Source organism: Geomonas propionica, assembly GCF_016458235.1.
GTDB lineage: Bacteria > Desulfobacterota > Desulfuromonadia > Geobacterales > Geobacteraceae > Geomonas > Geomonas propionica.
Window position 1 is genome coordinate 1 of record NZ_JAEMHK010000008.1, and the last position, 115,343, is coordinate 115,343.

The window sequence follows — 115,343 nt, forward strand, 5'->3', positions numbered from 1 at the left end:
GGATCCGTTTCCTTCTAATCTGGAGCCAGTTCATCCTAATCTGGATCCGTTTTGAGAAAAGTAGCTACCATTTATTTTAAACCGGATCCGTTTCCTTCTAATCTGGAGCCAGTTCATCCTAATCTGGATCCGTTTTGAGAAAAGTAGCTACCATTTATTTCAAACCGGATCCGTTTCCTCCTAATCTGGCGCCGATTCACCCTGATCTGGATCCGTTTTGATAAAAGTAGCGACCCTTTTTTTCAAAATGGATCCGTTCCCCTCTAATCTGGAGCAGGTTCACTCTGATCCGGATCAATTTTCCAAAAAACGGGTGTTTGGGGTAAGTAAGGTACGGAATTTCGCGAAACGAATCCGTTTCGCGACCTGAAAGGCAAAACAGCTCTGTCTCATCTTCACAAAGGGGAGGACTCGTGGGCGCGCGCAGCGCTTTGGGGACAATTTTGAGAACTATGGAAGAAACAAATGAAAGAGCCTCCCGCGGGAGGCTCTTTTGCACGTCAGGCAACCGTTTATTTATCAAGTACTACATCTGCATCCGCTCCTCGGCCTTGGTCCACTCGATGTTCTGGAAGAAGGAGTTGATGTAGTCGGCGCGTTTGAGACCGTAGTCGGTCATGAAGGCGTGCTCGAACACGTCCATCACGAGGATCGGCACGCAGCAGGCGGGGTGGCCGACGTCGTGTTCGTTGATCCAGCAGTTCATCAGCTTGCCACTGTGCGCGTCCTGGTAGAGGATGGCCCAGCCGATGCCGCGCATGGCTCCCACCGACTTGAAGTCCTGGACCCACTCATCGTAGCTCCCGAAGTCCTGGTGCAACCGGGACGCCAGCCTGCCGTCCTGGTTGATGGGCTGGTTGCCACCGAGGTTCTCGAAGTAGAGCTCGTGCAGCCTCATGCCGTTGAACTCCCACCCGAAACGCCGCTTCAGTTCGGCAAAGGCAGGCTCAGAGCCCTTGCCGTCCTTGCGCATCTGCATGAGCTGCTCGTCGAGCGCGTTGCTGTTTTTCACGTACCCCTGGTACAGGGTGAAATGGTTGTTGAGGAGCGCCTCGCTGAACCCGGGCATCCCGATCAGTTCGGAGTAGTCTTTTGCCGTGAACGCCGTCATATCTCTCTCCTTTTTATGTAGTTTCGAACATTTGCAGCGGTTGCGCAAAAACACTGACCAATTGTACAAGAGCGGTTAGAGCTGTCAAATGTGGCAAGGGGAAACGGTGGCTTGAACCGCATCTTGCCATAGAATATTTTCATTGACCGCACGTCGTTCCATGGTTAAAGTGACGGTTTGTCTGTGGATTGCAGAAATTTCATGCGCTTCATCTTTCTTGCACATTTAGCAGATACTCTGTCGCAGTACCGGCGTCGCTACCAGGCGCAGCAAGGACAGTCTCAAGAATCAACATAGAGGTGGACTCGTGAAAAAAATCGTAGGTGCCGTGATACTGTTGTCCGTTCTGGGAGTGGCCGGCTATTTCTTCTTCAAACAACCCCCGAAAGCACAGTACAAGACTCAGAAGGTCGAGCGGGGTGCCATCACCTCCACGGTCTCTGCCACCGGCACCCTCAACGCCGTGGTCACGGTGCAAGTGGGTACCCAGGTCTCCGGCACCATCGCGAAGCTCTACGTCGACTTCAACTCGCCCGTGAAGAAGGGGCAGCCCATAGCGCAGATCGACCCGGCACTGTTCAACTCGGCGGTGGAGCAATCCCGGGGCAACGCCCTCAATGCGGAGGCGTCGCTGGCCAAGTCCAAGGTGACCCTCGTCGACGCCAAGAGGACGCTTGGGCGCAACAGGGAACTCTTGAAGGAAGGCATCGTCGCCCAGAGCGATCTCGATGCGGCCCAGACCGCCTATGAATCGGCACTAGCCGGGGGGAAGGCGGCCGAGGCCTCCGTGATGCAGACCCGCGGCGCCCTGAAGCAGGCGGAAACCAACCTGAACTACTCCACCATCAGGTCGCCGGTCGACGGCACTGTCGTCTCCCGCAACGTCGACGTGGGGCAGACCGTCGCTGCGTCCTTCCAGACGCCGACGCTGTTCACCATCGCCCAGGATCTCACCAAGATGCAGATCGACACCAGCGTGGACGAGTCGGATATCAGCAAGCTGAAAGTGGGGCAGAAAGCGACCTTCACCGTGGACGCCTATTCGGACCGGCAGTTCGAAGGGACCGTGGTGCAGATCCGGAACGCGCCGGTGGTCACCCAGAACGTGGTCACCTACGTCACCGTTATTGCCGTGGACAACAAAGAATTGAAACTGAAACCGGGCATGACCGCCAACGTCACCGTGGAGACACTGAGAAAGGACAACCTGCTCAAGGTCCCGGCTGCCGCGCTCCGGTTCAAGCCGCGCTCCGACAAGGAGAAGAGTGCGAAGGGCGGCCCCGGTAGCATGAACGGCGCCGGCGGTGGACATGGCGCCGGTACCGGCCCCAAGGGGAAGCCCGGCGGCAAGGACGGCGGGCAGAAGGTCTATACCCTTAACGCCGAGGGGACGCCGGTGCCGGTTACCATCACCACCGGGATCAGCGACGGCAGCTTCGTCGAAATCTTGAGCGGAAACTTGAAGGAAGGCGACGACCTCATCGTGGAGCAGGTGAGCCAGGATAAAAAGAAAAACGGCATGGGATCCCCCATGGGGCCGAGGTTCTAAATGGACGAAGTGGTCCGTCTCAGCGACGTCGTCAAGATCTACACCATGGGGGAGGAGCGCGTCGAAGCGATGAAGGGCGTCTCCTTCACCGTGCAGCGGGGCGAGTTCGTCTCCATCATGGGAGCCTCCGGCAGCGGCAAGTCCACCTGCATGAACATCCTGGGGTGCCTGGATGTTCCCACCCGAGGGAGCTACTTCCTGGATGGCGTGGATGTGGGGAAACTCTCCGCGGACGCCTTGGCCGAGGTGCGCAACAAGAAGCTCGGCTTCGTGTTCCAGGGGTTCAACCTGCTGGCGCGGACCACCGCCCGGCAGAATGTGGAGCTGCCGCTGGTCTACGCCCAAATTCCCGCCAGCGAGCGCCGCGCGCGGGCCCTTGAGGCGCTGGAGCGGGTGGGGCTGGCGGGAAGGGAAGGGCACTACTCGAACCAGCTCTCCGGCGGGCAGCAGCAGCGCGTCGCCATCGCGCGGGCCCTGGTGAACCGCCCCTCCATCATCCTGGCCGACGAGCCCACCGGCAACCTCGATTCCAGGACCACCGTCGAGATCATGTCGATCTTCCAGGAACTGAACCGGCAGGGGATCACCATCATCATGGTCACCCACGAGCCGGATGTCGCCGAGTTCACCAGCCGGCACATCATCTTCCGCGACGGCCTGGTCATCTCCGACCAGCCCTTCCAGGCGAAGAACGCCGCTTTGCCCGCGGAGGTACCCAAAGCATGACGACGCTTTACCAAAGCCTGCTCATAGCCCTGCGTGCCCTGCGGGTCAATAAGATGCGCGCACTCCTTACCATGCTCGGCATCATCATCGGTATCGCCGCGGTGATCGCCATGGTCGCCATCGGCTCCGGCGCCAGCAAGATGATCTCCGACCAGATATCCAGCATCGGCTCCAACCTCTTGCTGGTGCTCCCCGGTTCGGTCACCTCCGGCGGCATGCGCTCCGGTTCCGGCGGCACCCAGACGCTCACCTATGACGACGCCCGCGCCATCAAGGCCGAATGCCCCTCGGTCGCGGCGGTGGCCCCCAACGTGCGCGGCTCCGGGCAGGTGGTGTATGGAAACCAGAACTGGTCCACGGTCGTCTACGGGGTGACGCCGGATATGGTCGATGTGCGTGACTGGACCATCGTGGCGGGTCGCAACATAACCCAGTCCGATGTCGACGGCGCCACTAAGAACTGCTTGATTGGCCAGACCGTCGCTGATAACCTCTTCGGCGGCACTGATCCGGTGAGCAAGATCATCAGGATCAAGAAGATTCCCTTCACCGTGGTGGGGGTGCTGGGTAGGAAAGGGCAGTCGCCCCAGGGGCAGGACCAGGACGACGTCATCTATGTGCCGCTGCGCACTGCGCAAAGAAAACTTCTCGGGAGCCAGTTTCCCAACGTGGTCGGCTCGATCATGGTGCAAGCCAAGAGCGCCGAAGTGCTGGACAAGGCCGAGGATGAGGTGACCGCGCTCCTGAACCAGCGCCACAGGATCGGCCCCAATCGCGAGATCGATTACAGCATCCGCAATCTCTCGGAGCTTCTGGCCGTCACCGAGCAGTCTTCCAAGGTCATGTCCATACTGCTGGGTGCCGTCGCCTCGATTTCCTTGGTGGTAGGGGGGATCGGCATCATGAACATCATGCTGGTTTCCGTTACAGAAAGGACCCGCGAGATCGGTATCCGCATCGCCATCGGCGCAAAGAAGCGCGACATTCTGCTGCAGTTTCTGACCGAGGCTGTGCTCCTGACCACCTGCGGCGGGCTGATCGGGATGCTGCTGGGGGTGGCGGGTGCGAAGCTCGTGGCGAGCTTCATCGGTTGGCCCACCCTGATCTCGGTCAACACCATCATCATCGCCTTCGCCTTCTCCGCCGGGGTCGGGGTCTTCTTCGGCTTCTACCCGGCACGGAAAGCTGCGTCGCTCAACCCGATCGACGCACTAAGATACGAGTAACGCTTAACAAGCTGGTCGAAAAGGATCGCACATGAAGAGAAACAGGAAGACCGCGCTGGCCCTTTCCCTTGGCCTGGTGCTCGGCGCAGCCACCTCGGCTTTCGCGCAGCCCACTATCAACCTGACGCTTAAAGACGCCATCAAGATGGCCTTCGAGAAAAACCTCGACCTCAAGGTGGAACTGTACAACCCCGCCATGGCCGAGGCCGACATCCGACGTAACCTGGGGATCTATGACCCGCTGCTTGCCCTCGGCATCAACTACGAGCGCAGCAACAGCAGCAACATCCTGACCTTCAAGCCGCAGCCGGTCGACCAGGTCACCGCCAACGCCGGTGTGAGCCAACTGCTACCGACCGGCACCGTCGTCGGTGTGACCGCCCAGAGCGGCTGGATCAGCAACTCCGCCAAGTATTACTCCAACTCCGTCGACCTCACTTTGCAGCAGCCGCTGCTCAAAGGGTTCGGGCAGGAGACCACCGAACTCGCCATCAACGTCTCCCGCTTTACCAAGGGCGAGACCATGAATGTCTTCCGGACCCGGCTGAGCGACACGGTCGCCAAGGTGCGCAACGACTACTTCCAGCTCTACAACCTGCTCGAGGCGCTCGAGGTGCGCCGCACATCGCTTGAGCTCGCCAAGCGTATCCTGCAGAACGACCAGGGCCGAGTGAAGGCGGGGGTGCTCCCGGCCTACGAGCTTTTGAACTCCGAGTTCCAGGTCGCTACCCGGGAGAAGCAGGTCATCGACGCGGAGCGGGCGGTGCGGGACCAGATGGACGTGCTGCGCGTGGATTTGCAGCTGCCCTCGTCGACGGAAATCGTCCTGGCCGACCAGCCTTTCCGCGGCAGCTACAATCTCTCCGAGCAAAAGGCGCTCGACGATGCCCTGGGCTACCGCCCGGAATTGAACACGCAGCGCGACGTGATCAAGATAAACGACCTGCAGCAGCGCGTGGCCAAGACTCAGACCCTTCCCGACCTGACCCTGAACGCCAGCGTCGGTACGGGCGGCTTCGACCGTCGCTTTCTGCGCGGCATGGAGAAAACCGCCACCATCGACGAGCCGAGCTGGGGCGTGGGGCTGCAGTTTAGTTATCCGCTGGGCAACCGCGCCGCCGAGAACGACTACATCAGGAAGAAGCTCGTCCTGGAGCAGGCCCAGACCCAGCTGCAAAATCTGGAATCGGGCGTGGTCCGGGACGTGAAAGCGGCGCTTCGCCTGGTGGCCGCCAGCTACACGCAGCTCGACGTCACCGCGCGCGGCAGGGCCTACGCCGAAGATCGCCTGCGCGCCTTCCAGAAGCGTCACGATGTCGGCCTTGCCACTACCAAGGATGTCTTCGACGTGGAGAACGACCTGGTGGCCGCCAAGGGAAACCAGATCCAGGCGGTGGTCGATTACAACAATTCCATTACGCAACTGTGGCGGGCGACTGGGGAGATCCTGGACCAGGAGGGGATTAGCGTTACTGACACGGATGCAGATCACCTCTACCAGAAGATGAAGTAGACGCCGTACCCGCACCTGTTTGCCAGTCGCACGAACCACGCTACAATTGGCGGGTGTTAATTGTGGTGCGGAGGTGGTTATGCAAAGGGTGCGCTACGAGCATGTTCATCAGATCAGGTTCACGGCAGTCGGCGCCAGGACCATCGCCGACCTGATTCGCACTTTCGAAGAGAGCCTGCAGCTCTTCAGACAGTGGGAAGAAAAAGGGATTCAGCTTGACCCGCACGGCGTAGGGAGCAACTACGCCATTTTCTACACCTACGATGAAGAAGTCGCCCAGCAGGAGGGGTTCGAACGGATACGTACCGAGTCGGGAAATCCGCTCCCCCGACGCTGATCGTTGGTATAGGTGGGCAGTGGTAAAGGGGACAGGCACCTTCGGAGCCAGTCCCCTTTTTGCTTTCAAGAAAGGCCCCACCTGTGAGATACTTTGCCGTCACCATCTCCGCAACAGCGTCAAAGGCAAAGGAAATATGTCACATCTGCACCGTTTCTCCCGTACCGAACTCCTTATTGGATCTGCTGGACTCGATAAACTTAAAAACTCAACGGTCGCCATCTTCGGCTTGGGCGGAGTAGGAAGTTACGCCGCCGAAGCCCTGGCTCGTGCCGGGGTGGGGCGCCTGGTCATCGTCGACTTCGACGAGATCTGCCTCACCAACGTCAACAGGCAGCTACACGCCATGGATGGCACTGTGGGCAAGGCCAAGGCAATGGTCATGGCCGAGCGCATGCGCCTGATCAACCCGCAGGCGGAAATCGTCCCCTATCACGATTTCTACTCCGCCGAAAACAGCGACTTCCTGCTGCACGATCACTATGACTACGTGGTCGACGCCATCGACCATATTACCAGCAAGCTGCACCTGATCCGCACCTGCCGCGAGAAGGACATTCCCATCATCTCCAGCATGGGCGCGGCCGCCAAGCTCGATCCCACCAAGATCGGCGTCGCCGACATCTCGCAGACCCACAAGTGCCGCATGGCCCGTTCCGTGCGCAAGCTACTGAAGAAGCAGGGGATCGAGCAGGGGGTGAAGGTGGTCTTCTCAACGGAGGAGTACCGGGAACAGGCGGGAAAGGACGGCGGCTGCAAGGGGAACTGCATCTGCCCCAATAAGGACGATCAGAAGTTCTCCTGCGAGCATCGCCGCGTGATCCTCGGCAGCGTTTCCTTCATCCCCTCCATCTTCGGGCTGACTATGGCTGGGGTGGTGGTGAACGATCTCTTGGCTGCGCAAAGTGCCTAAGGCGTCAAATACCTGAAATAAACCATTTCCGGCATTTATGTAAAAATCCTCACCCCTCTACCTTAAGCTCCTCCCTCCGGAGGGGGGAGGTTGGGAGGGGGGCAGCTTGGATTGCGCGTAAGCCCCCTCCCTGGCCCTCCCCCTCCGGGGGAGGGGAACAAAAAATCCCGCACAGGTCTCGCATCTCTAGCGCGTTTTGCGCGGCATAGCCGCAGCGACAGTTGTTGAACATGATGAATGTCGTTCGGGCGGCCTCGCTGAGATTCAAGGCGTGCGCCGCTATCTCCTTGAGCTCCGCCTCCTGGTAACGATATTCATCGGTGGGTGCCTCGCTGTGCCAGCTGTCGCCGTTTCTGCCGTGCAGCCTGATGTAAGCGATGCCGGTGGTGGCGGCGGGATGGAAAGGGGCGGTGGTGAGGTTGCCGAACTGCGGCTCGTCGCAGGTGATGTAGGTGATCTTGTGCCCTTTCAAGAAAGCCAGCATCTCATCCCGGTGCTGTGAGGTAAACCAGCTGCCGTGGCGGAACTCCACCGCGACCGGCGTTCCCGCCATCAATTCCTTGCAGTAGTGAAGATAATCCAGGTTCGCCTTCTTGTACCCGAACCAAGGCGGGAACTGGAAGATGATGAAGCCCATCTTGCGTGCCTGCCGGAGTGGCTCCAGGGCAGCCAGCAGCGTTTGCGCCATGGCCCTCAGCAGGGCCGGCTCCGCAACGTGCAGTTCCTCACGGTCCAGATCGCATGGCGCCAGCATGCCGCGCAGTTCCTCTGGCAACCGGCGCGGGTCGATGTTGTGCCCGGTGAGGGCGCCGTATGCCTTGACGTGAAACAGGAAACCCGGCGGCGTGCGCTCTGCCCAGGCCTGGGCCATCTCCAGTGACGGAATGTGGTAGTAGGAGCTCTCGATCTCGACGGTGTCGAACTGGCTGGCATAGAATTTTAGGCGTGCTTTGGGAGTGCTTTGGGAGTGCTGGCGCCGCGCGGGTAAAAGGCGCCGCTTTCGATGAGGCTGCTTTCAGTCCAGGAGCAGGTGCCGATGCGGATCTTCCCTGGTGCCATGAGGACTCCGTGCCTACGTCCCCTCACCCCCAACCCCTCTCCCAGAGGGCGAGGGGAGCAAAAGGAAACCTGCCAAATGGACCGATCTTCGAAAAACCGACTGACCCCGCACATGCTGCCGCACTTTCCCGGCGACACCCTCTTTGACCGCATCGCCCGCGCCGTATGCAGGGCGGGATGCCTGCCGCGCAAGGAGCTTTATGAGGCGTGGGAGGTGGCGCGACGGGTGCACCGGCGCTTTCGCGGTGGGCGAGTGGTTGACCTTGCGGCGGGACATGGCTTGCTGGCCCAGGTGATGCTCATTCTGGATCGCGAACTTTGTGAAGGCATCGGCGTCGACTTGCGTATCCCGGCAAGCGCTGCCCGGTTAGGCGCCGAGATTGCCGCCGAATGGCCTGCAGCATCACAGCGCTTTTCCCTGTTACAGCAGGACCTGAACCTGATCGAGTTGCACCCGGATGACATTATCGTTTCCGCCCACGCCTGCGGCTCCCTTACCGATCTCATCCTGGCAAAAGCCGCTGCCGCCCGCTGCCGGGTGGCCGTGCTCCCCTGTTGCCATGATCTGCGCAGTTGCGACGATGGCGAACTTTCAGGATGGCTGGACGGACCTCTCGCCGTCGATGTCACCCGGGCGGCGTGGCTGCGCTCACAGGGGTACCGAGTTTACACCCAGACCATCCCGCTCGACATCACCCCGAAGAACCGCCTGCTTATGGGCGAGCCGCTCTAGAAGATCGCGTTCAACAGGAAGTTGACCACCGACAGCACCAGGCTGAACAGGAGCGCCCACAAGAAGCCGTTCACCGTGAAGCCGCTCACCAGTGCGCTGGTCAGCATTATGAGCAGGGCGTTGATCACGAAGGTGAGTAGCCCCAGGGTCAGAATGTTGAGTGGCAGGGTGAGCAGCATCAACAGCGGCCTGATGAAGGTGTTGATGAGACCGAGCACCAATGCCGTGATCAGCGCGGCGCCGAACCCGGACAGGCGCACCCCCGGCAAGAGATACGCGGTGATGACGATTGCCACGGCGTGCACCAGCCACTTCACTAAAAAACCCACGTTGAACCTCCTTGGTCTGCAGCGAAAAAACAACCCGCCAAGTATACCCAATTCTCTCTCATGACAAAGCTAATTTTGAACGGTGGCCTGGTCTACGGCGCCCCCGTTCTTGACTATTGTTTCGCCTTGTCAAAACGATGTTCAAGCTGACAGTAAACATCGCCTCCAACGCCTCTTCAAAAACTGCAATCAGCTCCCGGCTCCTTACGATCAACACATGCTAAACCTGCATAAACACTGGTTATAGCGATTAACTTGCTCCTATAAACAAGTTGACAGCGCGGGCAATACTCGGGTATATTTCGCCGACTCTCACATTAATACAGAAGGGGACAGGCACCTGACGGAGCCAGTCCCCTTAAAGAGGACACGCAACCCATGAAGGAAATACTTTCCGGCAACGAGGCCATTGCCAGAGGCGCTTATGAGGCAGGGGTCAAAGTTGCCTGTGCCTACCCCGGCACCCCTTCCACGGAGATACTGGAAAACACCATCCGCTACCGGGAGATCGACTCCTCCTGGGCCACCAACGAAAAGGTAGCCCTCGAAGTCGGCATCGGCGCCTCCTTCGTCGGCGCCAGGTCGTTGGTGACCATGAAGCATGTCGGCGTCAACGTCGCTGCCGATCCCTTGTTCACGCTCTCCTACACTGGCGTCAACGGCGGTCTGGTGCTGGTCTGTGCCGACGACCCCGAGTTGCACTCCTCCCAGAACGAGCAGGACAGCCGCAACTACGCCAAGTTCGCCAAGGTCCCGATGCTGGAGCCTGCGGATTCCCAGGAGTGCCTGGAGTTCACCAAGCTCGCGTACGAGATATCCGAAAAATACGACACGCCTGTCCTTTTGCGCACCACCACCCGTATTTCGCACAGCAAGTCGGTAGTCAACATGGGCGAGCGCACCGACGCCGTCCGTGAGGCGAAGATTGAGAAAAACGCCGCCAAGTTCGTCATGCTGCCGGGCAACGCACGCGTACGCCACGTGGTGGTCGAGGACCGCACCGTGCAGCTCTCTAAAGACGGCTGCAGCATGCCCATCAACCGGGTCGAGATGCGCGGTGGCAAGATCGGCGTCATCACCTCCGGTATCGCGTACCAGCACGTGCGCGAGGCGCTTCCCGAGGCTTCCGTGTTGAAGCTGGGCATGGTGCACCCGCTTCCCTTCGACCTGATCCGCGAGTTTGCCGGTAAGGTGGAGAAGCTGTACGTGGTCGAGGAACTGGACCCGTTCATCGAGGAGCAGGTGAAGGCGATCGGCATCCCGGTGATCGGCAAGGAGATCATCTCGATCTGCGGCGAACTTACCCCGGGGAGGGTGCGTAAAGCCTTCGGCCTGCCGGAAAACGCCGAGACTGTCGCGGAGAAGCTCCCGGGGCGTCCCCCCAATATGTGCCCCGGCTGCCCGCACCGCGGCGTATTCTACACCTTGAATCAGTTGAAAGCCTACGTTTCCGGCGACATCGGCTGCTACACCCTGGGCTTCATGCCGCCCCTTTCCGCCATGGACACCTGCATCTGCATGGGCGCCTCCATCGGCATGGCGACCGGTGCGGCCAAGGTGCTCTCCCCTGAGGAGCGCAAGAAGGTGGTCGCGGTCATCGGCGACTCCACCTTCCTGCACACCGGCATCAACGGCCTCATGGACATGGTCTACAACAAGGGTGCCGCCACGGTGATCATCCTCGACAACAGGATCACCGCCATGACCGGCCGCCAGGAAAACCCCGGCTCCGGGCATACCTTGATGAACGATCCCACCAACGCTGTGGACTTCGAGCTTCTGTGCAAGGCGATCGGCGTCAAAAACATTCGCACCATCAACCCCCTCGACCTGGACGAGTGCAAAAAGGTCATTTCCGAGGAGATGGAGCGCCCTGAGACCTCCGTCATCATCACCGACAAGCCCTGCGTCCTCATCAAGCGGGAAGGCATCTTCAAAGCCGGAGCCCCGCTGCAGGTGGTTGATGAATCCTGCACCGGCTGCCGCGCCTGCCTGAAGATCGGTTGCCCGGCCATCGAGTGGGTTCCGGGGAGCGGCAAGAAGGGCAAGGCACACATAGATCCGCTTTTATGCAACGGTTGCGACGTCTGCAGCCAGCTGTGCAAGTTCTCTGCGATTCAGGAGGCAAAATGAGCGACAAGGTAACCAACATCGTCCTGGTAGGCGTGGGTGGCCAGGGCATTCTGCTCGCCGCCGAGATCCTTTCCGAGACCTTCATGCTGGCAGGCTTCGACGTCAAGAAGAGCGAGATCCACGGCATGTCCCAGCGCGGCGGCTCCGTCGTGTCCCACGTCCGTTACGGCAAGGAAGTCTTCTCTCCCATGGTTCCCGAAGGGGAGGGGGACATCCTGTTCGGCTTCGAGCTGATGGAGAGCTACCGCTACCTGTCCCTTTTGAAGCCGGGTGGCACTGTGGTCGTGAACGACCTCTGCATCGCACCGCCGTCGGTCCTGGTCGGCCAGGAGCAGTATCCGGCGGACATGGCGCTGAAGATCCAGGAACTTTGCCCGGACTGCCTGCTGGTCGACGGCCAGAACCTCGCCATCCAGGCAGGGAACGCGCGCACGGCCAACACCGTGTTGCTCGGTGCCGTTTCCAAGCGTCTCGACATAGAAGAGAAGTACTGGCTCGAAGCCATCGAGAAGATGGTGCCTAAGAAGGCGCTGGAAGTGAACCTCAAGGCCTTCCAGATGGGGCGCGGGCTTAAATAAACGCAAAGGCATAGATAAGACACCAAGCAAAAGTCAAAAGTCTATTTGTAACGCAAAGACGCGAAGACGCTAAGCAAGGCAAAAAGCATTTTGGTTTAAACCCGTCTATAGGTTTTCTTTGCGCCTCTGCGGCTTTGCGTTAAATAAGACTTTCAATGCCTTTGAAGGGTGCTGCTGTCAGTATCAGTTAAGGAGTGAGTCATGTTTTTCAACGAGGAGTTCGAGACACTGCCGAGGGAGGCGATCCAGGCGCTGCAGCTTAAGAGGCTGAAGGCCATGGTGGCCCGGGTCGAGAAAAGCGTTCCCTTCTACAAGGAGGCGCTCGCCAAGGCCGGTGTCACTTCCGATTCCATCAAATCGCTCGCGGACCTGCAGCGACTCCCGTTCACCTACAAGCAGGACATGCGGGACTCCTACCCATACAACCTGTTCGCGGTGCCGATGGAAGACATCGTCCGCATCCACGCCTCCTCCGGCACCACCGGCAAACCGACCGTCGTCGGCTACACCAGGAAGGACATCGAGACATGGAGCGAGCTGATGGCGCGCTCCTTCGTCGCGGCCGGCGTGCACAAGGGCGACATCATTCACAACTCCTACGGCTACGGCCTCTTCACCGGCGGCCTGGGCGCGCACTACGGCGCGGAGCGGCTGGGGGCGTCGGTCATCCCGATGTCGGGTGGCAACACCAAGAAACAGATCATGATCATGCAGGACTTCGGCTCCACCGTGCTCACCTGCACCCCGTCCTACTCGCTGTACATGGCTGAGGCCGCCAAGGAAGAGGGTATCGACTTCCGCGACTTGAAGCTGCGCGTCGGCATCTTTGGCGCCGAGCCCTGGTCCGAAGAGATGCGCCTCGATATCGAGGGGAAGCTGAACCTCTCCGCCGTCGACATCTACGGCCTTTCCGAGATCATGGGACCGGGCGTCGCCATCGAGTGCTGCGAGGCCAAGAAAGGGCTCCACGTCTGGGAAGACCACTTCATCCCGGAGATCATCAATCCTGAGACCTGCGAAGTACTGCCCGAGGGGCAGATGGGCGAGTTGGTCATCACCACTATCACCAAGGAAGGGATCCCGCTGATCCGCTACCGGACCCGCGACATCACCTCGATCACCTACGAGCCGTGCATCTGCGGCAGGACCCATGCCCGCATCGCACGCATGAGCGGCAGAAGCGACGACATGCTCATCATCCGCGGCGTCAACGTCTTCCCGTCCCAGATCGAGGCGATCCTCATGGGCGTCGAGGGGGTCGAGCCGCACTACGTGCTCATCGTGGAAAGAAAGGACAACCTCGACACGCTCGAGGTGCAGGTCGAGGTGGGCGAGAACATGTTCTCCGACGAGATCAAGCACCTGCAGGCGCTGTCGGCCAAGATCGAGAAGCAGATCAAAGAGATGCTGGGCGTCACCTGCCGCGTCAGGCTGGTGGAACCGAAAAGCATCACCCGCAGCGAAGGGAAGGCGAAGCGCGTCATCGACAACAGGAACAAGGCCTAAGGGGGGAACGTCATGCACGTAGAACAGATCTCCATATTCATCGAAAACAAGTTCGGACGTCTGGCCGAGGTGACCCGCATCCTGGGCGATGCCGGGGTCAACATCCGCACCCTGTCCCTGGCGGACACCTCCGACTTCGGGATTCTGCGCCTGATCGTGAACGACACTGAGAAGGCGAGGACCGTGCTCAAGGAGCGCGGCTTCACGGTGAGCAAGACCGAGGTGGTCGCGGTCGAGATCCCGGACCGTCCCGGCGGGCTCGCCGACATCCTCCAGGTGCTGGACGCCGATGGCATCAACGTTGAGTATATGTACGCCTTCGTGGAGCGCTGCGGCGAGAACGCGGTGATGATCTTCCGCTTCGACGAGACCCAGAAGGCCATCGCCACCCTAACCGGCAAGAGTTTCAACGTGCTGCCGGGGGAGAGGCTGTATAGCATGTAGTTTCACCCGGGAGTGATGGCGGCACTGAGGCGCCGCCGTTCCTTCGTAGGGATGAGGGGGGCGAATGATTATTCGCCCCTACAGGGTGTGCAGGGGGGGAGTTGTCGTTATTGTAGGGGCGAATAAATATTCGCCCAGCGTACTCGCCCCGGCGGCACCCCCTCCCGATTTGAACCGTTTGTTTAGCTGCTGTCGTACAACTCGCTGATATTCAATGTGGTTAACCAAGTAGAGGGGGGCAACAGATGAGAAGGATGTTCGCTGTAATCGGTATCACCATGCTGCTTCTGTGCAGCGCCAGCGCGGCATTCGCCGCGGCTCCGATCAAGATCGGAGGACTTTTCGCCGTTACCGGTCCTGCTTCCTTCCTTGGCGAACCTGAAAAGAACACCCTTGAACTGCTGGTCAAAGAGGCCAACGCCAAGGGTGGCATCAACGGTTCCAAGATCGAACTCTTCATCTACGACACCGGCGGGGACGCCACCAAGGCGGTCCAACTCGCCAACAAGCTGATCAAGAACGACAAGGTGGTCGCCATCGTCGGCCCCAGCACCACCGGCGAGTCGATGGCCGTCATCCCCGTCGCCGAGAAGGAGCAGATCCCGCTCATTTCCTGCGCCGCCGGCATCAAGATTACCGATCCGGTCAAGAAGTGGGTCTTCAAGACCCCCGCCAACGACCACGTCGCCGCCGAGAAGATCCTGATCCAGGCCGAGAAGCTGAAGCAGAAGAACATCGCCCTCATCACCGTTTCCGACTCCTTCGGCTCCTCCGGGCGGGAACAGCTGAAGCAGATGGCCGCCAAGCGCGGCTTCAAGATCGTCGCGGACGAGGTCTATTCCCCCAAAGATACCGACATGACTCCGCAGCTTACCAAGATCAAGGCTGCCAAGCCCGACGCCATCATCTGCTGGGGCACCAACCCGGGGCCGGCCATCATTACCCGCAACCTGCAGCAGCTCGGCATCAAGACCCAGATCTACCAGAGCCACGGCGTCGCTTCCAAGAAGTACATCGAGCTCGCCACCGCCCAGGCCGCCGAGGGTATCATGCTTCCCGCTGGCAAGCTTGCCGTATTCGACCTGCTGAAGCCGACCGATCCGCAGGCGAAGCTGCTCAAGGACTACAACACCGACTATAAGAAGAGCTACGGCGTCGAGGCCTCCACCTTCGGCGGTTACGCCTACGACGGCTTCCAGCTCATCGCCGCCGCCATCAAGAAAGGGGCCACCACCCCGGTACAGATCCGCGACGGTATCGAGAAGAACGGCCGCATGGTGGGTGTGTCGGGCATCTTCAAGATGACACCGACCGATCACAACGGCCTCGACCTGGGCGCGTTTGAAATGGTGCGCATCGTCAAGGGTGATTGGGTCATCGTCAAATAACGACCTGCGGCAGGAGTGCCGCTCAAAAGGAGAGGGAAATCGTGAAAAAACTTGTCTCGACTGCTTTTGCTTCGTTCGCATTGTTCTGCCTGTCCACCGCCGCACTGGCAGCTCCGCCGATCAAGATCGGCGCGCTCTTCGCCGTTACCGGTCCCGCGTCGTTCCTCGGCGAGCCCGAGCGCAACACGGCGCAGATGGTGGTCGACGAGATCAACAAGGCCGGCGGCGTCAAGGGACGCAAGCTGGAGCTGATCACCTACGATACCGGCGGTGACGCCACCAAGGCCGTGCAGCTCGCCAACAAGCTGGTCAAGAACGACCAGGTGGTCGCCATCATCGGCCCCAGCACCACCGGCGACAGCATGGCGATCATCCCGATCGTCGAGAAGGCCCAGGTACCGCTCATCTCCTGCGCGGCCGGCAGCAAGATCACCGAGCCGGTGAAAAAGTGGGTCTTCAAGACGGCCCAGAACGACGGGCTGGCAGTAGCCAAGATTTACGAGCAGTTGAAGAAGGAGAAAAAGACCAAGATTGCCATCCTGACCGTGTCCGACGGCTTTGGCGCCTCCGGTCGCGAGCAGTTGAAGGCGCAGGCCGCGCACTACGGCATCCAGATCCTCTCCGACGACACCTACGGTCCGAAGGACACCGACATGACGGCGCAGCTCGCCAAGATCCGCGGCTCCCAGGCCCAGGCGCTCATCTGCTGGGGCACCAACCCCGGTCCGGCCGTGATCGCCAGGAACGCGAAGCAGCTCGGCCTCTCCATCCCGGTCTACATGAGCCACGGCGTCTCCTCTAAGAAGTTTATCGAGCTGGCCGGCGATGCCGCCGAAGGGATCAAATTGCCGTCCGGCAAGGTACTGGTCGCCGACCTGCTGCCCAAAAATGACAAACAGAGAGCCTCCCTGCTCGCCTTCATCAAGGACTACCAGAACCACTTCAGGGCCGAGGGCGACCACTTCGGCGGCCACGCCTGGGATGCGGTCATGCTCCTGAAAGGTGCCATCGAGAAGGGTGGCGACACCTCCGCCGGCATCCGCAACGCGCTGGAAAACACCCGCAACTTTGCGGGCATCGGCGGCATCTTCAGCTACTCCGCCAAGGACCACGCCGGCCTGACCAAGGACGCCTTTACCCTGGTCGAAGTGCGCAAAAAAGACTGGGTGCTGGTCAAGTAGGTAAAGAGGATTCATGGAGCTTTTAAACCAGGTAACGCAGTTCGTCATATCGGGGCTCGCCACAGGTTCCATCTACGCCCTGATTGGCCTCAGCTTCGCCATCATCTTCAATTCGACAGGGATCATCAACTTCGCCCAGGGTGAGTTCGTCATGCTGGGCGGAGTGTTGACCATCTTCTCGCTGAACGTGCTGCATCTGCCGCTTATCGCTGCCATCCTCGCGGCGGTAGCCGTCACCACCGTCATAGGTATTGTTTTCGAGCGGCTGGCCATCCGGCCGCTCAAAAACGCCACTCCGCTCATGCTCATCATCATCACCATCGGCGCCAGCATCCTGATCCGCGGCCTGGTGATGCTCTTATGGGGCAAGGACACCCAGGCGCTGCCTGCCTTTTCCGGGACCGATCCGATCAGTGTGGCCGGCGCGACCCTGTTGCCGCAGCACCTCTGGATCTTCGGCGTCACCGTGCTGGTCATCATCGGCTGCCGGCTTTTCTTCAACCACACCATCAGCGGCAAGGCCATGCGCGCCTGCTCCTTCAACCGCCGCGCCGCCAACCTGGTCGGCATCAGCGTCGGGCGCATGGTGCTCTTCTCCTTCGTGATTTCCGCCGCCGTCGGTGCTCTGGCCGGGGTTATCATCGCGCCGCTCACCATGACCGCCTACGACGTCGGCGTCATGCTGGGGTTGAAGGGGTTCTGCGCCGCCATCATGGGGGGCATGGGCAGCGGTCTGGGCACCGTGCTCGGTGGGCTGATCCTCGGCACCCTCGAGTCGCTCGGCGCCGGTCTCATCTCCTCGGGTTACAAGGACGCCATCGCATTTTTCATCCTGCTCCTGATTCTTTTCATCAGGCCGCAGGGGCTTTTCAAGAAGGGCGAAACAGAAAGGGTTTAAAGGTTTTACTTTGAAATCGGACAGAATAAAATTTCTCGTTTTTGCCCTCGTGGTGCTACTCGTCCCGCTGCCGCTCTCCGGTGGGTACCTCACCAACGTCCTCATCTTCGTCGGCATCAACAGCGTGCTCGCCCTGGGGCTCAACCTCCTGCTGGGCTACGCCGGACAGATCTCGCTCGGGCAGGCGGCCTTCTTCGGCTTGGGCGCCTACGGCTCCGGCGTCCTGACCACCACCTACGGCCTCAACCCCTGGCTGGCCATGATCGCAGTCGCCGTCTGTGTTGGCCTGTTCGCCTTTGCCATCGGCTTCCCGGTGCTGCGCCTGAAGGGGCACTACCTCGCCATGGCGACCCTCGGCGTCGGCGTCATAGTCAACATCGCCTTCAACGAAACGGTGGAACTGACCGGCGGACCATCCGGGCTCTCCGGTATCCCCAACCTGAGCATCGGCAGCCTCACCTTCGATTCCGACTTGAAGAACTACTACCTGGTTTGGGTGTTCGCACTGGGGATGATCCTCTTGTCGCTGAACCTGGTCAACTCCCGCTTCGGCCGCGGCCTTCGGGCCATCCACGATTCCGAGATCGCCGCGCGCGTCATGGGTGTCAACGCGAGGCTCATGAAGGTGCAGGTATTCACCCTCTCGGCCGTCATGTCGGCCATCATGGGGAGCCTGTACTGCCACGTGATGACCTTCATCTCGCCTAACTCGTTCGGTTTTCACTTCTCGGTGGAGATCCTCACCATGATCGTCATCGGCGGCCTGGGAAGCGTGTACGGCTCCGTCCTCGGCGCCTTGCTGCTGACCCTGCTCCCGGAGATGCTGCGCACCTTCCAGGACTACGACATCATCGTGTACGGACTTTTGCTGATCACCATGACCATCTATCTCCCAGGCGGTCTGGTAGAGGGGATCCCGGCGCTGTTGCGGCGCCTGGTGCCGGCCAGAAAGGTAAGGGAGGGGAGCGATGCTTAGCCTGAACGGAATCGGCAAGAGGTTCGGCGGGCTGACCGCTCTGGAGGGGATCAGCTTCAACGTAGGCAAGGGCTCCATCACCGGGATCATCGGCCCCAACGGCGCCGGCAAGACCACGCTCTTCAACGTCGCCACCGGGATCTATCCCCCCTCCAGCGGGGCGGTGCTCCTGGAGGGGAAGGATATCTCCAAGCTGCCGCCGGAAGGGCGCGCGCGGCTGGGGCTGGTGCGCACCTTCCAGAACATCGAGCTCTTCGGCAAGATGACCGTGCTGGAGAACGTCATGGTGGGGCTGCACACCCAGAGCAGTTCCGGCTTGTTCGCCTGCTCCTTCCGGATGCCATGGCAGATGAGCGAGGAGCGCCGCATCCGCGAGCGCGCCATGGAATTGCTCGACTTTGTCGGGATTCCGGAACTGGCCGAGGTCCAGGCGGGGACGCTTTCCTTCGGCAAGGGGAGGCTCCTCGAGATCGCCCGCGCCATGGCGCTGGAGCCGAAGCTCCTCTTGATGGACGAGCCGGCGGCGGGCCTCAACAGCAGCGAGACTGCGGATCTGGCCGAGCTGATCAAGCGGATCCGCGACCTGGGCGTCACGGTGGCACTGGTCGAACACGACATGGACCTGGTCATGGACATCTGCGACCAGTTGGTGGTCCTGAACCTCGGCACCATGCTGGCCGAGGGGACCCCGAGGCAGATCCAGGACAACCAGGCCGTCATCACCGCGTACCTGGGCGAAGAGTAGGGCAAAGGGAGCAGATGCTAAAGATCAAGAACATCAACGCCTATTACGGCAAGGTGCACGCGCTCAAGAACGTCTCGCTGCACCTGAAGCCAGGCGAGATAGTGACCCTGATCGGCGCCAACGGCGCCGGCAAGACGACGCTGCTCAACACCCTTTCCGGCATCATCCCCACCTCAAGCGGGGAGATCCTGCTGGAGGGGAATAACATCGTCGGGCAGGCGGCTGACCGCGTGGTTTCCCTGGGGCTGTCCCAGGTGCCGGAAGGGCGGCAGGTTTTCAACCCGCTCATGGTCGAGGAAAACCTGGAGTTGGGCGCCTACCTGCGTTACCGCGCCGGCGGGCAGAGGCACGAGATCGGCGCCGACCTGGAGCGGATGTACCAGATGTTCCCGAGGTTGAAGGAGCGCCGTCGCCAGGCGGCGGGAACTCTCTCCGGCGGGGAGCAGCAGATGCTGGCCATCGGCCGCGCGCTCATGGCGCGTCCCAAGCTGCTCCTTCTGGACGAGCCGTCCATGGGACTCGCCCCCCTGGTGGTGCAGGACATCTTCAAGGTAATCGAGCATCTGCGCAGCGAGGAGGGGACTACCATCCTCCTGGTCGAGCAGAACGCGCGCGCCGCGCTGAAGGTCGCCGATCGCGGCTACGTCCTTGAGACCGGTAAAGTGATACTTGAAGGAAAGGGATCCGAGCTGCTGGAAAACAAGGATGTACAGCGCGCCTATCTGGGGCGCGACAAGAAAGAAATTTGGGAGAGGTAGCTATGCAGATTTGGGAACCCGAATACGAGTGCATGCCGCGGGAGGAGATCGAGCAGCTCCAATTGGAGCGGCTCCAGGCTACTCTGAACCGCGTTTACAAGAACGTCACCTGCTACCGCACCAGGTTCAAGGAGTTGGGGATCGTCCCCGAGGACGTCCGGTCCCTCGCCGACCTGGCCAAGCTCCCGTTCACCACCAAGGAGGACCTGCGCCTCAACTACCCCTACGGCATGTTCGCCGTGCCGCTGCGCGAGGTCGTTCGCATCCACTCCTCCTCCGGCACCACCGGCAAGCCGACTGTCGTGGGCTACACCAAGCACGACCTCAAGGTTTGGTCGAGCCTCGTTGCCCGCTTCATGACCGCGGCCGGCGTCAACAGCGACGACGTGGTGCAGATCGCCTTCGGCTACGGCCTCTTCACCGGCGCCTTCGGCCTGCATTACGGCTCCGAGACGATCGGCGCCTCCGTCATCCCCATGGGCGCGGGCAATACTGAAAAGCAGATCATGATCATGCAGGACTATCGCACCACCGCGCTGGTATCCACGCCGAGCTATGCGGTCACCATCGCGGAGCGGATGGAGAAGATGGGGATCGATCCCAAGGGCCTTACCCTGAAGGTCGGTCTCTTCGGCGGCGAGCCGTGGTCCGAGGCGATGCGGCGCGAGATCGAGGAGCGGCTCGGCATCACCGCCACCGACAACTACGGTCTCTCCGAGGTCATCGGCCCCGGCGTCGCCGGCGAGTGCCTGTGCAAGCGCGGCATGCACATCTCCGAGGACCACTTCATCGCCGAGATTATCGACCCCGATACCGGCGCGGTGCTTCCTCCCGGTAGTGTGGGCGAACTGGTGCTCACCTCGCTCACCAAGGAAGCCTTCCCGATGGTCCGGTACCGGACCCGCGACATCACTTCGCTCGACTACGAGAAGTGCGAATGCGGCAGGACCATGGTGCGCATGAAGAAGACCATGGGGCGCTCCGACGACATGCTCATCATCAAGGGGGTAAACGTCTACCCGTCGCAGATCGAGGACGTGCTGTTCGCCATCGAGGGGTGCCAGCCGCACTACCAGCTGGTCGTGGACCGCAAGGGGGCGCTCGACACCCTCGAGATCCGTATCGAGGTGACCGAGAACATCTTCTTCGACGAAATGAAGAAGCAGAAGGCTTTCCTGGACAAGGTGGAGAAGAAGATCGACTCCGTGCTGGGCGTCGGCGCCGTGGTGAAGCTGGTCGAGCCGAACAGCATCCCGCGGGCCGAAGGCAAAGCGTGCCGCGTCATTGACAACAGGAAAATCTAGACTAGCATTGATTCCGCTTTTGCTTTCAAGCCGGGTGTTATAGACAAGGCTGCAAGCATACTCAACTGGGGCACGCCCCCCCGATACTACCAAGGAGGAATCAACATGAAGAAGGTTCTCGTTGCTACTGCTGCTGTGCTGTCTATGTCCGTAATTGCGGTTCCCGCTTTTGCCGAGGCCAAGAAAGGCGAGAAGATCGATGCCAAGGCCAAGTTCGACCAGCACTGTGTTGCCTGTCACCCCAAAGGCGGCAACATCATCAAACCCAGCAAGGGCCTGGGCAAGAAGGACCTGGCCGCCAACGGCATCAAGACCGAGAAGGACATCGTTGCCAAGATGCGCAACCCCGGTCCCGGCATGACCAAGTTCGACGCCAAAGCCGTACCCGATGCCGAAGCCAACGCCATCGCGAAGTACATCCTGGCTACTTACAAGTAATTGCTTTACGCAGACATCACCAAAGCACCTGCCGGCCTATAGCCAGCAGGTGCTTTTTTGTTTTTCCTAGGAATCTACCCTTAGCAAAGGATGCGTTGGTTTTGTAGCCGTGACGCTAGCACTACGTCCCCCCCTTGTTAAAGGGGGGACAGAGGGGATTTGCTCTTTGCTGGCACACCCTAAATATCTCTTCCAAAACCGCTGTCGTTTCGACTAATACCTGCCGGTTGTCAAATCTCAGCACCATCAATCCCTGTTCTTTCAGATACGCGTCTCGCGCGGCGTCAACGTTGCACAGTTCCTCCTGCAGATGCTGACTGCCATCTACCTCAATCACCAACTGTGCCGCGGCAGCAAAGAAATCGACAATATAAGGGCCCAGCGGTTTCTGACGATGGAACTGGAGCCCTAGGAGTTGCTTGCCCCGCAGGTGAGACCACAGCAGTTGCTCGGCGTCGGTCATCTGCTTGCGCAGTGTACGGGATGGCCCTTTGAGACGGTGATTGTAATTCCGGAACAAGGTTAAATCCCCCCTGGCCCCCCTTTGTCAAGGGGGGGACGTGAGTGCTCGTGTAGTGCTTTGTGGGCAAGGTAGATCCGCTCCTGCAATGGCATAGAACGGCCGGGATATGGTTAAATCCCCTCTGGCCCCCTTTGCTAAAGGGGGGGCAGGGGGGATTTCTTCTTTGCTGGCACCCTCTGATTCGACGACACACTATACCCTATCCCCGGAGCTTCGGTTGGACACTTTTTCCAGTTTGACTTTGCCGTCAATACTGTTAAACCGATCTAATGTTTTTTAACCCGGCTTAAGCAAGGAGCGGGCGATGGCAAAGAAAAGTTGGCTCTTGAAGTGGCCGGCCCTGCGCCAGTTGGCCAATGGTGATCTGGCGGGACTGGGCGATACGGCGATGTCAGAGAGGACGCATTCCCTAAAACCACGGACCTCGACCGCTGACAAGATTGTGGGGTCGGTCTGCCCTTATTGCGGCGTTGGCTGCGGCCAAAAGGTCTATGTCAAAGACGGCAAGATCATGGACATAGAAGGGGACTACGACTCTCCCATCTCGGAGGGGTGCCTCTGTCCCAAGGGCTCGGCTACCATGCAGCTCGTGACCGGGACGCACCGGGGCATGAACGTCCTGTACCGGCGCCCCTACGGCAAGAGGTGGGAGAAGATCCCGCTCAAACAGGCCATGGACATGGTGGCGGATCGGGTCAAGCAGACGCGCGACGAGACCTGGGAGGATCAGCACGAACAGGGGCATCCGCTGCGACGCACCCTTGGAATCGCGCACCTGGGCGGCGCCACCCTGGACAACGAGGAAAACTACCTGATCAAGAAGCTGTTCACCGCCTTGGGGGTGATCCAGGTCGAGAACCAAGCCCGCATCTGACATTCCTCCACCGTCCCCGGTCTGGGGATTTCGTTCGGCAGGGGAGGGGCGACCACCTTTCAGCAGGACCTGCAGCACTCCGATTGCATCGTCATCCAGGGCTCCAATATGGCCGAGTGTCATCCGGTCGGCTTCCGCTGGGTCATGGAGGCCAAGCGCCGCGGCGCCACCATCATCCACATCGATCCCCGTTTCACACGGACCAGCGCCGTCGCCGACATCCACGTCCCCATCCGTCCCGGCAGCGACATCGCCTTCCTGGGCGGATTGATCAATTACATCATCACCAACGAACGCTGGTTCCGGGACTACGTCATCAACTACACCAACGCCGCCGCCCTCGTCTCCGAGGACTACCAGGACACTGAAGACCTGGACGGCCTCTTCAGTGGGTGGAATGCGGAGAAGGGGCAGTACGACCCGTCGTCCTGGCAGTATCGAGGCTTGGAAGTGACCCCTGCCGCTGGTCACCGGGAGATGTTCTCCGGTGAACCGCGCGCCGAACGCGGGGCCATCGTCTCCGCCGAAGAACACGACTTCACGCTCACCGATCCCCTTTGCGTGTTCCAGATCGTGAAGAAACACTTTTCCCGCTATACGCCCGAGGTGGTGCAGGAGGCGTGCGGCATCCAGCCCGAGATGTTCGAGAAAGTGGCACGCGCCTTGTGCGACAACTCCGGTCGGGACCGGACCAGCGCCTTTTGTTACGCCGTCGGCTGGACTCAGCACTCGATAGGGGTTCAATACATCCGCACCGCAGCAATTGTCCAAATGCTCTTGGGCAACATCGGACGTCCCGGCGGCGGCATCATGGCCCTGCGCGGGCACTCATCCATTCAGGGATCAACCGACATCCCGACCCTGTACAACATGCTCCCCGGCTACCTCCCCATGCCCAAGGCCTCTTACGATACCGATCTGAAGAAATACCTGGAATATAACGAGTCCGCATCAGGTTGGTGGAGCGAGTTCCCCAAGTACATGGTTTCACTCCTGAAGGCGTGGTATGGCCCCGCCGCGATCGCGCAGAACGAGTGGTGCTACAACTACCTGCCCCATATCTCGGGGGATCATTCCCACATGGTGACGGTGGCCGCGATGGCCGACGCAAAGGTGCAGGGGTACTTCGTCATGGGGGAAAATCCGGCGGTGGGATCGATGAACTGCGCCCTGCAACGCAAGGGTTTGCGCAACCTGAAGTGGCTCGTCGTGCGGGACTTCGCGCCGACGGAAACGGCCGAGTTCTGGCGCAACGCACCCGAAATCGTCGCCGGAGACATCAAGCCGGAGGAGATCGGCACCGAGGTCTTCTTCTTTCCCTGCGCCGCCCACACCGAAAAAGACGGTACCTTCACCAACACGCAGCGACTTTTACAGTGGCACCACAGGGCGGTTGAACCGCCCGGCGACTGTCGCTCCGAACTGCACTTCATCTGGCACCTCGGCAGGAGGCTGAAGGAGCTGTACCGGCCCTCGGCGGAACCCAAGGATTTCGCTCTGCGCGACCTGACCTGGGACTACCGCAGTATCGGAGCGATCGAGGAGCCTGACGCCGAGGATGTGCTAGCCGAGATCAGCGGTTATTCCCTTGGGGACCATAAGTACTTCGCCGGGTACAAGGAGCTGAAGAATGACGGCAGCACGGTTTGCGGCTGCTGGATCTACTGTGGCTGCTACAAGGACGGTGTGAATCAGCCTGCCCGCCGGAAGCCGGCGACCCAGCAGACCTGGGTGGCGCCGGAATGGGGCTGGGCGTGGCCCGACAACCGGCGCCTGCTCTACAACCGCGCTTCGGCCGATCCCGATGGCAAGCCGTGGTCGGAACGCAAGAAATACGTCTGGTGGGACCCGGAGCAGCGCAAGTGGACCGGCTACGACAACCCAGACTTCATCGTCGACCGTCCTCCCGACTACCGCCCCGGCCCGGACGCCAAGGGGATCGACACCCTTTCCGGCATCGACCCCTTCATCATGCAGGCCGAAGGTAAGGCGTGGCTCTACGACCCCAATGGCCTTCTGGATGGCCCGCTCCCCACCCACTACGAACCCGAGGAGTCGGTGCTGAAAAACCCGCTCTACGGGCAGCAGTGCAACCCGGCGCGCATGGAGTGGGTTCGCGCCGACAACCCGTATCATAAGGCGTGGGGGGATCCGGATTATCCCTTCATCGCCACGACCTACCGCCTGACCGAGCACCACACCGCCGGTGGCATGAGCCGCTGGGTGCCCTGGCTGTGCGAGCTGCAGCCCGAGATGTTCATCGAGGTGTCGCCGGAGCTGGCCGAACTGCGCGGGCTGGAGAACGGCGGCTGGGCCACCGTCAGCACCATCCGCGGCGAGATCGAGGCGCGGGTTCTGGTGACCGAGCGGATGCAGCCTTTCGTGCAGCAGGGGCGCACGCTGCACACGGTGGGGCTTCCCTATCACTGGAGCTGGATCGGCCGCTCCACCGGGGACGCCGCCAACGAGCTCACCGCCTTTGTGGCCGACCCCAACGTGAGCATCGAGGAATCGAAAGCCTTTTCCGTGCAGGTGGTGGCGGGGAGAAGGTCGAGGAAGCGGCGTGCCGCAACCCAGGGGGCGCTGGTCGAGCGCGAGGTGGCAGGCCCTGAGCGCGACCTCCCTCCGGTTCACCAAAAGCCCGTCGGCCAACACGGACTGCACGCGGAAAAGACGGAAATGACGGAGGAATCATGACCACGCCAGCTACCGGTTTCTTTACCGACACCAGCGTCTGCATCGGCTGCAAGGCATGCGAGGTCGCCTGCAAGCAGTGGAACCAGCTTCCTGCGGACGGAGACTTCTTCAGCGGCCGCTCCTACGATAACACCATCCACCTGGAGGCCACCACCTGGCGCCACGTCGCCTTCGTGGAGCGCCAAGAGCGGCTCTCCGGCCAGAGTACGGCTCGCCCATTCTCCTGGCTCCTCATGTCCGACGTCTGCAAGCACTGCGAACGCGCCGGCTGCCTGGAGGCGTGCCCGACCGGCGCGATCGTCCGTACCGAGTTCGATACCGTCTATGTCCAGCCCGATGTCTGCAACGGCTGCGGCTACTGCGTGGTCTGCTGCCCCTTCGGGGTGATCAACCGGCGCGAGGACGACGGCCGCGCCTGGAAGTGCACACTTTGCTACGACCGCCAAAAGGGAGGGATAGAGCCGGCCTGTGCCAAGGCATGCCCCACGGACTCGATCACCTTCGGTAAGCTGGATGATCTGAAGGAGATGGCCCGGAACCGGCTGCAGGAGCTGCACCGGCGCGGGGTGACCGAGGCCTGGCTCTACGGGATGAGCGAGCGGGATCAGCCGGGGACGGAAGGGCTGCACGCTTTCTTCCTGCTGCTGGATCGCCCCGAGGCGTACAACCTTCCTCCCGATCCGTCGGTGCCGACCAAGGGGGTTATGGGGTCCTGGGGTGTCATGGCGCTTGCCGCTGCGGGGATGGCGGCTGCGGCGCTTGCCGCCGCGCATAGCAGGGGAGGTGACCGCAAATGATCCTGGCACAGAGCAGGTTGCACGTAGGGAGGGAGATGAGCCCGGAGCTGGCGCTGCAGACCGGCGAGGGGGCGGGGCAACGGGTGAAGCATCCCGAACCGGATGCTGGCGGTATCGTGCCACTGTGGCGGGAAGTGCCATCGCGATACACGGCGCCTGGATACTACGGGCTCGCCCTGCTCAAGGAGCCGGTCTGGATCTGGTCCGTGCCGTCCTATTTCTACATCGGCGGGGTGGCGGGAGGTAGCGCCATGCTGGCCGCCGCTTTGCACGGTAAGAAGAGACTGCGCAGGCTGGCGTCATGGTGCCGCCTGCTGGCTTTTGCCGGCACCACGGTCGGTCCGGCCCTCCTTACCTACGACCTGGGCAAGATGAGTCGTTTCCTGAACATGCTGCGCGTGTTCCGCCCCAGCTCGCCCATGAGTATCGGGTCGTGGTCGCTGGCCGGGACAGGGATGATGGCGACCCTCTTCCTGTTGCAGGGGGACCGCTCCGGTGCGGTTACCCGCTACGGGACAGCAGTTGGGGGACTCCTGGTGGCCGGTTACACCGGCGTGCTTTTGGGGAACACGGCAAACCCGCTGTGGCGTGAACGGCGGCTGCTCCTGCCGCTGCTGTTCATGTCGTCGGCCGCGGCGAGCACAGCGGGAGTGCTACAGATGATGCCGCTGGACAAGCGCGAAGAGAAGGTGGTGCAGCGCTTTGGGCTGGTCGGCAAGGCGGGTGAAGCGGCCAGCATGGTCGCCATGCAGAGGAATGATTCGACTGTCCCGGAGGTTGCTGCAGCCGCAAGGGAAGGGAAGGGGGGCATGTTATGGACGGCGGCGAAGGCCGCGCTCGTTTCCGGCATCCTGGTCGAACTGCTGCCGGTACGCTCGCCGCTGAAGAGGAAGGTGAGCGGAGCCCTCACCACCCTCGGTGCCATCTGCCTGCGCTTCGCGCTGCTGGAGGCGGGGAAGGCCGCGGCACGGGAGCCGCAGGCTACCATTGCCTTGGAGCGCGGGAGGATGAGGCGGTAAGAGGAAGAGGCCGGTGGTGGGAAAAAGCTACCCGGCAATATATAAGCAAAGAGCGCCGCAGGTTTTCCTGCGACGCTCTTTTATGGCACAAAGTAGATGGATTCCCCGCCACTTGCGGCTTCCCCCATCCAGCTCCTTCCAACTGTAAAATCAAATCCCCCCTGTCCCCCTTCGCAAAGTGGGGGACGCTGGTTCGCGTGCAGCGCTTCGTGGCTACCTCCCCCGTAATTCTCTGCTGAAACTTCGCAAAGCGGAGGCGGTTGCAGCATGGGCAATCTACAGTGTCTGCTTGGCCGCCGATACCTTGATCTCAAGGACCGCCCGCGCCCAGGGGAAGGTGGCTTTGGTGGAGTCGAAGGTGGGACCCGAGTCGACGATGGTCCCGGTGCCTTCCACGAAGAAACCGGTGCCGGGGCCGTGTGTTCCCTCCACCTCGCGCGCACCCAGCGTGATCAGAACCCGCGGGTTCTGGGCCAGGTTGTTTTCGGTTACGTGCATGTAGCCCACCGGCACCAGCAATTTGCCATCCCCGCTGATCCTCAGGTAGCTGTTCCAGGTGTTGACCATGTGCGGGCCTTCGATTCCCTGCGTCACTATGGCCACTACACCCTCATGTGCCATCACTTCTTTCATCTTGTCCGGAATTGGTATCATCATATAGCTCCTCCTTTGGTGGTTACCATTGTCTCAGTTCGATAGGGAAGCCGTCACAATCCTTGATCTCGGCACGTTTGGAAGGACCGAGGGTGACCGGCCCCCAACTCGGGTTGATTCCTTTCCCTACTAGGTACTCCAGAGCCTCGTCCATATTGTCGACTTCCAACGCCATCATCCGGTATCCCGTGCCCCACGGCTCCACTTGGGTTATGGTGGCATCGGTTACCCGCATCAGCTCCACCACGGTGTCCCCGAGTGCCAAGTAGGCAATCTCCTCCAGTGGCGCGGCCGGTACGGCCATCCGCTGTTTCACTGTGAAGCCCAGGATCTCCGTGTAAAACGTGATGGAACGTTCGAAGTCGGTGGGTATTATCTCAATATGATCAATCCTTTTAAACATTGTCGCCTCCGTATCTGTATATCTACTTACCGCTTTACTTGTGCTGTTCTTTACTTTGATTCCGCTATGAGTGCGGCGTTAGGTGCTTTGTCAGGAACCCGCATCCACTGTGCCGCAATGAGTGAGATGACACCAAGCACCGTGCCGCCGATGAAAGGTATCCGGTAATCCATCATCCAGAAATATCCCCCCAAGGCTGGCAGGAAGACGGCGGCAATGTGGTTGATAGTAAAACCCACTGACATGGATGAGGCGATGTCGGCCGGATCGGCCACCTTCTGGAAGTAGGTCCTGATGGCGACTTCGAAATTGTAGAGGATGTTATCCAGTATGTACATCAGCATGACCAGATTTTTAGACGTGGTGAAGGCGTAGACCAGGAAGATGACGATGACGCCGGAGTACTCGATGGAGGAGATGGTGCGCTCGCCGAAGTGGTTGATCGCTTTTCCGATCAACGAGTTGAGGATGTAGGCCACCACGTTGTTGATGATGAACAGGATGGTCATCTCGCGGACAGTAAAATGGAACACCTGGACCAGGAGCAGGATGGAGAAGACCACAAAGATCTGGCGTCTGGCGCCGGAGAGCAGCGTCAGCAGGTAAAAGAGCGAATAGCGGCGGCGCAGGATCATCTTCTTGCGCTGCGGTACGATGCCGGCGTGGGTGGGGTTCTGGAACAGCCCCCAGACGCCGGCCGCCAGCACCAGCGCGCCGATAGCCAGGTACATCTCGCGGTAGTGCGCGATGCCGCTCAGGCAATACACGATGATGCCGGCGACGACGCTCGATACCGCTGCGAGCGCACGCAGACGGCCGAAAATGAGCGGCGACACGGCGGTCGAGAAGTATTGCAGCGTGAGAGACTGGTTGGTGCTCTCGTAATAATGGAAGCCGAAGCTCATCACAACCGTTGTGAAGATGACCCAGCCATAGGAGGGGATCAGGGCGGTGATGCCGGTCCCGAGGCCCAGTAGGACGATGGAAAGCGCCGCCAGCTTGTGCTCCCGCACCAGCAGCAGCACGAACACGACCAGCAGCGACAACAGTCCCGGTATTTCGCGCACCGACTGGGTGACGCCCACCTGGCTCCCGTTGAGATGCACCATCTCAGCGGCGAAGTTGTTGAAAAGGATAGTGTAGCCCTGCAGGCCGATGGTCGAGGCGGCGGTCAGCACCACCAGAAAGCGCAGCATCGGGCGCTGCTCAGAGGTCAACAGTCCCGCGTCCAATTTTCCAAGTACACCTTTCATGCAGTCTCCAGTTGTCTCGCGGTTCCCGCGCCGGCTCCAGCCGGGCAGAAGCGCTATCTTTAGCACCGATGGCGGCCGCTTGTATATACCGCTCTCTTTAATGATCGTGCGGCGGCTTGACATTAATGGGGCGCCAGCTACTTTTTATGAATGTTTTCAGCCGAGATCACTGCTACGACAGGAATAGCGGGCAGAACAGTATCAACTTCAAGGAGGAAGTCATGCAAAAGTATCGCTGCACGGTTTGTGGGTACATTTATGATCCAGAGGTAGGGGACATTGATAGCGGTGTGGCGCCGGGAACCGCCTTTGAAGACATTCCGGAGGATTGGGTCTGTCCGGTGTGCGGTGTCGATAAGAGCATGTTTGAGCCGGAATAAGCCTCAAAGGGAGACCAGCTTATGAAGTGTGTGATCATCGGCGGGATAGCTGCTGGGCTTTCAGCGGCCAGTCAGATAAAGCGGCAGTCTCCCGAAGCTGAGGTGGTTGTTCTCGAGAAGAGCGGTGACGTCTCCTACGCCGCCTGCGGCATGCCCTACAACCTCTTCTTCAGGGACAAGCCGGTGGAGAAGTTGTACGCACTTCCTTTGGAAACCATCCGAAGCGAGCGCGGTGTCGATTACAGGCTGTACCAGGAAGTAACCCGCATCGACGCAGAGGGAAAGGAGGTCGAGGTCACCGATCTTCAGAGCGGTAAAAGTTACAGCGAAAGTTACGATTTCCTGGTCTATGCCACCGGAAACAAAGCGATCCGCCTCGACTATCCCGGCTTCGACGACCGCGACGTCTTCTACTTCCGAACCCTTGAAGATACCCGCCGCGCCAAGGAGTTCCTGTACCAAAATCCCCCGGCCAAGGTGCTCTTGGTCGGCGCCGGTTACACCAATCTGGAAGTAGCCGATGTCCTCACCAACTTGAAGCTCACGCCGGTGATCATCGAGAAGGCGCCGGTGATTCTGCCGTCCTTCTGCGAAGAGGTGCGCGAGAAGGTCGTGGCAAAGGCACTGGAGAAAGGGATCGAGCTTTTCACCGGTGTCGATGTCGAGGAGAAGGCGGGGCGCCAGGTGAAGACATCGGCCGGGACCTTCGAGGCCGACATGGTGGTGGTGGCTGCGGGAGCACGCCCGAACACCGCCCTCTTTGCGGCGGCCGGGGGCGAATTGGGCGTTGCCGGCGCGGTCAAGGTGGACCGCTACCTGCGCACCAACCTGGACGGCGTCTTCTCCGGCGGGGACTGTGCCGAGCACTACGTCCGGCAGTTGGGGCTCAACTCGTACTTCCCGCTCGGGCCGGCGGCCAACAAGCAGGGACGTGTCATCGGCCACAACATCTGCAATCCCGACCGGATGACCGAGTTCTGGGGCATCGACCAGACCGCGGTCTTCAAGTTTTTCGACTACACCATCGCCACCACCGGACTCAGCGAGCGGCAGTTGCAGACGCTTAACAAGAACGTGGTCAAGGTGGTGGTGGATGGCCCGACCAGGGGCGAGTTCCCCGGTGGCGGCACCATCCGCATCGTGCTTTTGTGCGAGAAGGGAAGCGGCCTCTTGCTGGGCGCCCAGATGATAGGCGAGGATGTGGTGGCCAAGCGGCTGGACGTCCTGGCCACCGCCATCTACAAGAAGATGACCGTGTTCGAGATCGCCGAGCTGGACCTGAGTTATTCCCCGCCTTACGCGCCGGTCTGGGATCCCATCCTGGTCGCGGCCAACGTCGCTGTAAAAAAAGTCTGAGGAGAAGACATGAGCGTATTAAACAGCTACAACACCCTCTCCACGCTCACCGTGGACGGCAAGACCTACCGCTATCACTCGCTGAAGGCGTTCGCGGCCAACTCGGGCATCGATATCAGCCGGCTCCCTTACTCCATGAAGATTCTGCTGGAGAACCTGCTGCGCCGCGAGGACGGTGTGGTGGTGAAAAAAGAGGACATCGAGGCAGTGGCGCGCTGGGACGCGCAGGCCGAGCCGGACCAGGAGATACAGTTCATGCCGGCGCGCATCCTGTTGCAGGACTTCACCGGTGTGCCTGCCGTGGCCGACTTGGCCGCCATGCGCTCGGCCTTGGACCGCCTCGGAGGGCGGCCTTCTGACATCAACCCGATGCAGCGCGCCGACCTGGTCATCGACCATTCGGTGCAGGTGGACCAGTATGGCAGCCAACTCGCCCTGCAGGCGAACTCGGTGCTGGAGTTCGAGCGTAATCACGAGCGCTACCAGTTCCTGCGCTGGGGGCAGTCCGCCTTCAGGAACTTCAGCGTCGTGCCGCCGGCGACCGGCATCTGCCACCAGGTGAACCTGGAATACCTGGCCCAGGTGGCGCTGGTGAATACGGTCGAGGGGGAGGACGGCGCTGAGTGGGTGCTGCCTGACACCCTGGTCGGCACCGATTCGCACACCACCATGATCAACGGCCTGGGCGTGGTCGGTTGGGGCGTCGGCGGGATCGAGGCGGAAGCGGCGATGCTGGGGCAACCCTGCTCGATGCTGATCCCGCAGGTAGTCGGCTTCCGGCTGACAGGCGCCTTGAGCCCCGGCGCCACCGCCACCGACCTCGTGCTGACCATCACCCAGATGCTCAGGAAGAAAGGGGTGGTCGGCAAATTCGTGGAATTCTACGGCCCCGGCGCCGCCTCGCTCAACATCGCCGACCGCGCCACCATCGGCAACATGGCACCCGAGTACGGCGCCACCATCGGCGTCTTCCCCGTCGACGAGCAGACCTCGGCATATCTCGGGCTCTCAGGCAGGGGCAAAGTGGTGCCGCTGGTGGAGACTTATTTCAAGGAGCAGGAACTCTGGCGCTCCTCGGACCGCCCCGAGCCGGTGTTCAGCGACACCCTGGAGTTGGACCTCGCCGATGTGGAGCCGTCGCTGGCCGGCCCCAGCCGTCCCATGGATCGTGTGCGCCTGAAAGAGGTGCGCGGCTCGTTCAGGAGGCAGCTCGTTACCCTGCGGCAGCAGGACGCGGCTCACGTGGACAAGGAAACCTTGAACCGCTGGCTCGGGGAAGGGGGCTCGCCCGTCACGGTCGCCCCGGAACTGATGACTGAACACCCGGACAAGGCACTTGGCTCGCTGGGGCAGTGCGTCCCGGTGCGTCAGCCCGACGGCACCAGCTACAACTTGTGTCATGGCTCCATCGTCATCGCAGCCATCACCAGTTGCACCAACACCTCCAATCCTTCAGTGATGATCGGGGCGGGTGTCCTGGCGCGTAACGCAGTGCGACGCGGCCTCCAGGTGCGCCCCTGGGTCAAGACCAGTCTCGCCCCCGGCTCCAAGGTGGTCACCGACTACCTGGCCGCAGCATGCCTTACGCCGTACCTGGACGCACTCCGCTTCCACCTGGTCGGCTACGGCTGCACCACCTGCATCGGCAACAGCGGCCCGTTGGCGGATCACATCTCGCGCGCGGTTGTGGAAGGTGATCTCGCCGTCGCGGCGGTACTCTCCGGCAACCGCAACTTCGAGGGGCGCATCAATGCACACGTCCGGGCCAACTACCTCGCTTCGCCCCCGTTGGTGGTCGCCTATGCACTCGCCGGCAACATCAACATCGACCTGACCCGCGATCCCCTCGGTACCGACCCCAACGGGGAGCCGGTCTACCTGAAGGACATCTGGCCCGACGACAAGGAGGTGGCGGAGCTGGTGCAGAGCTGCGTGCATGCCGAGTCCTTCGCCACCAACTACGCCGACGTTTTCCACGGTGACGAGCAGTGGCGCGGGCTTTTGGTGCCGAGTGGCGAACTGTACCAGTGGCAGGAGGATTCCACCTACATCAAGGAGCCTCCCTTCTTCCTCGACCTCCCGCCTGAGCCGCAACCGGTACAGGACATCACCGGTGCGCGCTGCCTCGCTCTTTTGGGCGACTCCATAACCACGGACCACATCTCGCCGGCAGGGTCCATCGGCAAGGCGACGCCGGCCGGCCGCTATCTGATGTCGCTGGGCATCGAGCCCAAGGACTTCAACTCCTACGGCGCGCGGCGTGGCAACCACGAGGTGATGGTGCGCGGCACCTTCGCCAACACCAGGATCAGGAATGCGCTGGTCCCCGGCGTGGAAGGCGGCGTCACCATGTACTTCGCCAAAGGGGACGGCAGCGGCAAGCAGATGTCCATCTTCGACGCGTCGGAGCAGTACCGCGCCGAGGGTACCTCGTTGGTCGTCATAGCCGGCAAGGAGTATGGTACCGGCTCCTCCCGTGACTGGGCCGCCAAGGGAACCAAGCTCCTTGGCGTGCGGGCGGTGATAGCCGAAAGCTTCGAGAGGATCCACCGCTCCAACCTGGTCGGCATGGGGATTCTGCCGCTGCAGTTCCTGCCGGGAGAGGGGTACAAGAGCATCGGCCTCAACGGCACCGAGAGTTTCGACCTCACCGGCCTCAACGACCTGACGCCGGGGCAGAAGCTCGAGGTGAAGTTCACCGGCGTTGACGGAGCGACCGGTTCCTTCAACGTTTTGGTGCGCATCGATACCTCCAACGAGCTCGACTATTACCACCACGGCGGCATCCTGCCGTTCGTGCTCAGGCAGTTTCTCAAGTAGATAGACCCAGTCGCTTGTTACTCCCTCCCCTGGAGGGGGAGGGTCGGGGAGGGGGCCGCCAACAGCTATTCCCCCCTCCCGACCTCCCCCTTCCGGGGGGAGGAGACAGCCTGTAGTGCAATCCCACCTATTTTTACCGCGCACCCATATCCCAACCGGCAAAGGTGGGCGAATGATTATTCGCCCCTACAATTCTTGCTTGACCCGTCATACCCCCAGGGGGTATTGTCTTGTTTAACGATATACCCCCACCCGGTATCGGGTGCCCGGAGGAGACCATGGCTGACTCTTCAAAAAACAAGCTGAACACCCGCGTGAAAAGAATCGCCGGGCAGGTCGCAGGCATCGAACGGATGCTGGACGAGAAACGCTACTGCGTGGACATCCTGAACCAGATTTCCGCCGTGCGCTCTGCGCTCGATGCGCTAGGTGTTGAACTGCTTACCCGTCACCTGGAGAACTGCGTGCTGGGGCAGGGGGGCGACAAACAACACGACCAGGCCAAGCCGATGAGCCAGCAGCAGCTGTTGGGCGAGGTCAAGACGGCGCTGTCGCGGTTTCTGAAGTAGTGCTTTGGAGGAAGACAAAATGGCTGAAAAAGTAATCTTACGCGACCCCGTATGCGGGATGGAAGTCGGCGCTGCTGCTCCCCTTTCCGCCACGCACAAAGGGACCAGCTACAAATTCTGCTCCGCGACCTGTCTGGAGAAATTCCTGGAATCGCCGGAGACGTATCTCAACCAAGTTGCGGCGCCCGCAACTGCGGAGGCGCTTGCCCCGGCAGCCCCACCAGTGACGGCACAGGAACGGGCGGAGCAGTGCGAGTTCCCGCTTCTGGGCATGAACTGCGCGGGCTGCGCAGGTCGCATCGAGAAGACCCTGAACACGACACCTGGCGTGGTGACTGCGGCGGTCAATTTCGCCACCACCCGCGCCACTATCAAGTTCGACCCCCGGGGAACTTCACCCGACACGCTCAAGCAGGTGGTGCGCGACATGGGTTACGACGTCTTGGAATCCGGCGAAGCAGGGGAGACCGACGAGGCCGGCATGCTGGAAGCGCAGACCCAGGTGCACGAGGCACAGTACAGGAAAAACCGTACCAAGTTCTGCGTGGCGCTGGCCCTGACCCTGCCTGTGGCGGTGCTCGCCATGGCCGGACACGTGGTGCCTGCGTTGGCCGACGCCTTCAACTTTCCAGGGCGCGCCTGGGTCGAGCTTGCCCTGACAACTCCTGTATTGTTCTGGGCCGGTCGCGAGTTCTTCACCGGCGCCTGGACCGCCGCCAAGCACCGTGTCGCCGACATGAACACCCTGGTTGCATTGGGCACCCTCTCCGCCTATGTCTTCAGCCTGGTCGCCACTATTGCCCCGGAGTGGCTCATAGCCGGAGCAGGCGCTTCGGGCGTAACTGCCGGTCACGCACACGCCATGGCCTCGCCGGTCGGCGTCTACTACGAGGTGGCCGCCATCATCGTCACCTTGATCCTGATGGGGCGCCTGCTGGAGGCGCGCGCCCGCAGCAAGACGAGCGGCGCCATCCATGCCCTCATCGGACTGCAGCCCAAACTGGCCCGCGTGGTACGGGACGACAGGGAGGAGGATATCCCGATCGCCGAGGTGCAACTGGGCGACGTCATCGTGGTGCGTCCCGGCGAAAAGGTGCCGGTGGACGGTGAAGTGATCGAAGGGGGCTCTTCGGTCGACGAGAGCATGCTGACCGGCGAGCCGCTGCCGGTGCAAAAGAAAATAGGCGACACGGTGATCGGCGCCACACTGAACAAGACCGGCTCTTTCCGGATGCGCGCCACGAGGATCGGCAAGGACACCGTGCTGCAGCAGATCGTGCGACTGGTGCAGCAGGCCCAGGGAAGCAAGGCGCCCATCCAGCGCCTGGCCGACCTGATCGCCAGCTATTTCGTGCCGGTGGTGATCAGTCTCGCCATTGCCACCTTCGTGATCTGGTTCGATGTTTCGCCGCCCGAGACGCGCCTCAACATGGCGGTACTCACCTTCGTTTCGGTGCTGATCATCGCCTGCCCCTGCGCCCTTGGTCTCGCCACTCCGACCGCCATCATGGTCGGCACCGGGCGCGGCGCCCAAAGCGGCATCCTGATCAAGGGGGGCGAGGCACTGGAAACCGCCCACAAGCTGACCACCATCGTCCTGGACAAGACCGGCACCATCACCCGCGGCGTCCCTTCGGTCACGGACGTGGAAACTTTCCTGGTAGATAGGCAAACCCTGCTGCAGCTCGCCGCCTCGGCCGAGGCCGGCAGCGAGCACCCACTGGGAGAGGCAATCGTGCGCTCGGCAGAGGAGGAGGGGCTCGAGCGGCTTTCGGTGAGCGGGTTCAACGCCATCCCGGGGCACGGCATCGAGGCTGAAGTGGCGGGCAAAAAGATCCTCGTGGGCACTGAGCTGCTGCTGACCAACAACGGTGTCGCCGTCAATCCATCGAAAGCGCACCTGCTGGCGGACGCGGGAAAAACTCCGGTGCTGGTGGCAATCGACGGGAGGTTCGCCGGTGTCATCGCCGTCGCAGACCCGATCAAGGAAACGTCTGCCGCCGCCATCAAGCGTCTGCACGACCTGGGTCTCGAGGTGATCATGCTGACCGGTGACAATCGCCGCACCGCCGACTCCATCGCACGCCAGGTAGGCGTGGACCGCGTGGTCGCCGAAGTGCTGCCGGACGGGAAGGGCGAAGAGGTGAAGAAACTGCAGGCACAGGGCAAGGTTGTAGCCATGGTTGGCGACGGCATCAACGACGCCCCGGCGCTGGCGCAGGCCGATGTGGGGATCGCTATGGGGAGCGGCACCGACGTCGCCATCGAGGCGGCCGACATCACGCTGGTGCGCGGGGACCTGAACGGTGTCATCTCCAGCATTGCACTCTCCCGGGCCACCATCGCCAACATCAAGCAGAACCTGTTCTTCGCCTTCATCTACAACATTCTCGGTATCCCGATCGCGGCGGGGATCCTGTACCCGTTTACCGGGTGGCTCCTGAGTCCGATCATCGCTTCGCTGACCATGGCGCTCTCCTCGGTCAGCGTGGTCACCAACGCCCTGCGTCTGCGCGGGTTCACCGTAGAAAGGGGATAACCATGGACACTACCCAGATACTCGTAACCGTGGCCGGCGCCGCCCTTATTGCCGGCAACCTCTGGTTCTTTTTCGGCAAAAAAGCTACTATCAAGCCCGTTGCCAAGGGCGCCCTCTACGCCTGCCCGATGCATCCCTGGATCACCAGTAACGATCCCACCGCCGACTGCTCGATCTGCGGCATGAAACTGGTCAGAAGCGACGAGATAAGCACGTAACGAAGCAACTGTGGTTGTGGAATATTCTGCTGTCGAGGTGGAATATTCCTCCAACCAGATAGCCCACTCCCTACCGTTTACCCGCGCTGTATGCGCTTTTACAGGCACTTAGCACAAGATATTCCTCTTGGCATGACACTTGATATAGAGCAGCCGGTAGTCGTTGCAAGGAGATGCCGCGGGGTTCCGCCTCCTCGGTCCCGCGGCATCTTTCAACCCGCAGCACGGAGACAAGATGAAACTGCACACCATCTCGATCAACAACCTGAAGCGCCGCAAGGCCAAGATGGCGTTCCTGACCATCGGCCTCATGGTCGGCATCGCCACCATCGTGACCCTGGTCACCCTGACCCGCTCCATGTCCAACGACATCGAGCGGAAGATGGACGAGTTCGGCGCCAACATCCTGATCACCCCGCAGAGCAACGGCCTGTCCATGAACTACGGCGGCATCAACCTGGGCGGCGTCACTTTCGATCAGCGCGAGATCAAGCAGGAGGACCTGGACAAGGTCCGCAAGATCAAGAACAACAAGAACATCTCCTCCATCTCTCCCAAGGTGCTGGGCGGGGTGAAAATCGGCACCCACGACGTGCTGCTGGTCGGCGTCGATTTCGCAGCGGAGTTGAAGATGAAGCAGTGGTGGCAGATTTTCGGCGCCGAGCCAAAAGGGGACAACGAGTTGCTCTTGGGGAGCGACGCCTCCAATACTCTCAACGCGACCTCGGGCGACAGCATCGAGATCAAGGGGGAGAAGTTCAAGGTTGCCGGCGTCCTGAACCAGACCGGGTCGCAGGACGATTCGCTGGTCTTCATCGCGCTGCCCAAGGCGCAGAAGATCCTCGGCAAGGAAGGAAAGATCACCATGGCCGAGGTTGCGGCACTCTGCTCCGGTTGCCCCATCTCCGACATGGTGAACCAGATCGCCGAACTCCTCCCCGACAGCAAGGTGTCCGCGATCCAGCAGGTGGTGGCGGGACGTCTCAAGGCACTGGACCAGTTCAAACGCTTCTCCTACGCCATGGCGAGTGTCGTTGTCTTCATCGGCTCCCTCATCGTTTTCGTGACCATGATGGGGAGCGTCAACGAGCGCACCACCGAGATCGGCGTCTTCCGTGCCATCGGATTCCGGAAGAGCCACATCATGCGCATCATCCTGCTGGAGGCCGCCCTGGTGAGCCTTCTGGCTGGGGTGTTGGGATACGCTGCGGGCATGGGAGGTGCGAAGCTCGCGCTCCCATTCATGGCTGAAACCAAGAATGCCCACTTGGTTTGGGACACTACGGTGGCCTTCGGGTCGATTGGACTGGCGCTGCTGCTCGGCATCCTGGCCAGCCTCTACCCCGCGCTGCACGCCAGCAAGATGGATCCGACCGAGGCCCTGCGGGCACTTTAAGAGGACGATATGGCAATCATAGCAATGAAGAACGTGAAGAAGCAGTACCAGACCGGATCCGACTTGGTCGAGGCGCTACGCGGCGTGGATATCACCATCGAGGCTGGCGAGTTCATCACCATCATGGGGCAGTCCGGCTCAGGCAAGAGCACGCTGCTCTCGGTCCTGGGCGGGATGAACCATCCCACCAGCGGCGACGTCGAAATGGCCGGGGTGAAGCTGTACCAGTTGAAAAGCGAGGAGTTGGCGGACTTCCGGGCGCAAAACCTCGGTTTCGTGTTTCAGTCCTTTCACCTGATCCAGTATTTGACCGCCCTCGAGAACGTCATGCTGCCGCTCGCCATCGTCAAGATGAGCACCGCCGCCAAGAAAGAAGCGGCCCGCCAAGCGTTGGAGCGGGTGGGGCTGGGCGGCAAGACCGACCGGCTGCCCAACCAGCTCTCCGGCGGCGAGCAGGAGCGCGTCGCTATTGCGCGCGCCATCGTTAATAATCCGCACATCCTTCTTGCCGATGAACCGACGGGCAATCTGGACTCGAAAACCAGCGAGGAAGTCATGACGCTGTTCAGGCAGCTGAACCAAGCCGGACAAACGGTCGTCATGGTCACTCATAACCCCGAGAATGGCGCTTATTCGGATCGAACCATTCATTTAAAGGACGGTTTGATCAGCGCCTAGATCGCAGGAACCTGTCGCCAGATAGAAAGATCTGGGGGAGCACACACTTCTTCTACAGTGTGCCCTTCAGATTTTTCTTTTTGTGTCGATGATGTAAGACAAAGTTGTCAAGCTGTGTATAATATTCCACGATAACTGCCGAATATCCTTCGCACTGAGAGAACCTGCAGTACATGATGCCTGGGAAAACAGGCATTTAGAAGTGGGCATGAATCGTGTAATTCCATTGTGAAAGCTACCGCCAAGTTTCTGGAGTCACCATGAAATACCGGCTTTTCCCGCTGTACCTGTTATTGTCCATCCTGATGACCGCTCCTGCGGCCCTCGCCGAAGATGCTAAGCCCGCCACGGAAAACCTCGATCAGCTGGTGCAGGCTGCCCTGGCCAACAACCCGGAACTGAAGTCCACATCGGCGCGCTGGGAGATGTACAAGAGCCGCATCAGGCAGGCGGGGGCCCTGGAAGACCCGATGCTGATGTTGAAGCTGCAGAACATGATCGTCACCGATCCGCTCAGCTTCAACAAGGACTCCATGACCCAGAAGGTGGTGGGCATCAGCCAGTTGATCCCGTTCGCCGGCAAGCGGAAACTGAAGGAAGACATCGCATCGGCGGAGGCGGAGACCTACCGTTGGAGCGTCGAGGAGCGCAAACTCGAACTGACCCGGATGGTGCGCGAGGCATACTACCAGGTCTACTTTACCGACAAGTCCCTGACCATCATCGAGAAAAACATCAAGATCCTGGACGACTTCATCACCCTGGCCCAGACCAAGTATTCCGTCGGGCAGGGGGCGCAGCAGGATATCTACAAGGCGCTTATTGAACGCTCCAAGATGCTGGACATGAAGATCTCGCTGGAGCAGCAGCGCCGAAGCCTCGAGGTGAGCCTCAACTCCTTGTTGAACCGCCCCCAGAGCACCAAGGTCGGTACCGTCCCGGACTTCAAGCTGGCCCCCCTCAACTACACCCCGGAACAGTTGGTCGACCTCGCCGAGGAGAACCGGCCGCAACTTAAGTCGGTGAAGGCGCAGATCGAGAAGGGGAGGGCGGGGCACCTGCTGGCACAGAAGGAATCCTACCCCGACTTCAACGTCTCCTTCGAATACATGCAGCGCCAGAAGGCCATGGGCAGCGACGGTTCCGACATGTATTCGCTGGGCGTCACCTTCAACCTCCCCATCCAAAAGGAGCGGCGCGCTGCCATGCGGGCCGAGTCCTCCTCGGAAATCAACATGGCCAGCGAGGAGCTGAACGGCGCGCGCAACACCATCTCATCGGGGGTGAACGACCTACTGGCGCAGATGGAGCGGCGCAGGAAGCTGATCGACCTGTACCTCACCGGCATCATCCCGCAGGCGGAACAGTCGCTGGAGTCGGCGGTGATCGGCTACCGGGTTAACAAGGTCGACTTCCTTACCCTGCTGGACAACCGGGTCACCCTGTTCAATTACGAGCGCGAATACTACGACTCGATGACGGATTACCAGATGAAGCTGGCCCAACTCGAAGCGCTGGTGGGCAAAGATCTGCAGTAATCCCTGCAAAGTGAAATTTATTACCCCGCGAGGTACTTACTCATGAATAAAAGCGTGAAGGTCGCAGTTCCCATCATCCTGATCCTGGTAGCGGCGGCTGCCGGCGGCGGATACTATCTGTACCACCAGAAGCACCAGGCCCCGGCCGGCAAGGAAAAGGCGGCCCAGGGACAGGTGCTCTACACCTGCGCCATGCATCCCTTCATCATCAAGGACAAGCCGGGAACCTGCCCCATCTGCGGTATGCAGCTGATCAAGAAGGTGGAGGGGGCCCAGGCGAACGCCGCGGAGCAAAAGATGCTTGGGCACGTTTCCCTCTCGCCGACCCAGTCGGTGATGGCCAACGTAGCCACGGTGCCGGCCGATTACGCGCCGCTGTCCAAGGAGATCAATGCCGTAGGCATCGTGCAGTACGACCAGTCCAGGCAGGCCAAGGTGACCGCCTGGGTCGCGGGCCGTATCGACAAGCTGAATGTGAGCACCGTGGGCGCCTTCGTTTCCAAGGGGAGGCCGGTGGCTGAGATTTACTCGCCGGACCTGGTGGCCGCGCAGCAGGAATATCTCCTCGCGCTCAGAAGCCGCGACCAGTTCAAGAAGTCGAGCATCGACGCCATCTCGCAAGGGGGCGAGGGTCTGGTGGCCTCGGCGCGCCAGAGGCTGAAACTCCTGGGGGTTAAGGACGAGCAGATCGCGGGATTGGAGAAGGCGGGACACCCCAACATCAAGCTCCCCATCTACACGCCGCTCTCCGGCGTCGTGATCGAGAAGGTGGTCCAGGAAGGACAGTACGTGAACATGGGCGACCCGCTCTTCAACATCGCCGACCTCTCCACCGTCTGGGTGGATGTCGAGGTGTACGAGAACGAATTCAGCTTCGTGAAGATGGGGCAGCGGGTGGAGATCGTTTCGCAGTCCTACCCCGGCAAGATCTTCTCCGGGCGCGTCTCCTTCATCTACCCCTTCCTCGATCCCAAGACCCGGACCGTGAAGGTGAGGGTGGCCCTAGCCAACCCGGGGCTCCAGTTGAAACCGGACATGTTCGTGAACGCCTCCATCAAGGCGCCGCTGGGCAAGGCACTGGTGATCCCGGCAACCGCGTTGATGGACACCGGCAAGCGGCAGGTGGTCTGGGTCGAATCCCAGCCCGGCATGTTTGAGCCGCATGACGTGCAGGTGGGCGCCCGCGTAGGGGATAAGGTACAGATCCTCTCCGGCCTCAAACAAGGTGACAAGGTGGCGGCTTCCGGCGGCTACCTGATCGACTCCGAATCGCAGCTTGCCGGCGGCAGCGGTGGCGGCGGTCACGAAGGGCACGCCGGCGGGTCCGCAACTCCGGCCGCACCGGGAGCCGCAGGAGAGCACCAGGGCCACGGTGCCCCGGCAGCACCCGCCGCGCCCAAGAAGGGCGGCGGGTTGGATATGGGCGACATGAAGATGTAGTTGTTGGAATTACTATGAGCACTGAGGTTTTACATGATTGAAAAGATCATCGAATATTCCGCCCGCAACCGGGTGATAGTGCTGATGCTGTTCGCCCTGCTGATCGCCTGGGGCGTCTGGGCGGTCTACAACACGCCGGTCGATGCGATACCGGATCTCTCCGACAACCAGGTCATCGTCTTCACCGATTACCCGGGGCGGTCGCCGCAGGTGGTCGAGGATCAGGTTACCTATCCGTTGGCGGTGAACCTGCAGGGGCTGCCGCAGGTCCGCGCCGTGCGCGCCTCCTCCGCCTTCGGCTTCTCCATGATCTATGTGATCTTCGAGGACAAGGCGGACATCTACTGGGCCAGGACCCGCGTTCTGGAGCGGCTGAACTACGCCGCCAGCCTGCTGCCGCAAGGCGTCGTGCCGACGCTTGGCCCGGACGGCACCGGTGTCGGCCACGTCTTCTGGTACACCCTGGAAGGTAAGGGATACGACCTGGAGCAGCTGCGGACCCTGCAGGACTGGTTCGTGCGCTACCAGCTGAACACCGTTCCCGGCGTGGCCGAGGTGGCCTCCATCGGCGGCTTCGTGCGCGAGTACCAGGTCGACCTCGACCCGAACCGCCTCTTCGCCTACAACATCAAGGTGGGGCAGGTGGCCGAGGCGATCAAGAAGTCCAACAACGACGTGGGCGGCAGGCTTCTGGAGCAGGCCGACGCGGAGTACCTGATCCGCGGTCGCGGCTACGTGAAGTCCACCGCTGACCTGGAGGACATCGTGGTCGGCGCCGACATGCGCGGCACCCCCATCTACGTGAAGAACCTGGGTACGGTGCAGTTGGGCGGCGCCATCCGGCGCGGCATGCTCGACATGAACGGGCAGGGCGAGGCCGTGGGCGGCATCGTGGTCATGCGCTATGGCGAGAACGCGAAGGACGTCATCGACCGGGTCAAGGAGAAAATTGTCTCCCTGGAGAAGGGCCTCCCTCCCGGCGTCAAGATCATGGTTTCCTATGATCGCAGCGACCTCATCGAGCGCGCCATCCACACGTTGAAATCCTCCCTCATGGAGGAGTCCATCGTCGTGTCGCTGGTCATCCTGGTGTTCCTGCTCCACTTCCAGAGCGCCCTCGTGATCGTGCTGACGCTTCCCATCGCCGTGCTGTTTTCCTTCATCACCATGAAGCTTATGGGGGTGTCGTCCAACATCATGTCGCTGGGCGGCATTGCCATCGCCATCGGCGTATTGGTGGATGCCGGCGTCATCATGGTGGAGAACTGCTACCGGCACCTCTCCGAGATGCCTCCCGAGGAGCGGCGCGAAAAGCGCCTGGACGTGATCATCGCCTCGGCCAAGCAGGTCGGCCGCGCCATCTTCTTCTCGCTGGCCATCATCATCCTCTCCTTCGTGCCGGTATTCCTGCTCGAAGGACAGGAAGGGAAGATGTTCCACCCGCTCGCCTTTACCAAGACCTTCTCCATGATGGGATCGGCCTTCATCGCCATCACCCTGGTGCCGGTGCTGATGTACTACTTCATGCGGGGCAAGATGCCGCCGGAGAGCTCGAACCCGGTCTCCACCTTCTTCATCAAGCTCTATTCGCCGGTGATCCGGTGGGTGCTCAAGTGGAAGAAGACCACCATCGCGCTGAACGTGATTGCGCTCGCCATCGCCATCCCGATGTTCGTAAGTATCGGCAGCGAATTCATGCCTCCGCTTGACGAAGGCTCGCTCCTCTACATGCCGGTGACGCTGCCCAACATCTCCATCAACGAGGCCAAACGGTTGATCCAGGTGCAGGACACCGTGATCAAGAGCGTCCCCGAGGTGGAGCACGTGCTGGGCAAGGTCGGGCGCGCCGAGACCTCCACCGATCCGGCACCGGTCTCCATGTTCGAGAGCATCATCATCCTCAAGCCCAAGGACAAGTGGCGACCTGGCGTGACCAAGGCCGACATCGTGTCGGAGCTGGACAGCAAGTTGCAGCAGATCGGGGTCAGAAACGGGTGGACCCAGCCCATCATCAACCGCATCAACATGCTCTCCACCGGCGTGCGAACCGACCTGGGGGTCAAGATCTTCGGCGCCGACCTGAACGTACTGAAGGATCTGGCGGTGCAGGCCGAGGGGATACTGAAAACGGTGCCGGGTGCGGCGGACGTGGTCGCGGAGAGGGTAACCGGCGGCAACTACATCGACATCGACATCGACCGCGAGGCGGCGGCACGTTACGGCGTCGCCGTGGGGGATATCCAGGAGGTCATATCCACGGCCCTTGGCGGTGAGATGCTCTCCACCTCGGTGGAAGGGCGCAACCGCTTCCCGATCCGCCTGCGCTACATGCGCGAGATGCGCAGCGACATCCCGTCCATCCAGCGCATCCTGGTCTCCGGCATGGAGGGGGCACAGGTGCCGCTCTCGCTGGTGACCAAGCTGAAGGTTTCCACGGGCGCGCCCGAGATCAACAGCGAAGGCGGCCTGTTGCGCTCCATCGTCTTCTTGAACGTGCGTGGCCGCGACATGGGGGGCTTCGTCAACGAGGCGAAGACCGTGCTCGAAAAACAGATGAAACTTCCTCCGGGCTACTACGTCGCCTGGTCCGGTCAGTGGGAGAACCAGGTGCGCGCCAAGGCGCGGTTGCAGATGCTGGTTCCCGCCGGGATCCTGATCATCTTCATCCTGCTCTATTTCACCTTCCACTCGGCAATCGAAGCGAGCATGGTCATGCTCTCGGTACCCTTCGCACTAGTCGGCGGAGTCTACCTGGTGAAACTGCTCGGGTACAATATGTCGGTCGCGGTCTGGGTCGGCTTCATCGCCCTGTACGGGATCGCCGTTGAGACAGGGGTGGTCATGGTCATCTACCTGCACGAGGCGCTGGATAAGAAGCTCTTGAAAGGGCCGGTTACCGAGCAGGACATCTACGACGCCACCTTCGAGGGTGCGGTGCTCAGATTGCGGCCGAAGCTGATGACCGTGGCGGTGGCCCTGATCGGCCTGGTTCCCATCATGTGGTCCTCCGGCACCGGTGCCGACGTGATGAAACCGATCGCGGCGCCCATGATCGGCGGCATGATATCTTCCGCTGTGCACGTGCTCATCATGACCCCGGTGATCTTCGTGCTGATGAAGAAGCACGACCTGAAAAAGGGAAAACTGAAGTACTCGGGGATGAAGCACTAGCGGAATATGCTACTAACCAAGTAGAATATTCTGCAGGTTGCTGCGCTTGATTGCCGTAAGACCATGCAGAAATGGCACCTTAGCTCTTGGCACACCGCGTGCTTAATCAATAATAAGTTTATTTTTCACCCAAAAGGAGAATCACTTATGAAGAAACTCATCGTTCTGGTTGCCGCCGCACTCGCTCTGACCGCCCCGATCGCTTCCTATGCTATGGACCACGGTTCCATGGATATGGGGCACGGCGATATGAAGATGAACCATGATATGGGCGCCGTCGCTCACCAGGAAGTTGTCAACGGCGTGAAGGCCACCTTCAAGGTCATGAGCATGAAGGAGCACATGGCCGCCATGAAGATGGAACTTCCCAAAGGGATGAAAGAGACCCACCACATCGCCGTAGAGTTCAAGGATGCCAAGACCGGCAAGCCGATCACCGAAGGCGAGGTGAAGGCCAAAATCCAGGGGCCGGACAACGCCGAGCAGACCAAGGAACTGATGGGCATGCAGGGCCACTTCGGCGCAGACTTCGACCTCTCTAAGAAGGGCAAGTACGGCGTGATGGCCAAATTCAAGCTGAAAGACGGCCAGGTACGCACCTCGAAGTTCTGGTACACCGTCAAGTAGTTCAGAGTGGGCGGCTCCGTAGGCGGAGCCGCCCTTGGTTTTCCTTTCCCTCCTGCGTTTTCCAGTCCTCTTCAACCGTCATAGTCTCGCTTGGTTCGCCCTGTAAGTATAAGTTATCGAACTATAAGAATTATCGACTGGCGTTTTTCTCTAAAATATCTTAGAGGATACTTACCATGACCACAGATACCCTCATCAGAACCGTTCGCACCATGTCACTCTTTCTGCTCGTTGCCTTCTTTGTCGGATGCACGTCCCGCCAGGAGCCTCCTGCTGAAGCGAAGGGGAGGGTGAACGCCACCGCCGCCTTTGTGAAGTCCTTCGGCCCGGTACCGCCGGTGGACAAGGGTACCTGCTATGGCTTCGTCATCTATTTCCCTTCCGCAAAAGAAGCGGGAAAAGTGCTGCCATTTCCGTTCTTCACCTTCGACGAGGCAAGTCTCAAGAAGGTGGCGCTCGGCAAACTGGTCGCGGGTATGGGCGATCAGAAAGCATATCAGGGCGAACTGGCTCAGCCGTTCCCGGCGGGCAGCCGCGTCCTTGAAGTATCGGAAACCGCCGGCACGGTCACCGTCAATTTCAGCAAGGAAGTGAATTCGGCCAAGGAGCAGCAACAACAGGCACTGGTGAATGCAGTGGTGCTGACCTTGCGTCAGTTCACCGGCGTGACCAAGGTCGTTATCAAGGTCGAGGGTGCGGAAAATTCACTTGAGAAGCTGGTCGCGAAGACCGATGAGAGTGCCGTGCTTCCTCTCGCGCCGCCGAGGCTTTTGGGAGTGGTCGGCATGAAGGAGAAGGGCGCCGCCAATGTCGAGGAGATCGACGCCTTCTTCGACCGCCCGGTGGACATCAAGGAACTTACATTGTCCGGTACCGACGGGAAGAAGATAGAGGGGGATATCTTTCAATCGGTCTTTGACATGGCGGGTGTCCTCAAGTCCAAGACTCCGCTATCACTTCAAGAGGGTACTCCCGTCAAGATACATTGGCGGGTCACCGACAAGCTGGGACGAAGCGCATCGGGTGATGGCGAAATCCCGCTGGAAATCAGACAACACTGACAGGAGCAATTATGTATAAGGGCATGACAATCGTCGCCGCTGCCTTTTTGCTGAGTTACGCCGTGGCGGACGCCCACGAGAACCATGAACACGTTAAGCACCACACTGACGTCCAGATGGCGAAGCTGCACAAGATGATGCCCCGGTATGCAAAGGCCCAGGCGCTGATCCAGGCTTCGTTGGAAAAGGGCGATGTGAAGGGGGTGGTCAAGCAGGCCGATTACATTCTCTCCACGACGGCCGATCTGAAGAAGTCGACTCCTCACAAAAATGTGGAGAAACTAAATGAATTCCAGGGGCTCGCCGGCGACCTCGAACATGACATCAGGGGCCTTGCCGATGCGGCGAAGAAAGGCGACTTGGAAGGCGCCAGGGCGGCCTTTGCCTCCGCTGCAAGACAGTGCAATTCCTGCCATGCCAAGTTCCGGTCCTAGCTATGTCCTCAGCTAGCAGCATGTGGCGGTAATGTATGTTCAGGAAAGCGATCTTGCTCTTAGGCGTCGCCGTCACCTGCTGTTTGCTCTGGTTCGCAGTCTACGACTACCGTCAAGCTGGGCCTATAGCCAGGGAAAACCTGCGCGGGCTCGCCTTGTCGCTCACTACCGCCATAGAAAAACTGGCAGCCAACGATCCCTCCCTGGAAACACTGCACTCCTTCCATCCCCCCGATGTCGCCTACTTCGCCCTGGTCGACCGCCGGGGCGTTTACCGCTTCCATTCCAATCATGATCTGGTCGGAACGACTGTTGCTCATGGCTCGGCCAAGGAGAGCGCGCTTTTGAACTGGTCCGAGACCAGTGTCGTTCTCGGCACCGGCGAACGCGCCTACCAGTTCGCCTCGCCGGTGAACGTGTCCGGGGAGCCGTTTCTCCTGGTGCTCACCCTGCACACGTACCGCTCTGACGCGGTGACACGCCGAGCCAGGCTCAACATGACCATCGTGGTCGCACTGGTCGTGGTCGGGTGGCTGCTGAGCCTGGGGTTGTCGCGATATGCGCGGCGCCAGGAGCGCCATGAGGAGGAACTGGCGCGCAGGGAGGCGTTGGCTAAACTTGGGGAAATGGGGGCCATGCTTGCCCACGAAATCCGGAACCCGTTGGCGGGCATCAAGGGATTCGCCCAGGTTATCGCCGCGAAGCCCCAGGAGTCACGTAACGGTGCCTTCGCCCAGAGCATCGTCACCGAGGCTGTCCGCCTGGAAAGCCTGGTCAGCGAGCTCCTGCTCTATGCCGCTCACGAGCCCGGCACCCCAAACGATTTCCTCCTTGCCCCACTTATCGAGCACACCGTTTCCCTGTGCGGACCAGATGCCGGTAACGGTAACGTCGGCATCACCTTGAACTGCCCGGCAGATCTGCTGGTTCGCTGCAACAGGGACAGGATCGAGCAGGCGCTACTGAACCTTGTCCATAACGCCCTTCAGGCCATGGCACAGGGAGGCGAGCTCTGCGTGATTGCGGCGCCTTCCGGCAAAAACGCCGTCATCACGATTGAGGATAACGGGCACGGCATAGCCGAGGAACACCTCCCGCTCGTCTTTGAACCATTTTTCACCACCAAATCCAGGGGAACCGGGTTGGGACTCGCCTTGTGCAAGAAAATAGTCGAAGCAAACGGTGGCAAGATCACGCTGAAGAGCAGGGTAGGGGAGGGGACCGTGGTGACGATGGTCCTCCCCCGCGCACGCTGAGGAAATCGAGGAGCTGAAATGAACGGAACCGTGCTGGTTGTCGAGGATGACGATACCTTTCGTGCCTTTATTCAGACCATTTTGCAGGACGAGGGGTACCAGGTGCAGACCGTGGCAGACGGCGTCAAGGCGCTGCGCCTATTGCGGCAAACCGCCTTTGACGTCGTGGTTTCCGATCTGAAGCTGCCCGGGAAGAGCGGGCTCGACCTGTTTCGGGAGACGAGGCCGGACCCGGGCGCGCCTCCCTTCATCTTCCTTACCGCCTTTGGTACCGTTGACGAGGCCGTCGGAGCCATCAAAGACGGGGCGGTTGATTTCCTGACCAAACCACTGAAAGACCCGCAGGCCCTGCTCACGCTGGTGCGACGGACCATCGAGGCTCAGGGGCGGACCCGCGAGTACCTGTCCCTGAAGGAGTCCGAGGCGGCCGGGTTGCCGCCTGAGGAGCTCCTTTTTGCCGGTGAGGCCATGCGCGCCGTGCGGCAGTTGGTTGGGGACGTGGCCGCCACGATGGCCAACGTGCTGATCTATGGCGAGAGCGGCACCGGCAAGGAATTGGTCGCCCGAACCATTCACATGATGAGCCAGAGGAACAAGGGCGCTTTTGTCGCCATAAACTGCGCTGCCATTCCGGATAACCTCCTGGAGAGCGAACTGTTCGGTCACGAGAAAGGTGCGTTTACCGGTGCCATCCAGGCGCGCCAGGGGAAATTCGAGCTGGCCAAGGGGGGGACTATCTTCCTCGACGAGATCGGTGAGATGCCCCTTTCCCTCCAGGCGAAACTGCTGCGCGTGATACAGGAGCGGGCCTTCGAGAGGGTGGGGGGGACCCGGGAGATGAAGGCGGATGTCCGCATCATCGCGGCTACCAACAGGAACCTGCGCGAGGAAGTGGATCAGCGGCGCTTCCGCGAGGACCTGTATTACCGGCTCAACGTCTTCCCGCTGCGGCTTCCGCCGCTTCGAGAAAGGATCGATATTATCGATCTTTTGGCCGAATACTTCGTGCGACGCTTCAGCTCTCAACTCGGCAAGACGCTCAGGGGGATCGAACATGACGCGGTCGCCGCACTACGTCGCTACCATTGGCCGGGTAACGTCCGGGAACTGCAAAACGTGATGGAGCGGGCGGTGATCCTGTCCAGGGATATGGTGCGGACGGGTACGCTTCCGGAGGAGATCGTGTTCGTCTCTCAAGGCGGACAAATGGACAGCAGGGAATGCCTGAAAGGGGCGGAACGCGACCTGATCGCGCGGGCAGTTGCGAAACATGGCGGGAACCGCAGGCTTGCCGCGCAGGAACTCGGTATATCCCGCCGGTCATTGCAGTACAAGCTTAAGGAATACGGCTTTCTCGACGAGGGATAAGTGGTGCAATGGAGGCCTGCGGCGGTGCAAAAAAATGCACACTAGACGCCGCTTCGGTCCGACTCCGAGTTCCCCGCCTGACGATATTCCGGTGCTTTACGAAGTTCGCCACGACTGGCACGAACCGTGATACATCTTCACCGTTGACACTACGATAAGGAGGTGGAAGTTTTGGAAACGGAGCGTTGCTCGGGGAACTGTGACCGGAAATACGGGGGAGTGATGAAAGTAATGGCGATGGTTTTGATAGTGGCGGGATTCGCGCTGCTGACTGGGTGCTGCATGATGCATCCGATGTGGTGACCAACCGGAAGGACGGTGAATTGTTATGGCGGGGTGGCGTCTTGTTGTCATGATTATTGTTTTGCTCCTGAACGGGCTGTGGCTCGGGGATGCTTCCGCGGGCTTTCTCGGTTTCGGTCCGGACGACAAGGGGAAAAGCGGTCTCGACTTCAACCGAGGCTACGACCTCAATACCGTGGGGAGCGTATCGGGTCGAGTCATCGCCCAGCCGCACCAGGTGGAAAACGAGCAGTACATAGTGAAGGTACAAACGGCATCGGGCACGTTAAACCTGAGCGTCGGGCCCGGCTCGTACTGGCGGAAAAACGGGATAGCGGTACGGGTAAACGACGAGGTCAGCGCCAAAGGCGCCAAGGCGCAGGGGCTTGACGGAGAGAATTACCTACTGACCCAGAAGTTGGTGAACAAGACCACGGGAGCCGCTGTCGAACTGCGCAGCGAGAGCGGCGATCCGGCATGGTCGAGCAAAGGAGCCGGGGCCGGCATGCGCTCGCAGGACAACCGGTTCGGCACCGGTATGGGTGGTGGTTTCATGCGGGGCGGCGGCACGATGGGCGGCGGCATGATGCGACGCTAGTGGCTTGAGCCGGGTGGCTCCACGAGGTGACGATGTTCAAAAAAGGTGTTTACCGCAAGATAGTTGGCTTTTCCGCGCTGGCGGGGTGTTTGCTGCTGCCCGGGCAGGTTCGGGCCGAGGGGCCGGCGCTTTCGGCTTCCTTGGGGTTCGAGTTCGCCTCTGGTGATTACGGCACGAGCACAAGAACGCAGTCCATCTACCTTCCGCTCACCTTGGCGTTCGCCGCCACCGAACGGCTCGGCTTTTCGCTCGAAATACCCTACGTCTATCAGAGCAACTCGGCGGTGAATACCGGCGTTCTCCTCGGCTCGGGTGGACAAATGGCTGGGATGCAAAAGGAAGTGGCCGCCATGAATGGGGGGCATGGGGGTAGCGGCTCGATATCCTCCGCCACCCCGGGCAACTACGGTAGATCCGCGAGCGGCCTGGGCGACATCACCGCCAAGGCCGGTTACATCCTGGTGCCGGAAGGTGAGCTCATGCCGCGAGTCCGTCCCTACCTTTTCGTCAAGTTCCCGACGGGGGATGAGAACAAGGCGCTGGGCACCGGAGCCTTCGACGAAGGAGGCGCGGTTGAATTCTTCAAGCAGTTGGACAGGTGGTACACCTTCACCGAGGCGGGTTATACCTTTCAGGGGCATTCGTCGGTGCTGCCCTTGAAGGATTACTTCAGCTTCAACGCGGGAATTGGCTATGCGGTAACGGATGCGTTGCTCCCCATGCTGGTGGTCAAGACCTCGACGGCGCCGATCGAGGGAGCTAGCCAACTGGTGGAAACCCGCCTCAAGCTGAAATATCTGGTCACCGGCCGGACTAGCATCGAAGGGTACGTCGGTAAAGGCTGGACCCGCAGCAGTGCCGACTACGGCAGTGGCCTCGCGATCTCTTACGAGTTTTGAAAATATCTTTCAGTGGTAGAAGAGGAGGCGTTACTATGAAACGACAAGTTATTGCGGCAGCGGCGGCAGTCATGGCGGTCGGTATGCTGGCAGGGTGTGGCGGAGGCTCCTCCTCCACCTCGGCCAAGGTAGCCGGTAAGGTGGCGGACGGATACCTGGAGAAGGCGACCGTCTTCCTCGACAAGAACAACAACTATCGTCTCGATGAAGGCGAGCCCAATACCCAAACCGACGCCAATGGCGCCTATACGCTCACCGTGGATCCCGCCGATATCGGCAAGTACCCGATTGTCGCCCTGGCCGTCAAGGCCGTCACCATCGACCACGATACCGGCCTCTCCGTGGCACACAGTTACCTGTTGAGCCTTCCTAAGGACAGCGTCTCCGGGACGGTGAGCAGCAACTTCATCAGCCCCATCACGACTCAGGTACGCGAGATGATGGAGACCGGCAACTACACCATGGACCAGGCCATGGACCAGCTGCACCAGAAACTGAACCTTTCCCAGAATACCAACCTGATGGCGGACTACATGGCAGGGGCAGGGCAGAACCAGACGCTCCATGCCACCGCCCAGAATATGGCAACCCTGATGGGGGGGCAGATGGGGCTGGTGTACCAGGCGGGGAGTGATACCGTGGTGGACGTCAACCGTTACCGCGGCATGATGGGGGCGATGTTCAGTAACATGTCATCGGTGCGGGCCGCCACCACAGACGCGGACATGAAGCTGTTGATGGACCAGATGTCCTCGGACCTCAACACCATCATGATCGGGCAACCGTTCCACAACATGTCATCCTACTTCGGCGGCATGATGGGGGGCGGGAGGATGATGGGCCAATAGCAGATTGAAAAGCGGCATCCTCAGTACAAGTGGGGGATGCCGCTCTCCGATTTCACGCTCCGTCTAAGACCTCTCGCACCTTGGCGGCCAGCGTCTGCATGGTGAACGGCTTTTGCAGGAAACACATGTCCTCGTCTACCTTGCCCCGCTCCGCGATCACATCGGCAGTGTAACCAGACATGAACAGGCACTTCAGACCGGGCCGGCTTTGCAACAGCCGCTCGGAGAGGTCCCGGCCGTTCATGCCGGGCATAATGATGTCGGTAAGGAGCAGGTCGATCTCCTTGCTGCGATCGGACGCGATATTGATCGCCTGTTCCGGTGAGCCTGCGGCATAGACGGTGTAGCCTAACTGGGACAGGATGGTTGTCCCTATTTCCATAATGGCGGGTTCGTCCTCGACCACGAGTATGGTTTCGGTTCCCCCCACCGGCCTTTCCCCCTCCGGCTTCGCTTCCTGGGCGACCTCGTGTACTGAAGGGAGATAGATCCGGAAGGTGGTACCGTGACCCGGTTCACTGACCACCTCGATGTTGCCGCTGTTTTGCTTGACGATGCCGAACACGGTGGCGAGGCCCAGGCCGGTGCCGCGTCCTAGTTCCTTGGTGGTGTAGAAGGGCTCGAAGATGCGGTCCATTACCTCTGGCGTCATGCCCCGTCCGCTGTCGGAGACCACCAGCATCACGTAGTCGCCGGGAATGAGGTCGGTCATCCGTGCCTGATCGTGCAGGTCGAGCGTGACATTCTGGGTTTCGATCTCTATCTTGCCGACCCCGGCGATAGCGTCGCGCGCGTTGACGCAGAGGTTCGCCATGACCTGATCCAGTTGCGACGGGTCGATGCGGATCTTACTGACGTTGAAGCCGGGCGACCAGGACAGGTCGATGTCTTCCCCGATCAGGCGATGCAGCATCTTGAGCATCCGGGCGATAGTCTCGTTCAGGTCGAGAACCTTCGGCTCGGCGTGCTGTTGACGGGAAAAGGCAAGCAGTTGCCTGGTGATGTCGGCCGAGCGGTTGGCCGCGTCCAGTATTTCCTTGAGGCGGTCGCGCATCTCGCCCGAGGTGTCGATGCGCAGGAGCGCCAGCTCGGCATGGCCGATGATGACCCCGAGCATGTTGTTGAAATCATGCGCCACGCCGCCGGCCAACTGGCCCACGGCCTCCATTTTCTGGGATTGCGCCAACTGCTGCGCCAACCCCCGTTTTTCCGCCTCTATCTCGGCTTTCTCGGTGACGTCTCGTATCACCAGCACCATGCCCGCCAGCTGCCCCGAACTGTCGATGATGGGGGCGCCATTGGCCGTAACGGTGCGCAGGGTGCCGCTCCTGGAATGGAGATGGTGCTGGCCTGTCAGTTCGAGCGTCCGCCTTGCCGCCAGGACTGAGCTTAGTTGAGTCATCACTTCCGTGTATTCCGCATCGCTGCCCAGCTTCAGCACCTGCCCAAGTTCCATCCCTTTTGCTTCGTCTTCGCGCCAGCCGGTTAGCTGTTCCGCGATCTGGTTCAACAGCATGATCCTGTTGCCGGTATCCGTCGCGATAACCGCATCTCCGATGGATTGCAGGGTGACGGTGAGACGTTCCTGCTCCGCAAGCAGGCGTTGTTCCGCCTCCCTCAGTTCGGTCGATGAATGGTTCAGCGCATCGGCCAAGAGATCGATCTCGTAGACTCCGCGCCGCACCGAAACCTGGGCTCCCTTTCGGTCCTGAAGTTCCTGGGCGAACAGGCTCAGCTCCCGTACCGCTTGCAACGGGCGCTTTACCACCATGATCATCAGCAGCGTGCCGACCATGATCCAAAGCGCCCCGATCTGTAGGCTGCTGTTCCAGGTCGCCTTCTGTAGTTGGGTTGCGGTCGTGAGGGTGAGGGCCATCCTGACCCAACCGAGGTGGGTGCCTGCGAAGATGGGGGCCCAGCTCACCAACTGGTCTCCTTCGCGCCAGAGAGACGGTTCCGCCTTACGGGGGACTGCTATTGCCCTGGTGTCGTAGCTCAGTTTAGGAGGTGCGCCACGCAAGGGACGCTTGATGTTGCAAAGAACATGGCCATCCGGTTCGGTCACTTGGATGGAAAGGACGTCGGGCATGCTGGCCGCGTTCATCATGTGGGATTCCAGCCCCGCGTACTCCTTGGTGACGATGAAGGTGGCCGCGTCATCGGCGTGACTGTGCGAAAGAACCCGGATGTTGTCGGTCAGGGCATTGATGTAGACCGACCGCTGGCTGCTGCCGGTCCACCAACCGTAGACGGCAATCATGGCCGCGAGGATCAGGGCAAGCGAGACAATAATCTTTGTTTCCAGGCGCTTTAGCATTTCAGGTTCCGATTACTTCGCTGGTTTCGGTTGCTGTTTCTCCAGTCGGTCAAAATCGACGTTGGCAAAGAAGGAGTAGTCGCGCTTATAGTCAGCCTTGACCGGTCTGGTCAGTTTCACCGCCTCCAACATCTTGCGTCCCTGCTCCGACTTGTCGAGGTTAAGCAGCGCAGCCGTGACCGCATCTCGAACTTTCTTCGGAATTCGAGGATGTGCCGCCAAGGGGTGAGGGGGGATCTGTGGGGTCTGCATGAGAACCCGGAGTTCATTTTGCATTTCGCGCGCATCTTCCATCATGCTGCTGTCCAGGGTGGCGCCGGCATCGGCCTTGCCGAGCAGGACGCTCTTGGCGACGTTTATGGTGGAACCACTGAACGATACGTTGAAGTCGATATTCTGACCGGTGATAAGGGCGTGGCGCGTGATGACGCTGCAGACGTTTTTAGGTCCCACGATGGCAATCGTCTTGCCTTCCAGGTCTTTCACCTTGGTGTAGGGTGAGTCCTTACGTACGAAGACTTGGCCGCGTAACATGTTGGAACCACGGACTAACGGGATATATTTCTGCTTTTGGTAGGCAAGAAAGAACATGTTTGGAGCGGCATACATGAAATCCGCATCGCCGGCCTGGGTCTGTTCGATAAAGGTCGTTACCTTGTCGTACAGTCTCAGTTCGACCTTGACTCCCAACTCGCGAGACAGATATTCCGCGATAGGAGTCCAGTTTTTGTGGAGGGTAACGGCAGGGAGATTTGGGACAATGGCGAGTGTGTAGCTCTTCTCCGTGGCGCGGGCCAGGCAGGGAAGGGCGGCAAGAAAGAGGATGGCCAAGGTGAGGCAAAATAAATTGTACTTGCAGCGTGTCATACACATCCCTCCAAAGCATTGGCGTTGTGTGATGCTGGCACAGCATTAACTGGAAGAGAATGCTGGAGCGGTTAAGTAATATTGTAAAAACAGGAAATAGCAACAACTGCTGGTGATGGAATGTTCAGACAGCCGTGACCATTTAGAAATGATGTCACACACTGTCTCTTCGGCTGGTTATATAGGTAACTGTAGGCCGAATGTGGGTGGAGCAACAAGGCGGGAAGGATACGCGAGGGGACGAACGAGAGAACTCAATGAATGAACAACGAACGCCGCGAACGAACGAACACTCGGCGGAAGTAAAAGAATCTTAGGGATTTTTTGTATGTTCTTGAAATGATTAAGGTGTATGGTTAGATTCCAATCATTTATTTCAAAAAAGTTAGAAGCAAAAGTGTGACAAAAAGTAAAGCGGAAGAAAATAATCGACAGGAGATAGACTATGCGCTTGTCGCGAATTGAGTGGATCTTTCGTACGTGCGGCCAATTGGGGGTAGAGCAAGGTCTATGGGTGGCATGCTTTTTCATGAACATGAAGCATCGCGTTCCCTTCAGCCATACGAACCGATCCTTGTGCAGCCCCAAAGGCAAAGATTGCACCATTGGGGGCGTTGGGGAAGTCATGGCTGCCGTAGACGAGAGCTTGCCTCGCCACACACATATCGGGCCATCCCCCGAAAACAGCGCCGAAAGCGCGCAGCAGCGCAATGGCCGTGGGTGTGATGGTTTCGCCGTCCCCGGGGAATCGACAAACAGATATGCCGTCCAATAGCTCAAGAACTGCGGGCGCTGGAACAGGAAGGACGCCGTGGGCGCAGGTTACAAAGCCGTCGGCCAGCGGCAGTGGGCTTACCACAAACCGTCCAGGAGCAAGGCGAGTAAAGAGCTCCGCGGCCAGGCAGATATCGAGGATACTATCGAGCGCCCCGACCTCGTGGAAGTGCACCTCCTCCGGACTCATGTCATGAACCGCAGCCTCGGCTCGAGCTAGCAGCGTGAAGGCGTCTATGGCCAATTGCTTAGCCTGATCGGTGAGGCCGCTTTGGGAGACGACAGTGCAGATATCGCGTAGCGTCCGGTGCTGATGCTCCTCGGGAAGTGCGACGGTAGCTGTCCAGCCTGTGACTTGGTTTACCTTCCGTTTGGTCAGGCGTAGTGTTCCTGTCAGCTCGGGTAGAATTGCGCCGAGCAGTCGGTCGATCTCATCCTCGCTAAGTTTGGCAATCCGCAACAGTCCCGCCACCAGCATATCTCCAGACAGACCGGAATGTGCCCGTACAGTCAAGACTGTTTCACCACACTTCAAGTGGGCGTGGTGGTGTTCTCCTGCATGGCTGTGGTTATGGTGGCGGTCCGTGTGGTTTGTAATTTTCCCTCTCCTCATAATGCGTTGATGACCCTTGCCGCGGCGCAGGCCGCTCCGTACCCATTGTCGATATTCATGATTCCTACACCGGGCGCACAGCTTGAAAGCATGCTGGCGAGCGCAGCCTGCCCTTGGCGAGCTATTCCGTACCCGACCGACGTCGGGACGCCGAAGATCGGCTTAGCGGTGAGCCCACCCATAACACTCAAAAGCGCCGCATCCAGCCCGGCAACAACGATGACCGCATCACAAGAGTTGATTTCATCCAGTCGCTCAGTTAGTCGCCACAGCCCGGCGACTCCGCAGTCTTCGTAAACGTCGCAGCGTATCCCAAGATAGGTAAGGGTGCGGGCTGCCTCCCAGGCCACTGAGCCATCGGCTGTCCCGGCAGAAACCACGGCAACCTTACCCTTGGGTTGCATTGGCAGGGCAGTCCCGAAAGCGGTGCGCGAAAGGGGGTGGTAATCGTAGCCGGACCTGATCATCTCGGGAAGTTCAGCGAACAAGTCGAGGGCAAGGCGGGTGAAAAGAACAGACTGTCCCGATCCTTTAACAAACCGGGACAGCAGTTCAACGAGTGCTTCCCTAGATTTCCCCTCACAGAAAACCGCCTCGGGGAGCCCAATGCGGGCAGTACGGCCGTGGTCGAAAAGAATACTATTCATCTTAAACCCTGATGAGCTCGTAGTGGTCATTGCCCATCCGCAATTCCTTCATATAGGATAACTGGCGTAGGCCTTTACGGGACTCGATCCGTTCCCGGAGGTCGTGAAGTTCAGCCTCCGGCAACCGGTAAACCATATCGATGGATGCTTGCTCCAGTGCGAGCAGGTCGGTAGATGCCAGGATGCCAAGATCGTGCGCCTTGACCGGGGCTGCGCTGGTGCCGGCGCAGTCACAGTCCACGGACATGTTGCGCAGCACATTTACGTACACGATCTTTTTCCCGAAGTGATCCATGGTGGCTTTAGCCGACTCAACCATGTTTTCTTGGAAAGGTTCGCCCTTGAGCCAGAGCTCATATCGAACGTTGTCCGGGGCGCCATGGATCATTTTCTTGCCGACGGTCCCGTCCGCGCAACCTATGGCAATATTCTTGAGAGAACCGCCGTAGCCGCCACTGGCGTGCCCCTTGAAGTGTGTCAGCACCACAAGCGAGTCGTAATTGAGCAGGTTTTTGCCCATCGACATTTCCTTGAAGTGCTTTCCTCCACGCACCGGGAACATCGTCGCCCCGTTCTCGTCCATTATGTCAACGGGACAAAAATTCCAGCCGTTGATCCTGATGGTTTCACGATGATCAGCCGTGGTGAATCTTTTCCCCTTGTAGAGCGTATTGGTCTCGACGAGATTGCTGTTGGGAATGGTCTGCTGGAAGGCTTTTACAATATTTCTAGGCAGGATGTTGGGACCGTGCGGCTCGCCAGTGTGCATCTTGATCCCCACCCTCCCTGAGATATTTCGGTTTACCCGGGAATACACTTTCACGAGGCTTTCGGGAGTAATTTCTTGAGTAAAGAAGACGGGAGCCCTTTCTTCCTGGGCCGCAAAAACTGAGCGCATCCCAGGGACGTTGCAGACGGCAACTGTTCCGAGGGCGAGAGCACCGTTTTGTAGGAACCGACGACGAGAAATATCTTTGGCCATGTAACACCTCCTTTGAATATAGCAGTGGTGCCGATTAAACGGTGTGGGATCGGCTGCTTGTCATTGACACTATGTGCGAAAAAAAAGAAAACGGTTAGCCTGATCCTACGCAATCATTGCCCGATAGTGTTGTTGGCGAGTCGTTGCATTGAATATGTGTTCTACGGTGTGGTGGGGGGAGCATTCATGCTTCCCATGCGGTAACCGGCCAAATCTACAGTGACGTGACGATACCCTAGGCTCCTCAGAGCTACTTCAAGTCCCTCAGGTTGCTCGATGGAAGCCATGATCAGTGCAGGAATTTCGTTCACCGCGACTTCTATACGGGCGATGGCTCCGTGGCTCCTCAGCCGTGCGGAGGGGAAGCCTGCTTGTGCCAATAGTGCTTCTCCTGCTTCAACCCGCCGCAGTTCAGCCTCGTCAACTCTAGTGTCTACTGGCAAACGGGACAAGAGGCATGCCTTTGCCGGTTTATCCCAACCGTCAATACCGAATGTCCTTAGGAGCGAACGGACCTCAGTTTTGGTGAGCCCTGCGTGTAACAGTGGACTTTTGATGCCTAACTCCTTGAGCGCTTTGAAGCCGGGGCGATAATCGTTCAGATCGTCAACGTTTGTCCCTTCCAGCACCTCACTGGCCCTAAGGTCGGTTGCCATTCCCTTGAGTAATGAGAACAGGTGGTGCTTGCACAGGTAGCAGTGGTCCGGCGGGTTGTTGCGGATCACCTCAGGGAAGGGCTGATCCACAACGAGATGCCGGACTCCAGTGAGATCCGCGACCTGCCTCGCTTCTTGGACTTCGGCCTGGGGAACGTAAGGAGGGGCAAGAGTTACTGCTAGAACTTCGTCGCCCAGTGCCTCGCGAGCGGCATAGAGTAAAAGAGTGCTGTCAACTCCTCCCGAAAACGCTACAATTACGCGTTGCATGGTGCGCAGGTTGTCAAGAAGGTCTTCATATTTCTGAAGCATTGGGTCTCCCAATAGTGGTACTTGGATTCTAGCGGCGCGGAAGCCCGAGCCATTCCCGGATCCGGTCCTCTGCGGAGCGAACAGATCCACCCACGATGGGTAGCCCCCGCATTACTGTGGCCCCTGGGCAAACCCTCCGAATATCCTTTTCGCTGCTACCCATGGCACTGCCTTCGTGGGTGCAAAATGGCAGGATGGTTTTTCCTGAGAAATCGTGCTCTTCTAGAAAGGTGAAAACGGCCATTGGCATGGTTCCCCACCAATTGGGAAACCCCAGGTAGATCACCTCGTACCCCGAAATATCCTCCAGGTGTGATGACAGTTCTGGACGTGCATTCTGTTTCAGTTCCTTTTTCGAGACCTCCGTCGTCTCGTGGTAATCAACGGGATATTTCTTTAACGTGTCGATTTTATGGACTGCGGCACCGGTGAGCTTTTGAATGGTCTGAGCGGCAACCTCAGTGTTCCCCACTTCTAGATTAACGATGTCACCTCCGACATAATTGCTGCCGGCGCGCGAATAGTACGCAATCAAGATTTTTCCTTTGTCCATGCGGGCTTCTCCCTCAATTTTTTAGTAGCACCACCGGGGTATCTTTCAGGTCTTCAGGTTATCCTTTGGTGCAGTGTGATATTACCTCAGGAGAGTCGCGCAGTAATATCACGATTCTGTTGGATTATTGCCCGATCCGCTTATTGCGCTGTATGTTGTTGAAAGCTGTATGTGGGGGGGGTAACATGTGGGTAGATTCTGGAATTAGGAAACTGCCTAAGTAAATGAGAAAAATGGAGGACCTTATGGAAAAGAAGATGGAGTCCTTGAACGATGCTATTGCTCGATGGACCGAACAGGGCGAGATGCACACCACTGCCATCCCCGGTCTTGCCCTGTTTAGGCGGCAGGAACCTTCCGAGCCGGTAAGCGGCATATACGAGCCGAGCGTCTGTGTTGTCACTCAAGGAGCAAAGGTGGTCCAGTTTGGTGAAGAGTCTTTGGTCTATGACGCCCAGCACTACCTGATCACGGCCATTCATATACCGACACTGGTTAGGGTGACCGAGGCAAGCAGTGAAAAGCCATACCTTGGACTCAGGCTGACGCTCGACCTGCGAGAGGTCTCACAACTGATGCTCGACTCGAACCTCCCTAAACCGCGTGCTCAGCAAACCAGTCGTGGTATGGCGACCGGCGAGGTCACGCCGCAACTGATCGGGTGCTTTGAGCGATTGGTTGCTTTGCTTGATGATCCTATGGATATCCCCATTATGACGCCAGTCATCCAGAGGGAGATCGTCTATCGCCTCCTGACGGGGGATCAAGGAGAACGGTTACGGCAGATTGCTTCAACTGGCAGCCAGAGCAGTCAGATAGCCCGGGCGATCGACTGGCTGAAGGGGAACTTCAGCAGCCCATTACGAATCGACGATCTTGCGAGCAAGGTCAATATGAGCACTTCGACTTTCCACCATCATTTCCGTACCCTGACTGCCATGAGCCCGCTGCAATACCAGAAAATGCTGCGCCTGAACGAGGCCCGGCGTCTGATGCTGGCCGAGCGACTCGATGCTACAACGGCAGCCTTTAACGTAGGATACGAGAGTGCTTCGCAGTTTTCCCGAGAGTACGGCCGCGTCTTCGGAGCGCCTCCGCTGAGGGACATTAACCGAATGCGGCAGGCCTCTGCAGCAGCATAAGTACTTTAGTGTTGTGAAAGGGGGGGCAGTTCGAATGGAGGGACACCGCAGGTGTCTCTTCATTTTTTGTATGCCTGTTGTTTTGCCGTTTTCCCTCCGTATCCTCCTTTTTTCAAAGTCATACGCCTCTTAAAACCGATCAGTTCTTTTTCCACCATTGCCTCGGGGAATCGCAGTCAACCAAGTCTCTAGCGCTCGCCCCCCCTAGTTGCGACCTCCCATTGTCACATTCTTTCCCCTGAGCATCACTTGATGTTACAGATCCGGACGATCAGGCAAAAAAGAGACAGGATCGAAATATCCCCTTGTCCACAACTTATGTATATTTCAAATGGTGAAGCAAGGGGCAATAAGGCAATGTCTTGGTTTGAAAGAGGGGCATGACAATAGCCCTGTAACCTTCTAAGGATGTAATAATTCGTAAGTGTCAATGTCATATCGGCCTCCGGGGATGGCTGCAAGCCCTCGAGCAAAAAATGCACAAATCGGAGAAATGTGCAAATATCCAGCAGGATCGAGGTAACGGACTCGAAGGTAGCTGACCTATAATTACAACAGTGGAATTATGACTACAGGGAGCAAAAAAATGAAAATGCGAAAATTGGGCAACAGCGGACTTGAGGTTTCGGCCATAGGCATGGGGTGCATGAACCTGAGCTTCGGTACCGGGAAAGCCGTCGACATCAGCGAAGGAGTCCAGGTAATTCGTGCGGGATATGAAAAAGGGGTTACCTTCTTTGATACTGCAGAGGCGTACGGACCTTTCACAAACGAGGAGTTGGTTGGTCAGGCGCTGGAACCCTTCCGCAAGAAGGTCATCCTTGCCACAAAGTTCGGCATGATCTCCGAGGAGGGCGGACTCAACAGTCGGCCGGAGCACATCAAAAAGGTCGCTGATGCTTCGCTGAAACGGCTGAAAACCGACTATATCGACTTGTTTTACCAACACCGGGTCGACCCCAACGTCCCAATCGAGGATGTTGCCGGCGCGGTAAAAGAGCTGATACATGAAGGAAAGGTCAAATTCTTTGGGCTTTCTGAGGCAGGAGCAGACACCATCCGCCGCGCACATGCGGTTCAGCAGGTGGCCGCAGTCCAAAATCAGTACTCGATCTGGACCAGAGAACCGGAGAAGGAGGTGTTGCCGGTGTGTGAAGAACTGGGGATTGGCTTTGTTCCCTGGGGCCCCCTTGGGACTGGCTTTCTGACAGGCGCCATTACTCCGGACACCAAATTCGACAGCGCAACGGATCTCCGTGCTTCTTTCCCGCGGTTCACCCAGGAAGCACTTAAAGCAAACATGCCTCTGGTTGAAATGTTGAACGACATTGCCCGCAGCAAAGGCGTGTCCACAGTGCAGATCGCCTTGGCCTGGCTGCTCGCGCAAAAGCCGTTCATCGTGCCCATCCCGGGGATGGACAAGCTCGAATACATCGAAGACAACATCAAGTCGGCTGATCTGGCGCTGACTGCGGCCGACCTGAAGGAGATAGAAGGGCGGCTCGCCGGCATCGCCATCCAAGGTGACCGGCTTTCCAAGGAGTTGTTGTCACTCTCAGAGGAGTAAGCCTTGCTAGGTGTTGCTCAATAAGGGGTCAACTATGAAGAATGTCATCGTAGTCATTGGTGCTGGATTGATCGGTCAGGCTATCGCTCGGCGCGTTGGCGTAGGCAAACACGTCCTGCTGGCAGACCTGCGCCAGGATAATGTCGAGGCTGCAGCGAAAGTCCTAAGCGACGCCGGTTTCGAGGTGAGCACCACAACCGTAGACGTATCATCTCGTGCTTCGGTCCACGCACTCGTCGAGAGCGCAACAGGGATTGGCACCATAGCTGGAGTCATTCATGCTGCCGGTGTGTCCCCTACGCAGGCGGCTCCTGAGACGATCCTGAAGGTCGATCTCTACGGCACCGCACTGGTACTCGAAGAATTCGGCAGTGTCATCGCTCCTGGCGGTGCGGGCATTGTGATTGCCTCTCAATCGGGCCACCGCCTCCCAGCGCTGTCACCCGAACAGAACAGCGCTCTGGCAACTACACCCACCGAAGAGCTGCTCGCCTTGCCGATGCTTCAGCCAGACGTGGTGACCGACCCGCTTAATGCTTACCAGTTATCAAAGCGCGGAAATTCGTTACGGGTCATGGCAGAGGCGGTGCGCTGGGGCAAGCGTGGTGCACGGGTCAACACCATCAGCCCCGGCATCATCTGCACACCTCTTGCTAAGGACGAACTAGCCGGTTCCCGCGGCCCCGGGTACAGGCGCATGATTGAACTTTCTGCGGCTGGGCGTATCGGCACTCCGGACGAGGTGGGTGCCGTTGCAGCTCTGCTGATGGGACCGGAAGGCACATTCATCACCGGCAGCGATTTTCTCATGGATGGCGGTGTAACCGCTGCTTACTGGTACGGCGAACTCGCGCCGAAGTGAAGGAGCTTTTGCCGGGAGCCGACCAGACATTTTTTCTGCCATCAATAACGTACAGGAGAATCAGCATGAATAATTTCGTTTATAGCATTCCCACCACGGCTTATTTCGGAAAGGGCCAAATCCAGATCCTCGGTGAAACTATCAAGACCCATGGCGGCTCCAAGGTGCTGTTGGCGTATGGCGGCGGGAGCATAAAACAAAATGGCATCTACGAGATGATCCTCGAGCAGTTCCGCAAGGCCGGTCTTGCACATGTGGAGCTGAGCGGGATTCAACCCAACCCGAGGATCGAGAGCGTGGAGGCAGGGATTCGGGTCTACTGTGACAATGGCTGCGACTTCATCCTAGCCGTAGGGGGCGGGTCGACCCTGGACGCCTGCAAGGCCATCGCTGCCGGCGTGAAATACCACGGCCCCGTGACGGATCTCTTCGTCGATGAATCGGGCATCTCGTCAAAGATCACTGCCGTTGCTCCGCTTGCGACTATCCTGACCATGGCGGGAACCGGCTCGGAACTGGATATGGGGGGCGTCATCACCGTTGGCGACGATCACAAGAAAAAGGTCGTCCTGCATCCTCTACTCAATCCGAAATTCTCCATTCTTGACCCCGAGTACACCTATACGGTGCCTGAGTATCATTCGATGGCCGGCGTCGCCGACATCTTCTGCCACCTGATGGAGCAATACTTTACTCCCGAGGCCGCGACGACCGTTCAGGACCGCATGAACGAGGGGGTCATGAAGGCAGTTCTGGAGGAGGCACCGAAGATCCTCATCGACCCGAAAAACTACGACGCTCGTGCCAATATTATGTGGGCCAGCTCTATGGCCTTGGCCGGGTTCCAGTTTGTGCTCGGTAAGCCGGGATTTCCCTTCCCGTTGCACGGGATGGGGCACGAGCTTTCCAGCAGGTACGACATGACCCATGGTGTCACTCTCGCGCTGCTGACGCCTGCCTGGATGCGTCACACCATGACTACCGCTCCGGAGCACCTGCCGGTCTTCGCAAAGTTCGCCCGTAACGTGATGGATGTCCGTGAAGCTGACGATGCTAAAGCGGCCGAAGAAGGCGTTAGGAAGCTCGAAGAATTTTATTCCGGGATCAAGATGCCGGCGAACCTGCGCGAGGCAGGGGTAAAGGAAGAAGACCTGGAAATGATGGCCGCCAAAGCTGTGGAAAATGGGAAATTGGGCATCCTCACATCAATCGGCAAGGAAGAGGCCCTTCAGATCTTACAGATGGCATTGTAAATGACAAAGGTAAAGGATAACGAAATGAAAGCAATTGCGATAAACGGCAGCCCAAGACCGGGCGGCAATACCGAAATCCTGCTCAAGAAGACCCTCGAGCCTTTAGCAGCCGCCGGCTGGGACACGGAGTACCTGCGTATTGGCGGGAAGCCCCTTAGGGGCTGTATAGCCTGCATGAAGTGCGTTGAGAAACAGAACGGCAAGTGCGCTATTGAAAGCGACAGCATGAACGATGTGATCGAGAAGATGTTCGCCGCCGATGCGATCATACTTGGCTCTCCGACGTACTTCGCCGATGTCACCTCCGAGCTGAAGGCCCTGATTGATCGGGCAGGCTTCGTCGCCTTGGCGAATGGCGGTGCCTTCAGCGGCAAGATCGGTGCTGCAGTGGTGGCGGTGCGCCGTGGTGGGGGCACTCACGTTTTCGACACCATAAACCACATGTTCCTCACCTCATCGATGATCGTGCCTGGTTCTATCTACTGGAATCTCGGCGTGGGGTGCGCCAAGGAAGAGGTGCATGACGACGAAGAGGCCATTCGCAATATGGAGCATCTCGGGCAGACCATTGCCTGGCTTGGCAGGGGAACTGCGGCAGCCTCCGCGGCTGCACCTTTTCCGAAAGTTGCAGTGGAACTACATTAGGTAGAAGGGGAAAAAGCAGGCGAACAGCCGGCTTAGCAGAAAGGGACTGCATGTGAACGATCAAGGGCACAAAACATACGTAGCGACCGAGCCGGAAGCGGCGGACGGCAACGGGGTTTCCTCTTTGGCCCAGGAGTCTTGAATGGCCGACGTGGATCAACTTGAAATGTGGGTGGATAAAGAGGTTTCAGTTTTAGAGGAACCCAGACCGGGATGGTATGTGCTCGGCGTGCTGAGCCTTTTGATGGGCTTCGCATCGATTTCGACTGACCTTTACCTACCTGCCATGCCGCTGATGAGTAGCTCCTTGCACGCGGATACCGGGATGATAGAGTGGACCATCTCAGGGTATCTGGTCGGGTTCAGCTTTGGACAGTTGTTGTGGGGTCCGCTCAGCGACCGCTACGGTCGTCGCTTGGCAGTCGGCAGCGGGTTGATCCTGTTCGTGCTCGGCTCAGTTGGTTGTGCGCTATCCAGCGATGCCCTGACGTTGATCGGGTGGCGGGTGGTGCAGGCATTGGGCGCTTGCGCAAGTGTTGCTCTTTCGCGTGCCATGGTGCGTGATCTTTACGAGGGGACTAAAGCAGCTCAGATGCTGTCCACGCTGATTACGGTGATGGCCGTCATGCCCCTGGTCGGTCCCCTGCTCGGTGGGCAGATTGTTTCGGTGTCTGGTTGGCGCGCGATCTTCTGGTTCCTGGTCGCGGTCGGGCTCGTGACCCTTGGGGCGCTCTGCACCATCCCCGAAACTCTTCCCCTACGCAACCGCAACACAGAACCGCTCGGTAGGGCGCTGCTCAGCTATTTTGAGCTGCTGCGAAATCGCAGGCTGCTTGGGTATCTGGGGGCGGGCGGCTTTCTCTATGCCGGCATGTTCGCTTACGTTGCGGGCACACCCTTCGTCTACATCAGCTACTACCATTTCCCTGCTCGTCTGTACGGTCTGCTGTTTGGCATGGGGATCATCGGTATCATGGGGGCCAACATCCTGAACCGGTGGCTGATTGGGCGTTTCGGCTATGACCGGATCCTGGTGGCTGGAGCCATTGCGGCCTCAGCCACCGGCATGTGGGCCGGGTTCGCCGCGCATAGCGGTCTGGGCGGGCTTTGGGGACTCGTGATGCCGCTGTTTTTGTTCGCGTCAACTACGGGGCTCATCGTCGCCAACTCTATCACCGGCGCACTGGTCGATTTCCCACAGCGGGCCGGCGCTGTCTCGGCATTGACGGGAGCTGTCCAGTATGGAAGTGGCATCTTTGGTTCTGGACTGGTTGGACTGTGGGGAGACGGCACTCCCTGGCCGCTGGGGCTGGTCGTCGCCCTGAGCGGCGTCGGCTGCCTATTGTCGACTGTGTTGCTGTTACCTTCAAGGAAATGAAACCGGTGTGCGTCACAAGGAGGCATTAACTATGGAAAAAGTTGTTCTGAATAACGGCGTCGAAATGCCTATCTTGGGCTTTGGCGTTTTTCAGGTGCCCGATTCCGACGAGTGTGAGCGGAGCGTCTGCGACGCCCTCCATGTGGGCTACCGACTGATAGACACTGCGGCGGCCTACATGAACGAGGAAGCTGTCGGCAATGCGCTCAGGAAATGCGGCGTTACCAGAGAGGAGCTTTTCGTAACAACAAAGCTGTGGATCCAGGACGCGGGCTACGATAGCACCAAGCAGGCCTTTGAAAGATCTCTCAACAAGCTGCAGCTCGATTACCTAGACCTCTATCTGATCCATCAGCCCTTTGGCGACGTCCACGGCTCGTGGCGGGCTATGGAAGAGCTCTACCGGGAAGGAAAAATCAGGGCTATCGGGGTCAGCAACTTTCACCCTGACCGGGTGATGGATCTCATCGTCCACAACTCTGTGGTTCCCGCCATTAACCAGATCGAGACCCACCCGTTTTGCCAGCAGGTCGAGACCCAAAAGTTCCTCGAGGAAAACCGCATACAGATTGAATCTTGGGGACCTTTTGCAGAGGGGAAGAATGATCTGTTCGCCAACGAGCTGTTGAGATCCATCGGCGAGAAATACGGCAAAAGTATCGCCCAGGTTGTTCTTTGTTGGCTGATCCAGCGTGGCGTAGTCTCGATCCCTAAGTCGGTGCACCCTGGCCGCATACGGGAAAACTTTGATGTATTCAATTTTGAGCTCAGCGCTGAGGACATGGCGGCAATCGCGACTCTGGATCAGAACCAGAGCAGCTTCTTTGATCACCGCGACCCTGCGATGGTCAAGTGGTTGGGTGAAAGAAAACTCGCTCTCTGACACAGAGGACCGCACCACGGCACATCGCCTCGATGGGCGCCATAAGCGTTTCTGCTCGAGCGATGTTAAAGGAGATATACCATGAAGAAGCGATTGCTGGGAAAGGGCTTGGAAGTCTCAGCCATAGGTTACGGCGCCATGGGCCTGAGTCATGGATATGGACCGGCAACCGACCGGCAGCAAGCCATTGAGCTGGTCCGCGCGGCCGCAGAGCGTGGGGTCACCTTCTTCGATACAGCACAGATTTACGGCGCGGAGAACGAAGAGATCGTGGGCGAGGCCCTTGCACCTCTGCGCGGAGAGGTGGTGATCGCCACAAAATTCGGATTCGAACTCGGGCGCACCGACAATCGACAGGTCCTTAGCAGCCGGCCGGAGTATATCCGTGAGGTGACTGAAGGGTCGCTAAAACGACTCCGGGTCGAGGCCATAGATCTCTACTACCAGCACCGCGTCGACCCCGATGTTCCGATCGAGGACGTTGCCGGCACGATAAAGGACTTGATTGCCGAGGGGAAGGTGAAGCATTTCGGCCTATCAGAGGCCGGAGTAGAGACCATCCGCCGAGCCCACGCGGTCCTTCCGATCACAGCGGTCGAGAGCGAGTACTCCATGATGTGGCGACAGCCTGAAGACGAACTGCTACCTGTCCTTGAGGAACTCGGCATCGGCTTTGTGCCCTTCAGTCCTCTCGGCAAAGGTTTTTTAACCGGTCGCTTTGACAAAAAATCAACCTTTGACAGCTCCGATTTTCGCAGCGTCGTCCCGCGTTTCTCACCTGAAAATCTCGAGGCCAACCAGGCACTGGTGGACCTCGTAAAAGAAATTGCGGCAGATAAGCAAGCGACACCGGCCCAGGTCGCTCTGGCGTGGGTGTTGGCGCAAAAGCCGTGGATTGTGCCGATACCGGGTACCACCAAGCTCCAACGTCTGGAGGAAAATCTTGGCGCAGCCGACGTTGAGCTGTCGTTTGAGGATCTCGGCAACATCGCGCGTGCCTTAGCGGAAATAAAGGTGCATGGCGATAGGTATCCTGCCCATCTGCAGAAGAGGGTGGGGCGGTAACAGACAACGAGAGCCCCTCCGGGCGGCTGAGGAGTTTGTATTGTTGCGGAAATTTGCAGATGATATCGTTTAAGAAGTAAAGGTTGGAGAAAGTCATGACAAAAAAAAAGAATTTAGACGCTGACGAGGTAATCAACTGGGATGTTGCACTCGAGACTTTGGCCAAGACCATTGCCCGGTGGACCACCAACCGTGAAGTCCTCCAGACGGCGATACCCGGGTTGACCTTTTTTCACCACAACCACCCGACTGAGCCGGGAATCGGAGTGCATGAACCAAGCGTTTGCGTGGTTGCTCAGGGTGCCAAAAAAATCCATCTCGAAGACGAGACGTTCATCTATGACGCCAATAACTACCTGATTGCGTCGGTCCACATGCCGACAATTTATCAGGTGATATCCGCAACACCTGAAGAGCCCTACCTGGGATTGTTGTTGAAGTTTGATATGCGCGAATTGTCGCAGCTGATGATAGACAGCAACCTGCCCTCACCGCGAACGAAAACCATTGAACGCGCCATAGCAACCGGCGAAATGACGCTCCCCCTGTTGGGAGCGATCCAAAGGCTGGCCAGTCTGCTTGACGAACCCGAGAGCATACCCATTCTTGCACCGATGCTTCACCGGGAGATTCTCTTTCGATTACTCAACGGAGAGCAGGGAGCACGACTGCGCAAGATTGCATCAGCGGGAAGCAGTAGCCATCAAGTTGCCCGCGCAATTGACTGGCTGAGGGTGAATTTCTGCGAGCAGTTGCGGGTCGAAGACCTCGCCGAAAGTGCCAACATGAGTCCGTCCAGTTTTCACAGTCACTTCAGGTCAATGACCTCCTTGAGCCCGCTTCAGTACCAGAAACACCTCCGCCTGCAGGAAGCGAGGCGCATAATGCTTGCGGAAAACCTTGACGCAACGAGCGCTGCCTTCCGGGTTGGGTATGAAAGTTCGTCCCAGTTCAGCCGCGAGTACAGCAGACTGTTCGGGGCGCCACCGCTGCGCGATATCTCCCAGTTGCGTCGTGGAGTCGCTGGAATCACCAGCTAGCAAAACGCCTGCACCGCTGGAACCTCATAACAGATACTCACACAAAGGGGGCAGTTCATTTCAGAGCTGCCCCCTTTGTGGTCGCGCCCTACATAAAACGTTGCCAATTGTAGGATTGTGCAAAAAACGGATAGGTATGTGTATTTCCAAATCAACTGTAAGTTTCTAATATACAACCAAGAAAACAAAGCACCAGCAAGGAGAACCAAATTGCGCGACTTCTCTTTTTACAACCCGACGAGGATTGAATTTGGCAAAGGCAAAGAACTCAACATCGGGCAATACGTCAACGAGTTCGGTTTGGGCAGCGTCCTAATCCTATACGGATCGTAGCAACTTATTCAAGGAGCCTAAACATGGAACACAAATCTTCTACAAGCAGATTGGGTATCGTCACTTCGATTTTTGCAGGCTTGTTATTATCAGCTAGCATCGCATTGGGGGCCGACATGTCTCATGGAGCGGATAATTTTTACAAAAGCGACAAGGTCACATTTCAGAAGGTTTCATTCAACAATCAATACAGGATGAAAGTTGCAGGAAACCTGTTCATTCCCAAGGGAATAAAGCAGGGAAGCAAGAACCCCGCAATAGTTGTCGGCCACCCCATGGGGGCCGTCAAAGAGCAAAGCTCGAACCTGTATGCCACGAAACTGGCCGAGCAGGGCTTTGTAACCCTGGCGATCGACCTGTCCTTCTGGGGCGAGAGCGAAGGTCAACCACGTAATGCCGTTTCACCAGATATCTATGCAGAGGATTTCAGTGCGGCGGTCGATTATCTAGGCACCCAAACATTTGTGGATCGTGAGCGGATTGGTGTCCTTGGTATCTGCGGCAGCGGGAGCTTTGCGATCAGTGCCGCCAAGATTGACCCCCGCATGAAAGCCATTGCAACCGTCAGCATGTACGACATGGGTGCGGCAGTCCGTAATGCACTCAATCATTCACAAACCATTGAGCAGAGAAAAGCGATCATCGCCGAAGCAGCTCAGCAGCGTTATGCCGAATTTACTGGTGGTGAAACTAAATACACAAGCGGTACAGTGCACGAATTAACAAAAGATACACATCCAATCCAGCGTGAATTTTATGATTTTTACCGTACGCCGCGAGGTGATTTCACCCCCAAAGGTTCATCACCGGAACTGACAACGCACCCGACACTGACAAGTGCCGTGAAGTTCATGAACTTCTACCCCTTTGAAGATATTGAGACGATCTCCCCTCGCCCCATGCTGTTCATTACTGGCGACAAAGCACATTCCATCGAGTTCAGTCATGATGCGTACAAGCGAGCAGCTGAACCCAAGGAGCTGGTTCTCGTCAAAGGTGCGGGGCATGTGGATCTCTACGACCGGGTCAATCTGATCCCTTGGGACAAGCTGACCTCGTTCTTCAGAAAGAACTTGATATGAGTAGCGACTCCATGACTACGCAAGTATGTGACTCCCTAGATCAGGGTGAATTTTCCCAAGACGAGGCAGGCACGCGACCTGCGTGCTGGAGCGGTGTATTTGCCATGACGCTGTGCGTGTTCGCGTTGATCGCCTCTGAGTTCATGCCTGTCAGTCTGTTGACACCAATGTCTGCCGCTCTGCACGTCACCGAAGGGATGACAGGGCAAGGCATCGCGATTTCCGGTGCCTTCGCAGTGGTGACGAGCCTGTTCATTTCCGCGCTGGCCGGCAGTATGGATCGTAAGACGCTACTGCTGGGCTTGACGGGGGTGATGGCCCTGTCCGGCGCGGTCATCACTCTGGCGCAGAACTATGTCATCTACATGGTGGGTCGCGCGCTCATCGGCGTGGTGGTAGGTGGGTTCTGGTCACTGGCGGTGGCTACCGCCATGCGGTTGGTACCTGGAAACCAAGTGCCGCGCGCGATGGCCGTCTTCAATGGCGGCAACGCCTTGGCAACCGTTTTAGCGCCTCCCCTAGGTAGTTATCTCGGCTCGGTCATCGGCTGGCGAGGCGCGTTCTTCTGCCTAGTACCGGTGGCATTGATAGCCCTCGTTTGGCAATGGATGAGCTTGCCCTCAATGCAGGTAGAGACAAGAGCGAGTTCGGGCAACATATTCAAATTGCTGAAAAGCCGTACTGTCGCTTTGGGTATGGCCGCTTGCAGCATTTTCTTTATGGGGCAGTTCACGCTGTTCACCTATGTACGTCCGTTTCTGGAGACGGTGACGCAAGTGGACGTGGACGCGCTGTCGCTCATCCTGCTTGTGATCGGCGTGACGGGTTTCATAGGCACCACACTCATCGGCACTGTGCTAAAGAAGTTTGGCCTATATCCCACGATGATCGTCCTTCCAGTGTTGATGGCTATGATTGCCCTAGCACTGATCGTCTGGGGCGGCTGGGTGTCAGCCGTGGTGATGGTGCTCGGTTGTTGGGGACTGGTTGCCACCGCTGCGCCCGTGGGCTGGTGGAGTTGGGTGGCTCAGACCCTGCCCCACGATGCAGAGGCAGGTGGCGGGCTGATCGTGGCGGTAATACAATTGGCCATTGCCATTGGTTCCACCGTGGGCGGCTTGCTGTTCGACACGAGCGGCTACCAGAGCACCTTTGCCGCCAGCGCCATTGTGTTGCTCATTGCAGCGGGTCTGGTGTTTATGACGTCTCGCGTGGATCGGGCGCATTCCGCCTGAGTCACACCACTTTCAAGAAGAGCTGCCATGCAATCACACATCTCGGTCGTAGTGTGCTTTTAAATCAGTCATTTGGCTCTCCGTACCATGACTTTCAGGGAACTAATTGGCGAAGGGCCAGCTTCGAAATCCCTTGAGGCTGGCATCAAGTAAGGACATTGTTGTCTCCCTTTTTCAGGATTCGCTTAAAAAGCCGCCGGCTGGGACCCTGCCCACCTGCAGAAGAGGGTGGGGCGCTAACTGGAAACGAGAGCCCCCCGGGCCGCTGAGGAGTAAATGAGGGACATGAGACCACTTCTTATCCTGGCATCCGCTTGTATCGCGATGTTGATCACTGCTATATCGGAGGCGCAGACCATGCAAAATCATCTAAATGTGAAACAGCGGGCAATCATCCCCATCGCCGCTTTCACTGCCAACGGAGATCTCGACAAGCTAAGAGTGGCACTATGTGATGGCCTCGATGCCGGTCTTACCGTGAGTGAGATCAAGGAAATCCTGGTTCAGCTTTACGCCTACGCCGGCTTTCCCCGAAGCCTTAACGGCATTGGCACTTTCATGACTCTTTTAAGCGAGCGAGAAAAAGAAGGTATCAGGGACGAGAAGGGGAGGGGATCAAGCCCTCTGCCGACAAGCCGAACTAGCCTTGAATTCGGCGCCGAAAACCAGACCAGGCTAGTCGGACAACCTGTGACCGGCCCGGTTTTTGACTTTGCCCCGGCAATCGACCAATTCTTAAAGGCCCACCTCTTCGGCGATATCTTTCAGCGCGACGTGCTGAATTGGCAGGACCGAGAACTGGCAACAGTAGCGGCTCTGGCCAATATCGAGGGTGTTAATCCGCAATTGCAGGGGCATTTGTCCATAGCTCTGCACAACGGTCTGTCCCCCGAGCAGTTGCGGGATCTTATCGGTGTTCTGCGCACAAAGTGCGGCCCGACGGTTGCGGAGAACGCTGGAGTCGTTTTTGACCAGGTTTTGGCGTCCAGTAAGCAAGTACCGTTTGGAGACCGCCCTGCCATGGATAACGTCGAGGCTACTGCGAACCTCCAAAAGGAGAAGAACATGGGTCAGCAACACAGTGACCTTCGCAATGGCGGTATTTTTCCCGTGGGAGAGAAGAACGAAAAATATGCCAAATACTTTACCGGCACAAGCTATCTTAAGGTGCTGTCGACGGAAAGGATGTTCATAGGGAATGTGACCTTTGAGCCAGGTTGCCGAAATTTCTGGCATATCCATCACAAGGGGGGACAGATTTTGCTCGTCACTGGCGGACGCGGCTGGTATCAAGAATGGGGAAAAGCCGCGAAGGAGCTCAGGGCTGGTGACGTGGTGAATATTGCACCAGAAACCAAGCATTGGCATGGAGCCGCTAAAGATAGCTGGTTCTCCCATGTGGCAGTAGAAGTCCCCGCAGAGGGCGGTTCCACCGAATGGCTTGAGCCGGTGCCCGATGAGGCATACAACCGGTTGCCGAAGTGATCAAGGCAGTCGAGCGATGACGACGGTAGATAACGCGGTATCAGTTTGGCCAAGGTAAAGGGAGCAACAAATTTGTGGGTGTGTACTCAGTTGTATTTTAAAGGAAACGAGGTCTAGGCAAAGCCTGCGCTTCGCAGGTAATGGGGGCTCCGCAATATTAGGTGCCAACGGGGTGGCGTATCGTTAAATGTCCCATAAGATATATTATGTCAAGTTGAAGACCTGTATTTGCCCGAGCACAAGGCCGCATCCCCCTACAGGTGCTCCGAGGGGCGAAATACCGTGAAACCGGTGAACCCCTTACTCGGGTCCTGCGGTGTCCGCTTCTGCTCCACCGGTTTTGCGAGTGGCCAATGACGCTGCCGCTTCACCACATGCCGCTCTGGTTTCCAGCAGTACCTGCCTCTCGTTCCAGCTGCCTGCGGACATGCTCGCTCTGCCCGGTCGCCTACATCATCTACCAGACCTGTACCGGTCGACGACTTCTCCCGGCCCACCAGATGGTGACCGCAGGCACGGCCGCTGCAAACGTTAGAACAGTGCCCGACCCCGTAGAACGGCTTCTGGCGCAGTCGGACCAAAATCGGGTCCAGGCCTACCCCTGCACCCGATCGAAAAGTCCCTTTAAACGGCAAATTTGGAAGCCGCTTTTTTAGGCAATTACCAGTGGCGGCTTTCCAGGGACTTGACCAGCTCGACCACCTTGTCGGCTACCAGTGATTCCAGCACTTTACCCTTTTCCGCACTCGCCTTGCCCGGGTCGCCCCAGACTCCGCCGGGCCAGAAGCTCCGCTTGTCGCGAACCAGGATCCCCACGGGGAAATTGGGGTACTCGGCGGGAGCCGTGCCTTTGACCAGATGCGGATGCGAATGCATGATGCGGGAGGTTTCGATTTCGCCGGCATGGGCATCGCCGCGCGTCTCGATCAGGTGGGCGCCGGTCTCTTTGGCGAGTTCGTATTCGGTGACGACCGCCATGTTTATTGCCGGCAGTTCCTGAATCAACTCTTCGCCGGCGTCCTGAAGCGCCATGCGGTGCGAACCGCCAGCGTGCCCAGTGAGTACGACGAAGTTGACCAGACCCTGGGCGTGCAGCGATCGTACGATGTCTTTTAGTAACGCCTTCAGTGTCACGGTTCTGATGGACACGGTGCCCGGATGGCGCGACGTGGAGCGGCAGCACCCATAATGCACCGGCGGCGCCACGAACAGCGGAATCCGCTCGGCGGCGCGCTTGCCCACCTCGTATGCTTCAATGGTGTCCGTAGACAGCGGCAAATGGCTGCCATGCTCCTCGACCGATCCAAATGGAATATATACGGTTTTGCAGACCTCCAGCCCCTGGACGAATTCATCCATGGTCATGTTCTCGATCAGCATCGCATTGCCCCTTTAAGTCATTGAATTTAAATGTAATTTATTCTGTAGCTGACGTCCCCTCCCCCGTTCTGTGCGTTGGGGAAGGGGACTAAGTGGTCAGGAATCCAGCATTTCCCGTACCTTCTTGGCAAGCTCGATGGGCCTGGCCGGTTTCTTGAGGATGTCGACCCCCTCCTCCAGGAAGATCCCCTTGTCCTGGATAACGTCAGCAGTGTATCCGCTCAGGAAGAGGACCTTCAACTGCGGTGAGTGCCGGCGCAGCTCCTCACAAAGCTGCTTGCCGTTCATCTTGGGCATGATCACGTCGAGCAGGGCCAGGCTGATCTCCTGATTCCTGGCCTCGAAGAGTTGCAGCGCTTCGTCGCCGCTGCTCGCCAGTATCACTTGGTATCCATACCTCTTAAGGACGGACTCGACCAGCCGCCCCACGGCGGCGTCGTCCTCCACGACCAGGATGCTCTCGGTCCCTCCTTCCGGGATGAAGGTGCTGGGTTTCTCGCTGGGCTGCACCTTCTCGGTGATCAGCGGCAGGTAGATGCTGAACGTGGTGCCGAAACCCCTCTGGCTGAAAACGGTGATGTAGCCGCCATGCTGCTTGATGATCCCGTAGACGATCGACATGCCGAGTCCGGTACCGCGACCGGGGAGTTTCGTGGTAAAGAAGGGTTCGAAGATCTTCTGCTGGGTTTCGGCATCCATTCCGGTCCCGGTATCGGCGATAGTAATCAGGGCGTAGCGACCGGGCATGCCGTATCCGTATTGGCGATGGAACTCCTTGTCTAGAGTGGTCAGCTCGGTCCGGATGGTCAACTCGCCGCCGGTGGGCATGGCGTCCCTGGCATTGGTGGCAAGGTTCATGAGCACCTGCTCCAACTGCCCGCTGTCCGCCATTACCAGCAGCTTCTCGTCGCTGAAAGAGGTCTTCAGGGTTACGTCTTCGCCGATGATCCGGACCAGGAACTTGGCATGCCTGCGGGTCAGATCGTTCAGCTCCACCTGCTGCATCACCATCACCTGTTTGCGGCTGAAGGCCAGCAGGCTCTTGGTGAGGTGCGTGGCCCGGTCGGCCGCATCGAGGATCTGCTCCATATGGTCGAGCATCGGGTCGTTTTTAGGCAGGGAGTACTGCAGCAGTTGACCGAAGCCGAGGATCACGGTCAGTATGTTGTTGAAATCGTGGGCCACGCCGCCGGCAAGTTGGCCGATAGCTTCCATTTTTTGCGCCTGCCTCAGTTGCTCCTCGAGTTTCTTGCGCTCGTTGATGCTCTCCATGAAGGCCATGAAGTGGTTGATCACCCCGGAACTGTTCAGGATGGGGGAAATGGTGGCGTGCTGCCAGAAGGTGGTGCCGTCTTTGTGCCGGTTGTACAATTCGCCGGTCCATATACGGCCTGAGGTGATGGTGTTCCACATACCCTGGTAAAGCTCGGCCGAGGTCTTGCCGCTTTTCAGAAGGCGCGGGTTAAGCCCGACGACTTCCTCCGAGGTGTACCCGGTAATCTCGGTGAAGCGCGGGTTGACAAACTCGATGTCGCCATTGATGTCCGTGATCATGATGGCGACCGGACTCTGCATCACGGCCTGGGACAGCTTCAGCAACTGCTCGTCGGCCTGCCGACGCTCGGTCACGTCCTTGTAGATGACCACGGCGCCGACCAGTTCTCCCCCTTCCCGCAACGGCCTGCAGTTATATTCCGCGTAGAAACTGCTGCCGTCCTTGCGCCAGAACAGCTCGTCGCTTCCCTGGTAGGGGCGCCCCTCGTAGCAGGCTGCCGACATCGGGCACTCCTGCTCGGGGAAGAGAGAGCCGTCCTCGCGGGTATGGTGCATCAGCGAATGCTGATGCTGCCCGAGCAGTTCTTCCTGGGTCCATCCCACCATGTGCGCCGCCGCCGGGTTTACAAAGGTGATGCGTCCCTGCAGGTCGACGCCGTTGATCCCCTCTCCCGCCGCATCGAGGATGAGCTGCATCTGGCGACGGGTTTGTTCGTGCGCCACCTCGGCCTGCTTGCGCTCGGTGATGTCCTCGAGGTTTTGGATGGCGCCGACCACCCTCCCCTGCCGGTCGCGGATCTGTGCCGCGTTGATGGTGACGTAGTGCCCGTTTCCTTCCGGATCCTGGTACCACCCTTCGGCCTGCAAACCGCCCTCTATCAGCGGCGACCTGCGGCAGTCGCTGTAGAACCTGGCGCCGTCGTGAAAATTCTCGTCCAATACCAGGTCGGCGAGAACCGGCCGGTCGGTGCCGTAAAAGACTTTGCCGACGTTGCTGGAACCCAGTGCCTCGCTAGCCTTGATCCCGGTGAGGTTTTCCAGCGCGTGGTTCCAGATGAGGACGCGGTGCTGGCAGTCCAGCACGAACGTAGGCTGCGTCATGTTCAAGACCAGGCTCTCGGCAAATTCCTTCTGCGACTGCAGGTCCGCCTCCGCCTGCTTGCGCTCCGTGATGTCGAGCATGACCCCGAGGATGCCGCCGCAGCTGCCGTTGCTGGCGGTGAAGCTGGTCTTGAAGAAGATGACGTCGCGCTCGGAATGGTCGACGTGCACGGCCTTGCTTTCGTAGACCTGCACCCCGGCGCCGGCGATCACTTCCTGGTCCGAACGGTGGTGCACCTCGGCGATCGAAGCAGGCGTCACGTCGAAGACGGTCTTGCCGATGACCATGTCCCGGGTCAGGCCGGTAAAGTTGTAGAAGGCCTGGTTGCAGCCCAGGTACCTGCCGTCGGCCCCCTTGTAGTAAACGGGGATGGGGGTGACCTCGATCAGCTTCTGCGAGAACTCCAGTTGCCGCTTCAGTTCGTATTTCTGTTGCTGCAGTTCCTTCAACAGCTGATTGAAGGCATCTCCCAGGACGCCGATTTCATCGCCGGTCGCGATGTTGATGGGAGCGGCGTCACCTTCCTTGTTCTGGGTCAGCACCCTGATCTGTTCGGTGAAAGTGGTCAGCGGCGCGGTGAGGAACTTCATGCAAAGCCAGACCACGAGCATGGAGATGAGAAAGACCACCACTAAGGCGATAAGGATGTAGCTGCGGGCCCGGTAAACCGGCGCGTACGCCTCCTGTTGGGGGAAATTGCTGGCGAGGATCCAGTTGGTGGTCTTCAGCCGCCTGAAGGAGCTGATCACCGGGATGCCCCGGGAATTGGTTGTCTCGCCGGTCCCCTCGAACCCGGCGATGGCATCGTCGTAGAGGCGGTTCTTGCCGACAGGAACGTCCTGCTTGAAGATTCGGCGGCCGTCGGGGTGGGCGATCATCACCCGGTCCGTGTTGTACAGGTAGAGATAACCCTTCTGGCCGAGGGTGATCTTGCCCACCCTGGTCACGAAGTTGTCCTTGGTCAGGTCCATGCTTCCCGCCAGGATGCCGGCTACTTCGCCCCGGTCGTCAAGCACCGGCGCGGTAAGCATGATGATGGGATGCCGGTGGGTTTGCGCCGAGAGGAACGGGGCGGAGATCTGGGGCTGCCGGGTGGCGAGCGTTTTTTTGACGTAGTCACGGAACAGGAAGTTCTTGCCGACGATGCCGCTGTCGAGAGGGTTGCCCGAGATGAGCGTCCCTTGGGCGGAAAAGAGAAACAGGCCGTTGTCGAACATGGTCAGGTTGCCCGGACGCTGGTCGAAGAAGTTCTGCATGGTCCCCGGGTCGTGCAGAGTACCTGTTTTGAGGGTGCGGGCGGTGGCCACCAGTTCCGTTTGCGACAACCGGAACTTGTCGTCGATCTGGTCGGCGAGTGCGGTAACCATGTCGAACTGCTGCGTGTAAAGCAGACCCTTGATCTGGTCGGTGACGTAGAGGTGGGTGGTAAGCGCAATAATGGATAACAACCCCGCCGTCAGCAGGGATATGGTTACCGTCATCTTTGTTTTCAGGCTAAAGGGGCGCAATCAGCCTCCGCTGGCAGGGCACCACATGCGGCATTCCGGAACTTGCTACCTTAGTATGAATATGTTCAACCTGTCCAGCTAAAAAGTTGTACCGATCCGGCGGGAAATACCCGTTTATTAACAGTTTTTGGATCATGAGTCGCTGCGCAGCCGGCCGGGGCGGTGAAAAGAGTGATAGGCGCGAGCAGTGATTTGATATAGTATTCGGTGCGCGACGGCAAAACATTAGAGCCACGCGTAGGGGAGCAAAGATAAAATGCTAGCAATCGGCAAGTACAACCGTCTGGAAGTAAAGAAACTGAGCGCCATTGGTGCCTACCTTGAGTCGGAACTGGGTGACATCCTTTTGCCGACCAAGTACGTCCCGGAAGGGCTGCACCACGGCGAGCACCTGAAGGTATTCGTGTACCTCGACTCCGAGGACCGGCTCATCGCCACCACGTTGGAACCGAAGGCCCAGGTGGGCGACTTCGCGCTCATGGAGGTCAAGGACGTAAGCCCGGTCGGGGCTTTCCTGGAATGGGGGCTGGAGAAGGACCTCCTTGTCCCGTTCAGCGAGCAGACGCGTCCCATGCAGAAAGGGGAAAATTACCTGGTGCGCGTGTACCTGGACCGCTCCGAGCGAATCGCGGCCTCTGCCAAGATAGGGAAGTTCCTGGAGAAGTCCGCAGCCGGACTCAAGGAGGGACAGGAAGTCGGGCTCACCTTCTACGAGTTCGGCGACCTCGGCGCCAAGGTCATCATCAACGGCCGCCATGATGGCCTGCTGTTCAAGACCGAGCTTTTCGGCAGGTACCGGGTTGGCGACACCGCCCAGGGGTACGTGAAGAAAATCAGGAGCGACGGCAAGATAGATGTGACCCTCAGAAAGGGAGGGAAGCAGGACCTGAGCGGCGGGCGGGAGACGCTGTTGCGGGTGCTTGGCGAGCGGGGCGGCTTCCTTCCCGTGGGGGACAAGTCAGCTCCGGAACTGATCGCGGAGATGTTCCGGATGAGCAAGAAGAACTTCAAGACCGTGATCGGCAACCTGTACCGGGAAGGGGTAATCGAGATCACCAAGGAAGGGATCCGGTTGCGTTAACCTCCCCCTATTCTTCTTCCTGACAATGAAGAACCCCGGCGCCGTCGCGCGCCGGGGTTCTTTTTTTTACCTGCGGTCGCCAAGGAACCTGAGCAGCAAGAGGAACATGTTGATGAAGTCGAGGTAAAGGGTGAGTGCGCCGAGGATTGCGCCCTTGCCGCTGCTATCGCCCATCTGCTTGATCCGTTGCGTATCGTAGGCGGTAAGGCCGGTGAAGACGATGATGCCGCACAGGCTGAGGACCCAGTTGAGCATCGAACTGTGCAGGAAGATGTTCACGACGGAGGCGATCACCACCCCGACCAAGCCCATGAACAGGAAGCTCCCCCACGAGGAGAGATCGCTCCTGGTCAGGTAGCCGTAGAGGCTCATGGCGCCGAACATCCCGGCGGTGACCAGGAAGGTAGAGGCGATGGAGGTGTGGGTATAGGCAACGAAAATGGTGGACATGGTGATGCCGTTTAAGGCCGCGTAGAGCAGGAAAAGCATGCTGGCCGTGGCGGCACTGATCCTGTTGATGGCGCCGCTTATGGCCACCACCAGCCCCAGTTCGCCGAACAAAAGGGCATAGAAGAGGATGCGGTTGCCGAGGATCGCCTGCAGAAGGGCCGGTGTGGATGCGGTTATGACGGAAACGAAAGCGGTGAGCAAAAGGCCGCCGCTCATCCAGCCGTACACTCCTCTCATTACTCCGCTATTGACCACGGTGACGGTTCGGTACTGTGTCTGATATCTTTCCATGCCATGCTCCTTTGATTGCGTCTGCGGCAGAAGTCCTGACCGGTCGCAGTTTTTCAGTAATTTGATCCTTTGTTTATAACATGAAGCGGGGTTGCCAGTCAGAAAAATAAGCATCTGTACGTGAATGTGCAAGGGGTGGTGTACAATCTACTTCCTATATTTTGGTGCGACTACGGCACCGCTGTGTGGCGTTACTGCGCATTGACCAAAGGAGGATCCATCATGTTGAAAAAAATAGCCATCATTGCCTGTCTTGCTAGGGTTTCGGCCTGCTGCGCGGGGCCCATCCACGTGGTAGCCGCCGACTAACGGCACGGGCGGCAAGGTGCCTGCCCCCCCTGCCGCCCGTTGCAACAGCTCCCCCACCCTTCCCTTTCTCCCGCCCCGGTCCTGTCGGCACCGCGCGGGGGCTTTCTCTTTTCTTATTTCGCCCTTTCGTACTGCAACGGCCAGGCAAGCTCCACTCCCAGGACCTTCGCGGCATGCAGCGGCCAGTACGGGTCCCGCAGCATGGCGCGCGCCAAGAATACGGCGTCGGCCAACCCGGTGGCCACGATCTGCTCGGCCTGGACCGGCTCGGTAATGACGCCCACCGCGCCGGTCGGGATGCCGATCTCGTTCCTGATGGCAGTGGCGAAGGGTGTCTGGAAGCCGGGGCCGAAGGGGGGCATGGCCTCGGGGACCATTCCCCCCGATGAGCAGTCGATCAGGTCGATGCCAATATCCTTCAGTGCCCGGACCAGGTAAAGGGTCTGCTCCAGGTCCCACCCCCCTTCCATCCAATCCGTCGCCGAAACCCTGACGAACACCGGCAGGTGCACGGGCCAGATCTCGCGCACGGCCTTGGCGACCCTGAGCGGAAAGCGGCAGCGGTTCTCGAGCGAGCCCCCGAAATCATCGCTGCGTTGGTTGGAGAGCGGCGACAGGAACTCGTGCAGCAGGTAGCCGTGCGCCATGTGGATTTCGACGACTTCGAAGCCTGCCTCGATGCTGCGTCGAGCTGCGGCTGTGAACTGGCCGAGCAGCGTTTCCAGGTCCTGCAGGGTCGCTTCCCGGGGGACCACCGGCTCCTCCTGGGAGAAGGGAACCGGGCTCGGCCCAATGGTCTGCCAGCCGCGGTGCTTGGCGTCGACCGGGCGTCCTCCCCTCCAGGGAAGGTCGGTCGATGCCTTGCGGCCGGCGTGGGCGAGTTGGATGCCTGGGACGGCGCCCTGCGCCTTGATGAAGCGGGTGATGGGGGCAAAGGCGGCGGCATGTTCGGCACTCCAGATGCCGCTGTCGTCAGGCGATATGCGCCCCTGCGGCGTGACCGCGGTCGCCTCGACCATGACCAGCCCGGCCCCGCCTACCGCGCGGCTGCCCAGGTGCACCATGTGCCAGTCAGTGGGGAGCCCCTCCTTGCTGGAATACATGCACATGGGCGAGACGAAGATGCGGTTTCTGAAGACCAACTCGCGCAGGGTAAGCGGGGTGAAAAGGATGCTCATGCTGGGAAACCTCCTGAAGCTGGTGTGATGTGGCAGGTCTGTGTCTGCGGCAGTTTAGCAGGCATTGTCATAACTGCAACGAGACACGGGAGCGTTGCTCATGATGATGGCAACGGTTCCGGCTGGCACTGCGGACAGTAGAAGGTGGATCGGTTGCCGAGCCTTCCCCTCCGGATTGCGGTAGCGCACTGGCGGCAGGGAAGCCCTTCCCTGCCGTAGACGTAGAGCTGCTGCGGGAAATAGGCGAGCTTATCCTCGGCTTTCCGGAAATCCATGGTGGCGCGCCCCGCCGCGATGGAAGCGGAGAGGGTTTCCTTGATGGCGGCGACCAGGGCGACGCAGTCGGCCCGACTCAATTCGCCCGCCGGGGTGTCCGGGTGCACCCGACAGCGGAAAAGGCTTTCGGCGGCGTAGATGTTACCGATGCCCGCCACGACCGCGCTGTCCATCAGGAAGCGCTGCAGGGCTACCTTCCTGCCACGGCTCAGCCGGTCCAGGTAGTCCGCCCCGAAGGCGTCGGTAAGCGGTTCCGGCCCGATCTTCTTGAGCAACTGGTGCTGCATCGGGTCGGTTCCCGTAAAGTGGATCGAGCCGAACCGGCGCGGGTCGTTCAAGCGGAGCACGAGTCCGGAGTCGAGCCGCAGGTCAAAATGATCGTGCGGACCCGGCGCGATCGAGGCTGGCACCAGGCGTAGATGGCCGGTCATGCCAAGGTGCAACAGCAGCGAACCCGCAGCGCAGGTGAGGATCAGGTACTTGCCGCGGCGCTCGACACAACGGATGGTCTGACCGATGAGAAGATCGGAGAGCCCCTCCGGGACCATGTTGCGCAGTTTGGGAATGCGCAGATCGACCGACGCGATGCGCGCACCGGTCAGGTGGTCCTGTATCCCCAGGCGGGTGACTTCGACTTCGGGTAACTCAGGCATGGTCGTTTCCGGCTACTTGTCCAGGGGCATAGGGCTACAGACGTTGTCTTCGGAGTTGGCCTCCGCGCCGCAGGTGAAGCAGACCACCGTTGGGTGGTTGGTGAGATGAGCGACATCTTCCAGACGCCCCCCACTTTTGAGCATGCAGATGTGTCCGGTGTGTTTCGCACCGCAGTGACAGGTATCGGTGGCTTCCATATGATCCCCCTTTGTTTGATGTATCCCTCATTACTACTGCAAAGCCCCTGCGGCAGTCAACTCCTAGGTCGCGCATTGTCACGGTGACTGACATTGCCATACGCCTAGCGACATTATTTTTCTATAATTTGTAGTTGCTATTTTTGATATTGTGTTTATATTAGAAAAAACTATCCCTGTGTCTGTCCTGGCGGTCAGCCTGAGACAGAAGATGAGCACCGGGGAGGTTGGTTATGCGCTTGGTCAAGAGATTGTCCAAGGGGGAGCGTATGAATCTATTGTCGCAGGCAAACCAGGTTACCCATCACAACGACAGCGCTACCCGCACCTGCATCGGCGGCGGCGCTCTCGGGGTATCCGAACCGGTATTGCCTCCCCTTGCCTACGAGCAGTTGTTGCGCAACATGTTTCGATCTGCTCCCCTGGGTGTTTACCAGACCGATCCCGACGGTTACCCCCTGGTTTCGGCTTCCTTCTGCTCGGCGGACCCCGGTGAAGCCGGCACCCAACGGGTGAGGTACCTCAACCCGCAGGAGCGCAAGGCTCTGGCTGCATCCTTCCAGTGTGCCATGGCGGCCGGACAGCAGTGGCACCAGCAGTTCCAGTACCGTTTCGCCGATGGCGCCGTGTGCCGACTGCAGGCGGTGGTGGCACCGTTGCGTGGCGCAGATGGTTCCCTGAGTGGCTACCAAGTCTGCACCATGGAAATTACCGCGCAGTACCAGGCACACCAGGAACTCGCGCTCAGCGAGGACCGCCATCGCGTCGCACTGGAGGCAGCGGAACTGGGGATCTGGGACTTCAACGTCGCGGCAAACGACTGCTACTTCAGCCCCTTTTGCTACCACATGCTTGGTTACAGCAGTGGGCAGATGCAGGTGCGTCTGGAGGATTGGACCAACATCATCCATCCGCAGTACCTCGACACTGCGCGCCGGGTGTTGGAAAACTGCATCAGTGGCGGGATCGAGAAATTCGAGCTCGAGTTTCGCCTGAAGACCAACGAGGGGAAATGGCATTGGTTTCGCTGCACCGGCAAAGCAGCCGAGCGCGATGCAAGCGGCAAGGCCTGCCGCCTGGCGGGGACCCTGCTGGACATAAACCAAGCCAAACTCATGGAGCACCTGCTGCAGATGGAGCACGGCCTGCTGAACCTGATCACCGCGACCAGTCCGGTGGGAATCATGTTCATTGAGTCCGACGGCAACATCACCTTCGTCAACCCCAAGGCCGAGCGGATCCTGGGCCTGACCAAGCTGCAGATGGCGCACCGGGAGCCCCCGGTCATCGACACCATCTTCTCCGTTGAATCGGAATCTTCCAGCGATGCCGAGCTTTCCCTGGGGCAGGTCCTGGAGCAGGGACGGTGCCTGCTACAGTCCACCTTCGTTTTTAACCGTGCCGACGGCGGCCGCGCGGTGCTCTCCATCAGTACCGCCCCCTTCCTGGACCCCGCCAGCACTGTGAGCGGTACCGTGGTGACGCTCGAAGACGTGACCGAGCAGAAGACGCGCGAGCAGGTGATGGCCGACAACGACCGCCTGCTGCGGGAAACCCAGAGAATCGCCCAACTGGGGAGCTACGTCCTCGACATCGCCCATGACCACTGGGTCTGTTCCAGCAAGCTCGAGGAGATCCTCGGGGTCGGCGCCGCCTATCCGAAGACCATGCAGGGACACTTCGACATCGTGCACGAGGACTTCCGGGACCAGTTCATCGACAGCTACCGGGCCGCGATCAACAACAACCGCCCCTTCGAACACGAATACAAGATCAGAAGACATAACGACGGCGAGGAGCGCTGGGTGACCGAGTGCTGTGAGCTGACCTGGGACGCCGCTTGCAAGCAGGCGCGCATGATCGGTACCATCAAGGACATCACCGAGAGAAAGGCCGCCGAGGAAGCGATCCGCAACCTCAACGACGAACTGGACCGCCGGGTCATCGAGAGAACCTCGCAACTGGTTGCCGCGAAGAAAGAGATAGAATCTTTCAGTTACTCGGTTTCCCACGACCTGCGCGCGCCGCTTAGGCACATCAACAGCTACAGTGCCATCCTGGTGGAGGAGCACGGCGAGTCCCTGCCGGAGGAGGCGCGTTACTACCTGGAGCGTATCTGTACCGCCAGCAACAGGATGGGGAAGCAGATCGACGACCTGCTCGCCCTGACCCGGGTCGGGCGCACCATTATGAAAAAAAACACCTTCAACATCAGCCAGTTGGCCGCCGACGTGGTCGAGATGCTCAGCGAGGAGTCCGAAAATGCGCCGGAGTTCGTGGTTCAGTCGGGGATCAGCGCCTACGGCGACAGCGCCCTGGTGCGGCTGGTGTTGCAAAACCTCCTGGGCAATTCCGTCAAATACTCCTCCCGCAACATGTCCCCGCGTATCGAGTTCGGCCAGACCCTCGTCGCCGGGCGGCATGCCTTCTTCGTCAGGGATAACGGGGTCGGCTTCGACATGGCCTACATCGAGAAGCTGTTCCAACCCTTCCAGCGCCTGCACGGTTCCGAGTTCGAAGGGACCGGCATCGGCCTCGCCACGGTGCGCCGCATCATCGAGCGCCACGGGGGGAGCATCTGGGCCGAAGGAAAAGAGCACGAAGGGGCGACCTTCTACTTCACCCTCTCACACCCCCGCAAGGCCGATCCCGCCTCCCGCTGAGACCCTCGCCACACGCGCTGCCCACTGACGTGGGGATCTCGCCATTCTGCACGCCGTTCCCCTTCCTTTTTCCAATCTTAAAACATTGTCTGCCGCAAAGCCATAGCAGCGCCGAAGTATCCGGTGAATGCACAGCGCCAGAACCCATGCAACAATTCTGGAATACGCTAACCCATCAGAAAACTATGGGGGATCGCAGGGCTGAGGCGAAAAAAGGAATTGTTATTTATACAAAACTATGTTTTAAATAATGACGAAACTGCGACTGACCGTACCGGTCTACGCGGCGGAGCAAAGGTATGCGAGTCTGCCTGCCGTCTATAAAAGTGAGGCGCCTATGAGGAAAACCTGCCAGATGGTGGAAAAGGCTTTGGTGGACGGGATGTTGAAGGGGGAGTTCAAGCCGGGGAGTCCGCTGCTGAGCGAACGGGACCTCGCGGAGCGTTTCGCGGTCAGCAGGACAACGGTGCGGGAGGCGCTGCTGAAGCTCCAGAACGCGGGATGGATCTCGGTGCAGCAGCGCCACGTCACCATCGTGAAGGATTTCTGGTCCCAGGGCGACCTTGAGATCCTCTCCTCCATCACCAGGAACAGCGACCCGTTTCCTTACGAGCTGGCCACCCACCTGCTGGAGCTCAGAGTCCAGTTTGCGCCCGATTACGCCCGTCGCGCGGTCGAAAACGATGCGGCAGGGTTGGCCGCTGTACTGCGCAAGGCTGAGAAACTACGCAACTGCTCCTCCGCCTTGGTCAATTTCGACTGGGAACTGCATCTGGCCATGGCCGTCATGTCCGGCAACCGCATCTATCCCCTGATGCTGAACAGTTTTTCCAGCGTCTACTCCAAATTGAGGTCCGGGCTTTTTTCCAAAGATAAGCATCGCTTGCAACTGCGTGACTACTACCGCGAGATGCTTGCTGCCGCCAACGCCGGCAACGCCCTGTTGGCCGAGAACATCACCCGCGCGGCCATGCTGATAAGGCTGAACGATTTCAAAATGTACTTCGGATCGCTCTCCCCTGAGTGCCCTGCCCCGGCGTAACCTGCGGCGGGCGCGTCAATTGGCCAGGGTAAAGTAGAAAGTCGCTCCCCCATTCACCTCCGCCTCAGCCCAGATCCTGCCGCCGTGCCGGTTGATGATGCGCTGCACGATAGCGAGACCGATGCCCAGTCCTGGAAACTCCTCCTCACGGTGCATGCGCTGGAACGGCCCGAAAAGCCGGTCGGCAAAGCGCATATCGAAGCCGGCGCCGTCGTCCCGGACGAAATAAACCACTTCATCCCCGTCCATCCGGCTGCCGATTTCAATGGTGGCGGATTCCTTCTTCGCGGTGAACTTCCAGGCGTTCTCCAGAAGATGTTCCAGCGCGGTCCGCATCAGGACCGCGTCCGCGTGCGCGGGAAGCCGCTGCGGCACCTTGAAGGTCACCTTTCTGCCCGGGTCCCCTTCCCTGACACAGGCCACGTAGCTGTTCGCCATCTGGCTCAGGTCGATGTTGAGCGGGGTCATGTCCTGGCGTCCGATCCGCGACAGCGCGAGCAGCGCGTCCACCAGTCCCTCCATCTTGCGCCCCGCACGCACGATACAGTCCAGGTAGCTATGCGCGGTAGGTTCCAACCCCTCTCCGTAATCCTCGAGGAGTGCGGTGCTGAAGCCGATCAGGTGGCGAAGCGGGGCACGCAGATCGTGGGACACCGCATAGCTGAAGGTTTCCAATTCCCTTCCCAGGTTCTCCGCGTTGGCCTTTTGCCGGGCGAGGTCCTCATTGGCCCGTCGAAGCTCCTGCTGTGCCTGCGCGAGCCTTGTTTCGCAGTCGCCAGCGGACCTGGCCGGACCCGCGACCCCGTCCTGCCGCTCGGCTGCGAAATCTTTGCGCTGTCCGGTCATGCCCGCGCCGTCGCCAGGACTTTTCAGGATGCCTCCCTCGCTTGGCACTTCCATGTGTTCCTCCCGCTGCTTCTGGCATAGCCACGCTTAGAACTCTCTTAAAATCCATTTTGTCACAAGATGCAGCATTACACCACATAATAAGATACCATTTTTCGCTCTCAGCGACACCTATGACAGCTGGTGTGAACCACGCAGTGACTGTGAAAGGAACGGGCCGGTCCCGCAGTGAGGAACCGGCCCGAGGCAATGCCATGGTCGCCGTGGTCAGAAAGGATACTTCTCAGCCTCGATCACCGCCTGGGCCAGGGCCCGTTTGTCCTGCAGCAGTCCCGCCGCCTGGTAGCGCGTGAAACGCCGGACCGCCCCCAGAAGGACCGCCAGGGTGTCGCCTTCCTCGCTGTAGAAGGCGGCCTTGCGGGCGGCGCTCGCAGTCTTCTCGTTGGCGCCGAAGCAGAAGGTCCTGACCGCCGCCGTAACCGCCCTCCCCTTCGCCTCACTCAGGCGCGGCAGGATCTTCTCGGCGCGCAGCACGGCGCTTTCCATCGCGAAGATGTTGATCACCACGTCGGCCAGCGCCATGAGCACCTCCTGCTCGTCCTTGATCGCCGCCTGGTATTTCTGCGCCGCTGAGCCCGCCACTACCAGGAACAACTGCTTGAGACCCGACAGGAGTGCTTTTTCCGCTGCGAACGGGGCGCTGTCGTCGGATTCGTCGAAGGAGGGGGTGGTGAGGGCGTCCAGCGCCTTCATAGCCTCGCGCTGCAGGGGGATTTCTCCTTTCAGGGCCCGGGTGAGCAGGGTACCCGGGATGAGCAGCCGGTTGATCTCGTTGGTCCCCTCGAAGATGCGGTTGATGCGCTCGTCGCGGTAGTAGCGCTCGGCAGGGTACTCCTGGATGAAGCCGTAGCCGCCGTGAATCTGGACCACCTGGTCCGCAACGAACGCGAGCATCTCCGAGCAGAATACCTTGGCGATAGCGCACTCCATCGCGTATTCCTCAATCCCTTTCTGGTATGCGTCGTAGTAGTTGGGGGTCTCCTTCGGGATCGTGGCCAGCCGGTCGTCGATGAGCCCGGCGAGGCGGTAGACGAGGGATTCGGAGGCGAAGATTTCGGCGGCCATGTCCGCCAGCTTCTCCTGGATGGCGCCGAAGGATGCGATAGGGCGGCCGAACTGCTTTCTCAGCACGGCGTACTTCACCCCGTCGGCGAGGGCGAACTTGGCGGAGCCGGTGACCGCCGCCCCAAGCTTGAAGCGGCCGATGTTGAGCACGTTGAAAGCGATCTTGTGCCCCTTGCCGATTTCCCCCAGCACGTTCGCCACCGGCACCTTGACGTTGTCCAGGATCACCTGGGTGGTCGAGGAGCCCTTAATGCCCAGCTTCTTCTCCTCCGGCCCGATGCTCACCCCTTCCATGGTCCGCTCCACCAGGAACGCGGTGAAATGCTCGCGGTCCACCTTGGCGAAGACGGTGTAGAGGTTGGCAATGGAGCCGTTGGTGGTGAACTGTTTGGTGCCGTTAAGCAGGTAATGGCTCCCGTCGGCAGAGAGGGTGGCGCTCGCCTTGGCGCCGAGAGCGTCGCTGCCGGAGTCGGGCTCGGTAAGGCAGTAGGCCGCGACCCACTCGCCGCTGGTCAGCTTTTCCAGGTAGCGTGCCTTCTGCTCCTCGGTGCCGTAATAGACCAGCGGCAGCGTGCCGATGCCGCTGTGGGCGGCGTAGGCGACCGAGAAGGACCCCGAGCCGGAGATCTTTTCCGCCGCAAGCATGCTGGTCGCCTTGTCCAGTTCCAGGCCGCCGTACTCTTCCGGGACGTCGATCATCAACAGCCCCAGTTCGCCGCAGCGCCGCAGCAGTTGCACCACCTTGTCGAAATTCTGGTGCTCGATCTCCTCGCGCGCCGGAATCACCTCATTGGCCACGAACTGCTCGGTGGTGGCACCGATCTGGCGCTGCTCGTCGCTGAAATCCTCCGGGACGAACACCTCGTCCTTGCCGGTCTCAGTGATCAGGAACTCCGCTCCTTTGAATATCCTTGCTGCCATGACACACCTCTTAAGTTTGTAGTGGGACGTGCCCGGTTCAGACCAGCTCGAAAATGCCCGCCGCGCCCATGCCGCCGCCGATGCACATGGTGACCATGCCGTAGCGCGTCCCGCGGCGCCTCATCTCGTGCAACAGGCTCGCGGCAAGCTTGGTCCCGGTGCATCCCAGCGGGTGCCCGAGCGCGATGGCGCCGCCGTTCACGTTAACCCGCGCCGGGTCGAGCCCCAGTTCCCCCAGGCAGGCGAGCGTCTGCACGGCGAAGGCCTCGTTGAATTCGACCAGTTCGATCTGGTCCTGGGCGAGCCCCGCCATCTTCAGCGCCGCGGGGACGGCCTCCACCGGCCCGATGCCCATGATCTCCGGCGGAACCCCCTTCACGGCGAAAGAGACGAAGCGCGCCAACGGCTTCATTCCGGTCCGCTTCAGGAACTCCTCCGAGACCACCAGCGCCGCTGCGGCGCCGTCGGTCATCTGCGATGAGTTGCCCGCGGTAACGGTGCCGTCGACCTTGAAGGCCGGCTTGAGCCTCGCCAGGGCCTCCAGGGTGGTGTCGCCGCGCACGCCGTCGTCGGCATCGACCATTTCCTCCTGGCACTGCATCTTCCCCTTTTGCAGCGCGCAGTGCCGCGCCGGCACAGCGACCGTTTCCTCTGCAAAAGTCCTCTCGGCCAGGGCGCGGGCCGCCTTCTGGTGGCTCGCCAGTGCGAAGGCGTCCTGGTCCTCGCGGGAGATGGCATATTTCTGCACCAGCCGCTCCGCCGTGATCCCCATCGAGGCGTAGGTTTCCGGCCAGGATCCGACCAGCCCCGGGTTGGCGCTGTACTTGTTGCCACCCATGGGAATCATGGACATGCTTTCCGTCCCCCCGGCGATGATGCAGTCGGCAAACCCCGCCATGATGCGGTCCGCGGCCGAGGCAATGGTCTGCAGTCCCGATGAGCAGAACCGGTTCACGGTCTGGCAGGGGACCTGATATGGAATGCCGGCCTTGAAGGCCGCGATGCGCGCCACGTTCATCCCCTGCTCCCCTTCCGGGAAGGCGCAGCCGATGATGATGTCCTCGACCAGCGCCGGGTCCAGGCCGGTCCGCTCGACCAGCCCTTTGATGGCGGTGGCGGCCAGGTCGTCAGGACGGACATCCCTCAGTTTCCCTTTGTAGGCCTTGGTGGCCGGCGTGCGTACCGCTTCAACGATATATGCTGCTCGCATGGCGTTGCTCCTTTTGCTGTTCGGTTGAACTTGGGAGGAGCTTCGTTCCCCCTCCCCGACCCTCCCCCTCCTGGGGAGGGAGTAGGAAATTAGTTCCTGAGCGGCTTCCCTTTCTTCAGCATGTGCTGGATGCGCTCCTGGGTCTTCTTCTGGCCGCAGAACTTGAGGAAGGTTTCCCGCTCCAGGTCCAGCAGGTATTCTTCGCTGATGATGGTCCCCGCCGGGACGTCCCCGCCGGTGATGACGTCGGCTATGCCTGCGGCGAGGTAGTGATCATAGGCGGAGATGAAGCCACCCTGCTCGAGGTTCCACAACTGGGTCTTGATGCTGGCGGCGATGCCGCGTCCCGGCGCCTTTACCGCCGCCTCAGGCCTGCCGGGACGGTAGTTCGCGGCAAGGGATATCGCCTTCAGCTTGGCGTCGTAGATGCGACGGTCCAGGGCTAGGGTAATGCCGTCGCCGGGGCGCATGAGCCCCATGTACATCAATTCCGTGGCGGAGCTGCTCATCTTGGCCATGGCGATGTTCTGGTAGTTCTTCAAGAGAAACGGCGTAACGTCGGCGCCGTTGGCCTCGGCCAGCCGGATGGCCCGCAAGGCCATTTCCTTGGTGCCGCCGCCGGCCGGGATCAATCCCACTCCGATCTCGACGAGCCCCATGTAGGTCTCGGCGTGGGCGTTGATGGCGTCGGCATGCAAGCAGGTCTCGCACCCTCCTCCCATCACCAGGCTGTGGGGGGCGGCGACCACCGGGATGCCGGAGTACTTGATCGCCATCATGGCGCGCTGGAACGATTTCACGGTGAGGTTCAGGTCGTCCCAGGCGCCTTCGGCGCAGGCCATGGCGATCAGCATCAGGTTTGCCCCGGCGGAGAAAAGGCTCCCCTCGTTGGCGATCACCATGCCGAGGCCGTCGGATTCGCTGCGGCGCAGCCCCTTCTGGATCATGGCCAGGGTGTCGCCGCCGATGGTGTTCATTTTGGAGTGGAACTCGAGGCAGAAGATGCCGTCGCCTATGTCGATGAGCGAGGCAGCGGAGTTTTGTTCCGCCACTCCACCAGCGCTCTTCAGCAGGGTGAGGGAGATCTGGCCGCGGGTGGTCGGCACCTCGCGGTATTTTCGGTCCGCGATGCTGTAGAAAAAGCGTTTCCCCTGCTCCACGCGGTAGAAGCTCTCCACCTCGCGCAGCCACTGCGGAAGCGCCACGCCGTCCCGGTCGGCACGCGCCACGAAGGAGGCGACGCCCAGGGCGTCCAAGAGCTCGAACGGGCCGAGGTCCCAGTTGTACCCCCACTTCATGGCGTTGTCGACGTTGACCACATCATCCGCGATCTCGGTGAGGCGCTTTGCCGTGTAGATCAAGGTGTCGCGTAGCGTCCTCCAGGCGAAATCGGCCGCTTTGTCGGTGCCGGCAAGAAGGGTCTTGACCCGGAGGCCCGGGGCGTCGATCTGCTTCGCCGCCCCAACCGAAGCGAATTTCGGGGCGACGCACTCGCGGTAGGCGCCGCTCTCGGGGTCGTAGCAGGACTTGACGCTGTTGCCGTCCACGTTCTCCCGCTTGAAGAAGCCCCCCTTCCCTTTCTTGCCGGTCAGTCCCTCGGCGACCATGCGACGCGTGCTTTCCGGGACCCGGAACAATTCCCGCTCGTCATCGTCAGTGAGCAGCTGGTAGCTGTTGTCCATGACCCGCACCACCGTGTCGATTCCGACCAGGTCCCACAAGGCGAAGGTGCCGGTCTTGGGACGGGCCATGGCCTGCCCGGTGACGACGTCGACCTCCTCGACGGTGAGTCCCATCTCCACCATGTGGCGCCAGGTGGCGGCGCCGGCATAGGTGCCGATGCGGTTGGCGATGAAGTTGGGGGTGTCCTTGGCGAACACCACCCCCTTGCCCAGCCGCTTGTCCATGAAGGCGGCCATGCTGCGCAAAAGGTTCGGGTCGGTCTCGCTGCAGGGGACCATCTCCATGAGGCGCATGTAACGCGGCGGGTTGAAGAAGTGAGTCACCATGAAACGGCGCCTGACATCCACCGGGAGCGCCTGCGCCAGTTCGTTCACGGAAAGTCCGCTGGTGTTGCTGGAGAGAATGGCGTCTGCGCTGAGGTTCGGGACCACTTTGTCCTGGAAGAGGCGCTTTTTCACCTCGAGGTTTTCCAGCACCACCTCGATGACCCAGTCGCACTCCTTGAGCCGGTGGCTGTCGTCGTCGAAGTTGCCGGTCTCGATCCAGGCGACGTACTCCGGCGCGTACAGCGCGGCAGGCTTGCTCTTGGCGAGGGCCGTCAGCGCCTGGTCGGCGATCAGGTTGCGCTGCGCTTTTTCCGACGCGACCGCCCCCTTGGCCTGTTCCGGCACCATGTCGAGCAGCAGGACCTCTATGCCAGCGTTGGCCAGGTGCGCGGCGATGGCCGCTCCCATGACTCCGGCTCCCAACACGGCGACTTTCTTCATCTGTCTCATCACATTCCTCCTGCGCTCTCCTGGCGCGGCCTCAGTTCTCCGCGACAGTATACATCCGCTCTATCTTATCCTTATAACGTTCAGAAATCACCCGCCTTTTCACCTTCAGGGTCGGGGTGAGCTCCCCAGCCTCCAGGGTGAAATCGCGCGGCAGCAGCACGAAATGCTTGATGGTCTCGTAATGGGCCAGTTCGGCGTTAACCGCCTCCACCCGCTGCCGGTACAGCTCGAGGACCGGCTCGTGCACCACTAGGTCCTCGAGATCGGTATAGACGATCTTCTTCTCCTGCGCGAATTCCAGGAGCTTCTCCAGGGTCGGCACGAGCAGCGCGGTAAGGTAGGGCCTCTTGTCCCCGTAGACGTAGGCCTGGGAGATGTACTTGTCACGTTTCAGCAGGCTCTCGATGGGCTGGGGCGCGATGTTCTTGCCGCCGGCGGTAACGATGAGGTCCTTCTTGCGGTCGGTGATCACCACGAAGCCCGCATCGATGCGCCCGATGTCGCCGGTCTTAAGCCAGCCTTCGCTGAAGGCCTCGGTGGTGGCGGCCTCGTCCTTGTAGTATCCCCGCATCACCTGCGGCCCGCGCACCAGCAGTTCGCCGTCTTGCGCCACGCGGAACTCGGTCCCCTCGAGCGGCGTACCCACGCTTCCGAAGCGGAGTTGGTCGAAGGTGTTGTTGCAAAGGACGGGGCTGGTTTCGGTGAGCCCGTAACCCTCCAGGATGGGCACCCCGATGCTCCAGAAGAACTCGTTGATCTCGCGGTCCAAGGGAGCGCCCCCGCTGGAGCAGAACTTGAGGTTGTTGCCGAAACGCTGGCGCAGCTTGCTGAAGACGAGGCGGTCGGCGACGGCGTGCTGCAGTGAGAGCCACAGCGGCACCTTCTTGTCGATGTACCTGGCGTGCACGAACCTGCGCCCGACGGCGAGCACGGTCCTGAAAAGCTTCCTCTTGTACAACGACAGCTGGTGCACGTGCTCGTAGATGCGCGAGTGGATCTTTTCGAAGAGCCTGGGGACGCAGACCATGATGGTGGGCTGGATCTCCAGCATGTTCTCGGCTATCTTCTCTATGCTGTCGGCGAAGGCGATCATGGCCCCGCTGGCGATAGGGAGGTAGTAGCCGGTGCACCGCTCCAACACGTGGCTTAGCGGCAGAAAGCTCAGGAACACCTCCCCTTCCTGCACGGCTGCCTTGCGGATGGTGGCGAAGGCGTCGTAGAGCATGTTTCGGTGCGAGAGCATCACCCCCTTGGGGATACCCGTAGTCCCCGAGGTGTAGATGATGGTCATCAGCGACTCCGGCTCGATGGCGTCGATGACGGCGGAAAGTTCTTCACGCTCCTGCTCGGTGATTGGGTCGTCGATCTCGGAAAGCTGGTAGAACGTGGTGAGTGGCAGCGAGGGTTCCCCCAGGAAGCGCTCGAAGGATACCACCAGTTGCACCATGGGGATGGCGTCCTTGACCTTGATGAGCTTGCGGTACTGCGACTTCCCGGAGATGAAGACGATGCGCGCGTCGCTGTGGTTCAGGGCATATTCCACCTGTTCCGGCGTGTTGGTGGCGTAGACCGGAACGGTGACCGCACCGGCGCAGAGGATGCCCAAGTCGGCGATGACCCAGCCGACGCGATTTTCCGACAGGATGGCGATTTTATCGCCCGGCTTGACGCCGAGCTTCCTGAGGCCGCGCGCAACCATCAGGGCGCGGTTGAACAACTGGGAGTAGCTCAAGGTGACCCAGTTGCCCTGCTTTCTGTACTTCACCGCCAGCTTCGCGTCCAGCCGGTTTGCCTGGTGCCGTAGCAGGTCTGGTATGGATTTAAAAGGCACCTTTTCCACAACAAACTCCAATCAAAGAGAATAAAAGGATGTCTTTGTACTTATAAGATAGTACATGGTATGCATAATACAAGAGAGATCCAACACATAGCCGAAAAAAAGACTAACACAAGACCTTGGCAGTAATCCACAAATGGTGAAACTTGTTATGCAGGAATAGTTTGACACGCTGTAGGTCGAACAATATTATCGCTTGGCCCCGAGTTGCATGACTACGGGGCTAAAAATCGACTGCCGGAACTGCCACATTCAGCTCGGCCTGTCATTCTCAATGTTACTAAACGGGAAAATTCACTGTTATGCAAGGAGTTAGCTGTGATTGAAACGATGATATCGGAAATGGAAGCTGCGTTCTGCCAAGGAGTATTTGACTGTGACACCGTGTTTCTCTTTCACCTAGAGCAGGATACCGTCACCATCATGGTAGGGGCGGATCACTACCGTGCGGTCAAAGGGGGGACGCCGGAGCCTGTCGATTGCGAATGCATCACCAGCGCCGAGATGTTCAGAAAGATCTGGTACGACGGCTACCGGCCGGGGATCATGGATTTCCTCGGCGGCGCGATCAGGTGCGACAACCCGTTGCTCCTTCCCCGTTTCCTGAAGGCCTTCGGCCGCTAGGTTTACTGCGGTGGCGCCCCCTCGGGCGCCGACCGGGCCAGCATTCCCTCGAACTCCCTCGCAGGCACCGGCCTGCCGATCAGGTCCCCTTGCACCTCGTCGCAGCCGTAATACTGCATCAGTTCCAGTTGTTCAGGGCGCTCCACCCCCACGGCGTTCACCCTGAGCTTCAAGCTGTGCGACATGCAGATCATCGCGCTTACCACGTCCAGATTGTCAGGGTTGGCGAGATCCCTGATGAAGCTGCGGTCGATCTTCAGCTTGGCGATGGGAAGCTGCCTGATCCGCTGCAACGACGAGGAACCGACGCCGAAATCGTCCACCGAGAACGCCACCCCCGCCTCGGTGAGCCGCAGCATGTTCTGCCGCGACGCCCCGCCGTTGTCCATGATGGCCCGCTCCGGGATGTCGATCTGCAGCGTGCCCGGTCCGATGCCGGTCTGCGAGAGGGCGGCCAGGGTCTGTTCGAGAAAATGGGGCTGGTGGAACTCGCGGTTGGAGAGGTTCACGGCCAGCGAGAGGTCGAAGCCTTTTTGCTGCCACTGCTTCACCTGGTTGCAGGCGTGGTGGATGACCCATTCGCCGATGGGTACTATGACGCCGCTTTCTTCGGCGACGGTGATGAACTGATCCGGGAGCAGGAGGCCCCGTTCCGGATGATGCCAGCGCAAAAGGGCCTCGACCGCGATGATGCGTCCGTTGTCCAGGCTCAATAGCGGCTGGTAGAGTAGTTCCAGTTCCCCCCTGGCGACGGCCAGGCGTAGTTGCCGCTCCAGGTTCTGGCGATTGACCGTGCGCGCGTTGATCTCGCTGTTGTAGAACAGGTAGCTGTTTCCCTGGTTCTGTTTGGCCGCGTACATGGCCCCGTCGGCCTTTTGCAGCAGTTCCTCGCTGCTGTCGCCGTCAGCCGGGAACATGCTGATGCCGACGCTCGTCCCCACCTTTACCTCGATCCCTTCCAGCCGAAACGGCGCCTGGAACACCCCCATGATCTTGCTCACGACGGTGCCCACATCGTCAGCCTGCGCCAGGTCAGGCATGAGCACGTTGAATTCGTCCCCCCCTATGCGCGCCACGGTGTCGGACTCGCGCACGCACGCTTTGAGCCTTTGCGCCACCGATTGCAGCAGCAGGTCTCCCGCCGCGTGCCCCAGCGTGTCGTTGATCTGCTTGAAGTGGTCCAGATCCAGGAAGAGCACCGCCAGGTTCTTGCGGTTGCGGCGCGCCTGGGCCAACTCCAGGGCGAGGAAGTCCAGGAAGAGCTTGCGGTTGGGAAGGTCGGTGAGCGGGTCGTGCTGCGCCTGGTGCTTGATCACCTGTTCCAACCGCTTGCGTTCGCTGATGTCCTTGAACAGGGTGAGCAGGAAGGGGGTCCCGTCCATCTCGATGCAGTCCGCCGACACCAGCCCCTCCAGTTCCTGCCCGGACTTTGCACTGATGCGCACCTCCATGTCGCGCACCGCCCCCTTTTCGGAGAGTTCGAAAAGGAGCGCCCCCGGCTGTGCCTGATCGAGCCAAAGGCCAAGTTCGTCGTTGCTGCGTCCGATGACCTCCTCGCGCTCGAACCCCAACACCTTGAGGAACGCCTCGTTCACCTCCACCAGTTTGCCGTCGGCAAGACTCGCGATGCTCAACAGGTCCGGCGTCGCCTGAAAAATTGTGGAAAAACGACGCTCCGAGGCGCGCAACGCAGCCACCTGCTGGGCGACCAGTCGCCTCAGTGTGATTTTTCCCCGACACGGTCCAGGACCCGGAACAGTTCCGGGTAGTTGACCGGCTTCAAAATGTAGTGATCCATGCCGATTTCGATGGCGTTCATCAGGTAGGCGGTTTCGCTGTGGGCAGTGACCGCCACGATGGTGGCGTCCGGGTTGAGCTGCTTGATCTCCCGGGCCATGGCGATGCCATTCATCTGCGGCATGTTGATATCGGTGACCACCAGGTCCGGCTGGTACTGGCGATACAGTTCCAGGCCCGCCCTGCCGTCGTCCGCCGTGTAGATCCTGATCCCGGGGTAGTTGAGGGAGAGCATCCTGGCGAGCATCTCCCGCGACTCGATCTCGTCTTCGACGAGGAGCAGGGAGACGTCGTTGAAACTTAGTCGGGGCTGTTGCATCGGTCACACCTCAATACAGAAGCGGGCGCCCAGTTCCGTGTTGTTGACGGTGAGCGTCCCCTTCATGTTCTTTTCGACGATGGTTTTCGACATGAACAGACCGATGCCGGTTCCCTTGTCGGGCCCCTTGGTGGTGAAATAAGGATCGAATACCTTCTCGATGATGTCAGCCGGGATGCCGCCCGCGTTGTCCTCGATGCAGAGCGCCGTCTTGCCGTCCTGCCGGCGCAGCCGCACCAGGATCCTGGGCTCAGCGATCTTGCGTTCCAGCAGGGCGTCCTTGGCATTCATCAGGATGTTGACCAGTACCTGGGAGTACTCGTTCGGGGAGCCGAAGATCTCCGCCTTGGGGTCGGCCTCCACGTCGAAGGTAATCCTTGCTGCGGCGAAGGCGGCCTGCAGGATGGCGAGGGTCTGCTCCAGGACGGCGGCCGCCAGGAATTTCTGTTTCTCCTTTTCCGGGCCGAAGAAGTTGCGGAAGCCGTCGATGGTCTGCGACATGTAGTTGATGACCTGCATGGCGCGGGAGACGCTCTCCTCCAGGTACTGCTGGGTGAACATCCCCTGTTCGTAGAAGCTGGGGAGTTCCTGGACGATGAGCCCCAACGTGTTCAGCGGCTGGCGCCATTGGTGGGCGATGTTGCCGATCATTTCACCCATGGCGGCCAGCCGCCCCTGCCTGATCAGCAGCTGTTCCTGGCGGCGCAGTTCTTCGACCGCGCGGACGCGCTCGGTCATTTCTTCCCTGAGCGCCTCTTGCGCCAATACGATGTCGGTGATGTTGAGGCAGGCACCCACCAGCCGCAGCGGAACGTCGTACTGGTCGTAGGAGACCCGTGCGCGCATGCTGAGCCAGCGCGGCTTGCCGTCGGGGCCGACGACACGGTACTCGGCGCTGTAGAGCCCGGCGCCGTTGGTGCTCCTGGCATCTTTCACGATCTGCTCCAGCCGCTCGCGGTCCTCGGGATGCACCAACCGCAGCACGGCATCCAGGTCCACATCGGTGTCCCGATGCAGCCCGTAATGTTCCTTGGCTATCGATGACCAGTCCCCCTTGCCGGTCTGCAGGCTGACGTCGAAGATGCCCAGGCCGGTCGCTTCCACGGCGAGCTTCAGCCGTGCTTCGCTCTGCTGGAGCGCCTGCTCGGCCCTTTTCAGGTCGGTGAGATCAACCGCGAATCCGATCCCCTCCGCTGTCGAGTCTGCCATGCGGGCCATGGCGGTGAGCGCGGCTACCGGTTCTTTGCTGTCGCGCCGGATAAAGACCTTCTGGTAGGGCCTACTGATGCCGCGGGTGATGGTTTCATCCATGGCCGCGAGGTCCTTGCCGTACTCCTCAGGAGGGGTCACGTCGGCCAGGCTCAAGGTACCGCCCCGGCACTCCAGTCCGCTGTAGCCGACCAACTCGCAGTAGGCGTCGTTGGCGTCGGTGATGAACCCGTCCCGGTTCCAAAAGAAGATCGCCACCAGGCTCGATTCGTACAGCCAGCGGAACCTGGTCTCGCTGGCGCGCAGTTTCTCCTGGGTTTCGCGCAGGTCGTTGATGTCGGTGGCCGTGCCGTACCACTTGGCCACCCTCCCCTCCTCGTCCAGCTGCGGAACCGCCCTGGTCAGGTGCCAGCGGTAACTGTCGTCCCGGTGCTTGATGCGCTGCTCGATCTGGTAGATCTCCCCGGTGGCGACGGCATGGCTCCACGCCTGGGCGGTTGCTTCCTGGTCCTCGGGATGGATGCAGTCGGTGATGAGTTGGCCGGGGTCTCCCTTGGTCTGGGCCAGGATGCAGCGCTGCACGCCGGTGTAGTTCTCAAAGTGGGCGTTGAGGTAGTCCAGGTTGCCGTCGGGGTTGGCCGTCCAAACGATCTGCGGCATGGAGTCGGCCAGGTTGCGGAAGCGCTGCACCGACAGGCGCAACTCCTCCTCGATCGCCCTGCGCCTGCTCACGTCGAAGATGACCCCTATGAAGCGGCAGGAGGTGTCCTCGCACCAGAAACGACCCAGGACGTTTACCCAGACCACCGCTTCCGCGTCCGCCCTGAAGACGCGGTGCTCCGAACTGAAAAGGCGGTTCTCTTTGCAGGCACGGTCTAGGTCGGCCAGGACCTGGTCCTTGTCGGCGGGGTGGATCCTGTCCTGCCACATGGCGATGGTGGCGCGACCGTTTTGTTCCTGCGGCGCGGGGTAGCCGAGCACGAGGAAGTGGCGCCGGGACCAGATGCCTTGCCCGCTGGCCGTGTCCATGTCGCACGATCCCATCTCGGCCGCATCAAGGGCAAGTTTGAGCCGCTCTTCGCTCTCCAGGAGCGCCTTGGCGGCGCTTCTGCTTTCGGTGATATCGGTGAGGGCGGCAAGTCCTGAGATGATGTTGCCGGAGATGTCGCGTAACGGGGTCGCGTTGACTTGGACGAAACCGCGGGTGCCGTCGCCGCGCAGGATCTGGTACTCCTCGGCCAGCACGGTCTCGCCCTCCTCGATGGCCCGGACCAGCGGGTACCTTTGCGCTGGGAGCGGCGCCCCGTCAGGGGTGTACATCTTCCAGCGGCAGTGCTCCGCGGCGCTCGACACCTCGTCCACGTTGTCGCGGAAGATGGCACGATTCAGTTCGTTCTGGTAGACCACCTTACCTGAAGTGGCTTCGGCGATGACGACCCCTACTGGGAGTTGCTCGACCACCGCTTCGAAGCGCGCCTGCTGAAAGGCGAGTTCCTCCAGCATGGCTTCGCGCTCGGCCTCAGCAGTTTTGCGCTGCGACACATCCCGGGCGATGATCTGGATGGCGGGAATGCCCTGGTAGTCGATCCGGTTGGAGGAGCTCTCCATGAACAGTTCGGCGTCGTCAAGACGTAAAAGCCTGAACTCGAGCGTCGAAGGTTCCTCTCCCATCATGACCGCGTCGATGCTCTGACGCATGGCCTGACGGTCATCCGGATGCACCAGGTCAAGCAAGGTGTGCTCCTGCAATTGGGCGAGGCTGCGGGCACCGTAGGTACCGAGTGCCGCGCAGTTTGCGTAGAGAAAGGCGCCGTCCCGATGCACCAGCACCGCGTCCGGTGCCATTTCGACCAGGGCGCGATAGTAACGCTCGCTCTCCAGCAGCACCCGGTCCTTTTGGATCCGTTCCGCATTTTCCCGTGCGATGATCGAGATCCCGGTGAGGAGACCGTTGGGCCCCAAGATAGGGGAAAGGGTGAGGGAGACCTGCACCTCGCGCCCCCCTTTCGCCAGGCGCACCGTCTCCAGGTTGCGTATCTTTTCCCCTCGCAGCACTTTTTCGGTAATCTGGTGCAGCTCTTCGAGGCGGTCCTGGGGCACCAGCATTTTGATATTGTGCCCTACCACCTCCTCGGCAAGGTAGCCGTAGAGGGTCTGCGCCGCATGGTTCCAACTGGTGATGATACCGTCGGGAGTCTTGCTGAGGATGGCGTCGTTGGAGGAATCGACTATGGCCGCCAAATACGACATGGCGTCTTCCTTGTCCGCTGCCTGTATTGCTCCGGTGTTTCGTGTCATGACGCCTCGCAAGCGCTAGGACTCCTTGAGGTAGCTTCCCGACTCCGGGTTTGGCTCCAGGGTGAAGAAGAAGGTGGCACCCTGCCCCACCTCCCCTTCGGCCCACATGCGCCCCCCGTGCCTGAGTACGATGCTATGGGCGCTGGCGAGCCCGATCCCGGTCCCGGCCCAGCCGAATTCCCCGGGTGCATGGATGGTCTGGAAGGGCTTGAACAGCTTCTCGGCGTATTTCATGTTGAACCCGGCCCCGTTGTCGCGCACGAAGTAGGTCCGCACCCCGTGCCGGTCGCTCCAACCGAATTCGATGCGTCCCCGCTCCGTCTTGGAGGTGAATTTCCAGGCGTTGTCGAGCAAGTGCCTGAGAGCTTTGCCCAACAGTTCTGGGTCACCCTTGACCCGGGCTCCCTCGGCTATGACAACCTCCACCTTGCGCTGGGGCGCGTCAGCGGCCAAATCCCTGAGGATATCACGGGCCAGCACGCTCAGGTCGGTGTCCCGGATCGCCAAGGTGCAGCGCGCCAAGTGGGTCAGGCTGTTGAAGGCGTCCATGATCTGTTTGATCTGCTGCACCACGCTGGCGGAACGCTCGGCGTACTGGCGGCAGTTGGCATGGCCGCAGACGCCGCAATCCTCGACGAGGGCGGTGCAAAACCCCTCCAGGCGCGCCACCGGCGCCCTGAGGTCGTGGGAGACGAAGTAGCTGAAGTTTTCGAGTTCGCTCACCGTGACCTGTAGCAGCGAGGTGCGCTGCAGCACACGCCGCTCCAGTTCTTCGGTGAGGGAGCGCACCTGCTGTTCGGCCTCCTTCAACTCGGTCACGTCATGGCAGGTGCCGATCACGCCGATCGTGCTGTCACCGTCCCGCACCCCTTCGACGTCCAGGCGCACGATACGGATCGAACCATCCAGCCTCACCACCCTGACGAACTTATGATCCGGTTGATGCTGGGGATCGAGCGCGCTCTGCATGGATTCGGCCACCGCCGCCTGGTCTTCGGGGTGGAAGCGTTCCATAAAGGAGTGGTAGGAGGCGGGGACTGACTCAGGTTCGACCCCGCAGATCCGGTACATCTCGTCGGACCAGTCCATGTTCTCCGCGGCGAGGTTTCTCTGCCAGCTCCCCAGGTGGGCAATGCGCTGGGCCGCGGCGAGCTGGCGCTGGCTTTGGGCGAGGCGCCGGTGCTGTGCGCTCACCAGGCGCTTCAGCTCGATCTGTTCGAGCACCTTGTCCAGCACGGTGAACAGTTCCTGGTAGTTGAGCGGTTTGAGCACGTAGTGGTGTACGCCGATCTCGATGGCGCTCAAGAGGTAGGAGGTGTCGCTGTGAGCGGTTACCGCGATGATGCGGACGTCGGGATTGATGACCTTTATTTCCCGGGACATCCGGATGCCGTCCATGACCGGCATGTTGATGTCGGTCATCACGATTTCCGGGGTGTGCTGCCGGTACAGTTCCAGGGCCTGGAGCCCGTTGTCGGCAGAGTAGACGGTGAGGTTCGGGTAGTTCATGGCCAGCATCCTGGTCACCATCTGGCGCGCGTCGGCCTCGTCCTCGACGTACAGCATGCTGGCACCGGCGCCCTCCCGCTCCTCGTCTATCATTGAGCCCCCTCGCTGCGCGACAGGATCCCCTTCAACCGGTCCACCGTCATGGGTTTGTAGATGTAGTCGACGACACCGAGTTCCCAGCACTGTTCCTGGTCGGCCTCGTTGTCCGATGAGGTGAGTATGGCGACGGCGAGCCCCTGCAGCTTCGCGCTCCCCCTGATCCCGCGCAAGAGGTCGAGTCCGCTGATCTTGGGGAGTTTCAGGTCCAGGAGCACCAGCTTGACCTGGCGGTAGCTCTCATCCTGCTCCATGCGCCTGAACAGTTCGTCCGCCTCTTCCCCGTCCCGCGCGGTCAGGATCTCGTGCTGGCAGGCCTTGCCGATGATACGGCTGGCCAGGAATAGGTCGTCCGGGTTGTCCTCGACGAGCAGGATATAGGATGGCGCCATGGTGACTCCCTGCTGCCGGCCGGGTAGCCGTCGGCCCAAAAAAAGCCGAGCGTTTCAACGGTTGCTGGGTCTGCTCGGCCGCTGCCTGGTTGGCAGTGTTAGAATGTGCGCCTTGGCACATTAACAATCGCTTATTCTAGCCTGCTCCACCACCTTGTCAATCACGCCTCCCCTGTCCCTTCCTTGCCGCGAACCTCGATGCGGAACTCGGCGCCGTTGCCGACGTTGCGCGCAGTAAGCCTGCCGGGGATGTTCTTCTCGATGATCACCTTGGACATGTAGAGGCCGATGCCGGTGCCGCGCTCCGGCCCCCTGGTGGTGAAATAGGGATCGAAGATCTTCTCCATGATCGCCTCCGGGATGCCGCCTGCGTTGTCGCGCACGGTCACCGCCGAGCTGCCCCCCTCCTCGAAAACGGCGACCCATATGGCGCGGTCTTCAATCTTGCGATCCAAAAAGGCGTCCCGGGCGTTGAACAGGATGTTGAGGATGGCCTGGGAAAACTCGTTGGGATGGCCGGTGATGAAGGGAGCGCCGCTTATCTGCAGGTCCACAGATATCTGCAGGGTCCGGAAGCTCTCCTGTACCAGGGACAGCGTTTTCTCCACCACGTCCGCGACCCGGAACGGAACCGACTCCTTGTCCGGCTTGAAGAAGTTCCTGAAGTCGTCGATGGTCCGCGAGGTGTGGCTCAATACCTTCATGAACCTGGCCACGCTGTCGCGCAGGTACTCGCGAGTCAGCCCGCCCCGGTCGTACATGACCGGCAGTTCCTGCACGATGAGACCTAGTTCGTTGAGCGGCTGGCGCCACTGGTGCGCGATGTTGCTGATCATCTCCCCCAGGGCGGCCAGGCGGTTTTGCTGCAGGAGCATGCGCTCCTTCTCTCCCAACTCCTCCAGTGCCTGCAGCCGTTGCGCGGTCTCCTCCTCCAGTTCGAACAGCGTCCGGGTCAGCTCTTCGTGCTGCATCTCGATCTTGTGCCGGCTTGCCTCCAGGTCGGCGGTGCGCTCCGCCACGCGCTGTTCCAGGTCCTGCTTGGCCTCTTCCAGGGCACCGATCAGCTCGCAGTTGCGATAGCTGATGCCGATGATGGAGGCGGTGCCCATCAACAGGCTCACATCCCGCTCCACCAGGGGGCGTTTGGTCTTCACGTTCTCCGCGGTCAACACTCCCAGGGAAACGCCGTCGGAGACGATGGGACAGCAGATGAAGGCGCGGGTGCCGTTTTTGAGGGCGCACGCCAGGGTCCGCTGGCCGAGCGTCTCCTGTTCCTGCTCCAGGTTGTTGATCAGGAAAGGTCGTTGCTCCTTGAGGCACGCGACATAGACGTCCCCGACGTGGTCCAGCGGCAGGTCGAGCCCGTTCAGGCAGGCCAACTCCCCGACGCCGTAGCCGTAGCTGGCCTGCAGTTGCAGCCTCTCCTCTTCCACGTTGACCAGGAATATGGCGCCGCGGTCGTACTCGAGGCGGCGCTGCATGATATCGGCGACGTCCATGAGCATCTCCTCGAGATGCTTGAGGTTGCCCAGGCGCTGCCCGATCTCGTGGGTCAGCATGGCATTGTTGTAGTTGAGATCGATCTGCTCAAGGAGGTTCTCGATCGATTGGTTGGTGCTGCTGAGCCCTTCTTTTATGGCCCGCTTCTCGCTCATCTCCGCTGCCAGCCACACCAGGAGGAACAGGCACAGCGAACCGAGCAGGATCTCGACCGCCCCCCTCCCCTGCAGCGCCACCAGTAGCGCCAGGTTGACGGCGACCAGTACCGGCAACATGAAGTTACGTGCCTTCTTCAGGTAGGTGTAGGCGCTCTTCTCCCAGGTGACGATGTAACGGCACACCGGGTCGCCCCGGAACACGCACTCGGGCTGCTGGATGGTGGGGAGATGGCGGATCTCGGGGAAATATTGCAGGTCGGTGAGCTTGTGGTTGAACATGAGCACGATCGCCTCGAAGAAGCCGATCCGGTTCTCGCACTGGTACTGCTTCTCGAGCCCGGCCTCGACCGGTGTCACCGTGATCTCGACCATGTTGGAGGAGAGCGGGCGTGAGTGGTAGGTCGCGCTCCTGGTGAAGTTGGCGGTGGCCTTGCTGATGATGTCGAAGGTGCTGGAGGCGTCGACGAGCCCCAGGATGTACTGGCGCATGGCGCCCAGGACGTCGGGCGAGGCGGCGTAGCGTCCTGCTTCCCGCGCGATCTTGGGGTTGCCGGTCATTTGCAAGAGCCGCTCGTAGAAGCGGTCCACCTGGTCCTGCCGGAACCAGTGCGCCTGGTCGGCCACCTCGTAATCCTTCATCCCGGCGTAGTCGAGCAGCTCGTTGATGTCGACGTGGCTGTACTTGTGCTTCACCAGCAGGATGAAGGAGTTGATGATCCTGCTGTTGTACAGCGGCATGTCGCGTAGACGGGATGGTTCCATTCAGGCTCCGGAGGGCAAGCGCCCTTTCGCGTGGCCTTTGAAAAGGCCGTCGCAGTACTGCAAAAAATGGTCGCTGTAGTGCATGTCCAGGGTCCAAAGCAGGTAGCTCTTCTCTCGGGGGAGCCCGGTTTTTTCCACGTATTCGTGCGGGAAGGTGAGCACGGGCATGCCGTCCCCCTGGTAATGCCTGCTCATCTGCCTCAAGGAGTGTACGACCAGCTCCGGCGGCGTCTCCTCGTCGATGACGATCACTGTGACACAGTTGGTGAGCTCGGCCATGTTGAAGCCCGCGTCGGTGCAGTTCACCAGGAAAAAGGCCTTTAGGGCGCCCCCCCTGCGCAGCGAGTAGAGATAGATCTCCTTGTGAAAACCGAGGTCGCGGTAGTCGTCGTTGACCTCGCTGCTCCCGGCGGCGCCCGGGTAGAGGTCGAAGCCGTCGATCATGAGCCCGCCGGAGACGTGGCGGTAAAACCGCCCCACTTCGGTGAGGTCGAAATCGCTGCTGGGGGACAATGCCCACGGCTCCGGCCAGGGCGGCTCCTCCCCTTCCGGTCGGTAGTGGGAATAGGCGAACAGGTCAAGGGAGCAGCTTTTCTGGTCGGCATGCCGGCTGGCGAAGCCTCCGAAGACCCGCGCTGGAAACTTGTTGTCCGCTCGGTAGTAGCAAAAGACGTAGCGCAGGTGCGCAAAGGGGAAGCTTTCCAGCTCGTTCAGGTATTGCCCCACCTGTTCCAAAACGGCAAGGCCCGCCTTCACCGAGGCCGATTTGCGGGCGGCGTGATGGTGGATGAGCCAGGAGTTCTGGTAGAAGCGGACCATGGCCAGGTGCCCCAGGATGGCGCCCCGGTTCTGGTAGATGAAGTGGCGCGCGATATGCGGGTTCTCGTTGTACAGCCGGGCGTAGGTTTGCTTGATCCGTTCCTTATTGGCCTGGAAATAGGCGTATTTCCCGGGATAGATGAAGCCGGTCTGGAAGAAGAAGTCCCACAGGTCGTCAAGATCGACCTCCGTGCTGACGTAGGCGTTGCGGTCGGCAGCCTGGTGCAGGATAGAGAGGAGCTTCACGTGGTCGCGGATCTCCATTTCCAGGATGGCGCACCCGCAGCGTGCGGTCCTCTCCTCACCCTCCTCTCCGGTGACGTTGCGCGAGAGCACCTGCGCCAGGCAATCGAGGGTGAGCCCCTGGGCGAAGCTGATCTTCACCCCCGGGATCATCATGCCCGGGAGCAGCAACGATTCCGCTTCATTCTCCTCGACGGAGAAGCCGGTGCCGGAAAGGTCGCCCATCTTCAAGTTGACCCTTTTGCCGATCAGTGGGTGGTCGAACACGATGTTCGGCGACGGGACCAGCTCCTTGCGCTCGTTGCGGTACGCCTTGGGCCTGAAGCGATGGAAGTTGTCCTGGTGCTGCTTCAACACGAATGAGCAGCGCCGGCCGTCGAGGTGCAGCGACAGGATGTCGAACGTACCGGAGAAGATCAGGTGCTCCCCGCGCGACAGCCTCAGGTGCACCGGTTCCTCCTTGTTGATCCAGTTCAAGGCCTCCGGCCTTTCCCAGGTTCCGGTAACCCGCAGCGTGACAGGAGTGAAGTCGACCAGATCGCAGTTGAAGAGCACGCCATGCTGCAGCAGTTGTCCGGAAATATCGTTGGCGGGATGACGCCGGATCTTCCTGGCCTGGAACTCGCGGCAGGCCGGGGGAAGCAGCAGGGAAAGCCCGGCGTCGTCCATGGAGAGCAGCGCGGAGTTCACCACCAGGTACTTTCTGCCGTCGGCGATGAGGAGGTAGTCGAAACGGTAGGTCTTCAGGATCTGCTGGATGCTCGCGGGCTCATCCCACCGGCACTCCAGCTGTTCCCCCGCGCACGGTTCCGGGCGGGCCCTGAGCAGGATCGCGTCGTCGTAGACCAGGTGCTTCAGGCAGACCAGCACGGTCTGGTCCTGAAAATTGATGAAGTTCAGGCGGTTCACCAAGTGACTGCGGCTGACGCTCCTGCCGGTCGCCGGGGTTTCGGCATCGGATGGGACTGCACGAAGTGTGGTTGCCGCGTCTGCCATGTGTCCCTCTCGGGGAGATTCAGGACGGCTTTTTATGGGCGCGAAGAGTGATCCGCCAAAAGGTCAGACTGAGGTGCCGGTTTGCTCATGAGCCGGCGGGTGCACCGCAAGCTCTGGGGCGACGTTCAGTCCCAGCCAGTACTGCACCAGGTTCTGCATCATCACCAGGAGGGCGTTGAACGAGTTGGGCTTGAACAGAAAGGAGTTGCACCCAAGCTCATAAGCCCGGTTCAAATCCGCCTCGGCGACGGGCGTGGTGAGGACGACCACTGGAAGCCGTTTCAGGGCCGGCTGTTCCCTGAGCCACGACAAAAGTCCCACCCCGGAGATGTGCGGCAGCTTCAGGTCGAGCAGCATCAGGACCGGCATCGGGTAGCTGTCCCGGTCCTGAAACGCACCCCGCCCGCTCAGGTAGCCGATCGCCTCCTCGCCGTCTTTCGCGCTCTGCACCGGCGTTATCACGCCTACCCGCTGCAGTGCCAGCTTGGTGAAATGGGCTTGGTCCTGGTCATTGTCGACCACCAGGATGGTGTGGTTCACGTAGCTCATGGTGCCCCCCCGGGCGCTATTCCGCCCTCCTGAGTTCGATCCAGAACCTGCTCCCCTCCCCTTCCTTCGATTCCAGTCCAATCCGCCCGCCAAGGCGATGCACCGCCTTGCGCACGATGGCGAGCCCGACCCCCGTACCGGGGTAACTATCCATGCTGTGCAGCCGTTCGAAGATCTTGAATATCCGCTCCTGGTACTGCGGAGCGATGCCGATGCCATTGTCCTCCACGTACAAACGGCAGTACTCCTGCTTTTCGTCGGTCCAGATGCGCAGCAGGGGGACGACCCCCTTGGGGACGAACTTGATGCCGTTGGTCATAAGGTTCAGCACTACCTGGACCAGCACGGTGGGATGCCCGATCACAGTGGGGAGGTCGCTGGCGATCTCCAGGCGGTATGCCTTGCCCCCCGCGGTCAGTTCCAGTTGCTGGGCCGCGTCGCGCACCACCTGATCCAGCCGTACCGGCTCCAGGGTGATCTCCTGCCTGCTGACCCGGCTGTAGGCAAGCAGGTCCTGGATGAGCCGGTCCATCCCTTGGGCCGCGGTCTTGATACGGACCAGGTACGCGTTGCGCTCGGCAGCGGTCTGCATCTCGTCGTCAAGCAGTATCTCCGCGAAGGTCTGCATGGCGCGGATGGGAGCCCGCAAGTCATGTGAGACCGAGAACGCGAAGGAATCGAGTTCCTCGTTGATCTCCTCCAGTTGCGCCGTCCGCTCGGCGACGCGGCGATCCGTGGTGGCGGCTTCCTTTTCCAGTTTCGCGCTGAGGTCGGCGATTTCCGCCTCCTCCTCGCGATATCGGGTGCAGTCGCTGATGACCATGCCGATGTGGTTGTCGGTAAGGGCAAAGATGCGGATCCGGTAGAAAAGTTCGTCCCTGCATACCTCCCCCAGTTCCAGGGAACCTCCGAATGCGGCCAGACGATGGCAATGGTCCTTGAAGCGGTCGGGGTCGAACCAGCCGGGGAAACAGTCGGTCACCAGACAGTCCTGGAGGTTGAAGGACTTGCAACGGCACAGCTTCACCGCCGCCGGATTCATCTCGATCACCTGCGGAGGGGCGTCTGGGTTGCGCACGTCCAGGCGCAGGATGGCGAGTGCCTCCCGCATATTGGTGAACATCAATCGGTAGAGCTGCTCGGCCTGTTGCATGTCCATGGCGGGCTCTCCTTGGCAAATGCAGAAGAGTATAGCGAAGGAAGATTTGTTTGCACTAATGTTTTGTCGGTCAAGCGACATGGATGGTGCGGCGGGATTGCAGTGGCGGCGCGGATGGGAAGGTGGGTTATTTTCTGGAGATGTAAGGATTTCCGTCCAGGTAGAAGCGCAGAGGCTTGGCGGCCCAGATACCCGAGTAATCGACGCCGACCCGTGGTCTCGCCACCACCTGGCGCGGTTCGTTCTCGTCTCGGCGGGATATGAAGAAATCGGGGCTCTCCAGGTCGCGCCCGTTTTGCCGCAGGTCGACACCCATGGCACGGCACAAAAGGCCCGGCCCCTGGGTCCGATCGCGCAGGTTCCGCACCGGTTCCAGGGCGCGCAGCAAGACGGCGCAGGCGTTGCCTTCACGCTCCGTCACCACGTTCAGACAGCAGTAGATCCCGTAGATGAGATAGACATAAGCGAAGCCGGGAGGGCCGAAGAGGATGCGGGTGCGCGGCGTAAGCCCCTTCGAGGAATGCGCCGCCAGATCCATTTCGCCGAGGTAGGCCTCCACCTCGACGATTTTCCCCACCCTCGCCTCTCCGGCGACGTCGTGGACCAAGAAGGCCCCCAGGAGGTCGTGTGCGACTTCGACGGTGTCGCGGTCGTAGAAGGCACGCGGCACCGGACTCAGGGAAGCCATCGCCCCTCCTAGATTAGCCCTTCCTTCCTGAGTGATTTGACCACCTTGTCCGCCAGGTCCTTGCCCACCTTGGTGACCTTCTCAGGCTCCATGGTCTGCATGGTTGCCGCCCAGATGAGCCGATCCGAACCCAGGTCGAACAGGTTCACCTGCATGGTGGCAACGTCGTAGGTGGTCACGTAACTCGGGCCGTACAACGCCATGGAGCGGTAGTAACCGGGGAAATCCCAATCAGGAAAGGCGGGAGGATACCAGTAGCCTGGGTAAGGCGAGGCGACGGCGCTGGGCTGCACCGTGGTCTGCTTTTCCACCTTGATGGTCTGCACGGTGAGAATGCCTTGAGACGCGGTGGAACGGACGGCGCGGTCCAGGGCGTGCCAGTCCGGCAGTGTCGCCTGCGAGAGGATGGTGTAGCTGGCGACGGCGTCGACCCCGTGTTTGTGCAACTCACTGACCAGCATGTCCTCGTACACGGCACGGCTTCCCTCTTTTCTGGCGAAGCTTACCACGAGTATCTTGTGCAGCCGGTTGCCGGTCAGCGACGGGTTGCGCCAGGTATCCACCACGGAAACCGCGGCGCAGGAACTAAGGAGGGTGGTCAAACACAAGACTACGGCGATCCTGATCAGGTTGCGCATGTGTCACCTCCGTTTACGGCTGGAATTGTTGTACTGGCAGGGGTTCGAGGGGGTCCGGGAAAAGATTGAAATATTTATACCAAGTTGCTGCGGGTTGGCAATCGTATATACTGGGGTGGTCAATCATTAGCGCCCCCCATATGCCGGATTCGTTAACAATTCCAAAAGCAGCGAAATTCAGGTGGATGCTTTTTCGGGAAACCGGGAATCACAAAGCGACGTTCACTCAGGAGGCAGGGCCATGGAAAATTACAAACGAGTTCTCGTGGTCAACAGGATGAGCGAATACTGCCGGGATGCAGTCCAGGCAGGTGTCTCAATCGCCAGGAGATATGGCTCCGAGTTGATGGTGCTTCATATCGCCACCAATCCGGAAGGGACTATGAGCATGGCGGGAGGTGCACTCAATGCGCCCAGCGCCATCCCCGACGATGTAAAGAACTACGCCAGCATCAAGGAGCGGGCCAAGGATGAACTGGACCAGATGATCGGACAGGAGATACGCGCCGGACTCCCCATCAGGGTCATCATCAAGGAAGGGAAGCCGGTCGACGAGATCATGCAGGTGGTCAAGGACGAGAAGATCGACCTCATGGTGCTGCTTGCCCACGAAGAAGGCCGCATGGAACACATGCTCTTTGGCCGTGACAACGACGCGATCCTGCGTCGCATGCCTTGCAGCATCCTCCTTATCAAGAGGGAACCCGATTCCGTTCAGTGGTAGATCGCGCCAGCGAGGGGAGATTGCCATGCAGCGATGGACCTGCACCATTTGCCAGTACGTCTATGATCCTGATGAGGGTGACCCCGTCAACGACGTCCCCCCCGATATCTCCTTCGAGGAACTGCTGCCTGACTGGCACTGCCCGGTGTGCAAGGCCGCAAAAGGCTTCTTCGAGCCGTATCCGGAGGAACCTGAGCGCTGACGGAAAAAGCGATGAGTAGCTAACAACCTGCGAGGGCAGGTCTCGAGACCTGCTCTCTTTTTTTGGCTGTGTTTCGCGTGTATTTACAGGTAGGGGTGATCCGCCGGGGTTTCGGTAGCGAACGACTCACAGTCGGGATGCTTGCAGACGATATCATAGCCGACGGGCAGCGCGTAAGTGCAGTCGGCTTCATCCAGGGAGCAGTAGAACAAAAGCTTGCCGGTGCCGGGCATTACGGCACCTACGCTGGTAGTCCTGCAATCGGAGAAGCAACGTCCCCTCTTTTTCAGTCGACATCCGGACTTTCGCATGGCAACCTCTCCTGGTTTTGAAGTTAAAAGATGATTAGGCGTCGCGCTATGAATGACCTGTGATGGGCGATTATCATATGCCCGACGGACCTGTAGGGGCGAATAATCATTCGCCCGGCCCCTCAGTATAATAAATTTTTTCTAACTGTAAACTTCCCCTTGTGGAGTTCAGCCTGATTCAAGATCGGAACCCTGCCCTGATGACCATCCTGCAAGCGCTCGACGTTACCAAGAATTACCGCATCGGCAACCGCGACATCACCGTCCTCGACCGAGTCTCCCTGGACGTGAAAGAGGGCGAATTCCTGGTGGTGAAGGGGGAAAGTGGCAGCGGCAAATCAACCCTGCTCACCCTACTCTCAGGCCTGGACCGCCCGGACCAGGGACGCGTCTTCATCGAGGGGCGCGACATCACCGACCTCACCGAGGACGCCTTGGCGCCGCTGCGCAACAGCACATTCGGTTTCGTGTTCCAGTCCTTCCACCTGGTCCCTTCCCTGACGGCCCTGGAGAACGTGTCCTTTCCCGCCGAACTGCGGCAGGACCGCACTGCCCGCGCCAAAGCCGAGGCGCTTCTGGAACGGGTCGGGCTGGCTCACCGGATGGCGAGTTTCCCGCACCAACTCTCCGGCGGGGAAAAGCAGCGCTGCGCCATTTGCCGCGCCCTCATCAACGAGCCGCGTATCATTTTCGCCGACGAACCAACCGGCAACCTCGATTCCGTCAACGGTTCCGCCATACTGCAACTACTCCTGGAGCTGCAGCGTGAGCGTGGCACCACGTTGCTCCTGGTTACCCATAGCCCGGAGATAGCGCAGAGCGCCGACCGCGTGGTGACGCTCAAGGACGGGCGGGTGGTCACGGACGCGGCGCATGGTTAACCTCCGCTTCATCGCTCGACAGATGACCGGGGCGAAGCGGCAGTGCGCCGTCTTCATCCTCTGCGTCGCCCTTTCCATGATCACGCTGGTCTCGCTGGGGAGCTTCCGGGAGAGCGTGGAGAGTTCGCTGTTGCGGGACGCCCAGTCGCTGCATGGCGCTGATATCATCGTCAGGTCGCACGCTCCTCTCCCCTCTTCCATTGAGCAGGAAATCGCGGCGCTGGTGCACAATGGTCAGGCAAAAAGCGCCAGGTTCTGGGACTTTTACTCGGTGGTTCAGAAAGTAACGGGTGAAGGTTCTCTGCTCTGCGACCTGAAGGTGGTCGAGCCGGGCTACCCTTTTTACGGCCGCGTGCTGCTGGGATCGGGCAAGGCTCTCACCGAGGTGCTCCGGCCGGGGAGCGTGGTCGTCGAACAGCAGCTTCTCGACC

At 59.9% G+C, this 115,343-nt stretch carries 98 protein-coding genes (1 of these 98 running past the window's edge); 61 read left to right on the plus strand and 37 right to left on the minus strand.

The features are described from left to right. Window positions 1–526: 526 nt before the first annotated feature. Window positions 527–1,111 (minus strand): superoxide dismutase, encoded by a 585-nt coding sequence (locus JFN90_RS11575; RefSeq protein ID WP_199395279.1) that lies wholly within the window; start codon window positions 1,109–1,111, stop codon window positions 527–529. A 307-nt stretch (window positions 1,112–1,418) separates the two neighbouring features. On the opposite strand from JFN90_RS11575, the gene JFN90_RS11580 reads away from it, so the two are divergent. The 6 genes from JFN90_RS11580 (at window position 1,419) to JFN90_RS11605 (ending at window position 7,375) form a co-directional block, all read left to right on the plus strand. Further along, window positions 1,419–2,660, plus strand: a complete 1,242-nt coding sequence (locus JFN90_RS11580; RefSeq protein ID WP_199395280.1) for an efflux RND transporter periplasmic adaptor subunit — start codon at window positions 1,419–1,421, stop codon at window positions 2,658–2,660. After that, window positions 2,661–3,386, plus strand: a complete 726-nt coding sequence (locus JFN90_RS11585) for an ABC transporter ATP-binding protein (RefSeq protein WP_215906779.1) — start codon at window positions 2,661–2,663, stop codon at window positions 3,384–3,386. Further along, the gene (locus JFN90_RS11590; RefSeq protein WP_199395281.1) at window positions 3,383–4,612 is read left to right on the plus strand and encodes an ABC transporter permease; all 1,230 of its coding nucleotides are present in this window, start codon (window positions 3,383–3,385) and stop codon (window positions 4,610–4,612) included. Before JFN90_RS11585 ends, JFN90_RS11590 begins: the two co-directional genes overlap by 4 nt. A gap of 31 nt (window positions 4,613–4,643) precedes the next feature. Next, window positions 4,644–6,125 (plus strand): TolC family protein, encoded by a 1,482-nt coding sequence (locus JFN90_RS11595; RefSeq protein WP_199395282.1) that lies wholly within the window; start codon window positions 4,644–4,646, stop codon window positions 6,123–6,125. 79 nt (window positions 6,126–6,204) lie between these two features. Next, a complete protein-coding gene (locus JFN90_RS11600; protein ID WP_199395283.1) occupies window positions 6,205–6,462 on the plus strand; it encodes a hypothetical protein in 258 nt (85 codons plus the stop codon). Between the two features lie 136 nt (window positions 6,463–6,598). Next, window positions 6,599–7,375 (plus strand): tRNA threonylcarbamoyladenosine dehydratase, encoded by a 777-nt coding sequence (locus JFN90_RS11605; protein ID WP_199395284.1) that lies wholly within the window; start codon window positions 6,599–6,601, stop codon window positions 7,373–7,375. Window positions 7,376–7,424: 49 nt separating this feature from the next. On the opposite strand, the gene JFN90_RS11610 is transcribed toward JFN90_RS11605, so the two are convergent. Next, window positions 7,425–8,282 carry a DUF72 domain-containing protein gene (locus JFN90_RS11610; RefSeq protein WP_328755644.1) on the minus strand — a complete coding sequence of 286 codons (858 nt, stop codon included), beginning with the start codon at window positions 8,280–8,282 and terminating at the stop codon, window positions 7,425–7,427. 228 nt (window positions 8,283–8,510) lie between these two features. Here JFN90_RS11610 and JFN90_RS11615 point away from each other — a divergent pair, with 228 nt between their 5' ends. Continuing rightward, complete coding sequence (locus JFN90_RS11615) at window positions 8,511–9,167, plus strand: methyltransferase (protein ID WP_199395285.1); 657 nt, start codon at window positions 8,511–8,513, stop codon at window positions 9,165–9,167. Here JFN90_RS11615 and JFN90_RS11620 read toward each other — a convergent pair. Then, window positions 9,164–9,496: a phage holin family protein gene (locus JFN90_RS11620; protein WP_199395286.1), complete on the minus strand. Its 333-nt coding sequence runs from the start codon at window positions 9,494–9,496 to the stop codon at window positions 9,164–9,166. The two genes, JFN90_RS11615 and JFN90_RS11620, sit on opposite strands and share 4 nt — an antisense overlap. A gap of 378 nt (window positions 9,497–9,874) precedes the next feature. Here JFN90_RS11620 and iorA point away from each other — a divergent pair, with 378 nt between their 5' ends. The 12 genes from iorA to JFN90_RS11680 all read left to right on the plus strand — a co-directional run bounded on the left by iorA (window position 9,875) and on the right by JFN90_RS11680 (window position 21,845). Further along, on the plus strand, window positions 9,875–11,629 hold the full coding sequence (gene iorA / locus JFN90_RS11625) for an indolepyruvate ferredoxin oxidoreductase subunit alpha (protein WP_199395287.1): 1,755 nt from the start codon (window positions 9,875–9,877) through the stop codon (window positions 11,627–11,629). Next, window positions 11,626–12,207 carry an indolepyruvate oxidoreductase subunit beta gene (locus JFN90_RS11630; protein WP_199395288.1) on the plus strand — a complete coding sequence of 194 codons (582 nt, stop codon included), beginning with the start codon at window positions 11,626–11,628 and terminating at the stop codon, window positions 12,205–12,207. Before iorA ends, JFN90_RS11630 begins: the two co-directional genes overlap by 4 nt. Window positions 12,208–12,408: 201 nt before the next feature. Next, on the plus strand, window positions 12,409–13,713 hold the full coding sequence (locus tag JFN90_RS11635; protein ID WP_199395289.1) for a phenylacetate--CoA ligase family protein: 1,305 nt from the start codon (window positions 12,409–12,411) through the stop codon (window positions 13,711–13,713). Window positions 13,714–13,725: 12 nt separating this feature from the next. Continuing rightward, window positions 13,726–14,157: an ACT domain-containing protein gene (locus JFN90_RS11640; RefSeq protein WP_199395290.1), complete on the plus strand. Its 432-nt coding sequence runs from the start codon at window positions 13,726–13,728 to the stop codon at window positions 14,155–14,157. A 245-nt stretch (window positions 14,158–14,402) separates the two neighbouring features. After that, window positions 14,403–15,545 carry an ABC transporter substrate-binding protein gene (locus JFN90_RS11645; protein ID WP_199395291.1) on the plus strand — a complete coding sequence of 381 codons (1,143 nt, stop codon included), beginning with the start codon at window positions 14,403–14,405 and terminating at the stop codon, window positions 15,543–15,545. Between the two features lie 41 nt (window positions 15,546–15,586). Further along, the gene (locus tag JFN90_RS11650) at window positions 15,587–16,726 is read left to right on the plus strand and encodes an ABC transporter substrate-binding protein (protein ID WP_199395292.1); all 1,140 of its coding nucleotides are present in this window, start codon (window positions 15,587–15,589) and stop codon (window positions 16,724–16,726) included. A gap of 13 nt (window positions 16,727–16,739) precedes the next feature. Next, window positions 16,740–17,624: a branched-chain amino acid ABC transporter permease gene (locus tag JFN90_RS11655; RefSeq protein WP_199395293.1), complete on the plus strand. Its 885-nt coding sequence runs from the start codon at window positions 16,740–16,742 to the stop codon at window positions 17,622–17,624. 10 nt (window positions 17,625–17,634) lie between these two features. Further along, the gene (locus JFN90_RS11660; RefSeq protein WP_199395294.1) at window positions 17,635–18,600 is read left to right on the plus strand and encodes a branched-chain amino acid ABC transporter permease; all 966 of its coding nucleotides are present in this window, start codon (window positions 17,635–17,637) and stop codon (window positions 18,598–18,600) included. Then, window positions 18,593–19,345 (plus strand): ABC transporter ATP-binding protein, encoded by a 753-nt coding sequence (locus tag JFN90_RS11665; RefSeq protein ID WP_199395295.1) that lies wholly within the window; start codon window positions 18,593–18,595, stop codon window positions 19,343–19,345. Before JFN90_RS11660 ends, JFN90_RS11665 begins: the two co-directional genes overlap by 8 nt. A gap of 14 nt (window positions 19,346–19,359) precedes the next feature. Continuing rightward, entirely contained in the window at window positions 19,360–20,103 is a 744-nt protein-coding gene (locus JFN90_RS11670) for an ABC transporter ATP-binding protein (protein ID WP_199395296.1), read from the plus strand. Window positions 20,104–20,105: 2 nt separating this feature from the next. Continuing rightward, window positions 20,106–21,407, plus strand: a complete 1,302-nt coding sequence (locus tag JFN90_RS11675; protein ID WP_199395297.1) for a phenylacetate--CoA ligase family protein — start codon at window positions 20,106–20,108, stop codon at window positions 21,405–21,407. Window positions 21,408–21,512: 105 nt separating this feature from the next. After that, the gene (locus JFN90_RS11680; protein ID WP_199395298.1) at window positions 21,513–21,845 is read left to right on the plus strand and encodes a c-type cytochrome; all 333 of its coding nucleotides are present in this window, start codon (window positions 21,513–21,515) and stop codon (window positions 21,843–21,845) included. Between the two features lie 121 nt (window positions 21,846–21,966). On the opposite strand, the gene JFN90_RS11685 is transcribed toward JFN90_RS11680, so the two are convergent. After that, complete coding sequence (locus tag JFN90_RS11685; RefSeq protein ID WP_199395299.1) at window positions 21,967–22,365, minus strand: endonuclease domain-containing protein; 399 nt, start codon at window positions 22,363–22,365, stop codon at window positions 21,967–21,969. 307 nt (window positions 22,366–22,672) lie between these two features. On the opposite strand from JFN90_RS11685, the gene fdh reads away from it, so the two are divergent. The 3 genes from fdh to nrfD are packed head-to-tail and all read left to right on the plus strand — an operon-like array spanning window position 22,673 to window position 27,755. Next, window positions 22,673–25,939, plus strand: a complete 3,267-nt coding sequence (gene fdh / locus JFN90_RS11695; protein ID WP_215906780.1) for a formate dehydrogenase — start codon at window positions 22,673–22,675, stop codon at window positions 25,937–25,939. Next, window positions 25,936–26,736: a 4Fe-4S dicluster domain-containing protein gene (locus JFN90_RS11700; protein WP_199395301.1), complete on the plus strand. Its 801-nt coding sequence runs from the start codon at window positions 25,936–25,938 to the stop codon at window positions 26,734–26,736. Before fdh ends, JFN90_RS11700 begins: the two co-directional genes overlap by 4 nt. Further along, window positions 26,733–27,755, plus strand: coding sequence for an NrfD/PsrC family molybdoenzyme membrane anchor subunit (nrfD, locus tag JFN90_RS11705; protein ID WP_199395302.1), 1,023 nt, complete (start codon window positions 26,733–26,735; stop codon window positions 27,753–27,755). Before JFN90_RS11700 ends, nrfD begins: the two co-directional genes overlap by 4 nt. A gap of 276 nt (window positions 27,756–28,031) precedes the next feature. Here nrfD and JFN90_RS11710 read toward each other — a convergent pair whose 3' ends face one another. Genes JFN90_RS11710 through JFN90_RS11720 form a run of 3 tightly spaced genes read right to left on the minus strand, consistent with a single transcriptional unit; the run spans window position 28,032 to window position 30,065 of the window. After that, a complete protein-coding gene (locus JFN90_RS11710; protein ID WP_236018966.1) occupies window positions 28,032–28,412 on the minus strand; it encodes a pyridoxamine 5'-phosphate oxidase family protein in 381 nt (126 codons plus the stop codon). Window positions 28,413–28,431: 19 nt separating this feature from the next. Next, entirely contained in the window at window positions 28,432–28,812 is a 381-nt protein-coding gene (locus JFN90_RS11715; protein ID WP_199395303.1) for a VOC family protein, read from the minus strand. Between the two features lie 50 nt (window positions 28,813–28,862). Continuing rightward, window positions 28,863–30,065: an MFS transporter gene (locus JFN90_RS11720; RefSeq protein ID WP_199395304.1), complete on the minus strand. Its 1,203-nt coding sequence runs from the start codon at window positions 30,063–30,065 to the stop codon at window positions 28,863–28,865. Window positions 30,066–30,286: 221 nt separating this feature from the next. Between JFN90_RS11720 and rd the strand changes: the two genes are divergently transcribed. From rd to JFN90_RS11815, 19 genes are all read left to right on the plus strand, one after another. Next, on the plus strand, window positions 30,287–30,445 hold the full coding sequence (gene rd / locus JFN90_RS11725) for a rubredoxin (RefSeq protein WP_199395305.1): 159 nt from the start codon (window positions 30,287–30,289) through the stop codon (window positions 30,443–30,445). A gap of 21 nt (window positions 30,446–30,466) precedes the next feature. After that, on the plus strand, window positions 30,467–31,801 hold the full coding sequence (locus JFN90_RS11730; RefSeq protein ID WP_199395306.1) for an FAD-dependent oxidoreductase: 1,335 nt from the start codon (window positions 30,467–30,469) through the stop codon (window positions 31,799–31,801). Between the two features lie 9 nt (window positions 31,802–31,810). Next, window positions 31,811–34,621, plus strand: coding sequence for an aconitate hydratase AcnA (gene acnA, locus JFN90_RS11735; protein WP_199395307.1), 2,811 nt, complete (start codon window positions 31,811–31,813; stop codon window positions 34,619–34,621). A 278-nt stretch (window positions 34,622–34,899) separates the two neighbouring features. After that, window positions 34,900–35,190 carry a metal-sensitive transcriptional regulator gene (locus tag JFN90_RS11740; RefSeq protein WP_199395308.1) on the plus strand — a complete coding sequence of 97 codons (291 nt, stop codon included), beginning with the start codon at window positions 34,900–34,902 and terminating at the stop codon, window positions 35,188–35,190. 19 nt (window positions 35,191–35,209) lie between these two features. After that, window positions 35,210–37,729, plus strand: coding sequence for a heavy metal translocating P-type ATPase (locus tag JFN90_RS11745; protein WP_199395309.1), 2,520 nt, complete (start codon window positions 35,210–35,212; stop codon window positions 37,727–37,729). A 2-nt stretch (window positions 37,730–37,731) separates the two neighbouring features. Continuing rightward, window positions 37,732–37,947: a heavy metal-binding domain-containing protein gene (locus JFN90_RS11750; protein ID WP_199395310.1), complete on the plus strand. Its 216-nt coding sequence runs from the start codon at window positions 37,732–37,734 to the stop codon at window positions 37,945–37,947. 235 nt (window positions 37,948–38,182) lie between these two features. Continuing rightward, the gene (locus JFN90_RS11755) at window positions 38,183–39,343 is read left to right on the plus strand and encodes an ABC transporter permease (protein WP_199395311.1); all 1,161 of its coding nucleotides are present in this window, start codon (window positions 38,183–38,185) and stop codon (window positions 39,341–39,343) included. Window positions 39,344–39,352: 9 nt separating this feature from the next. Beyond that, window positions 39,353–40,021 (plus strand): ABC transporter ATP-binding protein, encoded by a 669-nt coding sequence (locus JFN90_RS11760; RefSeq protein ID WP_199395312.1) that lies wholly within the window; start codon window positions 39,353–39,355, stop codon window positions 40,019–40,021. A 260-nt stretch (window positions 40,022–40,281) separates the two neighbouring features. Further along, window positions 40,282–41,559 (plus strand): TolC family protein, encoded by a 1,278-nt coding sequence (locus tag JFN90_RS11765; RefSeq protein WP_199395313.1) that lies wholly within the window; start codon window positions 40,282–40,284, stop codon window positions 41,557–41,559. 42 nt (window positions 41,560–41,601) lie between these two features. Beyond that, the gene (locus JFN90_RS11770) at window positions 41,602–42,999 is read left to right on the plus strand and encodes an efflux RND transporter periplasmic adaptor subunit (protein ID WP_199395314.1); all 1,398 of its coding nucleotides are present in this window, start codon (window positions 41,602–41,604) and stop codon (window positions 42,997–42,999) included. A 33-nt stretch (window positions 43,000–43,032) separates the two neighbouring features. Next, window positions 43,033–46,170, plus strand: coding sequence for an efflux RND transporter permease subunit (locus JFN90_RS11775; protein ID WP_199395315.1), 3,138 nt, complete (start codon window positions 43,033–43,035; stop codon window positions 46,168–46,170). Between the two features lie 147 nt (window positions 46,171–46,317). Beyond that, window positions 46,318–46,797 carry a hypothetical protein gene (locus JFN90_RS11780; RefSeq protein ID WP_199395316.1) on the plus strand — a complete coding sequence of 160 codons (480 nt, stop codon included), beginning with the start codon at window positions 46,318–46,320 and terminating at the stop codon, window positions 46,795–46,797. A 176-nt stretch (window positions 46,798–46,973) separates the two neighbouring features. Beyond that, window positions 46,974–47,858, plus strand: coding sequence for a GerMN domain-containing protein (locus JFN90_RS11785; RefSeq protein WP_236018967.1), 885 nt, complete (start codon window positions 46,974–46,976; stop codon window positions 47,856–47,858). An 11-nt stretch (window positions 47,859–47,869) separates the two neighbouring features. Next, a complete protein-coding gene (locus JFN90_RS11790) occupies window positions 47,870–48,292 on the plus strand; it encodes a cytochrome c (RefSeq protein WP_199395317.1) in 423 nt (140 codons plus the stop codon). A gap of 35 nt (window positions 48,293–48,327) precedes the next feature. After that, window positions 48,328–49,548: a two-component system sensor histidine kinase NtrB gene (locus tag JFN90_RS11795; RefSeq protein ID WP_199395318.1), complete on the plus strand. Its 1,221-nt coding sequence runs from the start codon at window positions 48,328–48,330 to the stop codon at window positions 49,546–49,548. A gap of 18 nt (window positions 49,549–49,566) precedes the next feature. Continuing rightward, complete coding sequence (locus tag JFN90_RS11800; RefSeq protein ID WP_199395319.1) at window positions 49,567–50,916, plus strand: sigma-54-dependent transcriptional regulator; 1,350 nt, start codon at window positions 49,567–49,569, stop codon at window positions 50,914–50,916. A gap of 352 nt (window positions 50,917–51,268) precedes the next feature. Beyond that, window positions 51,269–51,796 carry a DNA-binding protein gene (locus JFN90_RS11805; RefSeq protein ID WP_236018968.1) on the plus strand — a complete coding sequence of 176 codons (528 nt, stop codon included), beginning with the start codon at window positions 51,269–51,271 and terminating at the stop codon, window positions 51,794–51,796. A 32-nt stretch (window positions 51,797–51,828) separates the two neighbouring features. Then, window positions 51,829–52,695, plus strand: a complete 867-nt coding sequence (locus JFN90_RS11810; RefSeq protein ID WP_199395321.1) for a transporter — start codon at window positions 51,829–51,831, stop codon at window positions 52,693–52,695. Between the two features lie 35 nt (window positions 52,696–52,730). After that, on the plus strand, window positions 52,731–53,543 hold the full coding sequence (locus JFN90_RS11815; protein WP_199395322.1) for a hypothetical protein: 813 nt from the start codon (window positions 52,731–52,733) through the stop codon (window positions 53,541–53,543). A 52-nt stretch (window positions 53,544–53,595) separates the two neighbouring features. Here the strand turns inward: JFN90_RS11815 and JFN90_RS11820 are convergent, their stop codons facing one another. The 7 genes from JFN90_RS11820 to JFN90_RS11850 form a co-directional block, all read right to left on the minus strand. Further along, window positions 53,596–55,860, minus strand: a complete 2,265-nt coding sequence (locus JFN90_RS11820) for an ATP-binding protein (protein ID WP_199395323.1) — start codon at window positions 55,858–55,860, stop codon at window positions 53,596–53,598. Between the two features lie 12 nt (window positions 55,861–55,872). Continuing rightward, window positions 55,873–56,727: a phosphate/phosphite/phosphonate ABC transporter substrate-binding protein gene (locus JFN90_RS11825; protein ID WP_199395324.1), complete on the minus strand. Its 855-nt coding sequence runs from the start codon at window positions 56,725–56,727 to the stop codon at window positions 55,873–55,875. Between the two features lie 508 nt (window positions 56,728–57,235). After that, on the minus strand, window positions 57,236–58,114 hold the full coding sequence (gene larC, locus JFN90_RS11830; protein ID WP_268898654.1) for a nickel pincer cofactor biosynthesis protein LarC: 879 nt from the start codon (window positions 58,112–58,114) through the stop codon (window positions 57,236–57,238). After that, the gene (gene larB / locus JFN90_RS11835) at window positions 58,111–58,791 is read right to left on the minus strand and encodes a nickel pincer cofactor biosynthesis protein LarB (RefSeq protein ID WP_236018969.1); all 681 of its coding nucleotides are present in this window, start codon (window positions 58,789–58,791) and stop codon (window positions 58,111–58,113) included. Before larB ends, larC begins: the two co-directional genes overlap by 4 nt. Next, window positions 58,763–59,743 (minus strand): DUF362 domain-containing protein, encoded by a 981-nt coding sequence (locus tag JFN90_RS11840; RefSeq protein ID WP_199395327.1) that lies wholly within the window; start codon window positions 59,741–59,743, stop codon window positions 58,763–58,765. Before JFN90_RS11840 ends, larB begins: the two co-directional genes overlap by 29 nt. A 161-nt stretch (window positions 59,744–59,904) precedes the next feature. Continuing rightward, window positions 59,905–60,711, minus strand: a complete 807-nt coding sequence (gene larE / locus JFN90_RS11845; protein ID WP_199395328.1) for an ATP-dependent sacrificial sulfur transferase LarE — start codon at window positions 60,709–60,711, stop codon at window positions 59,905–59,907. 28 nt (window positions 60,712–60,739) lie between these two features. Next, window positions 60,740–61,264: a flavodoxin gene (locus tag JFN90_RS11850; protein ID WP_199395329.1), complete on the minus strand. Its 525-nt coding sequence runs from the start codon at window positions 61,262–61,264 to the stop codon at window positions 60,740–60,742. A 245-nt stretch (window positions 61,265–61,509) separates the two neighbouring features. Between JFN90_RS11850 and JFN90_RS11855 the strand changes: the two genes are divergently transcribed. The 12 genes from JFN90_RS11855 to JFN90_RS11910 all read left to right on the plus strand — a co-directional run bounded on the left by JFN90_RS11855 (window position 61,510) and on the right by JFN90_RS11910 (window position 75,234). Further along, on the plus strand, window positions 61,510–62,406 hold the full coding sequence (locus JFN90_RS11855) for an AraC family transcriptional regulator (protein WP_199395330.1): 897 nt from the start codon (window positions 61,510–61,512) through the stop codon (window positions 62,404–62,406). A 586-nt stretch (window positions 62,407–62,992) separates the two neighbouring features. Further along, window positions 62,993–63,973 carry an aldo/keto reductase gene (locus tag JFN90_RS11860; protein WP_199395331.1) on the plus strand — a complete coding sequence of 327 codons (981 nt, stop codon included), beginning with the start codon at window positions 62,993–62,995 and terminating at the stop codon, window positions 63,971–63,973. A 34-nt stretch (window positions 63,974–64,007) separates the two neighbouring features. Further along, complete coding sequence (locus JFN90_RS11865) at window positions 64,008–64,835, plus strand: SDR family oxidoreductase (RefSeq protein ID WP_199395332.1); 828 nt, start codon at window positions 64,008–64,010, stop codon at window positions 64,833–64,835. Window positions 64,836–64,900: 65 nt separating this feature from the next. After that, entirely contained in the window at window positions 64,901–66,088 is a 1,188-nt protein-coding gene (locus JFN90_RS11870) for an iron-containing alcohol dehydrogenase (protein WP_199395333.1), read from the plus strand. Window positions 66,089–66,112: 24 nt separating this feature from the next. After that, window positions 66,113–66,733 carry a flavodoxin family protein gene (locus JFN90_RS11875; protein WP_185242167.1) on the plus strand — a complete coding sequence of 207 codons (621 nt, stop codon included), beginning with the start codon at window positions 66,113–66,115 and terminating at the stop codon, window positions 66,731–66,733. Between the two features lie 142 nt (window positions 66,734–66,875). After that, entirely contained in the window at window positions 66,876–68,111 is a 1,236-nt protein-coding gene (locus JFN90_RS11880; protein ID WP_236018970.1) for a multidrug effflux MFS transporter, read from the plus strand. Window positions 68,112–68,142: 31 nt separating this feature from the next. Further along, on the plus strand, window positions 68,143–68,994 hold the full coding sequence (locus tag JFN90_RS11885) for an aldo/keto reductase (protein WP_199395334.1): 852 nt from the start codon (window positions 68,143–68,145) through the stop codon (window positions 68,992–68,994). Between the two features lie 81 nt (window positions 68,995–69,075). Further along, the gene (locus tag JFN90_RS11890) at window positions 69,076–70,059 is read left to right on the plus strand and encodes an aldo/keto reductase (protein WP_199395335.1); all 984 of its coding nucleotides are present in this window, start codon (window positions 69,076–69,078) and stop codon (window positions 70,057–70,059) included. Window positions 70,060–70,154: 95 nt separating this feature from the next. Then, window positions 70,155–71,099, plus strand: coding sequence for an AraC family transcriptional regulator (locus JFN90_RS11895; RefSeq protein ID WP_199395336.1), 945 nt, complete (start codon window positions 70,155–70,157; stop codon window positions 71,097–71,099). A gap of 356 nt (window positions 71,100–71,455) precedes the next feature. Next, entirely contained in the window at window positions 71,456–72,514 is a 1,059-nt protein-coding gene (locus tag JFN90_RS11900) for an alpha/beta hydrolase (protein ID WP_199395337.1), read from the plus strand. Between the two features lie 104 nt (window positions 72,515–72,618). Further along, window positions 72,619–73,749 (plus strand): MFS transporter, encoded by a 1,131-nt coding sequence (locus JFN90_RS11905; protein ID WP_199395338.1) that lies wholly within the window; start codon window positions 72,619–72,621, stop codon window positions 73,747–73,749. 285 nt (window positions 73,750–74,034) lie between these two features. Continuing rightward, window positions 74,035–75,234: a carboxymuconolactone decarboxylase family protein gene (locus JFN90_RS11910; protein WP_236018971.1), complete on the plus strand. Its 1,200-nt coding sequence runs from the start codon at window positions 74,035–74,037 to the stop codon at window positions 75,232–75,234. A gap of 660 nt (window positions 75,235–75,894) precedes the next feature. On the opposite strand, the gene JFN90_RS11915 is transcribed toward JFN90_RS11910, so the two are convergent. Next, complete coding sequence (locus JFN90_RS11915; RefSeq protein ID WP_199395339.1) at window positions 75,895–76,614, minus strand: creatininase family protein; 720 nt, start codon at window positions 76,612–76,614, stop codon at window positions 75,895–75,897. Window positions 76,615–76,710: 96 nt separating this feature from the next. Further along, the gene (locus JFN90_RS11920) at window positions 76,711–80,472 is read right to left on the minus strand and encodes a PAS domain S-box protein (RefSeq protein ID WP_236018972.1); all 3,762 of its coding nucleotides are present in this window, start codon (window positions 80,470–80,472) and stop codon (window positions 76,711–76,713) included. Between the two features lie 283 nt (window positions 80,473–80,755). On the opposite strand from JFN90_RS11920, the gene JFN90_RS11925 reads away from it, so the two are divergent. Next, entirely contained in the window at window positions 80,756–81,580 is an 825-nt protein-coding gene (locus JFN90_RS11925; protein WP_199395341.1) for a CvfB family protein, read from the plus strand. A 66-nt stretch (window positions 81,581–81,646) separates the two neighbouring features. Here the strand turns inward: JFN90_RS11925 and JFN90_RS11930 are convergent, their stop codons facing one another. From JFN90_RS11930 to JFN90_RS11945, 4 genes are all read right to left on the minus strand, one after another. Beyond that, window positions 81,647–82,321, minus strand: a complete 675-nt coding sequence (locus JFN90_RS11930) for a Bax inhibitor-1/YccA family protein (RefSeq protein WP_199395342.1) — start codon at window positions 82,319–82,321, stop codon at window positions 81,647–81,649. Window positions 82,322–82,743: 422 nt separating this feature from the next. Then, complete coding sequence (locus JFN90_RS11935; protein ID WP_199395343.1) at window positions 82,744–83,808, minus strand: NADH:flavin oxidoreductase/NADH oxidase; 1,065 nt, start codon at window positions 83,806–83,808, stop codon at window positions 82,744–82,746. A 98-nt stretch (window positions 83,809–83,906) separates the two neighbouring features. Next, window positions 83,907–84,737 (minus strand): bifunctional DNA-formamidopyrimidine glycosylase/DNA-(apurinic or apyrimidinic site) lyase, encoded by an 831-nt coding sequence (mutM, locus tag JFN90_RS11940; RefSeq protein WP_199395344.1) that lies wholly within the window; start codon window positions 84,735–84,737, stop codon window positions 83,907–83,909. Window positions 84,738–84,749: 12 nt separating this feature from the next. Beyond that, the gene (locus JFN90_RS11945; RefSeq protein WP_199395345.1) at window positions 84,750–84,935 is read right to left on the minus strand and encodes a hypothetical protein; all 186 of its coding nucleotides are present in this window, start codon (window positions 84,933–84,935) and stop codon (window positions 84,750–84,752) included. 269 nt (window positions 84,936–85,204) lie between these two features. On the opposite strand from JFN90_RS11945, the gene JFN90_RS11950 reads away from it, so the two are divergent. Both JFN90_RS11950 and JFN90_RS11955 read left to right on the plus strand, forming a co-directional pair. Continuing rightward, the gene (locus tag JFN90_RS11950; RefSeq protein ID WP_199395346.1) at window positions 85,205–87,598 is read left to right on the plus strand and encodes a PAS domain-containing protein; all 2,394 of its coding nucleotides are present in this window, start codon (window positions 85,205–85,207) and stop codon (window positions 87,596–87,598) included. Window positions 87,599–87,935: 337 nt separating this feature from the next. Continuing rightward, complete coding sequence (locus tag JFN90_RS11955) at window positions 87,936–88,640, plus strand: GntR family transcriptional regulator (RefSeq protein WP_199395347.1); 705 nt, start codon at window positions 87,936–87,938, stop codon at window positions 88,638–88,640. A gap of 15 nt (window positions 88,641–88,655) precedes the next feature. Here JFN90_RS11955 and JFN90_RS11960 read toward each other — a convergent pair whose 3' ends face one another. From JFN90_RS11960 to JFN90_RS11980, 5 genes are all read right to left on the minus strand, one after another. Continuing rightward, window positions 88,656–89,540 carry a sensor histidine kinase gene (locus JFN90_RS11960; RefSeq protein ID WP_236018973.1) on the minus strand — a complete coding sequence of 295 codons (885 nt, stop codon included), beginning with the start codon at window positions 89,538–89,540 and terminating at the stop codon, window positions 88,656–88,658. A 213-nt stretch (window positions 89,541–89,753) separates the two neighbouring features. Further along, on the minus strand, window positions 89,754–91,532 hold the full coding sequence (locus JFN90_RS11965) for an acyl-CoA dehydrogenase family protein (RefSeq protein ID WP_199395348.1): 1,779 nt from the start codon (window positions 91,530–91,532) through the stop codon (window positions 89,754–89,756). A 37-nt stretch (window positions 91,533–91,569) separates the two neighbouring features. Further along, window positions 91,570–92,742, minus strand: a complete 1,173-nt coding sequence (locus JFN90_RS11970) for a thiolase family protein (RefSeq protein ID WP_199395349.1) — start codon at window positions 92,740–92,742, stop codon at window positions 91,570–91,572. A gap of 89 nt (window positions 92,743–92,831) precedes the next feature. Beyond that, window positions 92,832–95,201, minus strand: a complete 2,370-nt coding sequence (locus tag JFN90_RS11975; protein WP_199395350.1) for a 3-hydroxyacyl-CoA dehydrogenase/enoyl-CoA hydratase family protein — start codon at window positions 95,199–95,201, stop codon at window positions 92,832–92,834. 31 nt (window positions 95,202–95,232) lie between these two features. Beyond that, window positions 95,233–97,041 carry an AMP-dependent synthetase/ligase gene (locus JFN90_RS11980; RefSeq protein ID WP_199395351.1) on the minus strand — a complete coding sequence of 603 codons (1,809 nt, stop codon included), beginning with the start codon at window positions 97,039–97,041 and terminating at the stop codon, window positions 95,233–95,235. Between the two features lie 315 nt (window positions 97,042–97,356). Here JFN90_RS11980 and JFN90_RS11985 point away from each other — a divergent pair, with 315 nt between their 5' ends. Next, window positions 97,357–97,662 carry a hypothetical protein gene (locus tag JFN90_RS11985; protein ID WP_328755620.1) on the plus strand — a complete coding sequence of 102 codons (306 nt, stop codon included), beginning with the start codon at window positions 97,357–97,359 and terminating at the stop codon, window positions 97,660–97,662. 2 nt (window positions 97,663–97,664) lie between these two features. On the opposite strand, the gene JFN90_RS11990 is transcribed toward JFN90_RS11985, so the two are convergent. The 11 genes from JFN90_RS11990 to JFN90_RS12035 form a co-directional block, all read right to left on the minus strand. Beyond that, a complete protein-coding gene (locus JFN90_RS11990) occupies window positions 97,665–99,350 on the minus strand; it encodes a putative bifunctional diguanylate cyclase/phosphodiesterase (RefSeq protein ID WP_236018974.1) in 1,686 nt (561 codons plus the stop codon). A 29-nt stretch (window positions 99,351–99,379) separates the two neighbouring features. Further along, window positions 99,380–99,778: a response regulator gene (locus JFN90_RS22240; RefSeq protein WP_236018975.1), complete on the minus strand. Its 399-nt coding sequence runs from the start codon at window positions 99,776–99,778 to the stop codon at window positions 99,380–99,382. Window positions 99,779–99,781: 3 nt separating this feature from the next. After that, on the minus strand, window positions 99,782–103,285 hold the full coding sequence (locus tag JFN90_RS11995; protein ID WP_199395352.1) for a PAS domain-containing sensor histidine kinase: 3,504 nt from the start codon (window positions 103,283–103,285) through the stop codon (window positions 99,782–99,784). Window positions 103,286–103,300: 15 nt separating this feature from the next. After that, a complete protein-coding gene (locus JFN90_RS12000) occupies window positions 103,301–104,887 on the minus strand; it encodes a sensor histidine kinase (RefSeq protein WP_199395353.1) in 1,587 nt (528 codons plus the stop codon). Then, a complete protein-coding gene (locus JFN90_RS12005; protein WP_199395354.1) occupies window positions 104,884–105,282 on the minus strand; it encodes a response regulator in 399 nt (132 codons plus the stop codon). Before JFN90_RS12005 ends, JFN90_RS12000 begins: the two co-directional genes overlap by 4 nt. 161 nt (window positions 105,283–105,443) lie before the next feature. After that, window positions 105,444–107,702 carry a GAF domain-containing sensor histidine kinase gene (locus JFN90_RS12010; protein WP_199395355.1) on the minus strand — a complete coding sequence of 753 codons (2,259 nt, stop codon included), beginning with the start codon at window positions 107,700–107,702 and terminating at the stop codon, window positions 105,444–105,446. After that, window positions 107,703–109,760, minus strand: a complete 2,058-nt coding sequence (locus JFN90_RS12015; protein ID WP_199395356.1) for a PilZ domain-containing protein — start codon at window positions 109,758–109,760, stop codon at window positions 107,703–107,705. A 63-nt stretch (window positions 109,761–109,823) separates the two neighbouring features. Beyond that, window positions 109,824–110,309, minus strand: a complete 486-nt coding sequence (locus JFN90_RS12020) for a response regulator (RefSeq protein ID WP_199395357.1) — start codon at window positions 110,307–110,309, stop codon at window positions 109,824–109,826. A gap of 16 nt (window positions 110,310–110,325) precedes the next feature. Then, complete coding sequence (locus tag JFN90_RS12025) at window positions 110,326–111,468, minus strand: sensor histidine kinase (protein WP_199395358.1); 1,143 nt, start codon at window positions 111,466–111,468, stop codon at window positions 110,326–110,328. 127 nt (window positions 111,469–111,595) lie between these two features. Further along, on the minus strand, window positions 111,596–112,156 hold the full coding sequence (locus tag JFN90_RS12030; protein WP_199395359.1) for a DNA-3-methyladenine glycosylase: 561 nt from the start codon (window positions 112,154–112,156) through the stop codon (window positions 111,596–111,598). An 8-nt stretch (window positions 112,157–112,164) separates the two neighbouring features. Further along, complete coding sequence (locus JFN90_RS12035) at window positions 112,165–112,794, minus strand: DUF4136 domain-containing protein (protein WP_199395360.1); 630 nt, start codon at window positions 112,792–112,794, stop codon at window positions 112,165–112,167. A gap of 241 nt (window positions 112,795–113,035) precedes the next feature. On the opposite strand from JFN90_RS12035, the gene JFN90_RS12040 reads away from it, so the two are divergent. Further along, window positions 113,036–113,518: a universal stress protein gene (locus JFN90_RS12040; protein ID WP_199395361.1), complete on the plus strand. Its 483-nt coding sequence runs from the start codon at window positions 113,036–113,038 to the stop codon at window positions 113,516–113,518. Between the two features lie 25 nt (window positions 113,519–113,543). Further along, window positions 113,544–113,720 carry a rubredoxin gene (locus JFN90_RS12045; protein ID WP_199395362.1) on the plus strand — a complete coding sequence of 59 codons (177 nt, stop codon included), beginning with the start codon at window positions 113,544–113,546 and terminating at the stop codon, window positions 113,718–113,720. Between the two features lie 83 nt (window positions 113,721–113,803). Here JFN90_RS12045 and JFN90_RS12050 read toward each other — a convergent pair whose 3' ends face one another. Continuing rightward, window positions 113,804–114,031, minus strand: a complete 228-nt coding sequence (locus tag JFN90_RS12050; protein WP_199395363.1) for a hypothetical protein — start codon at window positions 114,029–114,031, stop codon at window positions 113,804–113,806. A gap of 200 nt (window positions 114,032–114,231) precedes the next feature. On the opposite strand from JFN90_RS12050, the gene JFN90_RS12055 reads away from it, so the two are divergent. Both JFN90_RS12055 and JFN90_RS12060 read left to right on the plus strand, forming a co-directional pair. After that, complete coding sequence (locus JFN90_RS12055) at window positions 114,232–114,912, plus strand: ABC transporter ATP-binding protein (RefSeq protein WP_199395364.1); 681 nt, start codon at window positions 114,232–114,234, stop codon at window positions 114,910–114,912. After that, a protein-coding gene (locus tag JFN90_RS12060; RefSeq protein WP_199395365.1) for an ABC transporter permease crosses the window boundary here: on the plus strand, window positions 114,905–115,343 show its 5' end (the start). It continues 2,060 nt past the right edge of the window; only the first 439 of its 2,499 coding nucleotides appear in the window; its start codon is at window positions 114,905–114,907; its stop codon lies off the right edge, out of view. Before JFN90_RS12055 ends, JFN90_RS12060 begins: the two co-directional genes overlap by 8 nt.

Coding starts and splice junctions, on each gene's coding strand:
- JFN90_RS11575 (WP_199395279.1), bottom strand. CDS start 1,111: ATGACGGCGTTCACGGCAAAAGACTACTCCGAACTGATCGGGATGCCC.
- JFN90_RS11585 (WP_215906779.1), top strand. CDS start 2,661: ATGGACGAAGTGGTCCGTCTCAGCGACGTCGTCAAGATCTACACCATG.
- JFN90_RS11590 (WP_199395281.1), top strand. CDS start 3,383: ATGACGACGCTTTACCAAAGCCTGCTCATAGCCCTGCGTGCCCTGCGG.
- JFN90_RS11595 (WP_199395282.1), top strand. CDS start 4,644: ATGAAGAGAAACAGGAAGACCGCGCTGGCCCTTTCCCTTGGCCTGGTG.
- JFN90_RS11600 (WP_199395283.1), top strand. CDS start 6,205: ATGCAAAGGGTGCGCTACGAGCATGTTCATCAGATCAGGTTCACGGCA.
- JFN90_RS11605 (WP_199395284.1), top strand. CDS start 6,599: ATGTCACATCTGCACCGTTTCTCCCGTACCGAACTCCTTATTGGATCT.
- JFN90_RS11615 (WP_199395285.1), top strand. CDS start 8,511: ATGGACCGATCTTCGAAAAACCGACTGACCCCGCACATGCTGCCGCAC.
- iorA (WP_199395287.1), top strand. CDS start 9,875: ATGAAGGAAATACTTTCCGGCAACGAGGCCATTGCCAGAGGCGCTTAT.
- JFN90_RS11630 (WP_199395288.1), top strand. CDS start 11,626: ATGAGCGACAAGGTAACCAACATCGTCCTGGTAGGCGTGGGTGGCCAG.
- JFN90_RS11635 (WP_199395289.1), top strand. CDS start 12,409: ATGTTTTTCAACGAGGAGTTCGAGACACTGCCGAGGGAGGCGATCCAG.
- JFN90_RS11640 (WP_199395290.1), top strand. CDS start 13,726: ATGCACGTAGAACAGATCTCCATATTCATCGAAAACAAGTTCGGACGT.
- JFN90_RS11645 (WP_199395291.1), top strand. CDS start 14,403: ATGAGAAGGATGTTCGCTGTAATCGGTATCACCATGCTGCTTCTGTGC.
- JFN90_RS11655 (WP_199395293.1), top strand. CDS start 16,740: ATGGAGCTTTTAAACCAGGTAACGCAGTTCGTCATATCGGGGCTCGCC.
- JFN90_RS11665 (WP_199395295.1), top strand. CDS start 18,593: ATGCTTAGCCTGAACGGAATCGGCAAGAGGTTCGGCGGGCTGACCGCT.
- JFN90_RS11670 (WP_199395296.1), top strand. CDS start 19,360: ATGCTAAAGATCAAGAACATCAACGCCTATTACGGCAAGGTGCACGCG.
- JFN90_RS11675 (WP_199395297.1), top strand. CDS start 20,106: ATGCAGATTTGGGAACCCGAATACGAGTGCATGCCGCGGGAGGAGATC.
- JFN90_RS11680 (WP_199395298.1), top strand. CDS start 21,513: ATGAAGAAGGTTCTCGTTGCTACTGCTGCTGTGCTGTCTATGTCCGTA.
- JFN90_RS11700 (WP_199395301.1), top strand. CDS start 25,936: ATGACCACGCCAGCTACCGGTTTCTTTACCGACACCAGCGTCTGCATC.
- nrfD (WP_199395302.1), top strand. CDS start 26,733: ATGATCCTGGCACAGAGCAGGTTGCACGTAGGGAGGGAGATGAGCCCG.
- JFN90_RS11710 (WP_236018966.1), bottom strand. CDS start 28,412: ATGATGATACCAATTCCGGACAAGATGAAAGAAGTGATGGCACATGAG.
- JFN90_RS11715 (WP_199395303.1), bottom strand. CDS start 28,812: ATGTTTAAAAGGATTGATCATATTGAGATAATACCCACCGACTTCGAA.
- JFN90_RS11720 (WP_199395304.1), bottom strand. CDS start 30,065: ATGAAAGGTGTACTTGGAAAATTGGACGCGGGACTGTTGACCTCTGAG.
- rd (WP_199395305.1), top strand. CDS start 30,287: ATGCAAAAGTATCGCTGCACGGTTTGTGGGTACATTTATGATCCAGAG.
- JFN90_RS11730 (WP_199395306.1), top strand. CDS start 30,467: ATGAAGTGTGTGATCATCGGCGGGATAGCTGCTGGGCTTTCAGCGGCC.
- acnA (WP_199395307.1), top strand. CDS start 31,811: ATGAGCGTATTAAACAGCTACAACACCCTCTCCACGCTCACCGTGGAC.
- JFN90_RS11740 (WP_199395308.1), top strand. CDS start 34,900: ATGGCTGACTCTTCAAAAAACAAGCTGAACACCCGCGTGAAAAGAATC.
- JFN90_RS11745 (WP_199395309.1), top strand. CDS start 35,210: ATGGCTGAAAAAGTAATCTTACGCGACCCCGTATGCGGGATGGAAGTC.
- JFN90_RS11750 (WP_199395310.1), top strand. CDS start 37,732: ATGGACACTACCCAGATACTCGTAACCGTGGCCGGCGCCGCCCTTATT.
- JFN90_RS11755 (WP_199395311.1), top strand. CDS start 38,183: ATGAAACTGCACACCATCTCGATCAACAACCTGAAGCGCCGCAAGGCC.
- JFN90_RS11760 (WP_199395312.1), top strand. CDS start 39,353: ATGGCAATCATAGCAATGAAGAACGTGAAGAAGCAGTACCAGACCGGA.
- JFN90_RS11765 (WP_199395313.1), top strand. CDS start 40,282: ATGAAATACCGGCTTTTCCCGCTGTACCTGTTATTGTCCATCCTGATG.
- JFN90_RS11770 (WP_199395314.1), top strand. CDS start 41,602: ATGAATAAAAGCGTGAAGGTCGCAGTTCCCATCATCCTGATCCTGGTA.
- JFN90_RS11775 (WP_199395315.1), top strand. CDS start 43,033: ATGATTGAAAAGATCATCGAATATTCCGCCCGCAACCGGGTGATAGTG.
- JFN90_RS11780 (WP_199395316.1), top strand. CDS start 46,318: ATGAAGAAACTCATCGTTCTGGTTGCCGCCGCACTCGCTCTGACCGCC.
- JFN90_RS11785 (WP_236018967.1), top strand. CDS start 46,974: ATGACCACAGATACCCTCATCAGAACCGTTCGCACCATGTCACTCTTT.
- JFN90_RS11790 (WP_199395317.1), top strand. CDS start 47,870: ATGTATAAGGGCATGACAATCGTCGCCGCTGCCTTTTTGCTGAGTTAC.
- JFN90_RS11795 (WP_199395318.1), top strand. CDS start 48,328: ATGTTCAGGAAAGCGATCTTGCTCTTAGGCGTCGCCGTCACCTGCTGT.
- JFN90_RS11800 (WP_199395319.1), top strand. CDS start 49,567: ATGAACGGAACCGTGCTGGTTGTCGAGGATGACGATACCTTTCGTGCC.
- JFN90_RS11805 (WP_236018968.1), top strand. CDS start 51,269: ATGATTATTGTTTTGCTCCTGAACGGGCTGTGGCTCGGGGATGCTTCC.
- JFN90_RS11810 (WP_199395321.1), top strand. CDS start 51,829: ATGTTCAAAAAAGGTGTTTACCGCAAGATAGTTGGCTTTTCCGCGCTG.
- JFN90_RS11815 (WP_199395322.1), top strand. CDS start 52,731: ATGAAACGACAAGTTATTGCGGCAGCGGCGGCAGTCATGGCGGTCGGT.
- JFN90_RS11820 (WP_199395323.1), bottom strand. CDS start 55,860: ATGCTAAAGCGCCTGGAAACAAAGATTATTGTCTCGCTTGCCCTGATC.
- JFN90_RS11825 (WP_199395324.1), bottom strand. CDS start 56,727: ATGACACGCTGCAAGTACAATTTATTTTGCCTCACCTTGGCCATCCTC.
- larC (WP_268898654.1), bottom strand. CDS start 58,114: ATGAGGAGAGGGAAAATTACAAACCACACGGACCGCCACCATAACCAC.
- larB (WP_236018969.1), bottom strand. CDS start 58,791: ATGACCACTACGAGCTCATCAGGGTTTAAGATGAATAGTATTCTTTTC.
- JFN90_RS11840 (WP_199395327.1), bottom strand. CDS start 59,743: ATGGCCAAAGATATTTCTCGTCGTCGGTTCCTACAAAACGGTGCTCTC.
- larE (WP_199395328.1), bottom strand. CDS start 60,711: ATGCTTCAGAAATATGAAGACCTTCTTGACAACCTGCGCACCATGCAA.
- JFN90_RS11850 (WP_199395329.1), bottom strand. CDS start 61,264: ATGGACAAAGGAAAAATCTTGATTGCGTACTATTCGCGCGCCGGCAGC.
- JFN90_RS11855 (WP_199395330.1), top strand. CDS start 61,510: ATGGAAAAGAAGATGGAGTCCTTGAACGATGCTATTGCTCGATGGACC.
- JFN90_RS11860 (WP_199395331.1), top strand. CDS start 62,993: ATGAAAATGCGAAAATTGGGCAACAGCGGACTTGAGGTTTCGGCCATA.
- JFN90_RS11865 (WP_199395332.1), top strand. CDS start 64,008: ATGAAGAATGTCATCGTAGTCATTGGTGCTGGATTGATCGGTCAGGCT.
- JFN90_RS11870 (WP_199395333.1), top strand. CDS start 64,901: ATGAATAATTTCGTTTATAGCATTCCCACCACGGCTTATTTCGGAAAG.
- JFN90_RS11875 (WP_185242167.1), top strand. CDS start 66,113: ATGAAAGCAATTGCGATAAACGGCAGCCCAAGACCGGGCGGCAATACC.
- JFN90_RS11880 (WP_236018970.1), top strand. CDS start 66,876: ATGGCCGACGTGGATCAACTTGAAATGTGGGTGGATAAAGAGGTTTCA.
- JFN90_RS11885 (WP_199395334.1), top strand. CDS start 68,143: ATGGAAAAAGTTGTTCTGAATAACGGCGTCGAAATGCCTATCTTGGGC.
- JFN90_RS11890 (WP_199395335.1), top strand. CDS start 69,076: ATGAAGAAGCGATTGCTGGGAAAGGGCTTGGAAGTCTCAGCCATAGGT.
- JFN90_RS11895 (WP_199395336.1), top strand. CDS start 70,155: ATGACAAAAAAAAAGAATTTAGACGCTGACGAGGTAATCAACTGGGAT.
- JFN90_RS11900 (WP_199395337.1), top strand. CDS start 71,456: ATGGAACACAAATCTTCTACAAGCAGATTGGGTATCGTCACTTCGATT.
- JFN90_RS11905 (WP_199395338.1), top strand. CDS start 72,619: ATGACGCTGTGCGTGTTCGCGTTGATCGCCTCTGAGTTCATGCCTGTC.
- JFN90_RS11910 (WP_236018971.1), top strand. CDS start 74,035: ATGAGACCACTTCTTATCCTGGCATCCGCTTGTATCGCGATGTTGATC.
- JFN90_RS11915 (WP_199395339.1), bottom strand. CDS start 76,614: ATGCTGATCGAGAACATGACCATGGATGAATTCGTCCAGGGGCTGGAG.
- JFN90_RS11920 (WP_236018972.1), bottom strand. CDS start 80,472: ATGACGGTAACCATATCCCTGCTGACGGCGGGGTTGTTATCCATTATT.
- JFN90_RS11925 (WP_199395341.1), top strand. CDS start 80,756: ATGCTAGCAATCGGCAAGTACAACCGTCTGGAAGTAAAGAAACTGAGC.
- JFN90_RS11930 (WP_199395342.1), bottom strand. CDS start 82,321: ATGGAAAGATATCAGACACAGTACCGAACCGTCACCGTGGTCAATAGC.
- JFN90_RS11935 (WP_199395343.1), bottom strand. CDS start 83,808: ATGAGCATCCTTTTCACCCCGCTTACCCTGCGCGAGTTGGTCTTCAGA.
- mutM (WP_199395344.1), bottom strand. CDS start 84,737: ATGCCTGAGTTACCCGAAGTCGAAGTCACCCGCCTGGGGATACAGGAC.
- JFN90_RS11945 (WP_199395345.1), bottom strand. CDS start 84,935: ATGGAAGCCACCGATACCTGTCACTGCGGTGCGAAACACACCGGACAC.
- JFN90_RS11950 (WP_199395346.1), top strand. CDS start 85,205: ATGAATCTATTGTCGCAGGCAAACCAGGTTACCCATCACAACGACAGC.
- JFN90_RS11955 (WP_199395347.1), top strand. CDS start 87,936: ATGAGGAAAACCTGCCAGATGGTGGAAAAGGCTTTGGTGGACGGGATG.
- JFN90_RS11960 (WP_236018973.1), bottom strand. CDS start 89,540: ATGGAAGTGCCAAGCGAGGGAGGCATCCTGAAAAGTCCTGGCGACGGC.
- JFN90_RS11965 (WP_199395348.1), bottom strand. CDS start 91,532: ATGGCAGCAAGGATATTCAAAGGAGCGGAGTTCCTGATCACTGAGACC.
- JFN90_RS11970 (WP_199395349.1), bottom strand. CDS start 92,742: ATGCGAGCAGCATATATCGTTGAAGCGGTACGCACGCCGGCCACCAAG.
- JFN90_RS11975 (WP_199395350.1), bottom strand. CDS start 95,201: ATGAGACAGATGAAGAAAGTCGCCGTGTTGGGAGCCGGAGTCATGGGA.
- JFN90_RS22240 (WP_236018975.1), bottom strand. CDS start 99,778: ATGCAACAGCCCCGACTAAGTTTCAACGACGTCTCCCTGCTCCTCGTC.
- JFN90_RS11995 (WP_199395352.1), bottom strand. CDS start 103,285: ATGACACGAAACACCGGAGCAATACAGGCAGCGGACAAGGAAGACGCC.
- JFN90_RS12000 (WP_199395353.1), bottom strand. CDS start 104,887: ATGATAGACGAGGAGCGGGAGGGCGCCGGTGCCAGCATGCTGTACGTC.
- JFN90_RS12005 (WP_199395354.1), bottom strand. CDS start 105,282: ATGGCGCCATCCTATATCCTGCTCGTCGAGGACAACCCGGACGACCTA.
- JFN90_RS12010 (WP_199395355.1), bottom strand. CDS start 107,702: ATGGAACCATCCCGTCTACGCGACATGCCGCTGTACAACAGCAGGATC.
- JFN90_RS12015 (WP_199395356.1), bottom strand. CDS start 109,760: ATGGCAGACGCGGCAACCACACTTCGTGCAGTCCCATCCGATGCCGAA.
- JFN90_RS12020 (WP_199395357.1), bottom strand. CDS start 110,309: ATGAGCTACGTGAACCACACCATCCTGGTGGTCGACAATGACCAGGAC.
- JFN90_RS12025 (WP_199395358.1), bottom strand. CDS start 111,468: ATGGACATGCAACAGGCCGAGCAGCTCTACCGATTGATGTTCACCAAT.
- JFN90_RS12030 (WP_199395359.1), bottom strand. CDS start 112,156: ATGGCTTCCCTGAGTCCGGTGCCGCGTGCCTTCTACGACCGCGACACC.
- JFN90_RS12035 (WP_199395360.1), bottom strand. CDS start 112,794: ATGCGCAACCTGATCAGGATCGCCGTAGTCTTGTGTTTGACCACCCTC.
- JFN90_RS12040 (WP_199395361.1), top strand. CDS start 113,036: ATGGAAAATTACAAACGAGTTCTCGTGGTCAACAGGATGAGCGAATAC.
- JFN90_RS12045 (WP_199395362.1), top strand. CDS start 113,544: ATGCAGCGATGGACCTGCACCATTTGCCAGTACGTCTATGATCCTGAT.
- JFN90_RS12050 (WP_199395363.1), bottom strand. CDS start 114,031: ATGCGAAAGTCCGGATGTCGACTGAAAAAGAGGGGACGTTGCTTCTCC.
- JFN90_RS12055 (WP_199395364.1), top strand. CDS start 114,232: ATGACCATCCTGCAAGCGCTCGACGTTACCAAGAATTACCGCATCGGC.